Origin of the sequence: Deinococcus metalli (assembly GCF_014201805.1) — a bacterium.
Taxonomy (GTDB): domain Bacteria; phylum Deinococcota; class Deinococci; order Deinococcales; family Deinococcaceae; genus Deinococcus; species Deinococcus metalli.
In genome coordinates this window covers 1-115343 of sequence record NZ_JACHFK010000010.1, presented here as the reverse complement: position 1 = coordinate 115343, position 115343 = coordinate 1, and the positions used below count along the sequence as shown (strand labels likewise).

The 115343-nt window shown below is 68.8% G+C and carries 91 protein-coding genes and 1 pseudogene (1 of these 92 running past the window's edge); 44 read left to right on the top strand and 48 right to left on the bottom strand.

The features are described from left to right. The 8 genes from HNQ07_RS17585 to HNQ07_RS17550 all read left to right on the top strand — a co-directional run. A protein-coding gene (locus HNQ07_RS17585) for a carbohydrate ABC transporter permease (protein WP_184114169.1) crosses the window boundary here: on the top strand, positions 1 to 532 show its 3' portion. The gene continues 404 nt to the left of window position 1, outside the view; the window shows 532 of its 936 coding nt (coding positions 405-936); the start codon falls outside the window, past its left edge; the stop codon is at positions 530 to 532. Next, complete coding sequence (locus HNQ07_RS17580; protein WP_184114166.1) at positions 529 to 1431, top strand: carbohydrate ABC transporter permease; 903 nt, start codon at positions 529 to 531, stop codon at positions 1429 to 1431. Before HNQ07_RS17585 ends, HNQ07_RS17580 begins: the two co-directional genes overlap by 4 nt. Further along, positions 1428 to 2705 (top strand): family 1 glycosylhydrolase, encoded by a 1278-nt coding sequence (locus HNQ07_RS17575; RefSeq protein WP_184114164.1) that lies wholly within the window; start codon positions 1428 to 1430, stop codon positions 2703 to 2705. Before HNQ07_RS17580 ends, HNQ07_RS17575 begins: the two co-directional genes overlap by 4 nt. After that, positions 2702 to 3715: a glycoside hydrolase family 43 protein gene (locus HNQ07_RS17570; RefSeq protein ID WP_184114162.1), complete on the top strand. Its 1014-nt coding sequence runs from the start codon at positions 2702 to 2704 to the stop codon at positions 3713 to 3715. The genes HNQ07_RS17575 and HNQ07_RS17570 overlap by 4 nt, the downstream gene beginning before the upstream one ends. Next, positions 3712 to 4635, top strand: a complete 924-nt coding sequence (locus tag HNQ07_RS17565) for a glycoside hydrolase family 43 protein (protein WP_184114160.1) — start codon at positions 3712 to 3714, stop codon at positions 4633 to 4635. The genes HNQ07_RS17570 and HNQ07_RS17565 overlap by 4 nt, the downstream gene beginning before the upstream one ends. Positions 4636 to 4957: 322 nt before the next feature. Beyond that, positions 4958 to 5344: a KGG domain-containing protein gene (locus tag HNQ07_RS17560; RefSeq protein ID WP_229832108.1), complete on the top strand. Its 387-nt coding sequence runs from the start codon at positions 4958 to 4960 to the stop codon at positions 5342 to 5344. Between the two features lie 171 nt (positions 5345 to 5515). Then, positions 5516 to 6574, top strand: a complete 1059-nt coding sequence (locus HNQ07_RS24175; RefSeq protein WP_229832107.1) for an SRPBCC family protein — start codon at positions 5516 to 5518, stop codon at positions 6572 to 6574. Then, positions 6571 to 7782 (top strand): zinc-dependent alcohol dehydrogenase, encoded by a 1212-nt coding sequence (locus HNQ07_RS17550; protein ID WP_184114158.1) that lies wholly within the window; start codon positions 6571 to 6573, stop codon positions 7780 to 7782. Before HNQ07_RS24175 ends, HNQ07_RS17550 begins: the two co-directional genes overlap by 4 nt. A gap of 354 nt (positions 7783 to 8136) precedes the next feature. Here the strand turns inward: HNQ07_RS17550 and HNQ07_RS17545 are convergent, their stop codons facing one another. After that, positions 8137 to 8457 (bottom strand): TetR-like C-terminal domain-containing protein, encoded by a 321-nt coding sequence (locus HNQ07_RS17545; RefSeq protein WP_184114156.1) that lies wholly within the window; start codon positions 8455 to 8457, stop codon positions 8137 to 8139. Between HNQ07_RS17545 and HNQ07_RS24445 the strand changes: the two genes are divergently transcribed. The 7 genes and pseudogenes from HNQ07_RS24445 to HNQ07_RS17515 all read left to right on the top strand — a co-directional run bounded on the left by HNQ07_RS24445 (position 8458) and on the right by HNQ07_RS17515 (position 16714). Beyond that, positions 8458 to 8592 (top strand): hypothetical protein, encoded by a 135-nt coding sequence (locus HNQ07_RS24445; RefSeq protein WP_268245902.1) that lies wholly within the window; start codon positions 8458 to 8460, stop codon positions 8590 to 8592. 567 nt (positions 8593 to 9159) lie between these two features. Then, positions 9160 to 10302 (top strand): glutathione-independent formaldehyde dehydrogenase, encoded by a 1143-nt coding sequence (locus HNQ07_RS17540; protein ID WP_184114154.1) that lies wholly within the window; start codon positions 9160 to 9162, stop codon positions 10300 to 10302. Between the two features lie 81 nt (positions 10303 to 10383). Further along, the gene (locus HNQ07_RS17535) at positions 10384 to 11496 is read left to right on the top strand and encodes an L-dopachrome tautomerase-related protein (RefSeq protein WP_184114152.1); all 1113 of its coding nucleotides are present in this window, start codon (positions 10384 to 10386) and stop codon (positions 11494 to 11496) included. 201 nt (positions 11497 to 11697) lie between these two features. Further along, positions 11698 to 12381: pseudogene (locus tag HNQ07_RS17530) on the top strand (IS6 family transposase). A gap of 755 nt (positions 12382 to 13136) precedes the next feature. Continuing rightward, positions 13137 to 13808: an SRPBCC family protein gene (locus HNQ07_RS17525; protein ID WP_184114149.1), complete on the top strand. Its 672-nt coding sequence runs from the start codon at positions 13137 to 13139 to the stop codon at positions 13806 to 13808. Between the two features lie 170 nt (positions 13809 to 13978). Continuing rightward, on the top strand, positions 13979 to 15148 hold the full coding sequence (locus tag HNQ07_RS17520) for a zinc-dependent alcohol dehydrogenase (protein WP_184114147.1): 1170 nt from the start codon (positions 13979 to 13981) through the stop codon (positions 15146 to 15148). Between the two features lie 333 nt (positions 15149 to 15481). Beyond that, a complete protein-coding gene (locus tag HNQ07_RS17515; protein ID WP_184114145.1) occupies positions 15482 to 16714 on the top strand; it encodes a low temperature requirement protein A in 1233 nt (410 codons plus the stop codon). 324 nt (positions 16715 to 17038) lie between these two features. Here the strand turns inward: HNQ07_RS17515 and HNQ07_RS17510 are convergent, their stop codons facing one another. The 8 genes from HNQ07_RS17510 to HNQ07_RS17475 form a co-directional block, all read right to left on the bottom strand. Continuing rightward, positions 17039 to 17338 (bottom strand): putative quinol monooxygenase, encoded by a 300-nt coding sequence (locus HNQ07_RS17510; RefSeq protein ID WP_184114143.1) that lies wholly within the window; start codon positions 17336 to 17338, stop codon positions 17039 to 17041. 29 nt (positions 17339 to 17367) lie between these two features. Then, entirely contained in the window at positions 17368 to 18327 is a 960-nt protein-coding gene (locus HNQ07_RS17505; RefSeq protein WP_184114141.1) for an ABC transporter permease, read from the bottom strand. Next, positions 18311 to 19867: a sugar ABC transporter ATP-binding protein gene (locus HNQ07_RS17500; RefSeq protein ID WP_184114139.1), complete on the bottom strand. Its 1557-nt coding sequence runs from the start codon at positions 19865 to 19867 to the stop codon at positions 18311 to 18313. Before HNQ07_RS17500 ends, HNQ07_RS17505 begins: the two co-directional genes overlap by 17 nt. Before the next feature lie 48 nt (positions 19868 to 19915). Then, entirely contained in the window at positions 19916 to 21127 is a 1212-nt protein-coding gene (locus HNQ07_RS17495; protein WP_221275178.1) for a levoglucosan dehydrogenase, read from the bottom strand. 73 nt (positions 21128 to 21200) lie between these two features. Then, positions 21201 to 22310 carry a substrate-binding domain-containing protein gene (locus tag HNQ07_RS17490; protein WP_184114137.1) on the bottom strand — a complete coding sequence of 370 codons (1110 nt, stop codon included), beginning with the start codon at positions 22308 to 22310 and terminating at the stop codon, positions 21201 to 21203. A 43-nt stretch (positions 22311 to 22353) separates the two neighbouring features. Beyond that, positions 22354 to 23178, bottom strand: coding sequence for a sugar phosphate isomerase/epimerase family protein (locus HNQ07_RS17485; RefSeq protein ID WP_184114135.1), 825 nt, complete (start codon positions 23176 to 23178; stop codon positions 22354 to 22356). A gap of 114 nt (positions 23179 to 23292) precedes the next feature. Further along, on the bottom strand, positions 23293 to 24423 hold the full coding sequence (locus HNQ07_RS17480) for a Gfo/Idh/MocA family protein (RefSeq protein WP_184114133.1): 1131 nt from the start codon (positions 24421 to 24423) through the stop codon (positions 23293 to 23295). Continuing rightward, a complete protein-coding gene (locus HNQ07_RS17475) occupies positions 24420 to 25598 on the bottom strand; it encodes a Gfo/Idh/MocA family protein (protein ID WP_184114131.1) in 1179 nt (392 codons plus the stop codon). Before HNQ07_RS17475 ends, HNQ07_RS17480 begins: the two co-directional genes overlap by 4 nt. Positions 25599 to 25841: 243 nt before the next feature. Here HNQ07_RS17475 and HNQ07_RS17470 point away from each other — a divergent pair, with 243 nt between their 5' ends. Further along, the gene (locus tag HNQ07_RS17470; protein WP_229832106.1) at positions 25842 to 28232 is read left to right on the top strand and encodes a LuxR C-terminal-related transcriptional regulator; all 2391 of its coding nucleotides are present in this window, start codon (positions 25842 to 25844) and stop codon (positions 28230 to 28232) included. A gap of 306 nt (positions 28233 to 28538) precedes the next feature. Here the strand turns inward: HNQ07_RS17470 and HNQ07_RS17465 are convergent, their stop codons facing one another. The 5 genes from HNQ07_RS17465 to HNQ07_RS17445 form a co-directional block, all read right to left on the bottom strand. Beyond that, positions 28539 to 29276, bottom strand: a complete 738-nt coding sequence (locus HNQ07_RS17465) for an alpha/beta fold hydrolase (protein WP_184114129.1) — start codon at positions 29274 to 29276, stop codon at positions 28539 to 28541. Between the two features lie 180 nt (positions 29277 to 29456). Then, positions 29457 to 30602 (bottom strand): L-dopachrome tautomerase-related protein, encoded by a 1146-nt coding sequence (locus tag HNQ07_RS17460; RefSeq protein WP_184114127.1) that lies wholly within the window; start codon positions 30600 to 30602, stop codon positions 29457 to 29459. 1363 nt (positions 30603 to 31965) lie between these two features. After that, entirely contained in the window at positions 31966 to 32520 is a 555-nt protein-coding gene (locus HNQ07_RS17455; protein WP_184114125.1) for a VapC50 family PIN domain-containing toxin, read from the bottom strand. Next, positions 32517 to 32903, bottom strand: coding sequence for a helix-turn-helix domain-containing protein (locus HNQ07_RS17450; RefSeq protein WP_184114123.1), 387 nt, complete (start codon positions 32901 to 32903; stop codon positions 32517 to 32519). The genes HNQ07_RS17455 and HNQ07_RS17450 overlap by 4 nt, the downstream gene beginning before the upstream one ends. A 762-nt stretch (positions 32904 to 33665) precedes the next feature. Beyond that, positions 33666 to 34259, bottom strand: a complete 594-nt coding sequence (locus tag HNQ07_RS17445; RefSeq protein ID WP_184114121.1) for a TetR/AcrR family transcriptional regulator — start codon at positions 34257 to 34259, stop codon at positions 33666 to 33668. A 104-nt stretch (positions 34260 to 34363) separates the two neighbouring features. On the opposite strand from HNQ07_RS17445, the gene HNQ07_RS17440 reads away from it, so the two are divergent. From HNQ07_RS17440 to HNQ07_RS17425, 4 genes are all read left to right on the top strand, one after another. After that, on the top strand, positions 34364 to 35386 hold the full coding sequence (locus tag HNQ07_RS17440) for a hypothetical protein (RefSeq protein ID WP_184114119.1): 1023 nt from the start codon (positions 34364 to 34366) through the stop codon (positions 35384 to 35386). A 34-nt stretch (positions 35387 to 35420) separates the two neighbouring features. Further along, positions 35421 to 36137 (top strand): LolA-like protein, encoded by a 717-nt coding sequence (locus HNQ07_RS17435; protein ID WP_184114117.1) that lies wholly within the window; start codon positions 35421 to 35423, stop codon positions 36135 to 36137. 69 nt (positions 36138 to 36206) lie between these two features. After that, on the top strand, positions 36207 to 37772 hold the full coding sequence (locus HNQ07_RS17430; RefSeq protein WP_221275177.1) for an FAD-dependent monooxygenase: 1566 nt from the start codon (positions 36207 to 36209) through the stop codon (positions 37770 to 37772). Then, the gene (locus HNQ07_RS17425; RefSeq protein WP_184114115.1) at positions 37769 to 38131 is read left to right on the top strand and encodes a DoxX family protein; all 363 of its coding nucleotides are present in this window, start codon (positions 37769 to 37771) and stop codon (positions 38129 to 38131) included. The genes HNQ07_RS17430 and HNQ07_RS17425 overlap by 4 nt, the downstream gene beginning before the upstream one ends. Before the next feature lie 196 nt (positions 38132 to 38327). Here the strand turns inward: HNQ07_RS17425 and HNQ07_RS17420 are convergent, their stop codons facing one another. Beyond that, positions 38328 to 39296 carry a hypothetical protein gene (locus HNQ07_RS17420; RefSeq protein ID WP_184114112.1) on the bottom strand — a complete coding sequence of 323 codons (969 nt, stop codon included), beginning with the start codon at positions 39294 to 39296 and terminating at the stop codon, positions 38328 to 38330. A 932-nt stretch (positions 39297 to 40228) separates the two neighbouring features. Then, a complete protein-coding gene (locus HNQ07_RS24440) occupies positions 40229 to 40702 on the bottom strand; it encodes an ureidoglycolate lyase (protein WP_184114110.1) in 474 nt (157 codons plus the stop codon). A gap of 36 nt (positions 40703 to 40738) precedes the next feature. On the opposite strand from HNQ07_RS24440, the gene HNQ07_RS17410 reads away from it, so the two are divergent. From HNQ07_RS17410 to HNQ07_RS17395, 4 genes are all read left to right on the top strand, one after another. Further along, on the top strand, positions 40739 to 41329 hold the full coding sequence (locus HNQ07_RS17410; RefSeq protein WP_184114108.1) for a DUF1349 domain-containing protein: 591 nt from the start codon (positions 40739 to 40741) through the stop codon (positions 41327 to 41329). Between the two features lie 98 nt (positions 41330 to 41427). Then, on the top strand, positions 41428 to 42669 hold the full coding sequence (gene mtnK, locus HNQ07_RS17405) for an S-methyl-5-thioribose kinase (RefSeq protein WP_184114106.1): 1242 nt from the start codon (positions 41428 to 41430) through the stop codon (positions 42667 to 42669). Further along, complete coding sequence (gene mtnA / locus HNQ07_RS17400; RefSeq protein WP_184114104.1) at positions 42666 to 43715, top strand: S-methyl-5-thioribose-1-phosphate isomerase; 1050 nt, start codon at positions 42666 to 42668, stop codon at positions 43713 to 43715. The genes mtnK and mtnA overlap by 4 nt, the downstream gene beginning before the upstream one ends. Then, positions 43712 to 45682, top strand: a complete 1971-nt coding sequence (locus HNQ07_RS17395) for a bifunctional aldolase/short-chain dehydrogenase (RefSeq protein ID WP_184114102.1) — start codon at positions 43712 to 43714, stop codon at positions 45680 to 45682. Before mtnA ends, HNQ07_RS17395 begins: the two co-directional genes overlap by 4 nt. Positions 45683 to 46005: 323 nt before the next feature. Here the strand turns inward: HNQ07_RS17395 and HNQ07_RS17390 are convergent, their stop codons facing one another. From HNQ07_RS17390 to dhaK, 3 genes are all read right to left on the bottom strand, one after another. Continuing rightward, positions 46006 to 47088, bottom strand: a complete 1083-nt coding sequence (locus tag HNQ07_RS17390; protein WP_184114100.1) for an aldo/keto reductase — start codon at positions 47086 to 47088, stop codon at positions 46006 to 46008. Positions 47089 to 47164: 76 nt separating this feature from the next. After that, positions 47165 to 47857, bottom strand: a complete 693-nt coding sequence (locus HNQ07_RS17385) for a DAK2 domain-containing protein (RefSeq protein WP_184114098.1) — start codon at positions 47855 to 47857, stop codon at positions 47165 to 47167. Then, positions 47854 to 48861 carry a dihydroxyacetone kinase subunit DhaK gene (gene dhaK, locus HNQ07_RS17380; RefSeq protein ID WP_184114095.1) on the bottom strand — a complete coding sequence of 336 codons (1008 nt, stop codon included), beginning with the start codon at positions 48859 to 48861 and terminating at the stop codon, positions 47854 to 47856. The genes HNQ07_RS17385 and dhaK overlap by 4 nt, the downstream gene beginning before the upstream one ends. A 200-nt stretch (positions 48862 to 49061) precedes the next feature. On the opposite strand from dhaK, the gene HNQ07_RS17375 reads away from it, so the two are divergent. The 5 genes from HNQ07_RS17375 to HNQ07_RS17355 all read left to right on the top strand — a co-directional run bounded on the left by HNQ07_RS17375 (position 49062) and on the right by HNQ07_RS17355 (position 54138). After that, a complete protein-coding gene (locus tag HNQ07_RS17375) occupies positions 49062 to 50105 on the top strand; it encodes an ABC transporter permease (RefSeq protein WP_184114093.1) in 1044 nt (347 codons plus the stop codon). A gap of 31 nt (positions 50106 to 50136) precedes the next feature. Beyond that, the gene (locus HNQ07_RS17370; RefSeq protein ID WP_184114091.1) at positions 50137 to 51138 is read left to right on the top strand and encodes an autoinducer 2 ABC transporter substrate-binding protein; all 1002 of its coding nucleotides are present in this window, start codon (positions 50137 to 50139) and stop codon (positions 51136 to 51138) included. Positions 51139 to 51220: 82 nt separating this feature from the next. Continuing rightward, positions 51221 to 52810 carry a sugar ABC transporter ATP-binding protein gene (locus HNQ07_RS17365; protein ID WP_184114089.1) on the top strand — a complete coding sequence of 530 codons (1590 nt, stop codon included), beginning with the start codon at positions 51221 to 51223 and terminating at the stop codon, positions 52808 to 52810. Then, positions 52807 to 53820: an ABC transporter permease gene (locus HNQ07_RS17360; protein ID WP_184114087.1), complete on the top strand. Its 1014-nt coding sequence runs from the start codon at positions 52807 to 52809 to the stop codon at positions 53818 to 53820. Before HNQ07_RS17365 ends, HNQ07_RS17360 begins: the two co-directional genes overlap by 4 nt. A gap of 141 nt (positions 53821 to 53961) precedes the next feature. After that, positions 53962 to 54138 carry a hypothetical protein gene (locus HNQ07_RS17355; protein ID WP_184114085.1) on the top strand — a complete coding sequence of 59 codons (177 nt, stop codon included), beginning with the start codon at positions 53962 to 53964 and terminating at the stop codon, positions 54136 to 54138. A 302-nt stretch (positions 54139 to 54440) separates the two neighbouring features. Here the strand turns inward: HNQ07_RS17355 and hydA are convergent, their stop codons facing one another. The 4 genes from hydA to HNQ07_RS17335 form a co-directional block, all read right to left on the bottom strand. Continuing rightward, positions 54441 to 55817 (bottom strand): dihydropyrimidinase, encoded by a 1377-nt coding sequence (hydA, locus tag HNQ07_RS17350; RefSeq protein WP_184114083.1) that lies wholly within the window; start codon positions 55815 to 55817, stop codon positions 54441 to 54443. Positions 55818 to 55834: 17 nt separating this feature from the next. Next, entirely contained in the window at positions 55835 to 57082 is a 1248-nt protein-coding gene (locus HNQ07_RS17345; RefSeq protein ID WP_221275176.1) for a cysteine desulfurase-like protein, read from the bottom strand. A gap of 33 nt (positions 57083 to 57115) precedes the next feature. Then, a complete protein-coding gene (locus tag HNQ07_RS17340; RefSeq protein WP_184114081.1) occupies positions 57116 to 57790 on the bottom strand; it encodes an amino acid ABC transporter permease in 675 nt (224 codons plus the stop codon). A 106-nt stretch (positions 57791 to 57896) separates the two neighbouring features. Next, positions 57897 to 58682: a transporter substrate-binding domain-containing protein gene (locus HNQ07_RS17335; RefSeq protein ID WP_184114079.1), complete on the bottom strand. Its 786-nt coding sequence runs from the start codon at positions 58680 to 58682 to the stop codon at positions 57897 to 57899. Positions 58683 to 59703: 1021 nt separating this feature from the next. Here HNQ07_RS17335 and HNQ07_RS17330 point away from each other — a divergent pair. The 4 genes from HNQ07_RS17330 (at position 59704) to HNQ07_RS17315 (ending at position 62786) form a co-directional block, all read left to right on the top strand. After that, entirely contained in the window at positions 59704 to 60153 is a 450-nt protein-coding gene (locus HNQ07_RS17330) for a response regulator (RefSeq protein WP_311733227.1), read from the top strand. A gap of 546 nt (positions 60154 to 60699) precedes the next feature. Further along, positions 60700 to 61002 carry a hypothetical protein gene (locus HNQ07_RS17325; protein WP_184114077.1) on the top strand — a complete coding sequence of 101 codons (303 nt, stop codon included), beginning with the start codon at positions 60700 to 60702 and terminating at the stop codon, positions 61000 to 61002. Between the two features lie 389 nt (positions 61003 to 61391). Next, positions 61392 to 62306 (top strand): PRC and DUF2382 domain-containing protein, encoded by a 915-nt coding sequence (locus HNQ07_RS17320; protein WP_184114075.1) that lies wholly within the window; start codon positions 61392 to 61394, stop codon positions 62304 to 62306. Between the two features lie 51 nt (positions 62307 to 62357). Continuing rightward, a complete protein-coding gene (locus HNQ07_RS17315) occupies positions 62358 to 62786 on the top strand; it encodes a DUF2382 domain-containing protein (protein ID WP_184114073.1) in 429 nt (142 codons plus the stop codon). Between the two features lie 216 nt (positions 62787 to 63002). Here HNQ07_RS17315 and HNQ07_RS17310 read toward each other — a convergent pair whose 3' ends face one another. Continuing rightward, on the bottom strand, positions 63003 to 66515 hold the full coding sequence (locus HNQ07_RS17310) for a PAS domain-containing protein (RefSeq protein ID WP_184114071.1): 3513 nt from the start codon (positions 66513 to 66515) through the stop codon (positions 63003 to 63005). A gap of 459 nt (positions 66516 to 66974) precedes the next feature. Here HNQ07_RS17310 and HNQ07_RS17305 point away from each other — a divergent pair, with 459 nt between their 5' ends. Beyond that, positions 66975 to 67238 carry a hypothetical protein gene (locus tag HNQ07_RS17305; protein ID WP_184114069.1) on the top strand — a complete coding sequence of 88 codons (264 nt, stop codon included), beginning with the start codon at positions 66975 to 66977 and terminating at the stop codon, positions 67236 to 67238. Between the two features lie 352 nt (positions 67239 to 67590). On the opposite strand, the gene HNQ07_RS17300 is transcribed toward HNQ07_RS17305, so the two are convergent. The 3 genes from HNQ07_RS17300 to HNQ07_RS17290 all read right to left on the bottom strand — a co-directional run bounded on the left by HNQ07_RS17300 (position 67591) and on the right by HNQ07_RS17290 (position 71670). Next, positions 67591 to 67803, bottom strand: a complete 213-nt coding sequence (locus HNQ07_RS17300) for a hypothetical protein (protein ID WP_184114067.1) — start codon at positions 67801 to 67803, stop codon at positions 67591 to 67593. 697 nt (positions 67804 to 68500) lie between these two features. Then, positions 68501 to 70555 carry a beta-galactosidase gene (locus tag HNQ07_RS17295; RefSeq protein WP_184114065.1) on the bottom strand — a complete coding sequence of 685 codons (2055 nt, stop codon included), beginning with the start codon at positions 70553 to 70555 and terminating at the stop codon, positions 68501 to 68503. Positions 70556 to 70641: 86 nt separating this feature from the next. Further along, entirely contained in the window at positions 70642 to 71670 is a 1029-nt protein-coding gene (locus HNQ07_RS17290) for a LacI family DNA-binding transcriptional regulator (RefSeq protein WP_184114063.1), read from the bottom strand. Positions 71671 to 72101: 431 nt separating this feature from the next. Between HNQ07_RS17290 and HNQ07_RS17285 the strand changes: the two genes are divergently transcribed. From HNQ07_RS17285 to HNQ07_RS17275, 3 genes are read left to right on the top strand one after another with little or no spacing between them, the layout of a single operon-like run. Then, on the top strand, positions 72102 to 73394 hold the full coding sequence (locus HNQ07_RS17285) for an ABC transporter substrate-binding protein (RefSeq protein WP_184114061.1): 1293 nt from the start codon (positions 72102 to 72104) through the stop codon (positions 73392 to 73394). A 28-nt stretch (positions 73395 to 73422) separates the two neighbouring features. Further along, positions 73423 to 74346, top strand: coding sequence for a carbohydrate ABC transporter permease (locus tag HNQ07_RS17280; protein ID WP_184114059.1), 924 nt, complete (start codon positions 73423 to 73425; stop codon positions 74344 to 74346). Beyond that, on the top strand, positions 74343 to 75173 hold the full coding sequence (locus tag HNQ07_RS17275; protein WP_184114057.1) for a carbohydrate ABC transporter permease: 831 nt from the start codon (positions 74343 to 74345) through the stop codon (positions 75171 to 75173). The genes HNQ07_RS17280 and HNQ07_RS17275 overlap by 4 nt, the downstream gene beginning before the upstream one ends. Here the strand turns inward: HNQ07_RS17275 and HNQ07_RS17270 are convergent. From HNQ07_RS17270 to HNQ07_RS17260, 3 genes are all read right to left on the bottom strand, one after another. After that, positions 75137 to 75703 (bottom strand): P-type ATPase actuator domain-containing protein, encoded by a 567-nt coding sequence (locus HNQ07_RS17270; protein ID WP_184114055.1) that lies wholly within the window; start codon positions 75701 to 75703, stop codon positions 75137 to 75139. The genes HNQ07_RS17275 and HNQ07_RS17270 overlap by 37 nt on opposite strands. A 173-nt stretch (positions 75704 to 75876) precedes the next feature. Next, complete coding sequence (locus HNQ07_RS17265; RefSeq protein ID WP_184114053.1) at positions 75877 to 76155, bottom strand: hypothetical protein; 279 nt, start codon at positions 76153 to 76155, stop codon at positions 75877 to 75879. Continuing rightward, a complete protein-coding gene (locus HNQ07_RS17260) occupies positions 76152 to 76760 on the bottom strand; it encodes a nucleotide-binding protein (protein WP_184114051.1) in 609 nt (202 codons plus the stop codon). The genes HNQ07_RS17265 and HNQ07_RS17260 overlap by 4 nt, the downstream gene beginning before the upstream one ends. Positions 76761 to 80093: 3333 nt before the next feature. Here HNQ07_RS17260 and HNQ07_RS17255 point away from each other — a divergent pair. Then, on the top strand, positions 80094 to 81494 hold the full coding sequence (locus tag HNQ07_RS17255; protein ID WP_184114049.1) for a replication initiator protein A: 1401 nt from the start codon (positions 80094 to 80096) through the stop codon (positions 81492 to 81494). Between the two features lie 887 nt (positions 81495 to 82381). Here the strand turns inward: HNQ07_RS17255 and HNQ07_RS17250 are convergent. The 12 genes from HNQ07_RS17250 to HNQ07_RS17195 form a co-directional block, all read right to left on the bottom strand. Continuing rightward, the gene (locus tag HNQ07_RS17250) at positions 82382 to 83713 is read right to left on the bottom strand and encodes a four-carbon acid sugar kinase family protein (protein ID WP_184114047.1); all 1332 of its coding nucleotides are present in this window, start codon (positions 83711 to 83713) and stop codon (positions 82382 to 82384) included. Further along, positions 83710 to 84405, bottom strand: a complete 696-nt coding sequence (locus HNQ07_RS17245) for a class II aldolase/adducin family protein (protein WP_184114044.1) — start codon at positions 84403 to 84405, stop codon at positions 83710 to 83712. The genes HNQ07_RS17250 and HNQ07_RS17245 overlap by 4 nt, the downstream gene beginning before the upstream one ends. Next, positions 84402 to 85730 (bottom strand): amylo-alpha-1,6-glucosidase, encoded by a 1329-nt coding sequence (locus HNQ07_RS24435; RefSeq protein ID WP_184114042.1) that lies wholly within the window; start codon positions 85728 to 85730, stop codon positions 84402 to 84404. Before HNQ07_RS24435 ends, HNQ07_RS17245 begins: the two co-directional genes overlap by 4 nt. Then, on the bottom strand, positions 85727 to 87103 hold the full coding sequence (locus HNQ07_RS17235; RefSeq protein WP_184114040.1) for a beta-N-acetylglucosaminidase domain-containing protein: 1377 nt from the start codon (positions 87101 to 87103) through the stop codon (positions 85727 to 85729). The genes HNQ07_RS24435 and HNQ07_RS17235 overlap by 4 nt, the downstream gene beginning before the upstream one ends. Before the next feature lie 16 nt (positions 87104 to 87119). Further along, positions 87120 to 88856, bottom strand: a complete 1737-nt coding sequence (locus tag HNQ07_RS17230; RefSeq protein WP_184114038.1) for an MBL fold metallo-hydrolase — start codon at positions 88854 to 88856, stop codon at positions 87120 to 87122. A gap of 208 nt (positions 88857 to 89064) precedes the next feature. Beyond that, positions 89065 to 90147, bottom strand: a complete 1083-nt coding sequence (locus HNQ07_RS17225; RefSeq protein WP_184114036.1) for a Gfo/Idh/MocA family protein — start codon at positions 90145 to 90147, stop codon at positions 89065 to 89067. Continuing rightward, positions 90144 to 90959, bottom strand: coding sequence for a sugar phosphate isomerase/epimerase family protein (locus HNQ07_RS17220; protein WP_184114034.1), 816 nt, complete (start codon positions 90957 to 90959; stop codon positions 90144 to 90146). Before HNQ07_RS17220 ends, HNQ07_RS17225 begins: the two co-directional genes overlap by 4 nt. Continuing rightward, positions 90956 to 91162 (bottom strand): hypothetical protein, encoded by a 207-nt coding sequence (locus tag HNQ07_RS17215; RefSeq protein ID WP_184114032.1) that lies wholly within the window; start codon positions 91160 to 91162, stop codon positions 90956 to 90958. The genes HNQ07_RS17220 and HNQ07_RS17215 overlap by 4 nt, the downstream gene beginning before the upstream one ends. Beyond that, entirely contained in the window at positions 91159 to 93669 is a 2511-nt protein-coding gene (locus HNQ07_RS17210) for a glycosyl hydrolase 2 galactose-binding domain-containing protein (protein ID WP_184114030.1), read from the bottom strand. Before HNQ07_RS17210 ends, HNQ07_RS17215 begins: the two co-directional genes overlap by 4 nt. 69 nt (positions 93670 to 93738) lie before the next feature. Continuing rightward, positions 93739 to 94647, bottom strand: a complete 909-nt coding sequence (locus tag HNQ07_RS17205; protein WP_229832104.1) for a class II fructose-bisphosphate aldolase — start codon at positions 94645 to 94647, stop codon at positions 93739 to 93741. After that, a complete protein-coding gene (locus HNQ07_RS17200; protein WP_229832102.1) occupies positions 94640 to 95338 on the bottom strand; it encodes an aspartate/glutamate racemase family protein in 699 nt (232 codons plus the stop codon). The genes HNQ07_RS17205 and HNQ07_RS17200 overlap by 8 nt, the downstream gene beginning before the upstream one ends. Next, positions 95335 to 98214, bottom strand: coding sequence for an alpha-mannosidase (locus HNQ07_RS17195; protein ID WP_184114028.1), 2880 nt, complete (start codon positions 98212 to 98214; stop codon positions 95335 to 95337). The genes HNQ07_RS17200 and HNQ07_RS17195 overlap by 4 nt, the downstream gene beginning before the upstream one ends. A 117-nt stretch (positions 98215 to 98331) precedes the next feature. Between HNQ07_RS17195 and HNQ07_RS24430 the strand changes: the two genes are divergently transcribed. Together HNQ07_RS24430 and HNQ07_RS17185 are read left to right on the top strand one after the other, a co-directional pair. Next, positions 98332 to 100878 carry an alpha-mannosidase gene (locus HNQ07_RS24430; protein ID WP_184114026.1) on the top strand — a complete coding sequence of 849 codons (2547 nt, stop codon included), beginning with the start codon at positions 98332 to 98334 and terminating at the stop codon, positions 100876 to 100878. Beyond that, on the top strand, positions 100875 to 102254 hold the full coding sequence (locus HNQ07_RS17185) for a family 4 glycosyl hydrolase (protein WP_221275175.1): 1380 nt from the start codon (positions 100875 to 100877) through the stop codon (positions 102252 to 102254). Before HNQ07_RS24430 ends, HNQ07_RS17185 begins: the two co-directional genes overlap by 4 nt. Positions 102255 to 102276: 22 nt before the next feature. Here the strand turns inward: HNQ07_RS17185 and HNQ07_RS17180 are convergent, their stop codons facing one another. The 3 genes from HNQ07_RS17180 to HNQ07_RS24420 are packed head-to-tail and all read right to left on the bottom strand — an operon-like array spanning position 102277 to position 105723. After that, positions 102277 to 103179 (bottom strand): carbohydrate kinase family protein, encoded by a 903-nt coding sequence (locus HNQ07_RS17180; RefSeq protein WP_184114024.1) that lies wholly within the window; start codon positions 103177 to 103179, stop codon positions 102277 to 102279. Further along, the gene (locus HNQ07_RS24425; RefSeq protein WP_184114022.1) at positions 103176 to 103853 is read right to left on the bottom strand and encodes a YesL family protein; all 678 of its coding nucleotides are present in this window, start codon (positions 103851 to 103853) and stop codon (positions 103176 to 103178) included. The genes HNQ07_RS17180 and HNQ07_RS24425 overlap by 4 nt, the downstream gene beginning before the upstream one ends. Further along, on the bottom strand, positions 103846 to 105723 hold the full coding sequence (locus HNQ07_RS24420; protein ID WP_184114020.1) for an alpha-amylase family protein: 1878 nt from the start codon (positions 105721 to 105723) through the stop codon (positions 103846 to 103848). The genes HNQ07_RS24425 and HNQ07_RS24420 overlap by 8 nt, the downstream gene beginning before the upstream one ends. Before the next feature lie 158 nt (positions 105724 to 105881). Here HNQ07_RS24420 and HNQ07_RS17165 point away from each other — a divergent pair, with 158 nt between their 5' ends. Further along, the gene (locus HNQ07_RS17165; protein WP_184114018.1) at positions 105882 to 107126 is read left to right on the top strand and encodes an ROK family protein; all 1245 of its coding nucleotides are present in this window, start codon (positions 105882 to 105884) and stop codon (positions 107124 to 107126) included. A 51-nt stretch (positions 107127 to 107177) separates the two neighbouring features. Beyond that, entirely contained in the window at positions 107178 to 108428 is a 1251-nt protein-coding gene (locus HNQ07_RS17160) for an ABC transporter substrate-binding protein (protein WP_184114016.1), read from the top strand. A 129-nt stretch (positions 108429 to 108557) separates the two neighbouring features. Here HNQ07_RS17160 and HNQ07_RS17155 read toward each other — a convergent pair whose 3' ends face one another. From HNQ07_RS17155 to HNQ07_RS17145, 3 genes are read right to left on the bottom strand one after another with little or no spacing between them, the layout of a single operon-like run. Beyond that, the gene (locus HNQ07_RS17155) at positions 108558 to 111029 is read right to left on the bottom strand and encodes an alpha-mannosidase (RefSeq protein ID WP_184114014.1); all 2472 of its coding nucleotides are present in this window, start codon (positions 111027 to 111029) and stop codon (positions 108558 to 108560) included. Continuing rightward, the gene (locus HNQ07_RS17150; protein ID WP_184114012.1) at positions 111026 to 111631 is read right to left on the bottom strand and encodes a D-sedoheptulose-7-phosphate isomerase; all 606 of its coding nucleotides are present in this window, start codon (positions 111629 to 111631) and stop codon (positions 111026 to 111028) included. Before HNQ07_RS17150 ends, HNQ07_RS17155 begins: the two co-directional genes overlap by 4 nt. Then, a complete protein-coding gene (locus HNQ07_RS17145) occupies positions 111628 to 112641 on the bottom strand; it encodes an ROK family protein (RefSeq protein ID WP_184114010.1) in 1014 nt (337 codons plus the stop codon). Before HNQ07_RS17145 ends, HNQ07_RS17150 begins: the two co-directional genes overlap by 4 nt. Positions 112642 to 112855: 214 nt before the next feature. Between HNQ07_RS17145 and HNQ07_RS17140 the strand changes: the two genes are divergently transcribed. Further along, the gene (locus tag HNQ07_RS17140; protein ID WP_221275174.1) at positions 112856 to 113758 is read left to right on the top strand and encodes a carbohydrate ABC transporter permease; all 903 of its coding nucleotides are present in this window, start codon (positions 112856 to 112858) and stop codon (positions 113756 to 113758) included. Continuing rightward, positions 113755 to 114648: a carbohydrate ABC transporter permease gene (locus HNQ07_RS17135; protein WP_184114006.1), complete on the top strand. Its 894-nt coding sequence runs from the start codon at positions 113755 to 113757 to the stop codon at positions 114646 to 114648. The genes HNQ07_RS17140 and HNQ07_RS17135 overlap by 4 nt, the downstream gene beginning before the upstream one ends. Positions 114649 to 115343 lie beyond the last annotated feature (695 nt).

The window sequence follows — 115343 nt, the reverse complement described above, 5'->3', positions numbered from 1 at the left end:
GGGCATCCTGTGGCGGTGGATGTTCGAGAACCAGAGCGGCCTGGTGAACAACGTCCTGGGCGCGCTGGGGCACCCGACCATTCCCTTCCTGACCACCGACGGCTGGGCCTGGGTGCCGATCACCGTGGGCACCGTGTGGTGGACGATCGGTTTCAACATGACCCTGTACCTGGCCGCCATGGGGAACATCCCGACCTCGGTGTACGAGGCGGCGGAACTCGACGGCGCGAGCGGTGCCCAGAAGTTCCGCTTCATCACCGTGCCGCTGCTGCAGCCCACCACGCTGTTCGTGGTCGTGACGACGGTGCTGGCCTCGCTGCAGCTCTTCGGGCAGCCGCAGGTGATCACCGCGGGAGGCCCGGCGCGCGGCACCCAGAGCGTGATCATGTACATCACCGAGGAAGCCTTCAGCAACAACCAGTTCTCGTCGGCCACAGCGATGAGTTTCGTGTTCGGCCTGCTGATGCTGGTGTTCACCGCCATCCAGTTCCGCACCATGGCGCGGGACATCCGGGGCGGTGACCGGACATGACCGATCCCCTGCCGGCCACCCGGCTGCCCACCACGCCGGTGCCCGTGACCGACACCCTGGGGGGCCGGCCGCTGCGGCGCCGGGGCCCCCGAGACCTGCCACGCTTCGCGCTGCTGCTGCTGCTGGCGCTGCTGTTCCTGGCCCCGCTGTACTGGATGGTGAGCACCAGCTTCAAACCGGAGGCCGACACCATTGCGGTGCCGGTGCAGTGGATTCCTGCGCATCCCACCATCGACAACTACCGCGAGATCCTGACGTCGCCGGACGGCAACATCCTGCGCTGGGCATGGAACTCGCTGTTCACGTCCGTGGCCTTCACCGCCGCGCACCTGACCGTGTGCGTGCTGGCCGCCTACGCCTTCGCGCGCCTGTCGTTCCCCGGCCGTGACGCGTGGTTCTGGTTCGTGCTGAGCTCGATGATGGTGCCGGGCATCGTCACCCTGATCCCCAGCTACATCATGATGATCCAGCTCAACTGGATCGACACCTTCCACGCCCTGATCTGGCCCGGCGTGGCCGGCGCCTTCGGGGTCTTCCTGCTGCGGCAGTTCTTCGTGGGCATACCCCGCGAACTCGAGGAGGCCGCGCGCCTCGACGGCGCCAACCACCTGCAGGTGCTGTGGTTCGTCATCCTGCCGCTCAGCATCCCGGCGCTGGCGACCCTGGCGGTGTTCTCGTTCATGGCGTCCTGGAACAACTACGTGTGGCCGCTGTTCGTCGTCCACGGCGACCTGCAGACGCTGCCCGTGGGCATCAACTCGTTCTCCAGCCGCTACACCACCGACTACGGCAAGCTGATGGCCGGCACCGCCATCGCCGCGGTGCCGGTGCTGGTGGTCTACCTGCTGGCCCAGCGGTACCTCGAGCAGGGGATCGCCGTGACCGGGCTCAAGGAATGAGCAGGCCCGACTTCTTCTGGGCCGTGGGGATCGAGAACACCGTGAATCCGGCGCTGGGCTGGGATCAGTACGCCTGGACGGCCCACCGGGAGCGCTGGGAGGACGACCTGCGCCTCGCCGCCGGTGTGGGCGTGACCCACCTGCGCTACGGTCTGCCGTGGCCCGATCTCCATCCGGCTCCCGGCACCTTCGACTGGACCTGGGCCGATCGGGTCGTCGCCCTGCTGCGCGACCTCGACCTCGAGCCGATCTGGGATCTGCTGCACTTCGGCACGCCCGCGTGGCTGCCCGGTGGGCTGCGGGATCCCGGGTATCCGGCCGCCGTGACGGCGTATGCCCGCGCGTTCTGCGAGCGCTATCCGGACATCACCAGGATCACGCCCTTCAACGAGCCGTACATCTGGTCGTTCTTTTCTGGCGGCAACGGCACCTGGCCTCCCCACGGACAGGGCGTTCAGGAGTTCGCGCGCAGCCTGTGGCCCGTGCTCACCGGCCTGAGGGAGAGCATCCAGGCCATCCGGGCCGCCAACCCCCGGGCCGAGATCTGGCTCAACGACGGCGCCGACCGCTTCCGGGCCACCGCCCCGGAGCTGACGCCGCTCGCCGCCGAGCTGACCGAATGGCGGTACGTGGCCTTCGACGTCCTGTGTGGCCGCCTGGAGCCGCACACGGCGCTGTATGCGGCGCTGGCCGAGGTGGCAGGTCCAGGCGCCCTGGAGGCCGTGCTGGGCGAGCCGACGCCACCGGACGTGATCGGCCTCGATTACTACCCCGGCAGCGAACACGTGATCCTGCCGCCGGAGGCCCCTGCCCATCCGGGCGACTGGGGCCGGCGTGGGGACTACCACCTGTACCCCGACCCGCAGCCCCCCGGTCTGGCCCGGACGCTACTGGAGTACCACGCCCGCTACGGCCTGCCGCTGTACGTGGCGGAGACCAGCACGGACACGCAGCGTGAGGCCTGGCTGCGCTGGCTGGGCAGCGAGATCCTGAGTGCGCGGCGGCAGGGAGCGGCGGTGCTCGGAGCGACGTGGTGGCCGCTCTTCGACCACGTGGACTGGCACACCGGCCTGACCCGGCTGGAGGGTCAGGTGTGCCCCAGCGGCCTCTATCACCTCACGCCGGCGATCCACGACCGGCAGCCGGACCCGGTGCTGCCCTTCTTCCGCGAGTTCATCCGGCAGCCACTGGTTCCGGCCAGTGAACCCGCCCCGGTGCCGCAGGACGCGCTCCCCTTTCTCAGCCGCGCCGACGCTCCAAGGAGTTCGTCATGACCTGGACCGCCCGATGTGTTCTCGTTCTCGGCCTGTGCGTGACCGCGCTGGCCGGCTTCAATGCCCGCGCCGGTGGAGGGGGCCCTCCCATGACCACGACGTACACCAATCCCGTCCTCGACGACAATGTCCCCGATCCCTTCGTGCTCAAGGTGGGGAGCTGGTACTACGCCTACGTGACCAATGGCAATGGCGGCGACGTGCCGGTGCACCGCTCACGCGACCTGGTGCACTGGTCGTATGTGGGCGACGCGCTCGCCAGTCAACCGCGCTGGGCCCGCGGCGGTCTGACGTGGGCGCCGGAAGTTATGGCCTTCGGTCCGAACCGCTTCGTCCTGTACTACACGACCCGCGACGTCCTGAGTGAGCGGCAGTGCGTGGGCGCCGCGGTGGCCCGCAGCCCCGAGGGCCCCTTCACCGACGCCAGCGAGCGGCCCCTGGTCTGCCAGGCGGACCTGGGCGGCAGCATCGACGCCAGCCCCTTCCAGGACAAAGACGGCCAGCGGTACCTGCTGTGGAAGAACGACGGTAACTGCTGCAACCTCAGCACCGGCATCTATCTGCAGAAGCTCAGCGCGGACGGCCTCGCCCTGGTCGGCAAGGAAACGCTGCTGATCAGCAACGGCGCGCTGTGGGAGGGAGCAGTGATCGAGGCGCCGACCCTGCATTACTCGGACGGCTTCTACTACCTGCTGTACTCCGGGGCCAGCTACGACAACGAGACCTACGCGGTGGGCTACGCCACGTCCAGGGCCCTGACCGGGCCGTACACCAAGGCGCCCGAACCGCTGGTGGTCACCAGCGGCCGGGTGGTCGGGCCAGGCCACCAGTCGGTGGTCCAGGACGGCGCGGGGCAGACCTGGCTGGTGTACCACGCGTGGACGCTCGGCGCGGTGGGTGACGCCAACGGTGGACAGCGCAGCATGCGCCTCGACCGGGTGGGATTCAAGAATGGCAGGGTGATCTTCGGCGGCGTGACCCTGACCCCACAGCCCGCGCCCACGCCATGAGCCGCGCGAGCATCGCCCCGGCGCATCCCGGCTATTTCGCCGATCCCTTCGTGCTGCGCAGCGGTGACCGGTATTACGCGTATGGCACGGGGCTTGACGGTCAGCAGGAACCCGGAGGCCTGGCCTTCGAGGTGCTCAGCTCGCCGGATCTCCGGACGTGGGTGTCGCACGGTGGATCCCTCGTGCCCGTCACCGACGAACCCCGCGCGTACTGGGCGCCGGAGGTGGCGGAACGTGGCGGGTCGTTCTACATGTACTACTCGGTGGGCATCGAGGACAAAGGGCACCACCTGCGCGTGGCGGTCAGTGCCAGCCCCCTGGGCCCCTTCGTCGACCAGGGGCTCAATCTCACGCCGGACGAGCCCTTCGCCATCGACCCCCACCCGTTTCAGGACGATGACGGCGCGTGGTACCTGTACTACGCCCGCGACGATCTGACCGGAGAGCGTCCCGGCACGGTGCTGGCTGCGCAGCGCCTCGATGACATGACCCGGCTGGTGGGCCCTCCCGTGCCCGTCCTGGGCGCCAGCAGCGAGTGGCAACGCTACCAGCGGGACCGCTCCATGTATGGCCGGGTGTACGACTGGCACACCCTCGAAGGCCCGTTCGTCGTGAAGCGGCAAGGGACGTATCACCTCTTCTACTCCGGGGGCGCGTGGACGAACGAGACCTACGGCGTGGGACACGCGGTCGCCGACCATCCGCTGGGTCCGTGGCGGGAGCCGCAGGAGGGGCCGGTGGTGCTGGCGTCTGGTCTGGGTGGCCTGCGGGGGCCGGGCCACAACAGTGTGGTTCGCGATGGACAAGGGCAGGATCACCTCGTGTTCCATGCCTGGAACGCCCTGGGCACGCAGCGGGAACTGCACATCGAGCCCTTGGTCTGGACGTCGGACGGAACGCCGCAGCTCGCCCTCGGCTGAACCGGACGGGCAGCCAGCGCACAGCCCTGGCTGCCGATCACGGCGCGGAACCCTATCTGAGAATCGGCTTCCGTGAGTCCGGGGGCGGAGGATCTACGGTGCTGAGGGCGGATGCACCGTCCCGTGTCGGCGCCACTCCTGGGATCGTCGGCCAGTGGCCCGTCTAAGAACGGGGTCAAGGTCCCTTCCGCCTCCGCTTAGGCCCACTTCGACAGGGTGGCGTCTGCCTTGATCTGATCCCGAACTGTCTGGAGGGCGCACGAGCGCATGGTCAGTCCCATGCCAACTGGCATGGGATTTCACTCGAAGTGGAGGTTCGATCATGACGCAGGGAAACAACGGGAACGGCGGCAACTCCGGTGGCTCACAGGGCGGCCAGGGCGGGAATTCCGGCGGCGACCAGGGTGGGCAGAGCGGTGGCAGCAGTGAGCGGGGCTTCGCCGCGATGGATCCCGACAAGCAGCGCGAGATCGCCAGCAAGGGCGGTAAGGCCGCCCATGAAAGTGGGAACGCACACGAGTTCACGTCGGAAGAAGCGGTGAAGCCGGCAAGGCCGCGCACGAAAGTGGGAACGCGCACGAGTTCACCTCGGAAGAAGCGCGTGAGGCCGGCAAGCACAGCCACGACAATGATGGCGGCAGCAGTGGGGATCAGGGCGGGAACCGCGGAGGCCAGGGCGGCGGCAATCAGGGCCGCTAAGCGTTCCTGACGTACAGCACCTCGAACACGAGGAGGCGACAGGCCATCTGGAGGACGTCCTGTCGTGTTGCCCGGTGTCGGCACGGTTGTGACAACGTGACCCCAGCAGGGTTCTGAACCGTGAGTGATCGAACGCCGGACCGACACCGGCGCTCCCCATCACTGTGGGAGGTCATGACACATGACGAATGTGTATCAATTTGCGCGTGCGCTGGGCTGGTACAGCGTGGCCCTCGGCGCCACGGAACTCCTCGCGAGCGGACGGCTCGCGGGCGCCCTGGGCGTGCCGGACCGCGCCGATCGGGTCCGCCTGTTCGGCGCCCGGGAACTCGCGCACGCTGCGCTGGTCTTCACGCAGCCGACGGTCGGGGTGTGGTCGCGGGTCATCGGCGACGTTGTCGACCTCGCCGCCCTCGGCGCGGCCCTGACGCCCGAGAATCCGGCCCGCGCGCGGGTGGGCGCGGCGCTGGGCATGGTGACGGCCACGACGGTCGTGGACACGGTGTGCGGCCTGCACCTCGCGGGGGTGGGCGGGCACGCCGCCGTGTCCGGGCAGGCGCCTGTGCTGAGCAAGGCCAGGCCAGCGCCCCCCCTTCTTCGGCTGGCCCCCGCCGTTCTGGGCATGGCGGCAGGGGCCGCACTGGTTGCCATGCGGGGCTCCACCGCGCGGCTGCCGGAGAACGTCGTGCAGCGGCGCGCGCGCGCGGCCACGTCACGCCACGAGGTGGAGCGCGCCGTTACCATCACGAGGCCCGTCGCGGAGGTGTACGCCTTCTGGCGGGACTTCGAGAACCTCGCGCGGTTCATGACTCACCTGGAGAGCGTGCGCGTGCAGGGTGAGGGCCGCTCGCACTGGGTGGCGAAGGGCCCCGCCGGGAGCCGCGTCGAGTGGGACGCGATGCTGACCGAGGACGACCCCGAGCGGCATCTCGCGTGGCGCAGTGTGGAGGGCAGCCAGATCATGAACGAGGGGAGCGTGGACTTCAGGCCCGCGCCCGCCGACCGCGGCACGGAGGTGCGCGTGCGCCTCACGTACCAGCCGCCCGCGGGGGCCGTGGGCGTGGCCTTCGCTCGCCTGCTGGGCGAGGAACCCGCGGTGCAGGTGGACGAGGACTTGCGGCGCCTCAAGCGCGTGCTGGAGACGGGCGGCACACCCACGAACCAGGGGCAGCCGAGCGGCCGCAAAAACCCCGTGACGCGCGGGCTCGCGCAGTTGTACGACAACCGGAGGACCGCATGAAAGCGCTGGTGTGGCAGGGCGTGAACCGCGTGGGGGTCGAAACCGTCCCGGATCCGACCATCCTGCAGCCGACCGACGCCATCGTGCGGATCACCTCCACCGCCATCTGCGGCAGTGACCTGCATCTGCTCGATGGCTACATTCCCACCATGGTGCACGGGGACATCCTCGGGCACGAATTCATGGGGGAAGTCGTGGAGGTCGGCCATGAGGTGCGCAGGGTCAAGGTGGGAGACCGGGTCATCGTGCCCTTCCCCATCGCGTGTGGGCACTGCTGGTTCTGCCAGCACGACCTCACGTCGCTGTGTGACAACAGCAACGCGAACGCGAAACTCGCAGAGAAGATGTTCGGGCACGCGCCGAGCGGCATCTACGGGTACTCGCATCTCACGGGCGGCTACGCGGGCGGGCAGGCGCAGTTTGCGCGGACGCTGTATGCCGACGAGAACCTCTTCACGGTTCCCGAGGGCCTGACCGACGACCAGGTGCTGTTCCTCACCGATATCCTCCCCACCGGATACATGGGCGCGCTGAATTGCGACATCCAGCCGGGCGACACGGTGGCCGTGTACGGCTGCGGGCCGGTGGGCCTGTTCACGATCATGAGCGCCTTTCTGCTGGGCGCGGGCCACGTGATCGCCATCGACCGCTTCCCGTACCGCCTCGCGAGGGCGGCGGCGCTGGGCGCGGATCCCTTGAACTACGAGCAGGAGGAGGTGCTGGAGGCGCTCAAGCTCCGCACCGGGGGGCGCGGCCCGGACAGCGTGGTGGACGCCGTCGGCATGGAATCGCATGGCCTCGGCGTGGGTGGACTGGCGGACGCCGTGAAGCAGACGACGCGTATCGCGGAGAGCGACCGCCCGCATTCCCTGCGCTCCGCGATCATCTCGGTGCGCAAGGGCGGCACCGTCAGCGTGCCTGGGGTCTACGGCGGCTTCGCCGACAAAATCCCGCTCGGCGCGTTCATGAACAAGGGACTTACGATGCGCACCGGGCAGACGCACGTGCACCGCTTCGTCCCCCGGCTGCTGGAGCACATCGTGAAAGGCGAGATTGACCCGACGGCGGTCATCTCGCACCGCCTCAGCCTGGACGAGGCCCCACACGGGTACCACATCTTCAAGCACAAGGAAGATCACTGCGTGAAGTGCGTCCTCGATCCCTGGGCGGACTCCAGGCCAACGGGTCTGGCACCGGGAGCGCAGTAAGCCGGCGGGCTATGCCTGCCTGGAGCCGTACCGTCACCGGTCGCCGCTCAGCGTCATCGGGAACGCGCGGTGACCGTCCGACCGCTTCCCGTCCGGTCAACGTGACGTGCCGCTCCATCTCCACGAGCGCGGTGTCCACTGAGCCACACGACCTCCGGCCGCGGCCCATCACGCTCGTTCCTCTGAAAGCAACCACACGGCAGCGCGGTTCCTCTGGCGAGAGGCCAGGTGGCTCGATGTCTGGGCCACCTGTTACGCGGCTCGGTCCCACTGGCGGTGGGTGGTCAGAACCGTGATGACGAAGGGGCGATGCCTGCCTCAAGCGAGACCCACGGCAGTGGTGAGGCACCGCCCTCAGATTCTCCCTGGAGCGTGGCCGGGCGTCCGGCGGGGCCGCAGCGCAGCGGGCTCGGTGGGCCGCAGGATCAGCTCGCGGTAGATCTCGCCCATGCGCTCGGGACTGTGGGGCTGTCCCTGCCGCAGCCACCATTCGATCAGATTCAGGAACGAGCGGATGAAGTGGTGCGCAGCGATCTCCGTGGGCACGCGGGCGTCCGGTCGGGCCTCGAAGGTCTCCAGGAGGCCCGCCACGCCGGTCTCAAGGATCTGGTCGAGCAGCCCCATCGCGGGGTCGGTGTTCAGGAGCAGCCGGTACAGGTCCGGCTGGGCCTGCACGTGCCGGAACACCAGCGTGCCCGCCTGCTGGGTCTGCCGCTCCGCATCGTGGGCACGCCGGACCTCACCTTCAACGAAGTGCTGACGAGCTACGAGATCCGGGACCTGATCGTTGAAGTTCAACCCGGGACGTGACCGACGTCAGGTGATGCACGCGGCCAGTGACACGTGCGGCAGGAAGCGCAGGACTGTCGAGACGGCCGACGGCGTCTCCAACGACAGAGCGCCGGCGCGATTTGGCGGACCGTGATACAGCAGGTGGCCTGAAGGGTGGGCCACCTGTCTCTGATTCCAACGCGACAGTGATCTGCCACAGCCCGGGCATTCATGGTGCACGATCATTCCCGCGTCGACTTCTGAAAGCGGTCCACCGAAAGAGTGCCGAGGAATCAGACCGCTTTCATGAAAGGGCCTTGGTCTAATCGACTGCGCCACGTCGCCATTTCGTAGGAAACAGTTGGCCCAAACGTCCACTGTGCCCGCAGACGCACCAAATACAGTGACACAAGAAGGAACTCGGCCGCTCTACAGGAGAAGGGCGACATGTTCAATCGGGCACCCGTTCCTCCACAGGAGGGTGGTCAAGGCGGGTGCGTATCCCAGTATCAGGACGCCTCGGCCAGGAACTGATGAATCAGGGAGCGATCGGCCGCCTTTTTGCCGCCACCGGAGGGACGCCTCTCTCCGGCCAGGAGGAACACCATGAGAGCCGTCGTGTACAACGGTCCGCGCGACGTCGCGGTGAAGAACGTCCCGGATGCTCAGCTTGAGCGCCCCACCGACGTGCTGGTAAGGATCACCAGCACCAACATCTGCGGCAGCGACCTGCATATGTATGAGGGCCGCACCGATTTTGAGCAGGGCAGGATCTTCGGACACGAGAACCTGGGCGAAGTGGTCGAGGTGGGCGACGCGGTCGACCGCGTGAAGGTTGGGGACCTCGTCGTCCTGCCCTTCAACATCGGCTGCGGTTTTTGCAAGAACTGCGAGAAGGGCCTGAGCGCCTTCTGCCTCACGACCGCCAATCCTGGCATGGCGGGTGCAGCCTACGGTTTCGCCGACATGGGGCCCTACCAGGGTGGGCAGGCCGAACTTCTGCGCGTGCCCTATGGGGACTACAACTGCCTGCTGCTTCCCCCAGATGCCCGGGAACAGGAGGCTGATTACGTGATGGTGGCCGACATCTTCCCGACCGGCTGGCACGTGACCCGGCTGGCAGGCCTGTGCCCCGGCGAGTCGGTCGTGATCTACGGCGCCGGTCCCGTGGGCCTGATGGCGGCCCACGCCGCCATGATTCAGGGGGCGTGCATGGTGATGGTGGTGGACCGTCACGCCGACCGGTTGCGGCTCGCCGAGAGCATCGGGGCGATCGCTATCGACGACTCGCAGGTGAACCCGGTAGAGCGCGTGCTGGAGCTGACCAACGGGCTTGGAGCAGACCGGGGCTGTGAATGCGTGGGGTACCAGTGCCACGACCACCACGGCAAGGAAATCCCCGGGCTGACCATGAACAACCTGGTGAAATCTGTGAAATTCACCGGGGGGATCGGCGTGGTCGGCGTCTTCGTCCCGAAGGACCCCGGCGCACCCACCCAGCTGGCCAAGAAAGGCGAGATTCCCTTCGACTGGGGAATGCTGTGGTTCCGGGGGCAGCATGTGGGCACCGGGCAGTGCAACGTCAAGGCGTACAACCGCCAGTTGCGGGACCTGATCGCGGTGGGCCGTGCCAAACCGTCCTTCATCGTCTCGCACCACCTGCCGCTGGACGAGGCACCCGACGCCTACAAGAATTTTGACGAGCGCAACGACGGCTGGACCAAGGTGATCCTCCACCCCAGCACCTGACGTCAGGCAGACCGTGGGGGCAGCAGCGTGGCGCTTCTGCCCCGCCTCCGATCCTCTGTGTTCTCTCGTCCGGAGACTCCCATGACCAATCAGGCGCACACCCTGCCCACCGACGAACCCGTGGCAACGCTGGAGGTCGTGGCGACCTTCGGCGGCGCCATGCCCACCGGCGTGACGGTGTCCCACACCGGGCGCATCTTCGTCAATTTCCCCAAGTGGGGCGACGACGTGCAGTTCACGGTCGCCGAAGTGCGGGACGGCCAGCCGGTGGCCTACCCCGATCAGGCGACGAATGACACCGATCCGGACGACCCTGCCGCCGCCCTGGTGTCGGTGCAGAGTGTCGTGGTCGATCCGGCGGACCGGCTGTGGATCCTCGACACCGGCAGTCCCATGTTCCAGCCCACGCAGTACGGAGGGCCGAAGCTCGTGTGCGTGGACCTAGCGACGGATCAGGTGGTCCAGAAGATTCTCTTCCCACAGGACGTCGCCCTGCCCACCTCGTACCTCAACGACGTTCGCTTCGACCTGAGGCGCGGTGAGGCGGGGATGGCCTTCATCACGGACTCGGCGCAGCAGGGCCCCAACGGCCTCATCGTGGTGGACCTCGCCAGCGGCGAAAGCTGGCGGAAGCTGCACGACCACCCTTCCACCAAGCCGCAGGATCTCAAAGACTTCCTCCCCCTCGTCGAGGGGCGGCCATTTCTGGAACAGAAGGACGGTGAGGTGCAGCAGGGGGCGGGGATGGGATCGGACGGCATTGCCATCTCGGCCGACGGCTCACGCCTGTACTACTGCCCGCTCGGCAGTCGGCGGCTCTACAGCGTGAGCACCGATGCCCTCGCGGACCGGGCCCTGCCCGACACCGAGGTCTCCGCCGCCATCCGGGACGAAGGGGACCGGGGCGGCGCCTCGGATGGGCTGGAGTCCGACGCGGCCGGGTACATCTACTCCGGGAACTACGAACACAATTCCATCCTGCGGCGCAGGGACGGAGAGGTGTGGGAGACCGTCGTTCACGATCCGCGCCTGCTGTGGCCCGACACCCTGTCCGTAGCGACCGACGGCTACCTCTACGTGACCGCCAACCAACTCCACCGCCAGGCGCGCTACCACGGCGGACAGGACCTGCGCCGCAAGCCCTACAGTCTGTTCCGGATCAGGATCGATGCCCGGCCTGTCCTGTTGCGGTGAGGAGGCGACAGAACCCGCACGGCGCTGCATTGCGGATCACCATGCCTATTCCCCCGCCGAATGCCCTGCGCGCCGAAGGTCCGCGTGTTCCAGGCTGATCGACCAGCGCACCTCAACACCCCCAGGTCGGCCTCCGGTTGCGTCAGCTGGGTGTTGGGTCCAAGGCGTTGTGGCAAGTTGTTGGGGTAAGGAGACGCTGGGCTGAGCGGTCAGACGCTCCCCGGCTACCGGTTTCCTCTCGCCATCATTGGCTACGCCGTCTGGATGGACCACCGCTTCACGCTGAGCGATCGCGATGTCGAAGAACTGCTGCTGGCACGGGAGACCTGCGTCACCAGTGGGTCCATCCGCACCTGGTGCATCACGTTCAGTGACCAGGTCGCATAACGTCTCCTCCACCGCGAACCCCGCCGGGGCTTGCCGTGGTCCCTTGACGAGATGCACGTGGAGGTCGGTGGGGTACGGCACTGGTTGTGGCGGGCCGTGGATGAGCGCGGCGCCGTGTTGGACGTCTACTTGCAAGAACACCGGGATACCGAGGCCGCCAGATCCTTTCTCCAGCGACTGCTGGGCGAATACGACGTGCCAGAGGTCGTTCACACGGATAAGCTCTGGAGTTACGGCGCCGCCCTAGGGGAACGTCACGTGCTTCACAGCGTGGAGCACGTCCACGTGATCTCCACGGCGCGCTGCAACAACCTGACCCTGCAGTCTCATCGGCCGACCCGGCAGCAGGAACGTCAGCAGCGAGGCGTCCGTTCACGACAACGAGCACAGAGCTTTCTCGATCTGCACGCCCTGATCACGACCCTCCACTACCCCGCTTGCTCGACTGTCCCCGCTCGCCATCGCCGTCACCAGCAACACACTGCGTTCACGTGGTAGAGCAGGTGGCCTGAATCTCAGGCCACCTGCCAAATCAAGGCCACCCGCTCCCTGCACGCCAATAACTTGCCACAACGCTTAGCCCCACACGTTTCGGCGGCGACGATCTCGCGCACCTGCGGTTCGAAGGGAGGTCACGGTTGCAGGCACTGTGAATCGGCTCATCGCGCCTCTCACGCCAGTCGTTGAAGCTGAGGCTGGAGTCGAGAATTGGGGCACCTGAGCAAAGAGCACGGTTGCCCGGCGATCGGCCACGCGAGGCGTGTGGTTGGAGCGTTGCGCCAGAGAACGACGCATTGCTGATGTATCTTCTCCCGCTCACTGCCCTTTTTCCTGTTGTGTAACGGCACCATCTTCAACCCAGCAACTTCTAGGTATAAGAGCTCCTCAGCGCTGAGATGAACACCCCTTGAGGCCGGCTCAGAACTCGATAAGAAAGCGGGTGAACTGCAATTTATCCGATAGGGACGCAGGGGACGCCAATGATTGGCAGGATGGATACAGAGGAGCGGGACGACATCGCGACGCCTCGCCTGCTGGCCGCGCTGGTCAAACCGTCCACGTGCCTTTCCTCCAGCCTTTGCCATGTGGGTACATCACACGTGTTCGTTCAGGGAAAACCGACGACATGTCATGGGGTGATCTCAACTTCCTATACCGGTCTGGGCGACCACGTAGACAACCAGGTGGCATGGAAACCCAACAACGACGCCAGCTCCCTTCGCGCACAGGTGAGCCAGCACAGAGGAGGCGGAATGGCCGACGCACTCAAGGGGGCGCTGGGAGCCGGCGAGGCGAGCCGGGAGCAGCGCCGGGGCACCCTGATCCTGGGCGGGGCCCTGCTGGCGCTCGGGCTGCGGCGCGTCTCGTTCGGCAGTGCGGCGCTGGCGCTCACGGGCGGTGCGCTGTTGTACCGGGAACTGGCCAGGCGGCCGGGTCAGGCCGGGGCGAAGACGAGCGAGGTGACACGCTCCGTGACCATCGGCCGATCCGCCGACGAGCTCTACGGCTTCAGGCGCGGGGCGGGACACCTGCCACGCGTGATGGAACACTTCGCCGTGATCACCGAGACGGATCAAGACCGGGCGCACTGGACGGTGCATGTGCCCGGTGGGCGCAGCTTCTCCTGGGACACCCAGATCGTGGATGACCGCCCGGGAGAACTGCTGAGCTGGCAGTCGCTTCCAGGCACCGAGCTGCCCAACCGGGGCGAGGTGCGCTTTCGCCCCGCGCCGGGTGACCGCGGCTCCGAAGTCACGCTCCACCTGCACTTCCAGCCGCCCGGCGCGGCGGCAGCCAAGGCCCTGAACGGTCTGGTGCCGAGGACGCTGGCGGGCGACGCCCTGCGCCGCTTCAAGAGCCTGGTCGAGACGGGCGAGATTCCCACGCTAGACCGCAACCCCTCGGGCCGGGCCGCCACCGCCTGATCCGGCTTCCGTCCGTCCCGGAGGGCGTCGGACGAGCACCGATCCCTCCACCTCCAGAAACCGCAGGCCCTTCCTGCTCCGTCTGGTCGGGTCGACTCCTGGGCACCACAGGAGCCGACCGGAACGGGCGCGACCTCCACTGCACCGCAGCGAACCCAAGGAGAACCCCTATGCGCGCACTCTGCTGGGAAGGCGTGAACGACCTGAGAGTCCAGACCGTCCCCGACCCCGAGATCGTCAACCCGCACGACGTGATCCTGCGAATCACGATGTCCACCACCTGCGGTTCGGACCTGCACTTCATCGACGGGTACGTGCCCAGCATGGTGCCCGGCGACGTGATCGGCCACGAATTCATGGGGATTGTTGAGGACGTCGGCCCCGAGGTGAAGAAGGTCAAGAAGGGCGACCGGGTGGTCGTGCCGTCCTTCGTCGCCTGTGGGGACTGCTGGTACTGCCAGCACGACCTGTACTCGCTGTGCGACAACACCAACCCCAACGCCGAGCTGCAGGCACCGCTGCTCGGCTACCCGACAGGTGCGTGTTTCGGGTATACCCACGCGTTCGGGGGCTACGCCGGATCGCACGCGCAGTACATGCGGGTGCCGCACGCCGACGTGGGCTGCTTCCACGTCCCCGACGGGCTGCGCGACGAGCAGGTGCTCTTTCTGTCCGACGCGGCCCCCACCGGCTATATGGGGGCCGACTTCTGCGACATCAAGCCGGGCGACATCGTGGCGGTGTGGGGCTGCGGCGGGGTGGGGCTGATGGCCCAGCAGAGCGCCTTCCTGCTCGGGGCCGAGCGGGTCATCGCCATCGACCGCTTCCCGGAGCGGCTGAAGATGGCGCGTGAACACATCGGCTCGGAGACCATCAATTACGCTGAAACGCCCGACGTGCTCGCCATCCTGCAGGAGATGACCGGGGGGCGCGGCCCCGACGCCTGCATCGACGCGGTGGGGATGGAGGCGCACGGCACCGGGCCTGGCTACCTGTACGACAAGGCTCTGCAGACGCTCCGCCTCGTGACCGACCGGGGGCAGGCGCTGCGGCAGGCCATCATGGCGGTCCGCAAGGGGGGCACGCTGTCCATCCTGGGCGTATACGGCGTGATGGACAAGTTTCCCGTCGGGGTGATCATGAACAAGGGCCTGACGGTGCGCACCGCCCAGCAGCACGGCCAGCACTACCTCCCCAGACTGCTGGAGCACGCGGTGAAGGGCGAACTCGATCCCTCCTACCTCGCCACGCACCGCTTCTCGCTGGAGGACGGGCCGCGCGCCTACGACATGTTCAAGAACAAAGAAGACGGCATCGTGCGCGCGGTTTTCACCCCCTGACGGCCGGCAAGAGGGTGGGGCCGGAGCAGGGCCACGAACCGGCCTCGACCCTGCCCCGGCCGGATGACCCCACCACGGCGAGTTGAACGATCCCGCAGGTGTCCGAGGCGTTGGGGCCGTCTGGCACGCACAGCGTGGTCTGGTCACCCACACCGTTTCGGACACGTCTCGCGGCATCTTCGCGCCCGCCGGGATGGGCCGCCGCGCCGGGACCCCGGCGTCGAGGAAGGATGTGGGGCGGCACGCGAGCTGGGCACGGGACGGTGGGCGACGAGCACGGTCTTGCCTTCCTTCCGCGCTCACATCTTGACGAGTTCCTGGCCGAGGTGAGACGTGGACAGGATTCCAGGCAGCACCAACGAACTGGGAGACGAAACGGCCCCAGGCACCTGGCGGCGTCCCGACCGGCCGCTCTTTGATCCCCCGCGCCTGCGGACCGGCGAGCAGGGGGAGCGCAAGACGACGTGGATGGAGCTGTTTTTCGACCTCGTTTTCGTGGTGGCGGTGGACCAGGTGGCGCGGCGGCTGGAAGGCGGCGTCACGGGAAGTGCCGTCGTGGGCTTCCTGGTTCTGTCGGTCCCGGTCTGGTGGGCCTGGGTCGGCTACGTCTACTACGTGGACCGCTTCGGCACCGATGACCTGAGTGACCGCCTGGTCACGCTTGTCAAGATGGGGTTGGCGCTGACGCTCGCCCTGCGGGCACAGGACGCCCTGGGGGCGGGGGCGGCCGGGTTCGCACTCGCCTACGGGGCGTTCCGGCTGGTCCTGGCCCTCAGTTACGCCCACGCGGCGCGGGCAGCCCCTCAGGCGCGGGGAGCCTCCTCACGCTTCGCGCTGGGCTATGGCCTCGCGGCGCTGCTGTGGCTGGTCTCGGCGGTGGTGCCCGCACCTGGCTGCTTCTGGCTGTGGGGCGCCGCCTTCTTGGTGGATGTCGGCACCCCGCTGGTCCTGGCGGGCTGGAACGTCCGGTTCCCGCCCAACACCGGGCACCTCCAGGAGCGCTTCGGGAACTTCACGTTGATCGTCCTGGGCGAGAGCACCGTGGGTGTGGTGGAGGGCCTGCGCCAGCAGACCCAGGGTCCGGCGGCGGGGATTGCGGCCCTGGCGCTGCTGCTGGCCTTCGCAGTGTGGTGGGTGTACTTCGAGACGTCGGACGGGGCGCCGGTTCAGGCGGTCAGGGAGGGCCGCACCGGACCATACAACGTCTGGCTGTACGCCCACCTGCCCTTCACGGTGGGCATCGGGGCCGGGGCGATGGGCGTCATGCACGCCATCCGCGAGGCCGCGCAACCGGCCCTGTCCGACCCGTCGCGCTGGCTGCTGGCGGGGGCCACCGCGCTGTGCTTCGTGGCGCTTGCGGTCATCAACTGGGCATACGCGACCTCAGGCAGTCGCTGGCATGTCCCGCAGGTGGGTTGGAACCTTCTCGCGGGGGCTCTGGCGTTGGTCGTCGCGGCTTTCGCAGGCGGTCTGCCCGCCCTCGGTGTGATGGGGCTGCTCACGGCGGCGGGCCTCCTTCCGGTCGGATTGGACGTCTGGCGCCGCGCCCAGCGCCAGGGCAGATGAGGCGTCCGCGGACCCACCTCGGCGCGGGCGAGCGCTGGGTTTCCCGGGCAATGGACACCGGGGCAATTCCGTCTTCCCCCCGCCCTTGCCCGTCGCCTCATCTCGTGAGCCGGCAGGTACAAGGGGGCGGCAGACGCCAGCTCCTCTGAGGACGCGATCAGCGGATAGGGGAAACGGAGCGTGAGACGAGCACGGTGTTGTACTGGTCGTCCTCGACCAACCGCACCGGGATACCGAGGCCGCCAGGTGGTTGCCCTGCTGACCCTTCTCCGTTCGCCTCTGGCCAACACCGTGCCTCAACCCCTCGCCGGTGTCTGACGTCCCCTACGCTGAGAGCTCCCGCGCCCGAATGACCTCGGGTGGGCCGGCGAGCCACTCGCTGAAGTGGGCGCTGAAGGCGCGGAAATGATCGCTGTCGCCATGGGCCTGAAGAGCGGCGGCGTCAGTGAAGCGTTCAATGACGTGAAAACGCAGGGTATCGTCCTCACCGCTTTCGAGCACCTCGTAGCGCTCGCAGCCATGTTCCTGACGTGAAGGGGAGGTGATCGCCAGCAGGCCGGCACGCAGAGCAGCAGCCTGGCCGGGCGCCGGCGTCAGGGTAGCCAGCAGGTTGATTGGACTCATGGGGTCTCCTGAACAGCAGCGCGAGAGGTTTATGTGCGCCGGGCCAGGGCCACGGCGAGAATGATGATCACGCCGCGGATGATCAGCTGCTGGCTGTACTCCAGGCCCATCAGGATCAGGCCATTGTTGATCAGCCCGATCATCAGGGCCCCCAGCACGGCGCCGAAGACGGTGCCAGCGCCGCCGAAGAGGGGCGTGCCGCCCAGGATCACGGCGGCGATAACCGACAGCTCGTCGCCCTGGCCCCACTGGAAGCGTCCGGAATTCAGGCGTCCGGCGTAGAGCATGCCGGCCAGGCCAGCCACCGTGCCGGAGGCGACCAGCACCATCAGTTTGGTGCGTGCAACGTTGATGCCGCTGTAGCGTGCGGCGGTGGCGTTCCCGCCGACTGCCAGCACGCTGCGGCCAAACGAGGTGCGGCGCAGGAGGAAGTGCCCGATGCCCAGCGCGACGAGGGTCCACAGGAACAGCGAGGGGATGGGGCCCAGGTCGCCGGAGCCGAAGAAGTTGTTGAAAGCGTCGTTCAGGATCGGCACGGGCGCTGTCGCGGTGATCCACTGCGCCACGCCGTTGGCGATGCCCAGCATGCCCAGGGTCACCAGGAACGAGGGGATGCCCAGCCCGGTCACCAGCGAACCGTTGATCAGGCCGATCAGCGCGCCGCCCGCCAGACCAGCCACGGCCCCCCCGACCGGCCCGACGTGCGGAATCGCCAGCGCCGCGAGCACGGACGACAGTCCGGCCACGCTGCCGATCGACAAGTCGATTTCCCCGGAGGCGATCACGAAGGTCATCGCGACGGCCATCACCGAGATGGTCGCCGTTTGGCGAACGATGTTCAGCAGGTTGTTGCTGGACAGGAAGCCAGCGTCATGCAGGAAGATCGAGAAGAAGAGGAACACCAGTGCGAAACCCACATACACCACGTAGGAGCGCCAGTTGGCGAGAGGGGAGCGCCGGGCTGCGGCCGCGTTAGGCAGAGTGGTCATGGACAGCGCCTCCTTGCAGGGCGTGGTGAAGGTCTTCTTCCTGCGCGATGTGTTCACGCAGCAGTTCGCCGGTGATGCGCCCGCCCTGCATCAGCAGCACGCGGTCGGATACGGCCAGCAGTTCCTGGAATTCCGAGGAGATCAAGAGCACGCCCTTGCCGGCGTCGGCCAGTGAACGGATGAGCCCGATGATCTCGGCTTTGGAGCCGATGTCGACCCCAGCCGTGGGCTCATCGAGGATCAGGATCCGCGGATCGTTACCAAGCCACTTGGCCAGCACGATCTTCTGCTGGTTTCCCCCCGACAGCAGGCGTGCCTGCTTGTCGGGGCCATCGGTCTTGATCCGCAACTGCTCGATCAGTTCGCGGGCGTAGTCGCGGCCAGGGCCGTCGCGCATCACGCCGCCCCCCTGGAATCGCCCGAGCTGTGGGAGCAGCAGGTTCTCGTACACCGTGTGGTCGAGCACCAGGCCCTGCACACGCCGGTCTTCAGGGACCAGCGCAAAGCCGTGGCGGATGGCGGCCTCCGGGCTCCGGTTCACAACAGGCTGGCCGTCCAGCGTGATCTGGCCGCCCGTCACGCGCCTCACGCCGAACAGCGCCTCGGCCAGCTCGGTACGCCCACTGCCCATCAGGCCGGCGAGGCCTACGACCTCGCCCGGATGCACCTGCAGGGTCACGCCGCTGAGCCCCTCGGCACTCAGGTTCTGGACATCCAGAAGCGGCGCGCCCGCGCGGTTCACGTTGCGACCCACGTACTCCAGGGCGCCCTCCATGCGGCGGCCCACGATGTGCTCGATCACGTCCTCGATCCTGAGGTTGCGGGTCTCGCCGCTCAGCACGGCCTTACCGTCGCGCATGACGGTGACGCGGTCACCCACCTCGAAGACCTCGTCCATGCGGTGTGTGATGTAGACGATGGCAATCCCACGCGCCTTCAGGCCGTCGACCAGGCGGAACAGCGTGGCGACCTCGGTGGCTGACAGGGCCGCCGTGGGCTCGTCCATGATCAGCACCCGCGCGTCCTTGCTCAGCGCCTTGGCGATCTCCGTCAGCTGCCACTCGCCCGTCGACAGGTCGCTGACCGTCCGGGTCGGGTCGATCTGCACGCCCATGTCCTTGAAGATCTCGCGGGCGCGGCGGACGGCCTCGCGGTCGTCGATGGACCCCAGTGCGCCGCGTGGCTCGCGGTTCAGGAAGATGTTCTGCGCGGCCGTGAGGGTCGGAATCAGGCTGAACTCCTGAAAGATCATGGCGACGCCGTGCGCCTCGGCCTGGCTGGGCGAGCCCAGGTGCACGGCTTGCCCGCCGACGATCACCTCGCCGGCATCGGGCTGGTACACCCCCTGGAGGATCTTCATCAGGGTGGATTTCCCGGCACCGTTGCCGCCCATCAGGGCGTGCACCTCCCCGGCGCGCAGACTGAACTCCACGCCCTCCAGCACGCGGACGCCGTTGAAAGCCTTGTTGATGCCGCGCAGTTCCACGGCCAGGGGGCCGGGGGGCGGGGTGGAGAGATGGTCGGTGGTCTGGGCCGTCATGGATGTCCTCCTGTGGGCCGGTCACATGACCAGCCCACCTGCTTCAGCTCAGACGCCCGCCGTCTCTCTCGGGACGCCGATGGACTCGACGTCGATCTCACGCCGCTCCTGGGCAGAGCGCACGATGGCGTCGGCGATGAGTTCGGTCTTGTAGCCGTCCTCGAAGTCCGGGCGCACCGGGCGTCCGGTGGTGATGGCGGTGAACAGGTCGTATGCCTCGATGATTTTGGTCTCGCCGTAGCCGATGCCCAGCGCTGGGATCGGCCACAGGCCCTCGCCGTAGGGATGCGCCGGCCCGGTGTACACCGTGCGCAGGCCGCGGGCGTCGCCGGGATCGCTGTTGAAGAAGACCTGCAACTCGTCGCGGCGCTCATAGTTGAAGTGCAGGGTGCCCTCGGTGCCGTGGATCTCGAAGGTGATGTAGTTGTTGCGGCCCCAGGCGTTGCGGGTGGCCTCGAGCGAGCCGACCGCGCCGTTCTCGAAGCGCAGCAGGGTCATGACCTCGTCGTCCACGTCCACGGCACCTTTCGGTCCGCCGGCGTTCTTGTCGCTCGCACCGAGCTTGTCCGCGCCTCCGGACTGCAGAGGCCGCTCCTGAATGTAGGTGTGCATCATGGCGTTCACGGCGCTGATCTCGCCCACCAGGTAGCGGGCCAGATCGACCACGTGCGTGCCGATGTCTCCCAGCGCGCCGGAACCGGCGATCTTCTTCTGGAAGCGCCACGACAGCGGGCCGCTCGGGTCGGCCGACCAGTCCTGAAGGTATGTGCCCCGGAAGCTTAGCACCTTGCCGATGCGGCCCTCTTCGATGTACTTGCGCGCCAGCGCCACAGCGGGCGTGCGGCGGTAGTTGAAGGCGACCATGTTGACCACGCCCGCCGCCTTGACCGCCTCGTACATGGCCTTCGCCTCAGCCACCGTGGGGGCCAGCGGCTTTTCACACAGGATGTGCTTGCCGGCCTGCGCGGCCGCGATGGCAATCTCGGCGTGCGAGTTGTTCGGCGTGGCGATGTCCACCACGTGAATGTTCGGATCGTCGATCACGCGGCGCCAGTCGCCGGTCGAGTGCTGGAAGCCGAAGCGGGCGGCGGCCCCGGCGGCCAGGTCGTCGGTGACCTCCGCGATCGTGTGACGCACCGGGATGGCGGGCGCGGGCCAGAAGAACATGGGCATGGCGGCGTACGCGAGCGAGTGGGCCTTGCCCATGAATCCCCCGCCGATCAGGCCGACGTTGAGCTGAGGAATGCTGGATGCGGTCATGGTGGTACCTCCAGAATCAGGGTGGGCGGGATCAGAGTGGGGCCGTGCGCAGGGAGCGCGGCCCCGGGAGGACTTACTTCAGGACGGACTGGATGTCGCTGGGCAGCGTCTTGTTGTAGACCTGCTTCCACGCGGTGGCCAGCGTGGCGCGCGTGACGGGCAGCGCGTTCAGGGCGACGTACGCGGGGGCCTTCTTGCCCAGCAGGCCGTACGCGGCGAGGTTCGCCTCGGTCACACCGGCGTCGTAGGGGCGCTGGGCGCCCAGGCCGCGCACCATGCCGCCCTGCTTGGCCATCTCCAGCGCGACGTTCTTCCCGAGGTCCATCGTCGCGATGACCAGGTCCTTGCGCCCGGCGGTGCGCGCGGCGCTCATCACGCCCTCGGCCGGTACGTCCCACACGGCCCAGATGGCGTTCAGGTTGGGGTTGCGGGTCAGCATGGCCGACGCGACCTTCTCCGCGTCACCGGCGAAGTCCGGCCCGCCGATGCCCTGCTCGGCCACGATCTTGATGTTGGGGTACTTTGCGATGGTCGCCTTGAAGGCGTCGTAGCGCTGTTTGGTCACGAAGAAGTCCGCCGCGTGGAAGATCACGCCGATGTTCCCCTTGCTGCCCAGTTGCTGCGCCAACAGGTGTGCCGAGGCCACGCCGTTGCCGTAATTGTCGGCGGAAACAACACTCACGTAGTCCGTTCCGGCTTTGAGTCCGCTGGGGACGTTATCCATAAACACCAGTTTCACGCCGGCCTTTGCCGCTTTCTTGTACGACGCGGCTGTGGCCACGGGATCGGTCGGGATGGACACGATGATGCTCGGCTTGCGCGCCAGCACCGTCTCGATGTCGGACACCTGTTTTTCCGGCTTGAAGTTCGCGTCCGTCACGGCGATGACCTTGATGCCGAGTTTGGCGAACTGGGCCTTGAGGCCGTCCACCTGCGCGTTGCTCCAGTCGTTGCCGCCGTAGTGCAGCACGATCGCGGCCGTGGCGTTCATGGCCTTCACCTTGGCGATCTCCGCCGGGGTCAGGGTCACGCTGGACGCGGGTGAGGGAGATTCGCCGGAGGGGCCTTTCGAGTAGACCTTCGTGGCGAGCTCCTTGAGGGCGGCCTGTGGATCCACCCCCTGAGCGAGGGCGGCGGTGACGAGTGCGGCGGCGACGAGGGCGAGCTTGGCTGTGTGCTTCATGGTGAACTCCTGGGGTGGGATGAATGGGCGGGAAGATGGGGCGTCAGTCCGTGGAAACGGCCGTGCGGGCCTGGAGCCACGCGAGGCTGCGCGCCGCGGCACCCTTCGGATCGGCGTGGCTGTCGAGCTCGACGGTGACCCAGCCGTCGAAGTGGATGTCCTGCAGTGCCTGCCAGATGGCGGCCATCTCGGGATCCTCGTCAAGGGGCACAAACCCGAAGGGATCGCGGCTCAGGCCCTTGAGGTGGATGTAGGGAATGCGGTCCGCGTACGTCCGGATCAGGATCGGCAGGTCATTTCCGCCGGCCGCGAGGTGGGCGGTGTCCGGGCACAGGCCGATGGTGCACTGCGACATGACCTTCTCCAGCGCCTCGGGGCCCTCCACGAGCGTGCCCAGGTGTGGGTGGTACAGCGCGGTCAGTCCAAAGGTCCGGGCGAGCTCGGCGGCGCGGTCGAGGCCGTGGGCGAGCTTCGTGTAGTCGTCCTCACGTGGACCGCCGTGCCGTTTGGCCCCGCCGCCGAGCACCAGGAACTCGGCCCCGAAGGTCTGGCCGATGCGTGCGGCCTGCTCGATGCGCCAGAACTCGTCCTCCAGCACGTCGTCGTAAATGAAGTTCGCCCCCGAGTACACCGCGATCAGGCTGAGGTTCCCTGCCGTCAGGAAGCTCCGGAAGTCGTCCTCGCGGCCCTGGTAGGCCATCAGATTGCCGTCGAACAGTTCCACGCCCTGGTACCCGGCGGCCGCGATGTCGCGCAGCGCCTCCTGATCCGATCCGGGCGTGAGATAGAACAGGTCCTTGATGCTCGTGACGCCCGCCGGGTGCCCGACGACGCCTCCCCAAGTGTTGGTCTGGTAGCCGAATCTCATAGTGTGAACCTCCTGCCAGCGCCGCGGAGAGCTGTCCTGGCTTGACGGGTAAACGGGCTCGGGGTGGGGGCGGCTCAGCGGGCGGTCACGGGGGCTCCCTCTGCAGACCGGGGGTCATACGGAAACATCCAGGGCAGCCCCGATTTCGGCCGCCTGGCCAGTGAGGTGGCTCGCGTAGGCCGCCTCGACGAACAGGGCGGCGGCGTGGCCGTCCTCGAAGCGGGCGATGCGCGGGTCTGGCGTGCCGGACAGGCCAGCATAAAAGGCGCGCAGCACGTTGGTGATGGCATCTGGATAGCCCTCCGGATGCCCGGACGGGTAGTGGGTGAAGGGATGGCCCGTGTCTTTGAGCTGCACTGTGCGGCGGTCGTCACGGGAGGAGAGGTCGATCTCCTCGGGCCGCTCCTGGCGCCAGCGGGCGCTCCCACGTGTGCCCAGGATCTCCAGCGCCAGATCGTTCTTGTGACCGGGCGCGACCTGCGAGAGCTCGAAGCTCGCGTGGACGCCGCCGTAGTCCACCCACAGGCTCGCCTGATCTTCGGTGGTCACGGTGAAGGCCTCGGTCTCGGTGCCGCCACTCGCGAAGGTCTGGAGCGTGCCCAGCGGCCGGCGGCGCTCGGCGTGCAGGGTCGAGAAGCGCGCCTGCACGCGCCGCGGTTCCAGCCCGGTGACGTACCGCGCCAGATCGCTCAGATGTGAGCCGATGTCCGACACGGCGCGGGTCTCGTGGGCGGGCGCACCGACCCGCCAGTTGAAGTCCGTGGCATACAGCAGCCAGTCCTGCAGGTAGTGCCCACGCAGGGAGACGATCTCGCCCAGCTCCCCGCCCCGGACGAGGTCGCGCAGGGTCTGCACCGCCGCGTAGCCCCGGTAAGTGAAATTGACGGCTGTCTGTCGCCCGGAGGCGCGGGCCGCCTGGAGCTGCCGGGCGGTCTCGCCGCTGCTCACGCCCAGGGGTTTCTCGCTGAACACGTGCTTCCCCGCCGCGAGGGCCCACAGGTTCTGTGTGGCGTGCACGTCGTTCGGGCCGCACTGGTGCACGACGTCCACCGCCGGATCGGCCAGCAGCTCGTCCAGCGAGACGTACGGGCGCAGGTTCAGCCGGGCCGCCTCGCGCCGGGTGTAATTCTCCTCGTGTCCGAGCACGCCGGCGATGGGAATGCCGAGGCGACGCAGCGCCTCCAGGTGGGCCTGCCCGATGAAACCGATGCCGATCAGCGCGGCCTGTGGGACGGGTGGGGTCATGACGGGGCTCCTTGTGGAGTGGGGCGACTGGGAGGTGTGGGAGACCTGGGCTCGAGGTCACGGATCGCCACCCAGCGGCGTTCGGTGTGGCTACGCGCCGCGGCTGCGACCGTCAGCGCGGCGGCGTGTCCGTCCTCGAAGGTCGGGTAGCTGCTGTCCTCACCGGAGAGCGCGGCGTAGTACGCGCGGATACCGTTGGTCAGGGCGTCGGCATAGCCCTCGGGATGACCGGCGGGGTAGTGCATGTGCTCCAGCGCGTCCGCGCACAGCAGGCTGGACTTGTGCAGCACCCCGTCGGGGTGGCCCGCTTGAGCCAGCCACACCTGCTCCGGAGTCTCCTGCTGCCAGCGGGCGCTGCCACGCGTACCGATGACCTCCAGACTCAGGTCGTTGCGGTGCCCGGCATACACCTGCGCCACTTCGAAGGTCGCAGTCACGTCCGGGCCGTACTCGAGGATCAGGGTCGCCTGATCCTCCGCCTCCACGTCGAAGGGCACCTGCGGCGTGCCGGGCCCGGCAGGCCGGTATCGGGTGGGGTGCATCCGGCTCAGGCGCGCCAGGACGCCGGTGGCCTCCAGACCCGTGACGAAGCGCGCCAGGTCGAGCAGGTGCGAGCCGATGTCGCCCAGCGCGCGGGTCTCCTCGGCGCTGGACTCCAGCCGCCAGTTGTAGTCCTCCGGCGAGAGCAGCCAGTCCTGAAGGTAGTGCCCGCGCAGGTACCGCACCTCGCCCAGGTCGCCCGAGCGCACCCGGTGCCGCAGTTCGCGCACCATCGGGTAGCCCCGGTAGGTGAAGTGCACGCCGTGCCGCAGGCCGCTCACCCGGGCGTAGTCCAGTTGCCGGCGCGATTCGTGCGCGGTCACGCCCAACGGCTTCTCGGAGAACACGTGCTTGCCGGCCTTGAGTGCCGCGAGGTTCAGCTCCACATGCACGTCGCTGGGCGCACAGTCGTGGACGACCGTCACGGTCGGGTCGTGCAGGGCCGTCCAGGTGTCCGGATAGGCGCGCACGCCATACCGGTGCGCGACTGCCCCGGTGCGCGCGGGGTCGCTGCCGACCACGCCAGCCACCGGAATCCCCAGGCGCCGCAGGGCCTCCAGGTGCGCGCCGGCCGTGAAGCCGGCACCGAGGATCAGCGCGCAGGGAGGCTGGGGTGTGAAGCTCGCATACGACATGACAGACCTTCCAGAGATGGGGGCCGTCCGCCCGATGGCGCTGGGGCCAGTGGGGAACTGAGATGGAGACAGAGCAGACGCGGGGAACGCCAGCGGTCTGGCGGTGGAACCCTGTGCAGTGCGTTTTGACCTGCCTGCACCCTAAAGCAGAGCCGGGTGCCGGCACATCCTGAGGGTCTGGGGGGAGCCGCGGTGACGGGGGAGCTGTGGACCCCTCACTTCTGGGGGGAGGCCGGCAGCGCTATGCTGGGTTCCACCCTCCACACCGCGCCGGCGGCGGTGGCGCCGCCCCGCATCCCTATGAACGTCTGGTATTCCACTGAAAGTCAGGTGTCCATGTCATCGCCGTCCGGTTCTGTGCTCCCCCACCATGCGCTGCCCACTCAGGCCACCCCACTCGTCGGGCGAGGCGTGGAGGTTACGCAGATCAGGGGTGTGCTGGAGAATCCGGACGTCTCGCTGCTGACCCTGACTGGTCCAGGCGGCGTCGGCAAGACCCGGCTGGCGCTGGAGGTCGCCCGGCAGCTGGCCAGCGCATACCCAGACGGCGTGGTCTTTGTCCCGCTCGCTGACGTCACCGAGCAGGCGGGGGTGTTGGGTGCCCTGGGCGCGTCGCTGCACCTGCACGAATCGCAGCGGCCGTCGCTGGAGGTGTTGTGCGACTTCCTGGCCGAATCGCAGCGCCTCATCGTTCTGGACAATTTCGAGCAGGTGCTGTCGGCGGCGCCGGCCGTGGCCGCCCTAATGCGCGCGGCGCCCGACCTGAGCGTCCTGGTGACCAGCCGGGAGCGGCTGGGCCTGTACGGCGAGCACGAGTACGCGGTGCCGCCCCTCTCGCTGCCCGGCCCTGGCGGCGGCGGCGAGGCGCTGCACCTGTTCCTGGAGCGCGTACGCGCGGTGCAGCCGAACTTCTCACCCACGCCGGAGCGGCTGGAGGTGCTCTCCGAGATCGTCCGGCGCCTCGACGGCCTTCCCCTTGCCATCGAACTGGCCGCAGCGCGCATCCGGCTGCTGCCGCCCACCACGCTGCTTGCCCGGCTCGACAACCGCCTGGCCCTGCTGCAGGGTGGAGCGCGCGACCTGCCAAGCCGCCAGCAGACGCTGCGGGCCGCCATTGATTGGAGCTTTGATCTGCTGGCCCTGCCCGAGCAGCGCCTGTTCGCGCGCCTGGGCGTGTTCGTGGGGGGCTGGTCCCTCGAGGCGGCCGAGGCCGTGTGCAACGTGGATGGGGACACCGACGTCCTCGAGGGCCTCGCCTCCCTGCATGAAAAGAGCCTCGTGCAGCGGTACGAAGGAGACGAGGCCCGCTACGGCATGCTGGAGACCCTCGGCGAGTATGCCCGTGAGCGGCTGGCGGCCTCCGGTGAACTTGCGTCCATGCGCCAGCGGCACATGACGTACGCACTCGCCCGCCTGGACCTGATCGGCCCTGCCCTGCAGGGGGACAATCAGGCCCGCTGGTACCAGCGGCTCAGCGGCTCGCGCGCGAACATCCTGGCCGCCATGCGGGAGGCCCTGGCCAACAGCCCTGAGCGGCTTGGAGACTTTTCACGGCATCTGGGCTGGATGTGGTCGCAGCGGGCCGAATACGACGCGCAGCCGTTGCTGCTCGCTGCTCTGGACAGCGCTGACCTGAGCCGGAAGGCGCGGGGCTGGGTGCGGTGTGCGGTCGCCGGCATGGCGTACCGACAGGGACAGTACGCGGAGGCCAGGCAGACGGCACTGGCCGCTGCAGCCGACTTTGGCGCCGCCTGCGACCCGAGCGGGGAGGCACATGCCCGGAACGTGTACTCGCAGAGCGTGTTCGCCACGGATCTGGCCCTGGCCCGTGAGTCGGTGACCGCCAGCCAGACGCTGGCGGACGCGCACGCCGATCGGTGGCTCCTGACGCTCGACCTGATCATGCTCGGGTGGATCAATGTGCTTGATGGCCGCCTGGACGAAGCGAACCAGAATCTCATTGATGCGCGCTTGCACGCCAACACGCTGCAAGAGAGCAGCCTGCTCGGCTGGATAGGAATCGCCTCCGCTGGCCTGGCGTTGCGCCAGGGCGTGATAGAGCCCACGGCAGCGCTCCTGGGTGAGGCGCTGGAATATGCGGAACAGGCTGGCATTCAGGCTATGCGCGCCGCGGCGTGGCAGGGGCTGGCGTACCTCGCGGCGTACCGGCATGATGCGGGGCGGGGCGCCATGCTGTGGGGAGCCATGCAGACGCTGCGGCGCAAACGCAGTCTCGTTGCGCCGTGGGAAGAGCAGCTCTTCGCGCCGGGACTGCATGAACTCGCTCGCCAATTGGGCGCCGATGACCTACAGCGTCATCTGGAGGAGGGGCGTCGCCTGCCTGAGGCCGACGCGTACGACTTGGCCCGCCAGATCCTTTGGAGTCAGAGCGTGGCCCCGGCGCCCGAACAGTTACCAGAGATCCGGCGGCAGGAGCTCAGCACGCCGCTCACGCCCAGGGAACGGGAAGTGCTGGCGCTTCTGGCCGATGGACTGAGCAACAAGCAGATCGCGAGCCGTCTCGGCTCTGGCGTCTACACGGTCAATGACCACGTCAGCGCGATCTACAGCAAGCTCGGGGTGCGGGGCCGCGCCGCCGTCACCCGGTACGTCCTGGAGCACAGATTGGTGTGACCGGAGCGTCGGGGTGCTAGCCAGATCACTTGACCGGTCGGCCGTGTCAAGCAGGCAGGCGTCGGGCATGGATCCACCGATGTCGAGAAACCACGGTGCGCGGCTGCCTCATGATTCACCCCAGTGGCTGTGGCACGGTGTCACCTTCAGGGGTTCTGGCAACGTGACCTCGGCGAGGCCGGAGTTGCGCAGCAGGCGGCTAGACACTCAAGCCGCCTACTGCGCAACTCCGGCCTATCAAAAGTTGAGTTGCCAGAACTGTCAGTGGGGTGAAAGCCCTCTGGAGATGGTCGGCATCGTTACAATTCAGTGCAGGGCATTGCGCCGCGCCCACTGCAGGACAGCCGCATTGAAGGCAGCAGCGTTCTCGATATTCACGGCGTGCGCCGCGCCCGGCACTACCACCAGCTGAGCGTTCGGGATGTTCTGGTCCATCTTCTGCGAGAACGCCGGCGGATACACCGTGTCCTCGGCACCGACCACGATCAGCGTGGGGACACGGATGGTTTTCAGCGTGGGAAGGCTGTCGGGCCGCGTGGCCAGGGTGGACGAGCCGCCCAGCACGCCGTTCAGGCTGGACTGCTTCATCAGACCCTCAAGGAAGGCCTTCAGTTGCGGCCGCTGGGTCCGGGTCTTGCCCGTCAGCATGTCCTTGATCAGCTCGGGCACGATGCTGGGCACGCCGTTGGCCTGGGCCTGCGCGCCAATCCCGGTCCATAGGTGCTGTTCGGTGATGGAAGCGGGGTTGGCGGTCGTGGCGATCAGCACCATTCCCATGAAGCGCTCGGGGGCACGGCGGTACAGTTCGAACACGACCGGCCCCCCCATGCTCATCCCGCCGAAGATGGCTTTCTGGACGTCCAGCCGGTCCAGCACTGCCAAGGCATCCTGCGCGTACATCTGTACCGAAGCCTGCGCTTCGGGCGCCGCGCTCTGCCCGAAGCCGCGCAGGTCCAGGGTGATCACCCGGAACGTCCTGCTCAGGACGCTGGCATTGTTCTTGAAGTACTCGCCACTCAGGGGAAACCCGTGGATCAGCAGCATGGCGGGCCCCTGACCCTGAACGCGGTAATGGATCCGCGCCCCGCCAGAGTTCACGAACCCATCCTGAGTTCCCTGGGCGGAGGCAGTCGTAGCGGCGAGACCCAGCGTGACGGTGAGGGCAGCGCGACGTGCAGAGCGGAACGGCAGCATCTGAACTCCTGTGGGGTGAGAGGCGAGGTGTCAGCGCAGCAGCACCGGCTGGGCGGAGATTTTCAGGCGGAACAGGGCGTAGGGTGGAGTCCGCTGGTCGACGCCGTAGTGGTACTTGGCCTGGCGGTTGAGCTGGTTGTTCATCACATACAGGTAGCCGCCCTGCAGCGAGAGCGTGTCCGGCCAGATCAACCGGGGATCGCGCGCAACGGTCTCAAATTCACCGTCTGGGCGGCGTTTGAAGATGGCGTTCAACTCATGGTTGGTGGTGTAGATGTTGCCGGCGGTGTCCTCGGCCAGACCGTCCGAGACTCCTTTTTCACCCAGGTCGCGCACCTGCGCCTTCACGGCGGCGTCACCGAGGGCCTCGTCGCGCAGTGCGGCGGTGGGCACTGCGTACAGGCGGCGTGACGCGACGGGCGCGTAGTACAGGTACTCCCCGTTCGGACTGATGGCGATGGAATCGGAGGCGAAGGACACCGGACTGGCCAGACCGCCGGGCGGCCGCTCCAGCAGCGCCTGACCGTCGGGAAATGAGACGAACCCAGGCACCGGCAGGACGGTCGCGTCGCCGGTCAGCTTGCGCCAGCTGCGGCCACTGGCCAGATCGACCACAATGATCCCAGCCCCTGACTTCGCGCCGGAATCGGTGATGTAGGCCACGCCGTCCCGGCCATGGCGCAGGTCAATACGCAGGTCGTTCAGGTAGGTGTTTCTCAGCACCACCGTGGATGGGAACCGGATGGTGCGGATGATCCGGTTGGTCGCGGTATCGATCCCGACCAGTTTGGGGGCGAACTGGTCCAGGATAGGGCCGAGGTCAAACGTGCCGGTGTCGAGCACCCACAGCCGGTCGCGGGCGTCCACCGTGAGCCCCTGCACGCCGATAAAGTGGCTGTCCTGGTAAGGGATCGGTGTGGTGTTGATCTCCGCGTCCGGGTACGGCACCTCACGGCCACCGCGCAGTTCGGCGATCGAATAGGGCACGGGGTCTTCCCAGCGCGGGAACGACACAAAAATACGCCCGTGACTGTTGACCGCCACGCCCACCGGCATGTGACCCCTGAAGGCGTGCACGAGTTCCAGGGGAGCACCCTGCACCAGCGGGGCGTGGCTCAGGTCCTGTCCTCCGGCCTGAGCGGTCAAGAGGGCGAGGGCCAGCCAGTATCGTCGCATGGAACTCCTTCACAGCGCAGCGAGCAGCAGGAAGCTGAGAGGTTGACGCTCCGTTGGTGGAACACTCTGACAGCCGACGGTCGAAAAGACCCAGTTGCTTAGTCGATGCCAGGGTAGGCAAGTACGACGACATCTGACCTTCAGGCGAATGTGTCCAGCTCCGAACGCGACGGAGAGTGGAGAGGCCCCCAATGAGGCCTGAATGCAGTCTGTAATGCAGCGCGGCCATGCATGCTTGGGAAGCTGAAATCTCGCTTCAGTCAAATGGCGGCCACGGTCCACTTTGCATGAGTTCAGCCTCACGGCACACACATCTCTCATCTCAGCCCGCCAGCTGACTTATCACGCCAATCTTGCTTATGGGCCAGCATTGTCGGTGAACCCGCCCTGACTGTCTCTACGCCATTTGCTCGCGAAGAAGGTCTCGTCTACCCGCGAGTTACGTCAGGGCCATCTGGACAGAGAATGCAGCCCGCCGCTTTGAGTTGCGCCGCCTCGGGACTGCAGCGTCGAATGCGGTCTGGTCTCAGGCCGAGGTGACCTGCATAAGGCCGCGCCTGCGCATCTGGCCACACGTTTAGGCCCTTGCGCAGCAACGCGGGCATTCGGCGCTGCACGTCCACCAGATCCGACGTCGGCGGCCCGGTTACGATGATGGCGCTGTCCAGACGCCGCTGCTGACGCCATCCCTTGCTGTGGCGTTGACCATCACTGAGTCCGGTCGTTGATGGAGAGTTGAGCGTCCAAGGCGCGGTGTACCGCAGTCAGAGGTCAGTCTTGGACTCGCCGCCGCTAGAGCGCGGCTATTCCCCGCCGCCCGCGTCACCACCGTGAACCCCCTGTCCCCAGCTCACCTGACGCCGCCGCCACGATAAACCGCAGTTGTTGGAACGCGATCAGTATCAGGCCAAAGGAGCACCGGCCTCCTACAGTGCCCACCTTGGTGGTGTTCGAGGACAGCGCCGTGCTGACCCGATACTGCGTAGGCTCGACAGTGTTCGCGACCCTACACCCTAAAGCCGGCTTTTTGGGTGTAGAGCGTAGTGTGCGGCACAAAACCTCATTTGCCGGGTGCAGCCTTCGCGGATGTCTCTTGTCTCCGACGACTTATGGACGTTGATCAGGCAGCTCCTGCCTCTCCCCCAAAGCTGATGATCTCTGGCCGTCACCGTCCACCCCGTGGGTGTACTGCTCGCAAATACACTCCAGTGAGCGTGTCAGCATGGGCAATCGTTGGTTGAATCAGGGTGGACGTGTTTGGGCACCAGCAGTTGTGGTGGTGATTCTGACAGGGATGGCATATCGACCGAACTGCGTCTCCGAGTTCACGCCCACATGGAACGCATGCTGGGCCGCCAATGCCTCACATCCGGAGCCTGTGCGCCGTGGCGGTGAGACCAACCGCTTCGAGCCGATCGACGAGGGCCGTCCATGAGTAGGGGGGCCGGCGCAACGACTGGCGCAGCGCCTCAACTGCAGCGCGTGTCTCTACAGCAGCGGCGTCCAGGTGGCGGCTCACGAGTTCATCTGGCGTGACCGCCTCCAGCCCGTGGGGCTCGAGTACGGCCGCCGGAAAATGCCTCAGGTTCCACGTCACGAGCACGTCTGCTCCCGCGCCCAGCGATGCGGCCAACACGTGACGGTCTCCCGGGTCCGGCAACACGAGCCGTGTGGTGACGGCCTCGTCGGCCTGAACCGTGGCATCAGGCAGGGCCTGGCGCATGAGGCCGAGCGTCCGCTGCAGCCGTTCTGGGGTGAGATCCGGCCGGTCGGCGAGCAGGTTGGTCATCCACTCGTCGTGGATGGCGTCGCTCCAGCGCGCAGCGATGATGCCGGCGGTGCCGAGGTGCATCAGGAGGTTGCGGGTCAGGGACGGGTAGAGGACGGAAGCGTCGAGCAGGGCGACCAGCGGCCTCAACCGAGATCCATCTCCTGCAGGTCATCGGCCAGGGCCTGCAGGGCGGCCTGGCGCTGGCCATCCAGGCGCGCCTTGTAGGCCAGAACGTCGTCGAGGGCCAGCCGGCGACGGGGGCCGACTTTGCGGTGCGGGAGGGCTCCGTCGTCGATGAGCTTCACGAGGTACGGGCGACTGACGTGCAGCAGGTCGGCCGCCTGCTGCGTTCCGATCTCCGCGTCGAGCGTGACCACGTGGATGGCCTTGCCAGCCGCGACCTGACCGAGCAGATCGCCCAGCAGTGCTGCGAGTCGGGGGGGAACCTGTCCGGCCTGGGCCTGGAGCTGCTTGAGTTGGGTGTGGGCGGCCTGGGTGTCGGCGGGCGTTGGGAGAAAAGGGGTGGTCATGGTCTGGTACCTCTGATGGTCAGTCTACGAAATGAACGACCCAAACGAAACAAACGAAACCACACTTTGCTGCTGACCTCCAGAACTCACGCAAACAAGACTAACGCCGTTTTCCTTATCTTACCTCTTGGACTTTCTGGTAAGCGGCCTTGCTCAAAAGTCCTCTGGTACACCGACACCACTGAAGCAGCCAGAGTCCGCTCGCCCCCTGCGCGCACAAGCCGCCGCGATCGGCGCTGCCCTGCATGACGTGCTCGCGACCAACAGCGACCTCGCAACCTCACGCCCGGACAGCACCTGAACGCCCTCACGCGCGACCTCCTGAACCCTGCGCTGCCAGAGTCTGCCCGCCTCGAAACCTTCCAGCACGGCCTACAGGAACTCAAAGACGTTATGACCACCCACCACGAAGCCGGGCACGTCCTGGCGTACCTGGCTCTCATCCCAAGGGACCACCTTGGATTGGGAATCCTGTGAAAGAACGAGGTCTACCGGGGCTCAGAAGTCATCTGAGACGAGCAGGTACACGGCCGGGCCACCCCACGCGTCGAACGTAGACAGTGCCTTGAACCAGTTCCTACGCTTTTCGGTCGCTGACCGAAGAGCAGGGGTCGTGCCAAACCTCGTGCCGGGCGTCGTTCATTGGCAAGCGGTGACGCAGTGGCCTCCGGTCAGGTTCAGTCCGCCACCGTGCTGGTTCTCCCGCCGTCACCATCCCAACACCGTGCCATCGCCGCGCGCATGGTAAATGCTGGGCCAGGCTCATCCAGCGAGGAGCCGCCGTACCGCCGATCCGTAGGCGTCGAGATCGATATCATCCAGCAACATGGCCTGGAGCAGGTGGCCCTGAATCAGGGCCAGCATGGTCTGAGCCGTGGCGTCGGGGGACAGATCTGGTGACAGCGTGCCAGCCACCTGAGCGCGCCGAACCAGCGCGGCAAAGTGGGCCAGCAGGTCCCGGTAGAGTTCCTGACCACGGGAGCGGATGGCGTCGTTGCGAAGCGCTTCAGACCAGATCTGCGGGAGCAGGCGGATCAATGGCTCGTCAGGAGTCGCGTGGAGGCGCCAGGAAATGAGACGCAGCGATTCCACGACCGCGTCGGCCGGGCTGTCCGCCCGCTTGCTGGTGGCAACGACGGCCTCGATGACGGTGCCCAGGTAGCGGTCAACGATGGCCGCGATGAGGTCATCCTTGTTCTTGAAGTAGCGGTAGACGCTTCCGGCCGAGAGTCCGCTGGCGTGGATGATGTCGGCCATGCTCGTGGCGTGGAAGCCGTCTTGCGCGAAACATCCGGCCGCTGACGTGAGAATGGCGTCCTTGCGCTCGTCGCGGTGTTCCTGAGAGACCCTCGGCATCGTTGCCGCCACTATAGTCAAAAAGAATGAACGTTCGCTCTTGACTTGGCGCGGTCAGCCGGGTACGCTCATAAAAGAACGAACATTCCTTTTGCGGAGGCACCATGCGACCGACACCCCCACCCTCGCCCAGAGCGCTGGTCACCGTCCTCGGCATTGGTCTGTTGATCCCCCTGATCGTGACCACGCTGCTCACGGTGTTCGCGTGGCCAGCGTACCGCACCGCCCCGCACCACCTGCCCGTCGGCCTGGTGACCACTGCCACCCTCTCCTCTCGCCTGCCGGCCCTTCTGGAGACCAGCGTTCCGGGGGGATTTTCCCTCACGACCTATGAGAATGAGGCCCGGGCGCGGCTCGCCATCAAGCAGCGCGAGGTCTACGGTGCCATCCTGCTTGATCCGGCACGGCCCGCCGACTTCAAGGTCTTGACCGCCTCGGCGGGCAGCCCTGCCGCGGCGAACGTCATCAGCGGCCTGGGCACCCAGGTGGGGACCGTCATGGCAGCCGCCGGGTTCAGCGCTCCACAGGTGGAGGACGTGGTCCCTGCCACAGCCCAGGATCCTCGCCAGGCAACACTGATCGGCGCCGTGCTGCCTCTGGTGCTGAGCGGCATGGTCACCGGACTGCTCATCTCTACCCGTCTGCACCGAGTTGGTGCACGTTTGGCCGCAGTGTCGCTGGTCGGGCTGCTCACCGGCTTGTCCATGGGGAGCGTCATGCAGTTCGGCTTCCATACGCTGACGGGCTCATACCTGCTGAACAGCGTGGTGATCGCTCTCGCCGTGGGATCGGTGGCGGCGCTGGTCACAGGTCTGGAGACCGTGCTGGGTCTGCGCGGTCTGGGCGTGGCGGGCGCGCTGCTGCTGCTGCTCTCAAACCCCTTTTCAGCCCTCACCAGCGCCCCGGAACTGCTCCCGGGATGGTGGGGCCCACTGGGACAGCTGCTGCCACTGGGCGCGTTCGGACGCCTGCTGCGCTCCGTGGCGTTCTTCGGCGGCGCGGGTGGACAGGGGGCCATGTGGGTGCTGGTGTTCTGGCTGGCGCTCGGGCTGGTCCTGATTGCGGCGGGATCCAGGCACCATACCGCACGTGAGGGGGCTGCCCTGACGCCGTCCACTGCCAGCTGACAGCGCCACCGTCCGCGTGTCCAAGGAGAGTGATATGCCTGCGTTCCTCGCTGCCGTCTTCGGTCACCGCCTGCGTCGTCCGTCCAGCGTCCTTGTGCTCGGAGTCCTGCTCCTGCCGGGAACTCCTGGCCTCGCCCAGAGTGGACGGGCGGCCCCGAGCGCGGCGGACCTCCTCAGACGCGCCCAGGCCAACCTCGACCGATCCCCGTGGCAGGCGACCGTGACCGGCACGCTGACGGCCGGCACCGCGACGCAGGAGGCCGAGGTCACGGTGCAGGTCATCGGGGGTACGAACTCAGTGATGCGGATGGAATTCAGGAAACCGGCCCCTCTGGCGGGCAGCGTCACCATCCTGACCGACACAGACGTGTGGACGTACGTCTTCGTGTCGAACCAGGTGGTCAAAGAGCTGCGGGCCAGTGCCAAGCTCAACACCCTGACGCAGACCGTTGCCGGCCTCGGGGACCTCGCCGGGCTCGCTGACCAGATCACTCTGACCACCGGTCCGAAGGTTCAAACGGCAGAGGGAACGGCGTGGACCCTCCTCGGGACACCGGGCAAGGCCAGGCTTCCCTTCGCCAGTGCAGCGGTGCTGATCCTCGAGCGTGACCCCAGGCCACTCTCGGTGACCCTGAAGGATGGGGGCGGCACGACGGTCGGCACGCTCACCATCCGCGACTTCAAACGGGCCCCCCTGACCGCACGGACGCTGCTGGCCTATCCCAGCGACGCGACGGTCGTCCAGAAGTAAGCACTCGGCGGTGGCGTCGGCAGGGCACATGCTGACTGTGCTGTCCACCACGTGTTCCTGGAGGAAACGATGACGATGACCGCTCAAGATCGGCCCCGCCCGTCCCGACCCGTCGCGCCCGACGTGCTGATCGCCGGGGCCGGACCCACCGGCCTGATGCTCGCCCTCTGGCTGACCCGCCTGGGCGTCCGCGTGCGGATCGCCGACCTCAAGCCCGGGCCAGTGCGTGAAACGCGTGCCATTGCCCTGCAGGCACGTTCACTGGAGTTCTACGACCAGCTCGGGCTGGCGCCTGAGGTGCTGCACCACGGCCGGCCCTTTGACGCCATCAATGTCTTCGTGCGGGGACAATGGAACACCAGAATCGATCTGCACGGTGTGGGCCGGGACGTCACCCCGTACCCGTACCTGTACATCTTCACGCAAGATCAGAATGAAGCGCTGCTCGTGCACCACCTCGAAGCGCTCGGGGTCACCGTGGACTGGGAAACCGCAGTGTCTGGTGTCACGCAGGATGACGCGGGTGTCCACGCCGTGCTGAGTCGCGGCGACCACCAGGAGTTCGTGCGCGCGGCATATATTGCCGCGTGCGACGGCGCGCGCAGTGCGGTCCGGCAGGCCCTCGGGATCGCGCTCTCGGGAGGCACGTACGAAGAGCGCTTCTACGTTGCCGACGTCCAGCTCGGTGGCCGGGTCATCGACGGTGAGGTCAACCTCGCGCTCGACGACCAGACGTTTCTCGCCACCTTCCCGATGGGCGAGCGTGGCCGCCACCGCGTCGTCGGTCAGGTTCCGCCGGGTGCGGGCGAGCATCCTGAGTTCGAGGTGGTGCGTCCGCAGATCGAAGCGTCCGGCCTGGCCGAGGTCGGCCACCTGCACTGGTTCTCCACGTACAAGGTGCACCACCGGGTGGCGGACCGCTTCCAGCTGGGCCGCGCCTTCATCCTCGGAGATGCCGGGCACGTGCACACGCCAGTGGGCGGCCAGGGCATGAACACCGGGCTGGGCGACGCCATCAACCTCAGCTGGAAGCTGGCCCAGGCCCTGCGGGGATCACCCGGGGCGCTGGAGACCTACGAGGCCGAGCGCCGTCCGTTCGCACTGTCGCTGGTGGGGACCACGGATCGCGTGTTCACCGGCGTGGTCTCGGAGGGTGCCCTGGCACGGTTCGTGCGGCTGGAGGCCGTACCCCGCCTGCTGCCGCTGCTCACCCGGCCCAGGCCCGTGCGTCGCCAGGCGTTCCGCATCGTGTCCCAGACCCGGCTGCACTACCCGGACAGCCCGCTGAGCGTGGGGCAGGCGGGGCGCGTCCGCGGGGGAACCCGGCTGCCCTGGGTACCGCTCACGGAGGGCAGCAACTTCGACGTCCTCAGAAGTCTGACGTGGCAGGTGCACGTCTACGGTGCGGCGTCCCCTGACGTGGTGACGTGGTGCGGGCGCCGCGGCGTGCCGCTGCACGTCTTTCCCTGGTCGCCCGCCGCGCAGCGCGCCGGACTGGCCGAGGACGCAGTGTATGTGGTGCGGCCTGACGGGTATGTGGGACTCGCGCAGGCCAGCCCCGATGGTGCGGCACTGGACACGTACGCGCAGCGCTGGCTCGCTCCAGAGCTGGACCGTCAGGAGGTGAACGCATGAACGTCATGCTCTGGGTGCTCCAGGGACTGCTCGCGCTCGCTTTTCTCGGCGCGGGGGCTGGCAAACTGCGCGCGTCCAAAGCGGCGCTGGCCCAACACCCCCGGATGGGCTGGGCACACGACTTCAGCGAGCCCGCCATCCGCGCCATCGGCGCGGCGGAGGTCGCGGGCGCGGCTGGACTGATTCTCCCGATGGCCCTGGGGATTGTGCCGGGACTCACTCCTGTGGCCGCCCTCGGTCTCGGTGCCCTGATGGGCGGGGCGGTGGCCACGCACCGGCGCAGGCACGAGGCCTTCGCACCGCCGCTGGTGCTGGGCATCCTGGCCCTGGTCGTGGCGTTGAGGAGGGGGCGAGGGTAGACAGGCACGTGAGCGCCAATCGGGAGAGGCTCCCGCACCTGTGTTGACTGCACTCCATATGCTTGCCGGGGACCGTCGCCAGTCCTGCCAGTTATGGCGGAGTGCTGGGTTCAACGGCGCGGAAGAGCGGTAGAGACGAATTCGGGTGCGCGCGGTACCAATCGCCAGACATGGGAGCGGGCCGGTTGGCCGCCGGTCAGGACGGGGCCTGAGAGCTGTCCTGCTTGTTCAACTTGTCCCTGAGCGCCTTGATGCGGTCCCGGTGGGTCACGGCCGCCGCTTCCAGCGCTGCCACCCGCGCGGCAGACGTTCGCACGCCCTCCTCGAGCCCAGCAATCTCGGCCAAGTTCTGCACCTGAGCCGCTTCCAGTTCGGCCACACGCGCCATGGCCGTCCGTTCTGTCCGCTCCAAAGTGGCAATCTGGGCGAGATCCTCGACCTGCGCCGCTTCCAGCTTGGTGACGCGGCCCTGCGCGCGGCCGGTCTCCTCTTCCAGCTGGACCTTCTGCTCCGCGTGCGTCTCCCCGCCGGCCTCCAACTGGCGGATGCGGCTCAGGACCTGGTTTTTGAGGTCATCCAGGTGCGCAAGCTCCCGCTCGGCTCGGCGGTGCTCCACGGCGTCCATCTGCAGCGACGCCTCAGCACCCACCCGTTCCAGCGTGGTGACCTGCTCGGGACTGGCGGCCTCACTGATCGCGGCCTCCAGCAGGTCGTTCAACGCCTGCGCCTGGCGGTGCACCTCGCCTCCCAGGTCAGTCAGCACTGTCACGCTGATGTCTTCCACCGGCGTCCCGCGCACGTCGTTCAGGGCGGCCTGGATGACACGCCGCAGCTCGTCGGCAGCCTCAATCTGCGTCTGGCCAGACCGCACCACACCTTCCAGGGCCGCGGTCTGCTCCTGGACGTTCGCGTCACCGGCCGGGGGGGCCATGCTCCGCAGCTGGGCCTGCGTGGTGACAATGACCTGCCGCAGGGCGTGGGTCAGCGCAATCTGGTCACGGCCCGCTGAGATGATCGCTTCCAGGGCCTGGGTCTGGGCAAAGCCGGCCGCCCCGACGTGGGAGCGCGCGGATAGGGCCGAATACCGTTCGGCGGCCTCCAGGTCGTCATGGTCTGGACGGTCGGGCATGCGTGCAGTGTAGATCGGAGCGCTGGACCAGATCACAGTCGAAAACCTTGAGAAATGCACCATTCTCAGTTCCACAGCGCCGTCATCTCGCCCTGCGGGACGGGCGCCTGACAGCGCGGTTAGGAGTCGCCGGCCATCCACAAAGGCCAGCGGCGCGTCTTCCCGCGCGGGCACCGGGGCTCACTGGTGACCTTCCCGTGCTTCCCGACCTCGACGGCGCATAGCGTGTGACCGTCCTGGCCGCTGATGGTACTGACCACCGCGACCATGCCGACGGCCTCACCGCCGGACACTGCGGGGTGGTGGCCGCAGCCGGGGCGGGTGAAGTTGTACCTGCTGGCCGTCAGTGCAGGTCCACCGGCCAGTGCAAATCCACAGCGCCTGGACGGGACCCTCGCCATTCGTAGGGCGGGATCTGCTGCCTGGAAGCGCGTGCCCATGAGGTCAACCAGAAAACACAGCGGCCCCGTGACATGCTGTTCGGCCTGTCGCGCCCGCTGGGGCTGCAGGTCCGGCGTGAGGGCGCGGGCCTGCGGCGCGGTGCCCCTCAGGAACTAAGCTGACTCCGGGAGGCCTTCCACGTTCAGGATCTCGCCATCAGGCCAGCGCAGGCGGATGAACACGGGCAACGCTGGCGTCCTTCTGGGGCGAAGCCCAGCGACAGTCGCGCCCCAGGCGGACGTTGTCAACGGTTGAGCTGAGGCGGAAGCACACGCGGCACAGCCATTGAAGCCAGGTACACCCGCTCGGCACCAGGCAACGCCACCGGGGCCGACGGACGAACGGTCCGCTGGCGTCGCAAAGATGGTCTCCACGGGTGAGCGTCAGCGCTCGGATCCCCACGTCCACCACACACCACGGGCGCGGAGCGGATCGGGTGGGCCGAACCGCATCCGCGGTTTCACAGGTCGAGGGCGCACCGTCCCTGACGTGGTTCCCCAACGGGCGCGGGTCCGCATACTCGCAGATCAGGCGAGGCGCCGTGGGGCGAAGGTGGCCTTGAGCGTGTCGTCACGGCCGGTGCCGGCGGGAAGCAGCACGAGCACGCAGGCGGACCCACCGGCAGCGAACGGCGCGCCATGCCACACGCCGGGGTGCAGCAGCGCCGCCTCGCCGGGGAGCACCGTGAAGACCTGAACCGCACCGAGATCCGGATGGCCGGGCTCGCCCTCCAGTGCCACATACACATGACACGGGCCGTCCAGCGGCACGATGAGCTCGGCGCTGTGGGCGTGCCGCTCAGCCCACTCGATCACCAGAGGCGTCGGCGTGAGCCGCAGAAGCCCGACACTCCACGGACGGGCGTCCAGAGGGAGGCGCAGCCGCTCGGCCCACCAGTTCCAGCCCGGCCCGCTGGCGTCGGCCTCGGCAGCGGGCCACGTGAGCGCCTCGCCGTACGGAGCGAAGGCGGCGGCAGTCAGGGGTTGGGGGATCGCGGGCACGGGTACCTCCGGATGCGGGTGAATCCATAATGAACCATGACCACATCCTGGGACTCGCTGGGCTGGTTGGCCGCCGTTCCCGAGCACGACGTCGAGGAGGACGGCACGCTCACAGTCGTGACGGGGAGCGAGACGGACTTCTGGCGCGAAACGCAGTACGGATTCATCAAGGACGACGGCCACGCCCTGCTCGCGCCGACCGGGCGGGAATTCACGGCCAGCGTCATCCTGCGTGGCCACTTCGAGGAGCTGTACGACCACGCGGGCCTGATGCTGCGGTCATCGGAGACGGAGTGGCTGAAGTTCGGTGTGGAATTCGTTCGTGCCCGCCAGTGGAGCGCCGTGATGACGCATGGCAAGTCCGACTGGAGCGTGCAGCCCGCGCCGGACGCGCCCGAATATGAGTTCCGCATGATCCGCCGCGGCGACGCGGTGATTCTGCATGCCCGCGTCGCCGGTGAGCCAAGGTGGGTGTTGCAGCGGGTCGCCGAGTTCGATCCGGGGGCGGACGCCCGGGTGGGGATCATGGCGTGCAGCCCGAAGCGGGCAGGGTTCCGGGTGGCGTTCCGGGAATTCCGGCTGGGCGACGCCGACCGGCGTCCCCTGCACGACCTGGTGGCGGATTAGGGCAGCGGGCGCGGCTTGCGGGCGGCGGGCCGGGCCGGATAGGGTGAGCGCAGCACCCTCAAGTCCTGCCCCTGTCCTGATGAGCCCGTGGAGGCCCAATGGAGTACCGGATCCTGGATCTGCGTTCGGTCGTGGAGTACGTCAAGTCGCGTCCTGAGGCCGCCGCGCGGCTGGACGTCGCCGGCCCGCTGGAGGCCCGGGAGGTCAGCGACGGCAACCTGAACGCCGTGTTCCGCGTGCAGGAGCCCGGCGGCGCGCGCAGCGTCCTGATCAAGCAGGGCCTGCCGTACCTGCGGGTGGCGGGCGAGGCGTGGCCCCTGTCGCAGGAACGCGCGGACTTTGAGGCGCGGTCGCTCGCCCGCCAGCATTTGGCCGCCCCTGGCCTGGTGCCGGAGCCGTACTGGCACGACCCCGAGATGGCCGTGAACGCCATGGAGGATCTGCGGGCGCATGCCGTGATCCGCGCGCCCCTCATCGCGGGCGTGCGCCTGGAGTCCCTGGGCGAGACCATCGGAGCGTTTCTCGCGGCCACGCTGTACGGCTCGAGCGACTTCGCGCTCGGCGGCGTGGAGCGCACCCGGCTGGCGGCGCAGTTCGGAAACGTCGAGCTGTGCGAGCTGACCGAGGCGCTCGTCCTGACAGAGCCCTTCTACCCGCCGCCCAACCGCAATGACCATCTGCCGGCCCTCCAGGACGCGCTGGACGATCTCCAGGCCGACGCCGGGCTGCGCCGCCGGGTCGCCGCCCTGCGGCACCGCTTCATGACCTGCGGGCAGGCCCTGCTCCACGGCGACCTGCACACCGGAAGTGTCATGGCGAGTCCGCCCGACGCCCAGGGACACAGCGACATCCGCGTGATCGACTCGGAGTTCGCGTTTTTCGGCCCGATGGGCTTCGACATCGGCCTGTTCCTCGCGAACCTGCTGCTGTGCGCCCACGCTCAGGCAGGCCACGCCCCGGACGCGGCGGAGCGCGCGGCGCGCCTGACGTACCTGCGCCGGCAGATGCGGGCATGCTGGGAGACGTTCCAGGCCCGGTTCCGTCAGCAGATGCAGGGAGCCGTCAGCGCGGCGTGGCGGGAGCCGGGGTTCGTCGGCGACCTGCTGCTCACGGTGCTCCGCGACGCGGCCGGGTACGCCGGCTGCGAGCTGATCCGCCGCACCGTGGGCTTCGCGCACGTGCTGGATTACGACTCACTCGAGCCGGAGGAACGGCGCGCGCAGGTGGGCACGCGGAACCTCGCCCTCGGCCGGACGCTGATCGGGAGCGCAGACGTGCTGCACACCTACGATGATCTCGACGCGCTGGCGTGGGCCGGCATGACGGAGGACACCCCATGAGGACGATCGACGCGGTCGACACCGTGAGCTTCGACGGCACCGAGGTCACGATGCTCGACCAGACCCGGCTGCCGGGCGAGCGGGTGCGGCTGACCATTCAGGACACCGCCCAGATGCATGAGGCCATCCGCACCCTGCGCGTGCGCGGCGCGCCGGCCATCGGGGTCGCGGCGGCCTTCGGGCTGTGGCTCGGCGTGCGGGCGCTGCCGGACGACACGCCACGCGCCGAGGCCGAGACGCAGCTGCGCCGCGAGCAGGCGTACCTCGCGGGGGCGCGGCCCACCGCCGTGAACCTGACGTGGGCGCTGGAGCGCTGCGCCGCCGAGGCGCTCCAGACTCCAGGCAGCACGGCAGACCTCAAACGCGCGGCGCTCGAGGCCGCCATCCGCCTGCGGTCGGACGAGGAGGCCACCACGCGCCGCATCGGGGAGCACGGCGCGGCGCTCCTGGCGGGGCTCCAGGGCGTCCTCACGCACTGCAACGCCGGGAGCGCGGCCACGGTCGGGCTCGGCACGGCCCTGGCGCCGATCTACGTGGCGGCCGAGCGGGGCCACGTGCTGCACGTATTCGCCGACGAGACCCGCCCGCTGCTCCAGGGCGCGCGCATCACCGCGTGGGAACTCCAGGAGGCGGGCGTGCCCGTCACGGTCATCACGGACTCCATGGCGGCGGTCGTCATGCGCCAGGGCAAGGTGGGGGCGGTCATCGTGGGCTGTGACCGCGTCGCGGCGAACGGCGACGTGGCGAACAAGATCGGCACCTACGGCGTAGCGCTGCTCGCCCGCGCGCACGGCCTGCCCTTCTATGTGGCGGGGCCCACCTCGACCATCGACCTCGCCACCCCGGACGGCGACCACATCGAGATCGAGCAGCGCGCCGCGCAGGAAGTCACCCACCACGGCGGCGTGGCCATGGCCCCGGCGGGCGTGGACGTGTTCAATCCGGCCTTCGACGTCACGCCCGCCGAGCTCGTCACCGCACTCATCACCGAGCGGGGCGTCATCTACCCGCCGTACACCCAAGGCCTCCGGGACGTCAAGGCGTGAGGAGCCGCTGGGACGACGCCCAGGCCGCCGCGTTCGGAGGCGCCCTGCGCCAGCGCGTGTACAGCTCGCGCCTGCTGGGGGCCGACCCCGACCTCGTGCTGCACGGCGGCGGCAACACCAGCGTGAAGACCGTGGAGCGCACCCTGCTCGGGGACGACGTGGAGACGCTGTGGGTCAAGGGCAGCGGCTGGGATCTGGCAGCGATCACGGAAAGGGGGTTTACGCCGTTGCGGCTGGACGTGCTGCGCCGCCTGGCCGAACTGGAGACGCTCTCCGACGTGCACATGGCCCGCGAGCTGCGCGCCGCGTCCCTCGACCCCGCCGCGCCGGCCCCGTCGGTCGAGGCGATCCTCCACGGCGTGCTGCCCGCCCGGTTCATCGACCACACGCACGCCGACGCCTTCGTGACCCTGAGCAACACGCCGGACGGCGAGGCCCGCGTCCGCGCGCTGTACGGCGACGAGGTGGTGGTCGTACCGTACATCATGCCGGGCTTCGCGCTCGCGCGCTCGGCGTGGACGCTGTGGCGCGAGCACGCGCACGCGGGCACGACCGGGCTGGCGCTGCTGAACCACGGACTGTTCACCGTGGGCGACACGGCGCGCGAGGCCTACGGGCGCATGATCGACCTCGTGACCCGAGCCGAGACGGTGCTGGAGCGGCAGGCCGTCCCCGCGCCGCGCCCGGTGCCGGCGGCCCCACCGGCCGACCTGCGCGGCGACGTCGCGGCCCTGCGGCTGGAGATCTCCCGCGCGGCGGGCCGGCCGATGCTGCTGATGACCCATCAGGACGACGACGTCCTCGCATACGCCCAGCGCCCCGATCTTCCGGCCGTGGCGGCGCAGGGGCCCGCGACACCGGACCATGTGATCCGCACGCGGCGACTGCCGCTGATCGGCCGCGACGTCGCCGCCTACGTGCAGGCCAGCGAGGCCGAGTTCACGGCCCACGCCCCCCGCTCGGCCACGCCGCTGACGATGCTCGACCCGGCCCCGCGGGTGGTGCTCGACCCACAGCTGGGCCTGGGCACGGTGGGCGTGAGCGCGGCGGCGGCGCAGGCCGTGGAGGACATCGCGCGGCACACCCTGGCCATGGCGCAGCGTGCCGAAGCGCTCGGCGGGTGGCGGCCTCGCCCCGCAGCGGACATCTTCGACGTCGAGTACTGGGATCTGGAGCAGGCCAAGCTCCGCGCCGGGCCGCCCCCGGCGGAGTTCAGCGGCGAGGTGGCTGTCGTGACCGGCGCCGCGTCCGGGATCGGCCGGGCCTGCGTGGACGCGCTGCTGCGCCGGGGCGCGGCGGTGATCGGCCTTGACCTACAGCCGGCGGTCGAAGGGGTCAGCAGCGCGGCCGGCTACCTGGGCGTGCGCGTCGACCTGACCGACCCGGTGGCCCTCGCGGCGGCGGTCGAGCGCAGCGTACGCGCCTTCGGCGGGCTGGACATGCTGATCCTGAACGCGGGCGTATTTCCGCCGGGACGGCCCATCGCCGAGCTCGGCACCGGGGAGTGGGAGGCCGTCTTGAAGGTCAACCTCACCTCGGGCTTCGACCTGCTGCGGCTCGCGCACCCGCTGCTGCGGCTCGCTCCGGGCGGTGGGCGCGTCGTCGTGAACGCGTCGAAGAACGTGCCGGCCCCCGGGCCCGGGGCCGCCGCGTACAGCGCCTCCAAGGCCGCCCTGACCCAGCTCGCGCGGGTCGCGGCGATGGAGTGGGGCGCGGACGGCATCCGCGTCAACGTCCTGCACCCGAACGCCGTGTTCGACACCGGCCTGTGGACGCCAGAGGTGCTCGCCCAGCGCGCCCGCAGCTACGGGCTGAGCGTCGAGGACTACCGCCGCAACAACGTCCTGCGGGCCGAGGTGACCAGCCGTGACGTCGCGGAGCTTGCGTGCACCCTGTGCGGCGCGGCGTTCTCCCGCACGACCGGCGCGCAGGTGCCCGTGGACGGCGGCAACGACCGCGTGATCTGAGGAGAGGGGCAGGGACCGGGCACGCGCCATGCCGTGGCCGCACGGCGCGTGCCCGTTCCGTTACGGTCTAAAGCGTCTTCCACGGCGGCACGGAGTCCACAGCCCTGCGGCGCGAACCACCTGCCCATCAGGCACACCCGTACGGCCGGCACGACCTCGGCGGACAGCAGGAGATCCAAACCCGGCCGCCTTGCGGACGGTCCAGAACACGGACTTCACTGCCTTCACCTTGCACGGGTTCCGTGCCCAGGGCGGCCCGGTCGCAGCGCACCGTTCGGCGTCCGAGCTGGGCCGGGCCAGCGTGAACAGCGCGTCGCTGGCCCCTACTTCTGCTCGCCCTTGCGCAGGTCCTTCCACGCGCCGCCGGACTCGAACAGCTCGGGCTCCAGTGCGCGCGTGCGGGGGTCCTCGGCCTGGTCAAGCTGCAGCACCATCCACTTCGGATACGGCGTGCCGGGGTGGCTGGCGTGATCGAGGTCGCGGCGATCCTCGTCGGTCAGCGTGATGTCGAGCGCGGCAATGTTCTCGCCGAGGCGCTGCGTACTGCGCGCCGCGATGATCACGCTGGAGATGGCCGGCTGCGACACCGTCCACTTCAGCGCCACCTGCGCGGGCGTGACGCCGTGCCGGGACGCCACGGCCCGCAGCGCGGCGAGCACCGGACGGCCCCGGTCCCAGTCGAAGGGCACGAACTGCCCGGCCTCGCCGAAGCGGGTGCCCTCGGGGGCGTCTTCGGGGCGGTCGTACTTCGCCGACAGGTAGCCGCCGGCCAGCGGACTCCACACCAGCACGCCCAGGCCCGAGTACTTCGCGAGGTCGATCCACTCGTGCTCCAGTTCGCGGCCTACCAGCGAGTAGTACAGCTGCGCGGTCACGAAGGGCTCCCAGCCGCGGCGCTCCTGCACCCCGAGCGCCGTGGCCGCCTGCCACGCGAGGTAATTGCTCAGGCCGATGTGCCGCACGAGGCCCCCCCGCACAAGGTCGTTGAGGGTGCTCAGCGTCTCCTCCAGCGGCGTGTGGCTGTCCCAGCCGTGCACCTGGTACAGGTCGAGGTGGTCGGTCTTGAGCCGGCGCAGGCTGCTCTCGATGCCGCGGCGGATATTCACGCGGGTCGCGCCGGAGCGGTTGAGGTTGTCGTCCGACATCGGCAGGCGGAACTTGCTGGCCAGGACGACCTCGTCGCGCAGGCCCTGGAGGGCCACGCCGAGCTGCGTCTCGGACTGCCCGCGCGAGTACACGTCCGCCGTGTCGATGAAGTTGATGCCGTGGTCGAGGGCGAACTTCACCATGTCGGTGGTGGCCTGCTGGTCGAGCGAGCCCATGTTCATACCCTTGCCGAACTGCATGGTGCCCAGCCCGAAGGCGCTGACGATCAGGCCGGAGCGGCCCAGGGTGCGGTATTCCATCGCAGTTCTCCTTGCGTGAGATCGGGGACGCGGGTGGCGGACCCTGGAACAGTGGGGCTTCGGGACGCCGCGTGGCTCAGCTCTGGGCGCGTCCAGACTCGCTGGGTTGGGCGTTCAGCACCGCCTCCAGCGCCGAGACGAACAGCACCGTGCCGGGATCGGTCTTGCCCTCGGTGCGCTCGCCCACCCAGTTCGAGCGGCCCACCTGGCCGCGCAGGGCGACGGCCGCGTCCCGGCCGGCGCGGGCGGCGTTCAGCATGTCCTGCGCGCCGGCGTCCAGGGACTGCCCGGCCAGCACGGCGGACATCAACGCCTCTGCAGCCGGGTGCACGGCGTCGACGATGGTCTTGTCACCCGGCTTGACCTTGCCGCGCTCCTGCAGGCCCTGATCGGCGGCCACGAGCATCACGGCGAGGTCGTGGGGGCTCAGGATGGCCTGGCCCATGACAGTCTTGCCGGCCCGCATGAACGCAGTGGCCATCAGCGCGCCCATGGTGCTCGGCGCGGCGCGGTTGTAGGCCATGCCCGCCCCGGCCAGCCACTTGCCCAGGTCGTCGCCCGGCGGGGTGGCGTCCAGGTAGGCGAGCAGACCCCGCGCGCCCTTCTCGGCGGTCAGGCCGCTGTCACCGTCCCCGACCTCGGCGTCCAGCCGGTTGAGGTGGTCGCGCAGCCCCACCAGCCGGATGGCCGCGCGGCGCAGCGCCGCCGCGATGTCCTCGCCAGTGATGGCCGGGGCCGTGCCGGCCGGGACACTGCCGGGCTCGCTCACCGGCCCACCTGCACGAAAAACGGCGTGCGGGCCGGGTGGTCGAGCATGCCCGTGAGCTCGTCGTCGAGCTTCATGACGGTGAGGCTCGCTCCGGCCATCTCCAGGCTGGTCGCGTACTCGCCCACGAAGGCCTGGTGCACGGCCACGCCGCGGTCTTCCAGGGTGCGGTGCACGCGCCGGTACAGGATGTACAGTTCCTCGGGCGGCGTGGCCCCCAGGCCGTTGACCATCACGGCCAGGCGGTCGCCAGACGTCACGTCCAGCTCGGCCAGCACAGCGTCGAGCAGTTCGACGGCGATCTGGTCGGCGCTCTCCAGCGGGCCGCGGCGGACGCCCTTCTCGCCGTGGATGCCCATCCCGATCTCCATCTCGCCGTCGCCGATCTCGAAGGTGGGCGTTCCGGCGGCGGGAAGCGTACACGACGACAGGGCCACGCCCATGGTGCGGGTGCGGGCCAGGGCCTTGAGCGCAGCAGCCTCGACGTCGTCCAGGCTGCCGCCCTGGTCGGCCCTCGCACCCGCGACCTTGAAGGCGAAGATCATGCCGGCCACGCCGCGGCGGGTGTCCGATCTCTCCGTGACGGCACTGGCCACGTCGTCTCTGACGAGCACCGTGCGCACCTCAATGTCCTCCATCTCGGCCATCTCGGTCGCCATATCGAAGTTCATGACGTCGCCGCCGTAATTGCCGTAGATGTACAGCACGCCCCGGCCGCCGTGGATGCGGCGCGTGACCTCCAGCATCTGGTCGGCGCTGGGGCTCTGGAACACGTCGCCGATGGCGCAGCCACTCAGCATGCCCGGTCCCACGTACCCCAGGAACACCGGCAGGTGCCCGGAGCCGCCCCCGGTGGCCAGCGCGACCTTGCCCTCGACCGGCGCGTCGGCGCGCACCAGGCAGTGCGGATCGTCCCCGGCGTAGGCGAGCTGATCCGGGTGCGCCCGGTACAGGCCGTCGAGCATTTCGTCCACGAAGTGGACGGGGTCGTTCAGGATCTTCTTCACACGCTACCTCCAGGGTGGATCTGCGGTGGACCGGGTTGTGGGCGAACGGCGTTCATCCTATGCCCGGGGGCAGAGGTCTGCAAGGCGATCAGGAGCCGAAAAACTGCCGACGGACCTCAGCTTGACACGTCCAGGCACCGGGAGGAGAATCACGGGGTAACTCAAAATCTGCATACCAGGGATCCCCGCGTGGACTCTTCGTGAAGTGTTTTCCAGAGGTGTACTTGCGCCGACTGACCGCTGACCGACACATCCTGTTTCTGCTCGTCGCGAGCGTGGCCGTTGCGCTGCTGGCCACGCTGCTGACGCAGGGCACGTTCATGTCCGCCGACAACTGGCAGTCCATGGCCACGCAGCTCCCAGAACTGGGGCTGCTGGCGCTGTGCATCCTGATCACCATGGTGTCCGGCAACGGCGGCATCGACCTGTCGGTGGTCGCCACGGCGAACCTGTCGGCCATCACCGCCGGTCTCATCGCGCGGCGCGTGTACCCGGAGCCGGACAGCGCAAACGTGGCGTTCACGCTCACCTTCTTGTCCGTGGCGCTGCTCGTCGGTCTCGCGTGCGGACTCATCAACGGGCTGCTGGTGGCGCGCCTGCGCTTCGCGCCGATCCTGGCGACCCTGGGCACCTCGCTGGCCTTCCAGGGCGTCGGCTACGCCCTCACGAACGGATCAGCAGTCATCGGCTTCTCGACCGGAGTGCAGAACCTCGGTCTGGGTACGCTGGGGCCCATCCCCGTGCCGCTGCTGATCTACCTGGGCGTGGCGGGGCTCCTCGCATGGGTGCTGTCCTCAACGCCCTATGGCCTGCGGCTGTACCTGCTCGGCACGAACAGCAGGGCCGCGCACTTCACGGGCATCGACACGGCGCGGGTGCTCATCACCACCTACGCCGTGGCCGGTGTGCTCGCGGCGGTCTCTGGCATCATCTTCGGCGCGCGGGCCAACTCCATCAAGGTGGACTACGGCAGTTCGTACCTGCTCATCGCCATCCTGATCGCCGTCATGGGCGGGGTCAATCCAGCGGGCGGCGCGGGCAAGGTGCTGGGGCTGCTCCTCGCCACGACCGCGCTGCAGTTCCTGTCGAGCTCGCTGAACCTGCTGGGCCTGTCGAACTTCCTCAAGGATTTCACGTGGGGGCTGCTGCTCCTGCTCTCGATCGCGCTGACCTCGTCCCGGCTGAACCTATGGCCCACGCGCTCCCCCCCCGCCAGCACCTCGCCGCCCACCGCCCCGCCGTGACCCGTCGGAGCCGCTCTACAGGAGGATCACCATGAACAGAAGGACATGGACATACAGCGCTCTCGGCCTGCTCGTGCTCGGCGGCGTCCTGCACGGCGCGCAGGCGCAGGGCAAGAAGTACACCATCGTCACGGTCGTGAAGATCACGGGCATCAACTGGTTCAACCGCATGGAGGAGGGCGTCAAGAAGTACGCCAAGGACACAGGCAACGCCGCCACGCAGACTGGCCCCTCCACCGCCGACGCCGCGCAGCAGGCCGCAATCATCGAGGACCTGATCGCCAAGAAGCCCGACGCGATCGCCGTCGTGCCCTTCAGCCCCGAAACGCTGGAACCCGTGCTGAAAAAGGCCATGGCGCGCGGCATCAAGGTCATCACGCACGAGGCCGACAACCAGACCAACACCCTGTACGACATCGAGGCCTTTGACAACGTCGCCTTCGGCGCGAACCTGAACGCGCGGCTGGCCAAGTGCATGGGCGGCAGCGGCAAGTGGGCGGTGTTCGTCGGCAGCCTGACCAGCAAGACGCACAACCAGTGGGCCGACGGCGGCATCGGCAACGCCAAGAAGAACGCGGGCATGACGTTGGTCGAAAGCAAGCAGGAGACGGCCGACGACGCCGACCAGGCCTACCAGAAGGCCAAGGAGCTCATCCGCAAGTACCCGGACATCAAGGGCTTCCAGGGCAGCGCGTCAACCGACGTGGCCGGCATCGGCCGCGCCGTCGAGGAGGCCGGCCTGGAGGGCAAGACCTGCGTGTACGGCACCAGCCTGCCGTCCATCGCCGGGAAATACCTCGATTCGGGCGCGGTCGACGGGATCGGCTTCTGGGATCCGGCCGACGCGGGCTACGTCATGAACAAAGTCGCGCAGCTCGTGCTGCAGGGCAAGAAGATCACCAACGGGATGGATCTCGGGATCAAGGGCTACAACAAGGTCAGCGTCACCAAGGGCAAGGGCGCGGGCATGATCGTCCGCGGCAATGCGTTTGTCGACGTGGACAAGGCCAACTACAAGAACTACCCCTTCTGAGGGCGGCGGCCTGACCCGACCCGGCCTCCCCCGGACCTGCGGGGGGAGGCCCTCCCATTGCTCCTCCCGGCGAGGTTCCCGCATGACGCAGCTGTCCCCTCCGCTGTCCCCCTCCCCCGGCGATCCGGGCATACCGCTGCTGCGCGTGCAGGGTGTCGTCAAAACCTTCGGTGGCGTCCGCGCGCTGCGCGGCGTCAGCTTCGACATCCACGCCGGACAGACCTACCACCTGCTCGGTGAGAACGGCTCAGGCAAGAGCACGCTGATCAAGATCATCGCCGGGGCGCAGCCGCCGGACTCGGGTGTGATCGAGGTGCGCGGCGTCCCGTACCGCGCGCTGGACGCGCTGAGCGCCCTGGAGGCCGGCATCGAGACCGTGTACCAGGACCTGTCGCTGTTCCCGAACCTGAGCGTGGCCGAGAACGTGGCGCTGACCGCGCAGCTCGTCAGCGCGCGCGGCCAGCTCGCGCGGGGAGTGTCGTGGCCGCGGCTGCGCGAGGTGGCGCGCGCGGCGCTCGCCCGCGTGCGTCTGCCCACCACGCCGGCCTTCCTGGACACGCCGGTCGAGACGCTCCCCATCGCCGTGCGGCAGCTGATCGCCATCGCGCGCGGCATCGTGAGCCGGGCAAGCCTGGTGATCATGGATGAGCCGACAGCGGCCCTGACACAGCGCGAGGTGGAGAACCTGCTGGGCATCATCGCGTCGCTGCAGCGTGAGGGGGTGAGCGTGCTGTTCGTGAGCCACAAGCTCGACGAGGTCTTCCGGATCGGCGGGCAGGTGATCGTGCTGCGCGACGGTCAGAAGGTCGCGTCCGGCCCGCTGACGGACTTCACGCCGCACAGCGTGGCCTTCCAGATGACCGGCAAGACCCTTGAGGAGACCCGCTACCGCACCGCCGCGCCCGGCACGGAGGCGCTGCTGGAGGTGCGCGGCCTGAGCCGCGCCGGGGCTTTCAGGGACGTGTCGTTCACCCTGCACCGCGGCGAGGTGCTGGGCATCACGGGCCTACTCGACTCGGGCCGCAACGAGCTCGCGCACGCGCTCTCGGGCGTCCGTCCCGCCGACTCGGGCACGGTCGTGCTGGGCGGCGAGACCGTGCGGCTGCGCACCCCGCGCGACGGCATCCGCCTCGGCATCGGCTACGTACCCGAAGACCGGCTGGCCGAGGGCCTGTTTCTCGACAAGCCTATCCGCGAGAACATCATGGTATCCGTCCTCAAGCGCCTCACTGAGGGCGTCCGGCTCAACTACGCCCGCGCGACGGCCGACACCACGGCGCTCTCGAAGGACCTCCAGGTGGCCACGCCGCACGTCATGTTGCCGGTCGGGGCGCTGTCGGGCGGGAACCAGCAGAAGGTGATGGTCGCCCGCTGGCTGGCGATCGGCCCAAAGGTGCTGATCCTGCACGGCCCGACCGCCGGGGTGGACGTGGGCAGCAAGGACGCCCTGTACCGCATCGTGCAGGAGCTCGCCGCACAGGGTCTGGGCGTGCTGCTCATCAGTGACGACCTGCCGGAACTGCTCATGAATGCCGACCGGATCGGCGTGATGCAGCGCGGGCAGCTCACCCACACCGCGCCCGTGGACGGCCTGAGCGAGGCCGCGCTGACGGCTGAACTGCTGGAGGCAACGTCACCGACCCGCGCCTCCCAGGTGGGGAGCACGGCGTGAGCCTCACCCGCCCTTCCACCCCGGCCGGCGCACCGCCCGCGTGGCGGACGTGGCTCGGCCGGCCCGAGGTCGTCACCCTGGGACTGATCGCGCTGTTCTGCGCGGCGCTCACGGCCCTGTCACCGGAATTCCTCACCGTCAAGACGCTCTTCGACGTGCTGCGCGCGTGCGTGATTCCCGGCATCTTCGCGCTGGGCGTGCTGCTGGTGCTCGCGGCGGGGGGCATCGACGTGTCGTTCACGGCGATCGCGGTTTTCGCGCTGTACGGCACGACCAAGCTGACCCTTGGTGTGTGGCCCACGGCGCCGTACCCGGTGCTGATCGGGCTGTGCCTGCTGATCGGGCTGGCCCTGGGGCTCGCCAACGGCTTCATGGTGTACCGCTTCAGCGTGCCCAGCTTGATCGTCACCATCGGCACGCAGTACCTGTACCGGGGCTTTTTGCTCGCGTTCATCGGCACGGCGCACATCATGAACATCCCGGCTGCCATGGACAACTTCGCGCGGCTGAACATCACCAAATTCCAGACGGCCGACGGCACGAACGTCTCGCTGCCCGTCACGTTCCTGTTCCTGGTGGGCGCGGCACTCCTCACGCAGTACATCCTCAGCCGCACACTGCTGGGCCGCGCGGCGTACGCCGTGGGCGGCAGCATCTCCATCGCCGAGCGGCTCGGCATCCCAGTGCGGCGCGTGACGCTGTTCGTGTTCGGCTACGCCGGCCTGCTCGCGGGCCTGGGTGGGCTGCTCCACGGCACGCAAAACCGCCTCGCCAACCCCTTCGACCTCGTCGGGCAGGAGCTCGATGTGATCGCCGCCGTCGTGCTCGGCGGAGCGCGCGTCACCGGCGGGCGTGGCAGCGTGACCGGGACGATCCTGGGCGTGATCCTGATCGTCCTGATCAAGAACAACCTGGTGCTGATGGGTGTGCCGAGCACGTACCAGAAACTCGTCATCGGCGCGATCATCCTGGTCGCCAGCGGCGTCTTCGCGCGCCGCGAACCCCGCTGAGGGGAACACCGTCCTGCTGACCTCTAGAGCACGGGCCGTCTGCTGGGAGACCGGACGTCCGGGGACGGTGACCATGTGGTCAATCACGCGGTCCATGCCGGTCTGGCTTTTGCCGGGCTTCCCCTGCCGCATCCTGGGACCGTGGGTGCCCAGCGGCCGGGCCGCACGACCCGCCCGCGTCAGCCCACTCGGCGTGCCGCGCGACGTGACCGGCCCTGGGCCGACGAGACCACGCATCTGGTCAACGGCCTGTGCGAGGTGGCCGGGGACACGGCGCAGCGCGCTGACAGCCGGACGCGCCGCCTCGACGCCGGCTGACCTGCCGGCCATGCGGAACCGGAGCGGACGTGCGCGGCCCTGCACCGGGCGTTCTTGACGCTGAACGACCTGCGGCCGGACAGCCGGGTCATGGCTCAGGTTCAGCGGCTGGCCCAGCACGTCCGCGCCGCACCACACGGTCCGGATGCCGCTGACGGTGCGGGCTGAAGCCACCCCGCCGAGTCTTCAGGATGCGGACGTGACAACGTGAACCCACCGGACACAGCGCCCAGATGAAGGCCTGTTCGTAACGCGGCCGCTCCCGCTGCAAGACGGTGCCCGTGAGCAGAAGGCCCCGGGCTTTACCCTCCCGTTCGGCGCCGCATGAACTGCCCACTCCCCGGCGCCGCGACCAGCCGGCCGTTGTCCACGATGACCTCTCCCCTGCGCAGGGTCATCACCGGCATTCCCCGGACCCGCATGCCCTCGTAGAGGCTGTAGTCCATGGCGCCGTGGTTGGTGGCCGCCGTGATGGTGTGCTCGCGCGCCAGATCCCACAGCACCAGGTCAGCGTCACTCCCGACAGCGACGCTGCCCTTGACTCCACCCAGCCCGAAGCGGCGGGCGGGCGCGGTGGCCGTCAGCGAGACGAACTGCTGCAGCGTGATGCGCCCGCCGTTCACGCCGGCATGGTGGAGCACCATCATGCGTTCCTCGATGCCGGGTACGCCATTCGGGATCTTCGTGAAGTTGCCCTCGCCCAGCACCTTCTGCGTGTCGTAGCGGAAGGGGCAGTGGTCGGTGCTCACCACGCTCAGGGTGCCGTCGCGCAGCGCGGCCCACAGGGCGTCCTGGTCGGCCACCTCACGCAGCGGCGGGCTGCACACGAACTTGGCCCCCTCAAACCCGGAACGGTCGAGATCGTCCGCCGTGAAGAACAGGTAGTGGGTGCAGGTCTCCGCCGTGACTGGTGCGCCGCGCGACTGGGCATCCCTGACCCGGTCGAGCGCGCCGCGGCAGCTGACATGCACGACGTAGAGCGGCGCGCCCAGCACCTCGGCCATAGCAGCGGCGCGCCCAGTCGCCTCACTCTCGAGCTGGGGGGGACGCGTCAGGGCGTGGTACTTCGGCGCGGTCTCCCCCCGCCGGATCGCCCCGGCCATCAGGTGCTCGATGGCGTCCCCGTTTTCCGCGTGCACCAGAGTCAGGACGCCGGCATCCCGTGCCCGTTCCAGGCAGCTGAACAGGGCCGCGTCGTCGACCTGGAGCGTGCCGCGGTACGCCATGAACACCTTGATGGACGTCACGCCGAGGTCCGGCAGCGTCGCAATCTCGTCGATGACCTCGGGACGCGGGTCGGTGACCGCGACGTGGAAGCCGTAATCAATGAGTGCGCGCTCGGCCGCCTTGGCATGCCAGAGGTCGAGCGCGGCGGCCAGGGACGCGCCGTGCGGCTGGATACAGAAATCGACGTGCGACGTCGTCCCGCCCATGGCCGCCGCCAGGTGGCCGGTGTAAAAGTCGTCGCAGGTCTCGGTGCCGAAGGACGGCATGGAGAGGTGGGTATGCACGTCGATGCCGCCCGGCAGAACGTGCCGGCCGGCCGCATCGATCACGGTGTCTGCAGGGCCGGCCAGGTCGAGCCCCACCGCGCTGATGACGCCGCTGTCGACCCGCACGTCCGCGCGGTAGGTGCCTTCGGCCGTCACGACCGTTCCGCCCACGATCACTGTGCTCATGGCGTTCCTCCTGTGGCTCAGTCGAGGCCGATGGTGTCGAGGTGCCCGATCAGACGGTCCACGTCCTGCACCGTGTTGTAGTGGGCCATCGAGACCCGGATGACGCCCTCATCGGGATCGAGGGCGAGCTCGTCCATGAGGCGCCGGGCATAGAAGTTGCCGTAGCGCACGGCAACGTGGTGGTCGTCGAGCGCGCGGGGAAACTCGGAGGAGCGGCGCCCCTCGACCACGAAGCTGATGGTGGCCACCCGCACGGCGGGATCGGCCGTGGCCGGACCGATGACCCGGACCCGGGCTTTGCTCCGGAGGAAGGTGAGCAGCAGGCCAGCGAGCATGGCTTCGTGGTCGGCGATGGCGGCGTAGGCGGCCACCATGGCGCCCCGGCCGGTGGCTCCTGCCTGGACACGCCCGCCGAGCTGCTCGAGATAGTCGGTGATGGCCCGCAGGCTGTACGTGAGCTCGTAGTTCACGTTGCCCGGCTGAAGTTTGTAGGGGATGGCCTGCTCGCCGACGAACGTGTGGTTGATGTTCGGCAGCGCCAGCAGATGATCCAGTTTGCCGTAGAGCAGCGAGATGTGCGGGCCAAAGACCTTGTAGAAGCTGAACATGTAGAAATCCACGTCCAGCGCCTGCACGTCGACCAGCCGGTGCGGCGCGTACGCCACGCCGTCCACAAAGATCTGGGCCCCGCCCGCGTGGACACGCTCCGCGATCCGGGCCACGGGGTTGATCCTGCCCAGGATGTTCGACGCGTGTGTCACGCAGACCAGACGGGTGCGACCGGTCATGAGGGCGCCCAGGTCGTCGAGGTGCAGCTCGAGGGTGTCGGGCCGGGGACGCCACACCCGCACGACGGCGCCGCGCGCCCGCATCCACGCGCCGATGTTGGCCTCATGGTCGGTGGACGTCACGATGACCTCGTCCCCCTCGGTGAGCGTGGCCCCATAGGACTGGGCGAAGTTCGCGATGAGCTGGGTGGCGCTGGACCCCAGCACCACTTCACGTGGGTCGGCGGCGTTGATGAGTTCGGCGGCGGCGCGCGTGCCGTCGGCAACCCGGGCCGCCGCCTCCTGCGACACGGCGTAGGTGGCCCCGAGCTGGACGCTGGTCTGCAGGAGGTAGTCGCGCACGCGGTCGGCCACGCCGGTGAGCACCTGCGATCCGCCCGCGTTGTCGAGAAACGTCCACGGCCCCGACAGGGCAGGGAACTGGGAGCGGACGAACTCCAAGTGGGGCGTCAGGGCGGTGATGTCAGTGGTGGTCATGGGAATCCTTGGAACGCGCGGGATGGACGCACGTCAGACCCGCGACTTGACGCGGGACGTGCGCTCGAAGCGGCTGACCAGCCGGACGAGGGGGAAGAGCATCAGCACGTAGATCAGCGCCGCGCCGATGAGCGGGGTGGGGTTGGCGGCGAGCGCCTGGCGGGAGGTGGCCTGCTGAAGCAGTTCCGGCAGCGCGACGACCGAGGCGGTCGCGGTGTCCTTCATGATGGACACCGCGTTGCCGGTGAGCGGCGGAACCACGATCTTGAGGGCCTGCGGCAGGATCACCGTGGCCATGGTCTGCCACTGGCTCAGCCCGAGCGAGCGCGCCGCCTCGAACTGTCCGCGCGGGATGGCCTCGATGCCGGACCGGACGATCTCGGCCACGTACGCGGAGGCAATCAGGCCGATGGCCAGGACGGCCGAGGTGAAGGCCGGCAGCAGCACCTTCACGAACGGCAGGGCGTAGTAGATCAGCACCATGAACACCAGCAGCGGCATGGAGCGCAGGACGTCGATGTACACGCGCACGGCGGCGCGCACGGGCGGGGCCGTGTACAGCCCCAGCAGGGCCACCACCATGCCGAGGGCCGTCCCGAAGACGGCGCTCACGAGGCCCAGGCTGATGGTCAGCCCCAGACCGTGGAGCAGGGCCGGCAGGGCGTCACGGAGAATAGGAACATTGAAGAAGGTGGTGATCAGGTCCATGGACTGGGCGCCTCCCAGAGGCACGGTTGACAGGCAGCGGGCGCCGCCCCGCGGCGCTTTCACCGGCAGGGCAGCGCCCGTTCACGGCGTCAGCGGGTCGTCGCGTTCACTTGGGCATCGGCAGCACGGTGACGGTCGAGGTCGTCTTTTCCGGCGCGGCGCCGAACCACTTCTTGTGCAGCGCCGCGAGGTACCCGCTGCGCTTCATCATGTCGATCTGGGCGTTGAACTGTTTGGCCAGGTCGTTGTTCTTCGCGAACATGATGCTGTACTGCTCACCCGTCTTGAGCCGCTGGATGACCGCGACGCCGCCGGTGGTCTTGGCGTAGTACTGCAGGGCAGGGATATCCGAGATGTAGCCGTCGATCCGGCCGTTCTTGAGGTCGAGCATCGCAGCGTTCAGGCCGACGTACTCGCGGATGGTGTAGCCGTACTCCGCCAGGTGCGTCGTGGCCCACATCGCGCCGGTCGAGCCGGTGTCGACGCCGACGGTCTTACCCTTGAAGTCGGCCATGGACTTGAGCGGCGAGCCCGCCTTGACGGTCAGGGACTGATCCGAGTCGTAGTAGGGCTGCGCGAACGCCACGGTCTCCAGACGCTTCTTGGTGATCGTGATGCTCGAAATGGCCAGGTCGATGCGGCCGGACTGCACGGCAGCGAACAGCCCGTTGAAGGGCGTGTTGACCACGTTGACGGACTTCCCGAGGTTCTTGGCGATCTGGTTCACGAGCTCGATCTCGAAGCCCACCGTGGCGCCGCTGGCATCCTGAAACTCCCACGGCACGTTGCCGACGTTCGCGCCGACGTTCAGGGTGCCCTCGGCGTGGGCGACGGACGCGCTGAACAGAGCGGCGAGGAAAGCGCGGCGAACTGAGCTGGTGAGGCTGGTCATGGCTGGTCTCCTGGGAAGGCGTGAGGCGGCAGGATGGGCGGCGAGGAGGACATCACTGAGGTCGTGATCGGACACGCGGCCCGGAATGCCCGGGGCCGGGTTCGTGCCAGGTGCCTGAAGCCAGGACGCCAGTTGTCAGGTGGACTCGAGCCACACGATATCCCGGGTCAGGTCGATCACGCCTGGCACTGCGGCGCGGCTTCAGGCACCTCCCGACCGCAGCGCCAGCTCCCGACCCGTGCCTCCTGCACACGCGCTCACGGCAGCCCACGCTCTATGCAGCTCTACAGAACGCCGTCACAGTGGGAGAATCCACTCGACATCACAATCGCCTTGGGGGCGGCAGTGTGGGCGCGTCAGTGACCAGCACAGCTTCGACACCCGCATTTTGATGTCCTGATATGCGGGACAGAGTGGCCCGAGAGGGCGGAGTCGGCTGTGGCCCGGAGGGGGAGTTGCCCGAACAAAGCCCCAACCCATGGCAAATGTAGGTGGCGACCCGTGCACAGGATGCTGACGTTCGGCACCGAGACTGAACGTTGACCTGAACTGGCGCGGCACCCGGACACCCAGGCCTCGCGCGGGGGACACGCTGATAGACCCACGCCGCTGTGATACGGATGCCGGGAGATGCGCCAGTCGTCCCTGGCGCACTGGACGTCAGGCGACTCGCCGCCACACCGTCATAGGCTTTGCCATGCCAGCTTCTCTGAGGACCTCACGACCGGGCACAGTGAGACCGCCGTGACGCACGTGGCTCAAGCTTTGAGTGCCTGGAAACGGTATCGCCGCTGGTTCCCCTCAGCGTCCTGCTTCACGCGTTGCGCGTGTGCTTGCCCACACAACCCCCTGAAGCCCGTGGAACGGGTGTACTGCGGGGTCCGGCAGGTCTCCAGAATCGCAGGAGACCTGCCGGTGGCACGGTGACGACCATTGGTCCAACCACAGCCTCCTCACGTCCCTCTACAGCAAATGTGACAGCGATTAACACCTGATGAAGCTATGTCGTGGATGCTGGCGTGTGCCGGCCGCTTTCCCTGACATGACGATCCGACGCCCCCTCCGTGTTCTGCTCGTGGACGACGGGGCAGCCGACCGCGAACTCGCCCGCGAAGTCTTCGACACGCATGATGAGCAGGTCATCGTCGATACCTGTGCGACCGGCGCCCGCGCCCTGGAATTTCTGCACAAGCCGGACACCACGCTGCCGGACGTGATCCTGCTTGACCTGAACATGCCCGGTATGTCCGGCTTCGACGTCCTCGCCGCACTCAAGGCGGACACGCGGTTGGGCGTCATTCCTGTCGTCATCCTCAGCAGTTCCAGCCACGCCGGAGACGTCGAGCAGGCGTACTCTCTGCACGCGAGTTCGTTCATGACCAAGCAGATTGACTTTGGACACTTCGTGCAGCAGATCGATGCCTTCGTCAGCTTCTGGCTCGAGGCTCGTACCGCGCACTGGCCAGGGTAAGGGACGACGGTCTGCACTTCAGGCGCGAACGTGCCGCGATGTCCTCAATCTGCGCCGCAGCCACAGTAATGGTGCAGCCGCCGCACGGCCTGTTCATCCACCACAGTCGCCCTCCTCCTCATGTGGTGTGCCGCCTATGGTCTGATCGCACAGAGCTGTCCGCCGCGAGTATGACCACCGAAGCAGAACCGTGCGTCGTTCCCGGCGCCGCCTTAGTCGAGGCGTTCCTGCGGATGCACCGGGTTGCCTGGGCGCGCCATCACGACACGTCGACGTGGCAACACCGGGCGCACTGGGCGGTAGAGACGCCCCGCGGAGACACCTTGACCCTGGAGATGGGCATGAAGCTCCCTGAGCTTGTGCGCCACAGGCTCGGTGCACGTCTCTGACGCACACAACAGACGGACGCTCACCTGCGCCCTGACGTCGGAGTTCTGGGTGGGATGGGTTAGGAGTGAACGCGTGCTCAGGCGTCTGTCTGGTGACCAGTGAGGTTCATGGTCCTTATTCGTTCGGCGGAGTCCAGATCCGCGCGTACGCTGGAGCATGGATCCCGCGAGACGAACAGTCCTGATGGTCGATGGAGCGGTGATCACCGGCGTGCTGGTCAACCGCAACGATCCAGAAGCCGATGCCCTGGTCCGCAAGTCCGGGCTCGTGCCGTACAACTTGGTGCTGCTCAAGGACGCGCAGATCACCACGACCAGCGGCGAGCAGCTGTCGGCGCCTGTGTTCGCCGTGGCGAAGACAGCGGTTACGGGCTTCGGCATCCAGGACGGCGCGGACGCCCTCGGCGAGCAGGAGATTGCGGCGGCGACGCCAATGCTCGTGATCGGCCGCAGTGAGTGACCGGACAAGTGCACCTATGAAGCGAGGCCCCCGAACCGCACGTGACGCCGCTTCTGGTCACGAACGGGACTGTGGCGCCGCGCCGTTCTGGTGCTGCTTCTGTGGAGCGCTCGAGAGCACTCCATTTCCATCGTGGTCTGACACGGTGAACGGCCGCTGGCCCTGGACACGTTATGAGTGAGCCGAGGATAAGTCTTGGTGAAGCCGACAACGCTCAGTCCGGGCCGAATTGTAACCTTCACCTATTTGTTCATGAGCCTGAAGCACCCCTTGATCTCTGAAGGCCTGCCGAGTCGTCTTCACGGATGTCATGGGAACGTTTTCATTGCCGAGCGCAGACTTCACCCGTTCGGGGGGCTCAACCCTCCACCAGAACAAGGAGCACTCGGATGGCGAACTTGATTCCTTTGTCCCAGCTTGTCCGCGACCACAACTACGACCTCGGCGGTGACGTGTTCGACCCGACCGGCCTGCCCGCGTATGCCGGCAACGACAAGGTCGGCACCGTGCGCGGCGCCCTGACGGAGGATGGCGGCAAGCTCCGCTACCTGATCCTGGACGTCGGCAGCTGGTTCACGGCCAAAGAAGTGCTCGTCCCGGTCGGGCTGGCCCGCTTCGAGGGCGACGCCGTGTACATCGACTCCATGACCAAGGATCAGGTCAAGGCCATGAGCGAATACCGCGAGGGGCAGGAGTACACGTACGACTCCCAGGTGGCGGACGAGCGGGTGCTGCGGGGCAGCACCGAGACGGTCCCCATGGTGAGCATGCCCGGCGGCCAGTACGACTACCGCGATCAGGACGCGAACGACACCTACTTCAAGACGCCGCAACGGCTGCAACTGCTCGAAGAGCGTCTGCAGGTGAACAAGCAGCGCGCGGTGGCGGGCAGCGTGGAGATCGGCAAGCGCGTCGAGACCCGCACCGAGAACGTCAACGTGGGCCTGGAGCACGAGGAGCTCGTGATCGAGCGCACGCCCGTGAGCGAGCCGCGTCCGGTGGATGGCACGGTTCGCCTGGGTGACGCCAGCGAAACGGTGCGTGTGGACCTGGAAGCAGAAACGGCCCAGGTGAACAAGCAGGCCTTCGTCACCGAGGAAGTGGAGATCGGCAAGCGCACCGTGACCGAGCAGCAGACGCTCAGCGATACCGTGGGCCGCGAAGTGCTCGACGTCACCAAGACCGGCGACGTGGTCATGGACGGCCAGACGACCTCGGGCGAGAGGCGCACGGCCCTGGACCGGGGCGTCGACGCCGTCAAGGATGCCGTCGATCCCCTCGACGGCAAGATCGACCGGCGCTGAACGCTGATGGCGGACGAACCATCGTCTTCACCGTCACCGGATCCTGATCTGGTGACGGCGCCAGAGCGGCAGACCCTTGAGCTGCGCGAGGAAGTCCTGACGGTCGAGAAGCAGCGTGACGTGTACGCCCAGGTCACGCTGCGGCGCGAACGCCGTGTGCGTACAGAGGTCGTGCAGCTCGAACTGGTGAGTGAAGTGCTCGTGATCGCGGCCCAGCCGGGCGGGCCGGCTGTGATGGTGGACGGCACCCTCCTGCAGGCTGGCGAGACCCGCGAGCTGGTGCTGTACGAGGAGCGAGCCCTGCCTGGCAAGGACGTTGTGGTCACACAGGAGGTGCACGTGAGGAAGGCCGCCCAGACCGAATGGCACACCGAAGACGTTGAACTCGCCTACGAGGAACTCGTGGTCGAGCGATCACCACAACGAACGTCCCAAGATCAAGACGGCACACAACACCAACCAGATTCGTCCCCCGGTTGACGCCGTACCACCTCACGTCCAGGACAGCCTGTGACTCTCGTCGACCATGGCACGGTGCTGAGCCGGGTCCACTGGATGGGAGTGGTGGCGGGGCTGGCGGTGGTGCGGCGGCTGTGTGCACGTTTCGGGGGGCGGGCATGGGCGGAGGGCAGAGAGCATCAGGGCGCACCGTTGTGGTTCGCGTGGCTCACAACACCGCGGGGGGCTTGAGCCGAATCACCAGCCAGGTTTGTCCTTGCGGAACAGGGCCTCAAACTCTGTCACGGCCGGGTCCCGCGGGAAGGCCAGCACGACCTTGCCGCTGCTGCGCTGCGCCTCGGCCCACGCCCACCCGCCATGCCGCGCCAGGATGCGCCGCACCTGCACCAGCCCGCTGCCCTCCAGCAACGGCACCGCCTGATCTGTCCGCACGGCGAGGTCGAACAGGGTGGCCGCCTCCTCGCCGCTCAGCCCCAGGCCATTGTCCTCCACCGCGACCTGCACCTCACCGTCGACCTCCTGGCTGCTGACCGTCACGTACTGCGCGCCCCGCGTCTCGCTCAGCGTGAAGGTCATCAGGACTTCCAGGGCCTGCGTCAACAGCGCGCGGTCTCCCCGGATGATCGGCAGGGACTGGATGAGCCAGTGCACCTGCGCGCCCCGGGCGGTGGCAGCCGCGTGTGCCTGAATGCCGGCGAACACCTCGCCCAGCGGCAGCAGGTCTGTTCGCAGGTCATGGGTTTCCAGTCCAGAGAGGTGCCGCAGATCCTGCGCCACGGCGCGCAACCGCGTGACCTCAGCGGCAAGCGCCGCCGGATCGTAGGGCGGAAGACCGTCGAGGGCATGCGGATCGACGGGACGCCCGGGGTCCAGCAGGTGCCCGAGTTTGCGCGCGGGTTCCTCCAGGTTGTGGGCCGTCCGGATGATCAGGTTGCCCAGTTCGGCGTTCAGGTCCGCCAGGCGGCGGGTCCGCTCCTCCACCCGCGCTTCCAGAACGGCAGAGTGTTCCCGCAAGTGGTGGATGTCGGTCGCCGCGCCGTACACCTGAATCACCTCGCCATGGTTATTCCGCAGAGGAAAGGCCTGAACCACGAACCAGCGGTACTCACCGTCATGGCGGCGGATCCGGTGTTCCTGTCGCAGGGGTTGACCCGATTGCACGGCCTCCCGGTAGCGCCGGGCGGACCCTTCGCGGTCCTCCGGGTGGATGGCGTCCGTCCACCCCCAGCCGGTCGCCACCTCAAAGGTCTGCCCGGTGTACTCCAGCCAGCGGTCGTTGTACCAAGTGGTAAATCCGTCCGGCCGACTTTCCCACAACAGGTCCGGGACGAGGTTGGCCACCGCCCGGAACTGCGCCTGGGAGGCATGCACGGCGGCCTCGGCGCGGGCGCGCTCGATGCGCGGGAACAGTCGGTTCGCCGCCTCTTGGATCAGCTCGATCTCCGCGGCCGTCCAGCGCCTCGGGGCACTGTCCGCAGCGGCAAAGTAGGCGTTCCAGCGGCCGTCCTGGCTGGATGGCACCGCCACGTACGCGCGAATCTGTTGGGCATCAGCTCCTGACTTCAGCGCCACATCTGCGGCAGTGTCGCCGGGCAGATCCGAGTGCACGTCGTTGATGACGATCGTCTCCCCAGCACGCAGGCGTGCCAGCCCGCCCGGCGGCATGAAGCCGTCGATGGGATACGTGCCACGGATGTCCGGCACGTCCAGCGCATGCCAGAAGTGGCTCAGCGTGACCTCCGCACGGTCCTCGTCGACGTCCACGGAGTGATAGCAGGTCAGCGTCAGGTGGTCCGCCAGCCGGGCACCCACAGCGTGGAGCAGTTCGTCCTCACTGGACAGCCGGCTGAGCTCATCCGTGAGTGCCAGCAGAACGTCGCGGTTCAGCTCCCGCTGTTTGCGCTCTGTGATGTCGTGGTAGAAGAGCGCGAGTTCGTCGTTGGGCCGCGGGTACGCACTGATAGCGAACCAGCGGTCGAGGAGCACGACGTACTCCTCGAAGGTCTTGGGCTCGCCGCTGTTGACCACGGCCGCGTAGATCGGAAGCCACCGGTCCAGGTCGGTCCTGGGCACGACCTCGGAAAACCGCCGGCCCTCCACGGCCCTGCGGTCCAGGCCGGTCTGCTGCTCGAGCCCACGGTTGAGCGCCAGGTAGCGGAGGTCAACCATGTGCCCGGCGGCGTCACGAATCACGCCGCACAGGGCGAAGCCCTCAGTCATGGTGTCGAAGAGGGTGCGGTACTGCTCTTCCGAGCGCTGCAGGGCGGCCTCCGTACGGACGCGCTCCATCGCCACCCACGTCCGCTCGGCGACCTCCTCGAGGAGCGTGACATCCCCCGGCGTCCAGTGCCGGGGGCTGGCCGAGATCGCCATCATGGACCACAGCGGCCGGCCCTCCCCCTTGCGAAGTGTCGCCGCCATAAACGCGCGCATGCCGAGGGCCCGGCTGTTGCGCCGCTCCTCGTCCGACAGCCCCTGCCGCTCGAAGTCGTCGTCGACAACGATGGTTCGATCCGAGACCACGCGCATGGCCGCCGGAAAGTCGGACAGCCGGAAATGGTCCGGCAGTGGGGACACGCGCTCATTGCCCAGCTGATGGGTCACGTCGGCGCGGTCCTCATCCAGGTGGTAGTGGGTGACGTAGCAGCGGTCCAGGCGCAGCTGTTCGGTCAGCAGTGCCAGAGCACGGGTCGCGACCGCGTCGACACTGGCTTCGGCCCGCAGCGCGTCGCTCAACCGCAGCAGGAACGCCTGCCGGTCCTGACTCTGGCGCAGCACCTCCTCGGCGCGGTGCACGTCGGTCACCTCGGTGACCTGATGCAGGATGGCGGCGACGGCGCCGGACGCAGTGAACAGCGGCGCGTTGACCGCCTCCCACCAGTGCGGTTCGAATCCACCGCCGTGCGTCGCGAGGTCATACCGGACCCGCCCCATCGTGTCCGTGCGCCGTGACGTCAGGACACGGTCCAGGGACTGAGCAAGCGCTTCGGGTCCGAGCTGCCCCGAACGCTCCGGGTCATCGGTGAAGACATCGAACAGTCGGCGCCCGATGAGCGCGTCGCGGGTCGTCCGGGCCGCTTCCAGATACGCGTCGTTCACGGCCGTGATCGTGAAATCTGGAGGATTCGGCGCGAGTACCATAAACGGCACGGGCGAAGACGCGAAGAGCGCGTGATACCGCGCTTCACTCTCGTGCAGGGCATCCTCGGCCCGCGCCCGCTCGACGGCAGCCCAGGTGCGCTCGGCCACCTCCTCCACCAGGGCAACCTCCTCAGACGTCCATCGCCGCGGCGTCTGCATGGCCACCAGCAGCGCCCAGACCGGACGGCGCGCGCCCTTCCGGGCTGAGGCCACGATCAACGAGCGCATCCCGAGCGCCCCGAACGAGTGCCGGTCCAGCTCAGACAGCGACGCGTCGCTGTCCGTGTCTTCGAGCACCAGCGTGTGTCCCTCCACCTGGGCGAAAGCCTCAGGAAACGCCGACAGCGTGAGGGTGCCCTCGACAGGAACGAGGCCGGGACGTCGGTACTCTGGCCCGATCTCGGCCGCGTCCCGGTCCTGATCCACCACAGCGACGTAAGCGCGGTCGAGGCGCAGATGTCCGGCGAGCAGCGTCACGGCGGTCCGGGCGACAGACTGGCCATCTCGCTCGCCACGGATCTTGTCGCTGAGGTTCAGGAGAAATTCCTGCCGGGATTGCCTCGGAGGAAGCTCGTCCGTGAATTCGTCGGGCGCACCAAGGTCGGGCATCACCTTATTTTAACAGAGCACCGTTCACAAAGAAGTTGACTCCAGAACAGCACTTTCTCACCGTAGTCTCTTACCATTGTCCTTCTTTGCCTATCGTATTCTCACGAAATTCGCCGTGTCGCTCCGGGCTTAGCGGCCTAATGCGCAGCGCAGGGCGATGTGTGGCGCGCACGCGTCCAGTCGGGATCGGCGAGGTCAGCTCTCCTGCACGCACCTGGACGTTGGATTTCCCGTCGGCCACACGCTGACAATCGACCAGGTGAGTCGGCTGTCGTCGAGGTCTGTGACACCGGCCCCGATGTAGACCCAGAGTCGCGCGGGACGTCGCGGCCTATGCCACGCTGCCGCTGATCGTCGGCAGACAGCGCTCCGTTCAATGTGCCCAGCCCCATACGAAGATGAGGAGAAATCTCATGTGTTGGGGAGTCCCGGCCGAGGTCGCCCTGATACCTTGATCGCGTGCCCCACAGTGAGGTGAAGTGGAATAGAGATCAAATCCGGCTGCTGCTGGAGCGTCCCGGTCACCGGGAAAACCTTGAGGCGATCTGCGCGCTGGGGCTGACGCTCACGGCCCGGGCCGTGCTGCGCCGGGGTTCCGTCCGGTACGTGCTCCAGGCCACGGCCCCAAATGGGGATACCGTTCAGAGCCGACCGTCGTTCCGGCTGGAAGACGGCCTGTTTGACGTGTGGCCCCGTGCGCTGCACCTGGCTGGCCGCCTCTGATCTGGCGCATGAGCCTGGGCCAGAATCATGCATTGAGCGCCCCCACCTCTCAAAGTGTGGCCCGGTCCTCGCGGGTAGATTCACCACCACCAGCCGCGTAAACCGCGAGGCGATGTTCGTCCGGAAAGCGCCAGCGTCTTTCCGCCAGTGGGGAGGGCACTTCTGAAGGCATCAGCTGCCCTGGGCGCCGAGCCGGTGACCCGAGAAAAACCACAGCAGTGGGTCCGTCACGGCGAAGACGCGATGGGTCAGAGTCCTGAGCGCGTATAGGACTGAAAACTTTGGTTCGGCCGGGCCTGGAACATCAGGCGTCCCTGACCGGGCATGTTGAGCACACGTGCTCCTGAGACGCCTAATGCGTCAGGTGCGCCTCGACGACCCGGATCTGGGTGTTCAGCGTGGCTAGGTCCTGCTGGATCAAGTACCCGTTCCCCAGCTGAATCGCAGGGATCAACGCCGCCTGCGCTGTAAGCCACTGTGCCTGTAATTCTTCGAGCAGCATCTCGAGAGCATCACGCTCCACGGGAAGATCAGCCTTCCAGCGCTCCAGCTCCGCTGTGTCCATGGCAGAGTTTAGAGAGCCGGCACCCCCAGGGCGCGTTGCGTGAAGAGACGCTCTGGGCGGTCGACTACGCGACACGGCTCTGCCGCTGTTCCCGAAAGCCAATGACATAGCGGTCGCTTGAACCCCACGGAAGGGGTTCTTAGGAACCAACCGGCCTGACGCGTACCCAGTGCCGCGCCGGGCTCCTCGATCAGGCAACGGCGCACCACACAGCAGCAGTATCGGCATGAATGCGGGAAAACAGGAAATCGGGAAAACGGGAATAGGATCGCTGCCTGGGCCCTCATCCGCTGAACAGGCTCAGCGGCCCTCACCGCAGCCATTCAGCCCGTCCACCCACCCGATGTCCACGCCTCCGTGAACACAGGCAGGGAGAAATCATCACGCCCCTGAGAACAGCGATGTGCGGGCTGTTCTTGCTCAGTCGCACTGGAATCAGAGGCCAGCAAGTCCGCCGGGCAGGCTTGGCCGGGTTTCTCCTGTCGAGTCTCAGCTGGGCTTACCAAACAGCGTTTGTTGTCGCCGAGGCCTTCATGCCGCTGCTGGCCCGCAGGGCCCCAACGTTCGTTGAGGGGTATCTCGATCTCGCCGGCGGGCGCCCATGTTCACCTCACCGCAGTGCTCTCGCTGCTCTCTGCGCTGTGGTTGGAGTGACGTCCATGCCACGTCACACAACGCCGCCTGGTCAGCATGATCGTTACAGAGAGAGTTGAGGGGCCGGCTCGGCGTCCTCCGGCGAGGCGCTCACGGCACTTCCTGTGCCCACCGTAAGCACCAGAACGTCGTATGGACGGAGCACCGTATCACCGCACACGTCCTGACCCCTCAGTGCGTCGTGGCCCGCGTCCAGATGAATGGTGCGCGCCTCCGGCGTGTGGTTGATCACCAGCGTCACCGCGCCCGCCGGCCCGCTGCGGACACAGACTTCAATCCCCGACGGGGGCCTGAACGGAACCGACAGTCCGCTGCGCACCACGCTCTGCGCAATGACGGTGTCCATCAGCGCGTCGTTCAGCCAGGCGCCGACGACCGTCACCCGCCCGGCACCGACGGGCCGGGTCGTGATGGCCGCCTGCCCGTCCAGCCAGCCGTTGCACGGGCTGTACCGCGCGAGCACCTCGACGTCGCTCTCATCGACGTGCAGCCACTCGGCCCACACGGACGCACTGCCGGAGCCGTCCGCTCCAGCGTCACCCGTGCCGACTACACCCACGGGCTGCTGCAGCGTGTAGTACTGCTCGACGTGAACGCCGGCGAGGGCGGCCAGCCGGCCCGGCCCTTTCGATGCCAGCAGCGCATTGTCGACGTCCTTCACGCCGCTGCGCGGGCCGACCAGCAGGTGTCCGCCGGCTCGCACGTACGCCTCCAGGTGGGCGGCCACCTCTGGGCTCAGGACATGCAGGTGCGGCGCGACGACCAGCGCGTAGCCCTCCAATGGAGCCAGCGGGTGGACAATGTCCGTCCCGATGCCGGCCGTCCTGAGCGGCCGGTAGAAACTCAGGAAGTGCTCGACCGGGTCGAACGCCTCGTGCTGCCGCTGAAAATTCAGGGCCCAGCGATCCTCGTACTGGTGGAGCAGGGCGACCTCGCTCACGGGAGCGGTGCCCGCCAGCAGCGGGGCAAGCTGACCGAGTTCCTGGCCGATCTGCGCGATCTCGGCGTAGTGTGGGCGCGGGGTTCCGTCCGGGTGCAGCACGGTGCCCCAGTACTGCTCCTGCCCGCCCAGCGCGCTGCGCCACTGCCAGTACGCGACCAGGTCGGCGCCATGCCCGATCTGGTGATAGACCAGCGTGCGGATCTCTCCCCTATTCAGGGCGTTGTTGGTGGTCATGTGGTTGGTCGCGCCTGCCTGCGTTTCCAGCACCCAGTGGTTGCGGCGCTTGAAGCCGCGGGTCAGGTCGTGCGGCGCGCCGTTGCGCGCGTAGTCCACGTGACCATCTCCGATGTAGTTGTCGAAGCCCGCGACGTCCAGGTCCTCACTCAGAGAATAGTGGTCGTACACGTCGAAAAAGCCCATAAAGTTGTGCGTGAACTGCTGCTCGGACCGGGCGAAGGGGCGGATCGCGTCGATCTGCAGGCGCTGGAACGACGCATACTGCGCCGTGATGAAGCGCTGGAACTCCAGCCGCAGGCCCGGGTTGTGCGCCATCCACGGATGCTCGGTGGACGGGAAGACTGGGAGCGGGATCTGCTGCCAGTCCGTGTACGTCTGGCTCCAGTAGGCCGTCCACCAGCGGCGGTTCAGGTCGTCCAGCGTGCCATATTTTGCGCGCAGAAACGCCTGGAAGGCGGCGCGCGTCTCCGGGTCGTAGGACACGCGGTTGTATTCGTTGTCGATCTGCCACGCCATGACGTGCGGCTTCTGGCCGAAGCGTCCGCCAAGTTGCCGGGCCATCCGCTCCGCGTACCGGCGGTAGGTGGCGCTCGATACGTTGTAATGGCAGCGCCCGCCGTGGGGGTAAGGCACTCCGTCCTGGGTGACGGCGAGGGTCTCCGGGTGCGCGGAGGTGAGCCACGCGGGCGGACTGGCGCTCGGGGTGGCGATGATCACCTGGAAGCCCATCTCGCCGGCCAGGGCCACCGCGGCATCGAAGACACCGAACTCGAAGACGCCATCCTGCGGCTCGATGGCGCTCCACGCGAAATCGCAGATCCGGACGGTGTTCATGCCAGCCGCTTTCATCAGGCGCAGGTCTTCAGGCCAGCGGTCTTGCGGCCAGTGTTCGGGATACCAGGCGACGCCGTAGTGCATAGGGATTCCTCCGGGGAATGTGGGAACGGGACATGGACATCCGGCGACGGCCGGACGATGCAGATGAGACGGTGGACGGACTGGCCTTACATCGGGGGCGGTCCGGTGGAGCCGCGGATCATCAGGCGTGGGGTGAGCAGCGGCAGCGGGAGGACGGGCTCGCCGGCCAGGATGGCGAGCAGATGGTCTGCTGCCAGCTGGCCCATCTGGAGGCGCGGGAAATCGATGACCGTCATGGCGGGCGCGCTGAGCTCGGTGACCCGGCGGTTGTCGAATCCCACGACGGACACGTCCTCCGGCACGCGCAGCCCCAGGTCACGCAGGCCCTGCACGGCGCCCAGGGCCAGCCAGTCGTTGGCGGCGAACACGGCCGTGAAGTCGGTGCGGCGGTGCAGGCGTTTCACGGCGGCGCGGCCGCCCTCGATTTCCTCGGCCCACACGCCGGTCACCTCCAAGCGGTCGTCGATGGTGCCGCCACCGGCGCGCAGGGCGGCGTGGTAGCCGGCATAGCGTTCGCGGACGTCCAGCCGGTCAAACGATCCCGTGATATGGGCGACGCGGGTGTGGCCGAGTTCGAGCAGATGCCGCGTGGCGAGGTCGCCGCCGAGGGCGTTGTCGAGCCGCAGGCAGTGCGGCGCCAGTTCGGGAATCGAGCGGTTGAGCACGACCACGGGGATGCCACTGGCGTCCAGATCGATCAGGGCGGCGTCCGCGAGCCAGTCCGCGAAGGCGATCACACCGTCAGGGCGCCCCTTGAGCAGGGTCTCGAGGGCGGTCAGTTCGTCCGGGCCGTTTTCCTGCCCCAGGGCACACAGCATGTGTACCCCATGGGCACGCAGCCGTTCCTCGATCCCGGTGATCATCGTACCGAAGAACTCATCGTGGAGCACAGGAATGATCACGCCAACGGCCCGCAGTTTTCCCGCCAGCAGGTGTCGCGCGAAGGTGCTGGAGTTGAGGCGGAAATTCAGCCGGTTGACCGCCTCCATGACGCGGGCGGCCTTCTCGGGAGTGACGCGGGCGGTGCCGTTCAGGACGCGTGACACAGTGGCGGGCGAGACCTGCGCCTCGCGGGCGATGTCTGTGATGGACGTTTCACGGGCAGTCTGGGTCATGGGCCTCACTGGATCTTTCTGAAAATCTTTCACGAACCGTAGCACACCCGGTCACAGTCGGGAAGGGAGTGCACGGGCACAACGTTCGACCTCCGGCTGTCCTGCGCTGCTCACGGCAAGCCGCATCTCAAGATAACCGGATGGGGTCGGAAACCGGCGTGGCGTCGTTCAGGCGTGGCCCCGCGTCCCGGCGGAGGCCAGTATCGTGTCGCGGCAAGCGCCTGTCGTGGGTGCTTCGCGCCACCGTTCGACGGCAGTTCACCTGATGGCCCCGGATGGAGGTTTGACAAGCGCAGAAGGCAGACGTAGCATCGCTTTGAAAAACTTTCAAAGCCGAGAACACTCCCCCGTCATCCGGATCTGCGTCCGGGTCTCGTTCACGTCCGCCTCTGTTCACGCTGCCCGTCGCCAGCCCACCCCAAGGAGACTTCATGTCGATCTCGCCCCGCCCGACCCTGCTGCTTACCCTGGCCCTGGCCGCCCTTGGCAACGCCGCCGCACAGGCCACGACACCCAACCCGGCCCTGAAAGCCACCATTTCCGTGTGGGCGTGGAAAGATCCGATCGCGGGCCTGAAGGCTGCGGACGCTGCGTTCACCAAGGCCTACCCGAACATCAAGGTCGAATACGTTCAGAAGGATCCCAGCGGCGGCGCCATCTACAACGCCTACAAACTGGCCTTCTCTGCCGGTTCAGGTGGTCCGGACGTCGCGCTGATCGAGGATTCCTACCTGCCGCAGTTCGTGAAGCTCGGCGCGCTGGCTGACCCGAGCACCCAGGTCAGGCCATACGCGGTGAACCTCAACCGCGCGAAACTGCAGGCTGCCAGCCTCGGCGGACGCACCTACGCCATGCCCTGGGACATCGGCCCGGTCGTGCTGTACTACCGCCGCGACGTGTTCAAGGCGGCCGGGGTGAACCCCGCCACGCTGCGCACGTGGGACGACTACGTGAAGGCGGCTGCTGTCATTAAGGCCAAGACCGGCGTGGATATGCTGCCGCTCTCCCGCGCGAAGAACGACGCCCGGCTCTTCGAGACGCTGCTGTGGCAGCAGGGCTCCGGGTACGTCGACGCCAGCGGCGCCGTGAGTCTCGACAAGGATCCCCGGGCCACGAACGCCATGACGCTCCTGAACACCCTGTACAAGAGCGGCGCGGCCACCGATCTGGAATCCTGGACCGACCCGTGGTACAAGGCCATCGCCGATGGCAAGGTCGCCACGCTCCCCATGGCCACGTGGATGGGCGGTTTCCTCAAGAGCTGGATCGCGCCCAAGTCCACCGGCCAGTGGGGCGTGCTGCCCCTGCCCACCTTCGCGGGCACGGCCAGCCGGACCAGCAACGACGGCGGCTCACAGCTGGCCGTGTGGGGCGGCAGCAGAAACAAGGACGCCGCGTGGGCCTACATCCAGTTCCATCTCGCCCAGCGGGACGCGGCACTGGGCCTGTACCAGAAGACGGACTTCTTCCCGGCGCTCACCACCCTGTACCGGGATCCGGTCTTCAGCCAGGCCGACGCCTACTTCGGCGGCCAGAAGGTGGGACAGGTCTACACGGCCCTCGCCAAGACCATTCCCAACGCGACGGTGTACACCAGCGATTACGCGGACATGAACGCCATCACCACCATCGAAGTGCAGAAGATGGCGCTCGGCAAGCAGGACGTCGCGACCACCCTGAAGAACGCGGCTGACGTTATTCGCAGCCGCACCCGCCGGCCCTGATCGGCCTCGAGCCCGGAGGAACGCGTTCATGACCCGCCCGCTCGATCTGGCCGGACCTTCAGCCCAGCGTCTCCCGCGGCCTGCACCGTGGCGGAAACACGTGTGGCCGCTGCTGTGTATCGCTCCGTTCTTCGTGTTGTTCCTGGTGTTCGGCGTCTACCCGGTGGTGTTCTCGCTGATCCTCAGCTTCCAGGACTGGAACGGTGCTCCGGGGCAGCAGCAGTGGGTGGGGCTGCGCAACTACGCCGAGTTGTCGGGCGACCGGTACTTCTGGTCGTCGCTGCTCAACTCCGCGCTGATCTTCGTGCTGCACTACCCGGTCATGACGCTCGGCGGCCTGATTCTGGCCGTGATCCTCAACGAGAACCGTCTGCGCTTCCAGGGCCTGTGGCGGGCCCTGATCTTCCTGCCCCACCTGACGTCGATGGTCGCCGCCGGCATCACTTTCCGCCTGCTGCTCGAAAAGGACAGCGGCCTCGTGAACCGCGCGCTCGGCAGTCTGGGACTCCCGGCCGTGCCGTGGCTCGACAACGAGTGGTGGGCGCGCGTCGCCGTGGGGCTGCTGCTGGTGTGGGCCTGGACCGGCTACCAGATGGTCATCTTCCTATCGGCCCTGCAGACCATCCCGTCCGAGGTGAACGAGGCGGCCGTGATCGACGGCGCGACCCGCACACAACTCTTCTGGAAGGTCACGGTGCCCCTGATGCGCCCGGCCCTGATCTTCGTGACGACCCTGTCGGTGATCGGCACCTTCGCGCTGTACACCGAACCGCAGGTTCTGACCGCGGGCGGCCCCATCCACTCGACGACGACACCCACCATGGAGATCTACGCACGCGCATTCGGGAACGTCCGCTACGGCTACGGCGCGGCCCTGAGCTACGTCTACTTCGCGGTCGTGGTGGTGGCGACCGCGGTGCAGCTGCGCCTGACCCGCGAGGAGAAGCGATGACGACCGCGCGCCACACCCGTCCGCCTGCGCTGCTCTACGCCGTTCTGATCGTCGTCAGCGCCTTCGCCGCGCTGCCCTTCGTGTGGATGGTCCTGTCGTCTCTCAAGCCCCTTGCGGAGATTTTCGGCCAGGGATTCTGGCCCCAGCACGCCAGCCTCGACAATTACCGGGCGCTGTTTGCCCAGACGCCTGCCCTGCGCGCCCTGGGCAACAGCGTGCTGATCGCCGTGCTGTCGACCGCCGGATCCCTGCTGTTCTGCGCCCTCGGCGGGTACGGTTTCGCGAAGTTCGATTTCCCCGGCCGGAACGCGCTGTTCGGCGTGATGCTCGTGAGCATGACCATTCCCTTCGTGGTCGGTCTGATCCCCACCTTCATCCTGATGCGCAACACCTTCCACTGGATTGACACGCCCTGGCCACTGATCGTCCCCGGCCTCGCGAACGCCTTCGGCGTGTTCTTCATGCGCCAGTACCTGAGCACCGTGCCCGATGAACTGCTGGACGCGGCGCGCATCGACGGGGCGTCTGAACCCACCATCTTTGTCCGCGTGGTCGTTCCGATCAGCACACCGGCACTGGCGAGTCTGGGCATCATCTTCTTCATGGCTGCATGGAACAACTACCTGTGGCCGAACATCGTCCTGCGCAATCCTGACGCGCAGACCCTCCCGGTGCTGATCGCGTCCTTGCAGGGCAGCGCTGGCCGCACTCCCTACGATCTGATGATGGCCGGCGCGGTCGTCAGCGTGATTCCCATGCTGATCGTGTTCCTGGCCCTGCAGCGCTATTTCTACTCCGGGATTACTGCTGGCGCTGTCAAGGGCTGACCCCTGAATTCTGCGGACGTGCCACAGCCACGGACGGCCACCTGACCAGACCACCTGACCCTCGCACGACCTTGGCCCGATGACTCCTCAATGAAAATCGAGCGGTACGTCGGGGAAGATGTGGTCACGGATGTGGAGCAGTCGGTCAGCGTCGGCGCCGTCTTCTCCAGAACGCGCGACGGCCACCCCTCAAACGCGGTGGCGGTCGTGAGGAGCGCGCTCTCCCGCGCCGCCTTGCCGACGCCTACCATGATTGCGGTCGGCCTAGCGAGTGCGAGCGCGTCCGGGCACGCGATCACGACGATGGACACAGCTGTGGTCAGCGCGAAGACCATAGTCTGCCCGAACAGCATCCAGACCTGGAACGCCATCAGGTTCGAGCCCGGTGCCACGGACACGAGGTCCTTGCCGGCCGTGTCCGCCAGGTGAAGGGCCGGAGCCTTGTTGACGTCGGCGTTCTGGACGAGCTGCACGATGCGGGAGAGTGCAGTGTCGATGCCAACTGCAGTGGCCCGGAAGGTCAGAACCATCGTCTGGGAGCTGATGCGGAAACATGCGGTGCGATCAACGGCGGGGCCCCGCCGCGGCGCTCAGGCGCAGGCAGGAACTCGTTTCCAGATAAATGGACCTGTCATTGGCCCAGACGCACCCCGACCCTGTCACTACTGTGCGGGTTCCACCAGTTGGCCGCAGTGCTGGTAAGTCAGGTCTCCCCTTCCTGAGCCAGGTACTGTTTCAGGGCGGCCTCCACGACCTGGTGGTGCTTCATGCGGTGGCGCACGGCGTGCAGCTTCAGCGCGGTGATCAGCTCCCGGTCGAGGAACGTGCTGTACTTCTCGCGCTCTGGCCCGGCAGCGGCCTCGGGCTCAGCAGCTACAGGGACGATTTCTGGTTTTCCGGTTTTCAGGTTTTCTTCCAAAGGTTCTTCGACCCGTGGCTGTAGACTTTCGAGCTTCTTTAACGCTCCACCGAATTTGCTCACGCCAGCACCTCCCGCATGATCAGTTCGTAGTCCATATGGGCCAGCTTGGCCCTTTGATCTCCCCTGACGTCCCGCACCCGTGTGCCGTTCAGGGCCGCCTTGTTGAACGCGCTGGCCCGCCGGATATCGCGGCTGAACACCGGGATGTCCAGTTCCATCAGGGCCAGCCGAGCTTCGTGACCATCGGTGCTCGGTGCCGGGGGAACGTCGGTGATCAGCACGCGGTAGTTCCCGATGCCCCGTTCGATGAGTGGGGCGAGCGTCTTGGGCAGCGCACGCAGACTCAGGGCGTCGGGCTTGGTGGGGACGATCAGCAGATCGACGGCCTGGGCCAGGGCCAGCAGATCACTCGCGTCCTCGCCGGCTTTGGTGTCAAACACCAGATACTCGTAGGGATCAAGGTCTGTTGCGTCGAGCGCGTCGATCGAGATAACGGTGCACGCCAGCCCTGGACCAGCACTGGCCCATTCGGTGGCGCTCGCAGTCTTTTCGTCGGCGTCGACCAGTAGCGTTGGCGCCCGGTCTGCCAGGAGGGTGGCCAGCATCACGGCTGTGGTCGTCTTCCCAACACCGCCCTTGTCGTTTGCAATCGCGATCCTGTACATATCTGAAGATTACTGAAATCCGCCTTTCTGGTAAACCCGTTTTCAGGTTTTCAGACGTCAGTGAGTTTGTATGCTGGTTACAGGTCGGCTGTCCTTACAGGGGGTGCGAGCCTATCTCCTCGTCGCTGGATGGGTGGCGGACGGTCTGTCACGGCCAATCCATCATGAATTCAACTTTTCATGATTTCAGTTTTTCTTGGATTCAGAGCGAGCACAGGCGTGTTCCGAAGCTGACGACAGGCTGTCATTTTGCACGCAGCGGTCTTCGCCTGCCGGAGCCATGAGGCAACGACACAGACGCATACCCGAATTCATGAAAAACAGAAGTGCGAACCGATAACCTGAATTCCTTTTTTCGTGAATTCAGGTATTTTTGTCGGTCCCGTATGGTAGGTGATGTCGAGCGCTGACTCAGCCGACCCATTTTCATCTGTATTTGCCAGAGTGTGCAGCGGTTCGAATCTGCGCCGTCTCACATCCTGTTCGGCCACTACCCGAAAACATCTTTTCTGTATTTCAGTTTTTCAGGAACAGTACCTGTTCAATGTCGATACCGTCTGACGATGAGGGGATTCCCGCAGTGAAGAGGTATCGAGCTGCGGCTGCATCCCGACTGCTTCTGGAGCACCGCGAAAGTTTCAACGGAAGCTATGGTTCGGAGCCGGCCCTTATTGTCTGTGTCTGCCATATTGGCCGCCCAACTGTTGACGTGCCCCACACGGTCCACCACTTGCCTTTTGCTAAATCACGAAAAACCGAAATCCGGTTTTCACGAAATACATGAGGTGGAGCATATGCTGTCCGTCATTCCTGATTCCGGGTAATCAGGATTTCACTTTAGTACGAATTCAGGATTTCATGAACTTTGGTGGCGTTTCGGGTACGCCATATCGCACCCAACACGTGGCCTACAGCGTGCTGGTGCCACCGCCACACAGGTTTGGAGGCCCAGCACCCGCTCCGGACCAGGCAGTGACAGGCCCACTGGACCAAAAACCCTGCGTGGCTCGGTTGTGTCACGTTGTCGGCGTGAGGGGCAACAACGGCGTCTCCAGCCCGCTGACACCCCGAACTTCGTTCTACGGGCCCTATGACGCTGCGCCAGACCATAGAGGCCTGTTGCTCCCATTGGTCACTATGAAGAGCGGGAACAGGACTGCGGGCCTGGTCACGCAGAAGTGTCATGCGGGCGTGCCAGACAAGAACACTGTGGGCAGGTCTGCTCGCCCTAACGACTCGCTGCGTCTTGGGCCAACCAGATGCCCATGAGGACGCAGGCTCGCTCCGGTTGCTGCCACCATGTGGGCTAACAGGAGAATCGCGTCAGCGTGAGGAGGCGCGCGTACCACTGCACCATCACTCGACAGGGTATCGGCATGCACGGTGACTCGGATGCTGTACTCGTCCGGTGGCCGACCATGACGGCCCGGGCCGTCGCCGCGTCGCGGTGGCATGATGGCCAGCGGTCAGGCCTTGGCCCTGATCTGAGACGACGTCTATTTGGAGACGCTGGAGCTGACCCTCCGCTATGGCGAAGCAGGCGAGCACCGGCAGGTCGCGATAGGGAAAAGTCTCATCACGGCACGGCAGAGCCTGCCCAGGCAGGAGTTCGTGATCGGCGGCCGTGACCCGGCGGCCGTTGAGCGGCTCCACCGGTTGTCTGCTGGCGCAACCGTGCCATACCCGGGGCACCGTGGCCTCAGGCAATACGCGGGGACGCAACCGAAACTTGAAAGCGCGAGGTTGAACGATGCGGCCCGGTACCCTGGTCACTCGGCGCTCGGGGCAGTCCGGGCCCGCGCAAAGGGGCGTGACGGTGGCCTACAGCGGCGGATGGTGTTGACTAGAATCCAGAGCCCTCAGCACCGATCAAGCAGCGGCACCTGCAAGGAGCCTCAGCCCCTGAATCCCGAACGCCTCTGGAACAACCGGACTTACCAGCGATGCTGATCAGGCCCTTGGGGGCATTGACCGGTCGTTGTGCATCCAAGAGCCCGGACGCAGCACGCCGTCGGGTACAGGACCCGTGGCCACGTGCAAACCTCACAGCAGGGCATGGTTTCACCTTGGTGCCGTGAAGCCAATCGCGCTAGAGGAGTCAACCCAGGTGGGGGAGACAGGATGAGCACCGCGTCAGAGGTCGTCCTGGCCCCCTGTCAAGTCTCGTGCGGCCCAGTGGCGGTGGTGACGCGCGATGACCCCGTCACGACCAACCCAGTGGCTGGGATGGCCCTTGGGATATCCTGAGAGCTTGCATGCCGAAGGCCGGGAGTCGTGACGACCTTGATTGAGCGGTCACACCGAACTGGGATACTGGAAAAGAGTGTAGTGACCATGGGAGACGTCGGCTGCAGTGGTGAGTGTCCACGGCAGGAGCACGCCGCATCTCACGGTGGTGAGTTGCGAACGCCGCCGGTCGAAGCCGGTATTCACTCAGACACCGCGAACCTCGGTGAGCATGGCGATGATGTTTGATTCTTTTAGAGATGTAAAAGATTTTAAATACACTGATGAATCATCATCAAGGCGCGGCGCTCGGCGCGTGCTGGACGCACTATTCTGGTGTAAAGGTCAGAGATGACCGATACTTTCAGCGATGAAAGGTCAGAGATGTCCGACCCATTGAGCACCGAAAGGTCAGAGGTGTCCGACACGGCAGGCGGCAAAGGGTCAGAGATGTCCGATACCTGAGGCCCGAAAAGGTCAGAGATGTCCGGTAGCCTGACCACCGGAAAGGTCAGAGATGTCCGATACCGCAGTGCCAAAAGGTCGGAGATGTCCGATAGCTGGAGCCCTAAAAGGTCGGAGATGTCCGATAGTCGTCGCCACCCCAGGAATGGTCACCGATGCATCAGGGTCGACCAGCAAATCTGCCGACCTGGCCGATGCCCACAGGCACGAGCTACGGGTGAAGGTCAGAGATGTCCGATACCTGCGTCCCTCCGGTCCAGGACCAGCTGACCTCAAAAGGTCAGAGATGTCCGATACCGTGCCGGCGAGGAGCAGGCAGAACGTTCAACGCGGGTGGAACGCCCTCCAGCACGCATCGCGGACAGCCCGGTTGCCACATCGCCTGGACTGTGTCAGGGGAGGGGAGAGGAGGGCAACTGGCGTCCGAAAGGTCAGAGATGTCCGATACCCGAGTGCCACCGCTCCAGCATCACCCTCCTCAAAAGGTCAGAGATGTCCGATATGCCTGCAGGTGTGGGGCACTGAGTGTTTGGCGTGCTGGACGAATCCGAGTGCCTGCACGGCAGATCTGTCGGTCCGTGCATGTGTGCCGAAGCAGCATGGATGTGCTCTATCATCTGGTCTCAGACACAGGAGGCCGGGGTGGCGCGGAGAAAGACTCAGGAGAAGCAGGCTCCCAAGCCCGCGGGGCAGTTGACCCGCATGGAGGAAGCCAATGTCGCGCGTCTGGGCCTGATCAGTATCCAGGAGCGCATCCCGGCGGACTTCACGACCTGGACCGTGAACTTCCAGGTGGACGGCCGGCCTGCCAAGCTGACCTGCATCGGCTCGCCGGATGTCGGCGGCGTGCCGCATGGTCTGGACGGCGACATCGCCACGGCCCTGATGGATCTCTACGTGGAGGCCGGGGCGCTCGGCGACGGACGCATCCACACGACGCCCTACCAGATCCTCACGCGGGCGGGCCTCGATACCTCGGGCCGCTACTACCAGATCCTCAACCAGACGCTGCTGCGCCTCCGCAGCACCACCTACAAGGCCTCGGAGGCGTGGCGTGACCACGGCCGCGGCCGCTGGACGACGGCGACGTTCAACTACCTGGCGGACTTCGAGTACACCAGTGACAGCGATCAGACGGAGCTGTCGAGCAGCAGCGCCATCACGATCCGGCTTGCCGATCCGATCGTCGCGTCCATCCGCGCGCAGTACACCAAACCGCTCGACCTGGAATTCCTGACCAGCCTGGAGCGTCCCCTGACGCGCGCGCTGTACCGCCTGATCGACGCGCGGCGGTACAACCCGCTCAGCCCGGACGAGCCCCTGATGGAGTTCACGGTGAGCGTCACCGAGTGGGCGGAGGCCTGCAAGATCCTGGAGCGCAAACCGACCCGCGTCCGGATCCAGCTCAAGAGCGCCCACGATGAGCTGATCGATCGTCAGTACCTGAGCAGCGCGGTGTATACCGGCCGCGGCGTCCAGCAGCTGCTCACATACACCTTTGCGGCCGGCCAGCCACGGCTGCCCGACTCGGCGCTGGTCGCGGCGCTCACCGCCGTGCAGGTCAGCGCGGCCGTCGCCCGAAAACTGATCACCGAATACGGTGAAGCCCACGTGGAGGCGCGGCTGGCGAAGTTCAACCAGCTAATGGCGCGCGGGTACCGGGCCAGAAGCCGTTCGGCACTGCTGGTCGACGTGATCAAGGACACCGAAGGCAAGTACCCCGACGAGCCGGAGGGGATCATTGCGCCGCGGGAGCGCCGCGCCGGGCCGGCGTACATGCCGAGCCTGGACGAGGCGGCCAGCGACGACGGTCCGCTGGAAGTCCAGGTCGAGGCGGCCATGAAAACGTTGCAGTTCCTGCTGAGAGAGCGCTTGAGCGTGAACGAGTACGCCCTGCTGCGCGCCGGCCTGATCGCCGGACAACCGGACATCAAGACGGCGACCCGTGAGGCGGCGGCGGCGAAAATCAGCGGGACGCTCGATCAGTACGCCGTGGATCTCCTCACCGTGATCCATGCGGCCCTGCTCCGTGCCCGCGCCTGACGGGCCGTGGCTCACGGCCATCAGCGTTACCGATGCTCCTTCATCGTCCCATCGCGAATACCGTGCCACACCCGCCCCACTCCTATGCGGTGAGTGGAAGCGCGAATGCAACGGGCGCGCTGGCCTGCAACAGAGAAAGGCGACCGGGAGGCCGCCTTTGATTTCTTCAACATAGCGCGGTATGCAGTGTCAGTCAACTCATGCATCCGGGTTGCTTCGATTGCGATGACGGCGGCCTGCTCTCCCGCACCGGTCACAGCGATGGGGCGATCAATTGACGCCATGGCACACACATTCCGGCCGGCCAGCGGCGCTTTACAAGGGAGCCGGCGCACGTCGCGGACGCTGAGCTACAGAAGACCGTTCAAACAGAACCGTGTGGGCAGGCCGCAGCGCTGGAGTGTCCGCCACGTGCCGTGCCGCGCAATCTGCCGCCCCGCACCGATCCCAACACAGGGGGTCATGGAGGCCCGGGAGACGCTTACGGTCGATTCACGACGCACGTTCTCTGAGGGATGATCCAGCGTCTGCCAAAGCGGCTGACGTGCGCCGACCGTTGCCTGTTTTGATTTCAACAGAGGGGCAAACATCGATGATCAATAAGAAACGACGATGAGCGTCGTGCCAGGACAGCGTTTCCCAGGCGGAGGTACCGCATCCATCTGTACTGGCCCAGCCACGCACTGGACGCGAGGATCGAATGGGAGGAGCCCCACCGGCGCGTCTGAGTTCAACAGCGCTGTCCAAGTAGCTGTGGCGCCGTTCCTAGCGGGGTGTGACATGCAGTCAAATGCAGGGACCGCAGGCGGCGCGAATGCCGGGCCGCGTGCATTCCTACAACCCCCTTGTTGTCACCACCATCACCGGTCTGCACCATGCCGGCGCGTTCAGTGCTCGGCGTACCCCGTGACCGGCTGCTCAAGCGCGTCCAGGGCAACTGCCAAGAAGTCCGGGCTGCCGAAGGAACCGGACTTCAGTACCAGCAGGACCCGCTGCTCCGGAGCGTAGGTGAGGGGCAGGCCGGGTTCGAGTTCACGGAGCACGAGGGTGTGTGTGACGCCCAGGGCGCGGGTGAGCGCCGCACTGGTATCGCCGCCCAGAGCAATCAGGCGGCCCGCGCCGCCCTGCCGCGCCGCCTCGGCAGCGGCCCCTGCCAGCACAGCAGACAGCCGGCGGCTGACCTCCGAGGCCTCCAGCCCCAGGTCGAGGCCGCGGGCCCGGGCCGCCACCACGTCGCCGGGTTCCTGGGGCGTGCGGATGAGCACCGGCTGGTCGGATGCGAGAACGGCGCCCGCCTGCCCCGCCAGCGTGGTCACCGCCGTGCCTGGCGCCGTCAGTGCGTGCTCCGGATCAAGCACGAATTCGGCGCCGCCGCCCGCCCGGAAGGCAGCGATCTGGGCGCGTGTCTGGGGCATGACCGAGCCCGCAACCAGCACCACCCGGCGAGGATGGTCGACCCTCATCCCCTCAGGCGGCCCGGGAGGTGCCACCGGCGGCCACAGGGGCGGCAGCTCCTCGGCCAGGGCGCTCGAGCCCAGGAAGACCCGGGCCCCGCTCAGGGCGACCGCCAGCGCCCGCAGATCGCCCTGCGTTTCAGCGTCCGACAGGACGTACCCGGCCCCCTTTGCCCTCAGCCGCGTGAGTTCGGTGGCCAGCGCGTGTGGCCCGGCGCGCACCGTTTCCAGAGACAGGCCCACCACGCCCCGTGACGTCTGGCGACCCAGATCCCTCACGAGATCGGCGTCGGTGCGCGGGTGAAAAGGATCGTGGGCGAACTCGGTCTGCGGCAGGGCCACGCCGCGGACATGGTGCTTACCGTGAACCGTCGTTCTGCCGTTCCGGGGAAAGGCGGCCACGGCGACGGCGCTCTCCTCGCCGAGCTCGTCCAGCAGGGCGTCGAACTCGGCGCCCACGTTGCCGCGGAACACCGAACACGTCTTCTTCCAGAACGTCTGGGCGCCGGCTGCGAGCAGGGCCCGGGTGGCCCGGCGCACCCGCGCGGCAGCGTCCTGCGGGGGGATCAGCCGGGAGTCGGTGTCGATGATCAGGGCGTCGGTGCGCTCCCGCAGCAGGCGCGACGAGAGCGCTTCCCAGTCAGCCCCGGCCGAGACGATCCGCACCACGTACCCGTGTTTCGCAAGCAGGCCGCCGATGTCCCCCGCGCCGGTGATGTCGTCGGCCACGACGCCGAGCGGCAGCGGCCCCGCGGCCGGACTCACGGTGACCAGCCGTGCAGGTCGGCGCGCAGGCGAGGCCGCGCTTCCCCGGCCGGGACGTGGAAGCGGTGGCCCGCGGCATGGTTGGCGGCGGCCAGTTCCGCCTCCGACAGCACCCGGGCCTGCCCGCGGGTGAGCAGCCACACGCGGGCCTGCTGTTCCAGCTCCTCCAGGCGGTCGAGCGCCTGCTCCAGGGTCTCGGCGTACACCAGCACGCCGTGGTTCTGAAACAGCAGCGCGTTCGCGCCCACGCAGGCCGCGTGTACCGCCGCGGCAAGTGCGGCCGAACCGGGAGGATGGTACGGCAGCAGCGGCGCGCGCCCCACCGTGGTCACCGCGTAGGAGCTGAGGATCGGCAGGACATTGCCGGACGTCGGCTCGGCCAGACACGACAGCGCCAGTGAGGCGTCGGCGTGCACGTGCACAGCGGCGTGGACATCGGGGCGCTGGCGGTACAGCGCCGCGTGGAAGCCCGCCTCCTTGCTGGGCGCCGGGCCGCTCACGTGCGCGCCGTCCGGGCCGCACAGCGCGAAGTCGTCCGCCGTCTGGCGCGCGCCCGCCCGCCCGGTGCCGCTCACCAGGAAGCCGCCCGGGTGGCGGTGGCTGACGTTGCCCCCGCTGGACGTGCTGAGGTGCCGGGCGTACACGTCACGGGCGACCCGGGCGAGCGCGGCTGGCAGGTCGTCCGGGCTCACGTCGCCCCCCCGCCCTGCGCCCAGCCCCCGAAGAACGGCACATCACCGCGGCCCACGGCCTCGTGGGCGTACACGTACATCGCCGCCGACCAGCTCTGGCCCGCGAAGCCGCTGGGGCGGCCGCTCACGCCGTGCGCCCACTCGGTGAAGTCCCAGTCCCTGCCCGGCGTTCTCGACAGGTGGTTGAGTTCCGCCAGGCGCCCGAGTTGCCGCCGCGCCTCGTCGTGGCGGCCGGCCGCGACCAGGGCGGCGACATAGAAGCCGCCGATCATCGGCCACACGCCGCCGTTGTGGTACTGGTCGGGCAGGTTCAGGTTGCGCAGGCGGTAGTACTCGCGCCAGTCGGAGTCGCCCGGCTGCACCGGCGGGTGGATGGCCCGCACCGGCCACGGCTGGTTGACGCCCGCCGACTCGATGTAGTCCAGGATCTTCGCGGTCTGCACCGGCGACGCCACGCCGAACACGATCGCCAGCAGGTTCCCGAAGGTGTCGAAGCGGTCGGCATACCCGCGAAAGGCCATGTACGGCAGGAAGTACGGCCGTTCCTGCAGCACGGTGGTGGTCAGCGAGATGGGGTAGAGCCACTCCTTGCGGTGCGCGGCCACCCAGTCCAGGTCCTTCGTGACCTCTGCGCCGACCCACAGCAGGGTGTTGATCTTGAAGCGGATGTCCTCGGCGCGGGCGAGGTCGGGGGCGGCGTCCTCGCCCAGGGCGGCGCGCAGGTCCGCGAGGGCGCGGTGGACGGCGTACCACAGCACGTTCGGCCACAGCGAGTTGTAGCGGTTGGCGAACAGGTCCGCCCAGTCCATCGCCTCGTGGACTTCCAGCAGGCCGCACCCGTTGGAATCCTGGTATTCCAGCCACGTGTACGCGCGCAGGACGTGCGGCCACACGCCGCGCAGGCGCGCCACGTCGCCGTCGGCGCGCCAGATGGCGTAATTGCCCAGGATGAACCACAGGCTGTTGTCGATGCAGCCGGCGTGGGCCGTGTCGACCACGACCTCCACCTCGCCGTCCGCCCCGGCGCCGTGCAGCGCGCCGCCGTGGGCGATCAGCGCAGGGTCCGGCACGCCGCTGAAGCCCACGTTGTGCGGGATGTTGCCCAGCCGTGACTGGTACGCCGCGAGCGTGCGCACCGACTGCCGGGCGATCTGCGAGCCGATTGGGTCGGCGCACAGCAGCAGACCCAGCGTGCACACCATCGAGTCGCGCGCCCAGACCTGCTTGTACGCGGTGCTGGAGCCGAGCAGGCCCAGTGGGCTGCCGTTGCCCACCACGACGGCCTCCGCCCGTGGGCGGGCCTGGTCGGAGAGCGGAGGCGTCACGCGCGCTCCATGGCCGGTGGAGTGGCCTGCGCCTCGGCGGCCCACACGCAGCCGCGCGCGAAGTGGTCGAAGGTATCGCCCGCCACCCAGTGCATGTTCGCGCGCACCCGCGGCAGTTCCTCGAGCACGTACTCGCGCGCCCGCGCGTCGTGCGGGTGGTCGATCGCTCCCAGCGCGTACGTCAGCACCCGCGCCCAGCCGGCGAGCTTGTGCACCCACGGGGCCAGTTCCCGGCGCAGGGCTGTGTTGGTCAGGTGGGCCAGCGTCTCGGCGGCCAGCTCCAGCGTCACGGCGGCGCGGCGCAGAGGCGCCTCGTCCGGCGAAACGGCGTGGGGAGCCGGGCGGCCGTCAAGCTCCGGGCCAGCTCCGGCCGGAGGGCCGCCCCGCGCGGCCCAGAACGCGTCGATCGCCGGCCACAGCGCGTGGTGCAGCGCGTGGCCCGGGAGCAGCGGACTGCGCCGCGCCAGATCCGCGAGCAGCAGCAGCGCCTCGGCCTCCGCCGGCGTGGCGGTCAGGGCCTGCGCGGCCTCGCGGGCGGCGCGGGCAGGATCGTACGCGCTGGGCTCCCGCAGGAAGGCGGCGACCGTGTGCAGGGTCAGCTTGCTCATCTCGGGGCGCTCGCCGGCATTGGCGAAGTACCCGGCCGCGTGCGCCGCGAGGTCCGGCGCGCGGCCCGTCAGCGGTCCCAGGTGGGGATCGAAGCGCATGTCCAGGTCGTTGACCGGCACGTTGTCCCACACCAGCGGCGCGCGGCGCAGCGCGGCCGTCACCGCCCGCAGGTCGGCCGCGTCCAGGGTGGGCGAGCAGATGTCGCGGCCCGTCCAGAACACGCCGATGGCCGGGTCGAGGTGCTCCCCCAGGCCGCGCAGGTACGCGCTGTCGCCGGACCCGTGGTACTCGGTGGGCACGAAAGAGAAGCTCCCCGGCGCGTCGGCGGCGAGGGTGTTGGCAAGCCATGCCTGGGCGTGGTCCAGCGTGCCGAAGGCGGCGGCGTCCTCACCATGGTCGAAGCGGTCCGGCAGGTCGTCGAGCAGCAGGGCGAACGATTCGATGCCCTGCGCCCGCGCGCCCACCATCTTGTGGCGCAGCGCCTCCAGGTCGCCGGGCCGGGTGTAGCCGAAGCCCACGGCGCTCAGGCCGAAGATGAACTCGGTGCCGTGCGTCCGCGCCCGCGCGGCGAGCTGCCCGAAGGCCTGCCACTCCACGGCGGTGTACGGCTCGCGCCAGCGGTTGCGGTGGATGGGGTCGTTTTTCGGCGCGTAGAGGTAGGCGCCCAGCCCCTGCGCGGCCATGAAATCGAGCATGTCGTGCCGCTCCGCCCACGTCCACGGTGGGCCGTAGAATCCTTCGATCACACCACACTTGGCCAGCATGACTCTCCTCGCATCGTCAGGGAACGGAAGTGGACGGACCGGACGGCGCCGGCACGGCGTAGGTCATCACCGGCGGCTCGCCCGGCGGGCCGCGCAGCACGATGGGAATGGTCTGAACCAGGCCGCTGAGAGGGAACCCGGCCCGCACCTCGCTTCCGGCCGGGACGGTGATGGGCTGCGGGCCGTGCCCGCCCACGGCCAGCTCGCCGTGGAAGTCCATGGCGGCGGGATTGGCGATGGCGATTTCGAGCGTGCCGCCCACGGTACAGGTGGTGAGGCCAATGCGCGACGTGTGGGGCTGGTGATCCGCATGCGCGCGGCGCAGCGCCTCGCCCCGCTCCGTGGCCTGGGCCAGCCACGCGTCGTCAGGCACCACCGGCGGCCAGTGTCCGCTGAGCAGCAGCGACGGCCGCAGGCGCGCGATCAGGGCAGCGCCCGCGACATAGTCGCCCTCCAGCACGTCGTTCTGGTACGTGTAGTTCAGCCCCAGGCCGTCGGCGTCGGCGTACTGGTCGCCGGTGAACAGGACGCGCTCGCCGTGGCCCTCGACCAGCACGGCGACCGCGTGCCGGGCGTGGCCCGGCAGGGCGTAGGGCGTGATCCGGAACTCCTCCCAGAAGGCCGGCTGCTCGAGGGCCAGCACGCGGTCCGGCGGCAGCGGCTCGAACCAGCGGCAGGGCAGCCGGTACGCGGTGGGCCGCGCGAGCACGTCGGCCAGCGGTTCCGGCGCCCACAGCCCCGCACCCTGCACGTCCCGCAGCAGCCCGATGCCCGCCACGTGGTCGTCGTGGGCGTGGGTGGGGATCACCGCGTCGATCTGCCGGACGCCGGAGTCCGCAAACAGCGTGGAGAGCGTGTACAGCCATGGCCGCCGCGCGTCGCGCCCGGTGGTGGGCGCCACTCCGAAGCTGAAGTCGTACCCGAAGTCGATCAGCACGGCACGGCCGCCCGCCGAACGAATCACGTAGCTCTGCGCCACGCTGGTCCGGTTGAGCAGCAGCCACGGCCGCAGTTCCTCGTACGGCCGGGCGCGCAGCTCCAGCAACCGGGGGTTGTGCCGCCGCAGCCGGATCAGGTCCAGCAGGGCCTGGGCGGTGGTCTCCAGCGCGCCGCGCTCCAGTGGCGGCCCGAAGGCGCCCAGCAGCACGTCGGGCTCCTGCGCGTGCAGGTCGAGCAGCGACAGGACGCTGCCCGCGAGGCCCTCGCCGCCGTTGTAGCTCCACATGGTGGCCGACAGCCGCGGCACCTGCCCGGCGCCCGAGAGCAGCGCTCCGGTGAAGGCGATCCGGGCGCCGCCCACGTCACACAGCAGCGTGCTGTGGCCGGGCGACGGACCGGGCGCGGGCCGAGGCGTGAGCCTCACGTCCCCGAAGGTCAGCGGGCGGTAGTCGCGCAGGGGGAGCGTCCGGACGGCCTCCGGCACGCCCAGGTGCAGCGGTCGCCCGTCGTAGGTGTTGTCCCCGGCCCACGCGGCGAGGACGTCCTGGGGGCGGTCCAGCAGCGGACGCTCGGAGTCCGGGGCATACACCGGCACGCCGAGCGCGCTCACGCGGGCGGCCCCGCCCGCCACGTCCGCGTGGCTGTGGGTGAGCACGGCAGCGACCGCCCGGAGGCCCACCTGCGGCAGCTCGTCCAGCACCGAGCCGTCCCCGACGTTCACCAGCAAGGCCGCGTCGCCGCCGGCCCGCAGCACGTAGGTGTGCGCGGTGCTGGTGTGGCGCCATACGCCGGGCACGACCTCGAGAAGCGTCACGGCGCGGCACCTGCGTCGGCGTCAGCCCGCCCGCGCCCGCACAGGACGTGGTGCGTCACCACGCGCCCGTCCGCCACGGTCTCGCTCCGGCTCCCGGTGCCGCACCCGGAGACCATCTGTCCTCCGTGCCGCAGGTCCAACACCGTCTGCATCGGCCTGGCCCGGAGAGCGGCGCGGGTCGGCGCCAGGTGGGCCGCGTCGGGCGTGGTCACGCGACCGGCCCCGGCCCACCTGGCAGGGGCTCGGGGGCCGTGAAAGTGGTCGTCAGCTCCACCGCGCCGCCGCGCTCGATGCTGAGGTGTGCGGCTTCCAGGATCTCCACGAGGTGCGCGGCCTGTTCGCCGGACACGCGGTGGGGGCGCCCTTCCGCGATGGCGCGGGCCATCTCGTCCAGGGCGACCGCCCAGCGGAACTCCTGCGTGGACGGTGTGAAGTCCTCCAGCGGCGCGTACCCCTGGCCGAAGGCCGCCACCTCCAGCGCGGCGCTCGGGCTGAACCAGTGGGCCAGGAAGAGCTGCCCATCGTCGCCGTGAAACTCGATGGCCTCGGGCTGCTTGCCTCGGTCGGTCACGTAGAACGACGCGGTCAGGCGCACCACCGGCCCCGCCGCCAGCTCGATCACCGCCACGTACCAGTCGGGCGCCTCCACCTCGAAGGGCTCGCCCCGTTTGGTCACGCGCTCCGGTTTCACGGCCGTGCCGTAGGCCCACACCCGCCGCGCCGGCCCGAAGATGCTGGTGATGACGCCCAGCGGATACACGCCCACGTCGCGCAGTGGCCCCACCCGGTAGAACGAGTGCGGCGCCCCGTGCCACGTCTCGATCCGCGCGTGGTTCGCCTCGGCGTAGATGACCCGCACCGGCCCGATGCGCCCGGCGCGCAGTTCCTGCCCCGCGCGCTGCTGGGCATGTCCCAGGTGGGTGACTGGCGCGCAGCCCAGCCGCACGCCGCGGTCGCGCGCCAGGGCGACGAGTTCCTGCGCCTGGGCGCTGCTGGCCGCCAGCGGCTTTTCCGAGAAGACGTGCTTGCCCGCCTCCAGCGCCCGCTTCGTCACGTCGTAGTGCGCCGGCAGGACAGTCAGGTTCACGATCAGGTCGGCGTCCGGGTCGGCCAGCGCCGCCTCCAGCGAGGGGTACGGGCGGCAGCCCTGCGCGGCGGCAAAGGCGTCCCGCTTGGAGGCGTCCACGTCGAAGCAGCCGTGCAGGCGCAGGGTGGGGAAGTCCGCGAAGCCCTCGGCATACGGTGTGGCGATCACCCCGCAGCCGACGATCACGACGTTCAGGGGCGTCATGCGCGCTCCTGGGCGGTTTCGGCCAGCCAGCCGTCCAGCTGTCGCCGCGCCGCCGCCAGGTCAGGCCCCGGACCGAACAGCTCGGGCTCGTGTTCCACGCTGAGCACGCCCGTGTACCCCGTCTCCCGGAGGGCCTGCACCACCGCGCGCAGCGGCACCACGCCCTCGCCGAAGCCGCAGGTCTCATGCGTGCCGGCGGCGCGCACGTCCTTGAGGTGGACGTGCCTGAGCCGCCCGCGCAGCGCCCGCACGGCGTCGTCCGCCGGATAGCCCTGGGTGCCGAACCAGCCGGTGTCGATGGTGACGCCCAGCGTGCCCGCGTCCTCCGGGCCGACCGTCTCCAGCACCGCCGCCGGCGTGGGCTCGGGATGGTTCTCGTAGGCGAAGACCCGGCCGGCCTCGCGGAACACGCGCACGACCTCCGGGCGCTCCCGCGAGAACATCGCCCCGCCCCCGGCGAACAGGGGAATGTCCAGTGCGGTCATCAGCTCCACGCCGCGCCGTACCTCGTCCAGATCATCGCCCACGCCGCCGCAGTACGCGACCACGCGCATGCCGCGCTGCCCCAGTTCGTCCTGCAGGGCGTTGACGTGCCCGGGCGTCCACCAGCGCTGGTGCAGGTGGAAGTGCCACAGCTCGATGTCGTGGTACCCGAGGGAGCGCACCTCGTCGAGCAGTTCGGCGATGCGGCCCCGGAAGGTGGCGGGCGGGCTGAAATGCTCGCGCGAGGTGCGGCACGCCACCCCCCAGTCGCCGCCCCGGTACCCGGTCTGGCGGTAGGCGAAGGATGCGGTGTTCAGGGCAACGTTCATGGGGAGACCTCCGGAGGCGTGAGGGCTGAGGAGTCACAGGTGGACGGAGAGCACAGCGACAGGCCGGCGTGCGGGCCGAGGACGCTGAGCCGGGGCGCGGGCACGACCGCCTCCTGAGCGACGCAGCTGGAGAAGACAACGCCGGTCTGTTCGGCGGCCAGCCGCGTGGTGCCGCCCCAGTCCGGCGCGGCATCCACGCTCATGGAGTGACCTCCACGTGGACCGGGGCCACGTTGACCGCCTGAACCGACAGCGTGAAGGGCCGGGCCGCCCCATCCAGACCCCGCAACGTTGCCGTCACGGAGCGCGACTCGCCAGGAAGCAGCGTGAAGCCGCTGTCCGAGAAGACTTCCAGGCCGTCCTCCAGCGCCTCCAGGCTCAGCCACGGTGCGGCGACCCGCCCGGCGTTGGTGACGGTGAGCTGTGAGCCGTCCGTGTCCACGTGGATTCGCGTGTCGGGCAGGTCAGCGAGGGCGGCGAAGGGGGTGGGCCGGTCCGGCGCCACCCACTGCTCGCTCTCGGCCAGCAGCGCTCCGGCGTCGTCCAGCACGCGGCCCCGCAGCAGGGTGGGTTCGCCGATGATGGGGAGTGACAGAGACGTGGCCTCGCCGGGCCACGTCACGTCGAGGTGCCGCTCCCACACGCAGGTGCCGCCGGGCGTGAGCTGCCGCAGCTCCACCCGCCCCCGTCCCGGCGTGTCCGCGAGCACTGCCGGGCGCAGCGTCAGCGTGGCTGCAGCCACCGGCGCGTCCAGGCCCCAGTGCAGGGCGTACGGGGCGTTCGCCTCGCGGCAGCGGTAATACGCCAGCTTGGGCGACAGGTCGTACTCCAGCACGGCGGTGTTGTGGGCGTTCGGCCACGGTTCGTTCAGTTGCCACACCAGCGCCGCGCTGCACTCGCCCACCCGCGAGCGGTTCCAGGTCAGGGCGTGGCGCAGCACGTCGCCCTGCGCTGCCTGCCCCAGCAGCACGTAGCGCCGCAGGTCGGCCACCGGTCCGAACACCTCCTCGACGCGGTGGCGCATCAGCCACCACTCGCCATGGTGAACGACCTCGGGCACGCGGTCGTCCATCGGCCACGGGTCGGGCCGGACGAAGCGGCGCAGCGAGCGCTCCCGCGCCGGGGCCTGGCAGCCGAACTCGGAGTGCATCAGCGCGCGGCTGATGGCGTGCGGCCGGTACGAGTCGCGCACCCCCCGGTAATGCCACGGGCCGTGGACGTCGTGCAGGTCCTCTGGTCGCGTGCGGGCCACCGTCTCGTCCAGGTCGTAGGTCGGTCCCGACGGCGAGGTGGGCATGAACGGCTGCGTCAGCCCCGCGCGCCGCACGTGGGTCAGCATGTGGGCGATGGTGGGGTGCTCGGAGTGGACAGGACGCCGGTCGGCGCCGGTCAGCTCGTTCCCGGCGCCCAGCAGCGCCACGCTCGGGTGGCCGTGCAGCCGCCGCAGCAGGGGTGGCAGGCCAGCGTCCAGTACGGACCCGAAGGTCTCCAGGGCCGGCGGGACGTTGTCGGTGCCGCTCGAGGTCAGGGGCAGTTCCTGCCACACCAGCACCCCGAGGTCGTCGCAGGCCTCCAGCATGGTCTGGGACGCGAAGGGGGCCACGCCGTTAAAGCGCAGCAGGGTGGCGTGCGCCGCCGCCGCGTACTCGATGACAGCCCGCTCGCGCTCCGGGGCGCCGTCCATCCCCGCCGTCATGTCCACCGGCAGCACGTTGAAGCCGCGCGCGTAGACCGGCACCCCGTTGACCTGAAGGGTATACGGCATGGCCCCCCGCGCCGCCGAGGCCGCGTTGTGCACCAGCTGCACGTCGCGCACCCCGAAGCGGCAGGAGACGGGGGCGCTGCCGTCCAGTTGGGCGCTCAAGTGATACCGCGGCTGTTCCCCCAGGCCGCGCGGCCACCACAGCTGCGGCTCAGCGAGGTCAAAGCACAGGTCATCGGCCCGTCCCGTCCGGGTCTCCTGCCGGCCGTCCGGATGCGTCAGGGTCGCCGTCACAGGCAGATCCTCCGCGCCGTCGTGGGCCACGTCCACCCGGACCTGCCCCCGGCGGCCATCCGCCGAGAGCGAGACCAGCGCCGCCACGTCCAGCAGGGCGGCGCCCCCGTCGCGTTCCAGCGTGACGTCACCCACCAGACCGACCTGGATCAGCCGGGTGCAGAAGTCCCACCAGTAGCCGTAGCGGGGCCGCAGGGTGCGGGTCTGGCTGGTGCGGCCCAGCTGGCCCTGTCCGGCGGGCGGCGCGTCGAGGACCACGACCAACGAGTGCTTGGTGTGGCGCTCCAGGTCCGGCAGCCGCAGGCGTGAGGTGGCCTGCGCGCCCTCCAAGCGGCCCAGTTCCTCGCCGTCCAGGAACACGGTGGCGGCCCAGTCCACGCCCCCGAAGCGCAGCCACAACCGCCCACCGGCCGGCAGGTCGACCCGGAAGGTGCGGCGGTAGACCCACTGGCGGGCGGCCACCCACTCAGCCTCTACGCTGTGCAGGCCCACGCGGACGTCGGGGATCACGCCGGCGCGCAGGAGGTCGGCGTGGACGGAGCCGGGCACCCGCGCCGGCATCCACGCGGTGCGCGCGAAGGCTCCGACCGCCTGCGGCGCGCCAGTGTGCAGTCCCCGGAAGCGCCACTGCTCGTCCAGCGAGGGCGCGAGTTCCCACGCGCCATTCAGGGTCTGGAGGGAGGGAGGGGTGGAGGAAGCTGGAGGACGGGACAACAGCTCACCTGCCTGGCGACGGACGCTGGTCGGTACAGAAGCGCTCGGTGGGGTCGGAATCTACACCCGTCATGTTCCTGCCCGGCCCGCCGAGCGGACGAAGTGCTCGATCTTGTCCTTTGCCTCGGCCTTCACGGCGGCCAGGCCGAGGGCCCGCACGCCCGGCTCCAGGGCGTCCAACTCGGCGCTGGTCATGCGCGGCAGGCCTCCCATCGCGGCCAGCAGGGCGTTCTCGAGGTCCGTGGCGACGTTCATCTTGGAGACGCCGCCGCCGGGCAGGGCAATCGCGCGGTGGACCGTGGCCGCCGGCAGGCCGCTCCCGCCGTGCAGCACCAGCGGCACCTCGGGCAGCAGGGCGCGGATGGCTTCGAGCCGCTCGAAGTCGATCTTCGGGTCCTTGACCGGATACACGCCGTGCGCCGTGCCGATGGACACCGCCAGCGCGTCGCAGCCGGTGCGCTCGACGAATTCCAGCGCCTCCTCGGGAACGGTGTACAGCGCCTCGTCTCCCTCGGTTTCCAGCTGGTCGGTGGTGGTCAGCTTGCCCAGTTCGGCCTCCACGCTCACGCCGCGCGCGTGGGCGTACGTGACGATGTCGCGCGTCTGGCGCACGTTCTCCTCGAAGGGCTGCGCGGACGCGTCGATCATCACGCTGGAAAAGCCCGCGTCGATGGCCGCGTGGATCACCGCCGGCTCCCAGCTGTGGTCGAGGTGCAGCGCCAGCGGGTACCGGAAGTCCAGGTCGCGCACGGCCGCCTCCAGCGCGTCCCGGAAGTCGCGCGGCGACAGGCCGAACCACCCGAGTTCGCGCTGGCTGATCTCCACGATCACCGGGCTGCGCAGCTCCAGAGCGGCCTCCAGGGCCGGCCGCACGCACGCGCGGTAGCGCGCGCTGAGGGCCGCCACCGCGTAACCATCCCGCTGGGCGGGCCTCAGCAGATCCGTCAGCGGCGACGTCCCGGGCATCACGTCAGACATGGCACTCCTCCACGGCGCGCAGCGCGGCGGCCACGCCGCTGTCGGGACTGCTCAGCACCGGCACGCCGCTGCCCTCTGTAGGCTCGGTGCCCAGGGTGGCCAGCAGCCGCGCCATGCTCGCCTGGGCCAGCACGATCACGTCCACCTCGCCCCGCAGGTCGCGCAGCGCGGCCGTCACCCGCCGGTCGTGCTCCTCGCCGTCGCCGGCGAGCCGGGCGGCGTAGGCGCCCTCCACCAGCCGGCGGGTGACCTGCACGGCGCGTCCGGCGGCCGCGGCCTCGCGCTCGATCAGGTCGGCGGTGGGGTCCAGGGTGGTGGCGACGGTCGCCAGCACGCCCACGCGCCGGCCGAGGGCGGACGCCTGCGCGGCCATCGGCCGGTCGATGCGCAGCACGGGGAGGGTCAGCTCGCCCGCCAGGGCGTCCACCGCCGCCCCCACCGACGAGCAGCACGTCATGACCGCCGTGGCGCCGGCGTCCTGCGCCGCGTGCAGGTACGCGCGCAGGCGGGCGTGCACGGCCGGCGTGACCTCCCCGGCGGCCATCACGTCGGCCAGCAGGCTGTCGTCGAGCACGTTGATGACGCGCACGTGCGGGGCCTGGGCCGTCACCCGTGCGGGCAGGTCACCCAGGGTGACGGGCGTGGTGTGCAGCAGCGCGAGCGTCGGCATGTCGGGGGTCGGTGGGGTCATCGGGCCTCCAGGTGCAGCGCGACCGTGACGATCTCCCACGGGCGGGTCGCGACGGTCACGGTGCCGTCCGCCACCGGCAGCTCGGCCAGCTCGTGTTCACGGAGATCCACGCGCGCGGCGCGGCGCACGCTCCAGTGGGCGCGCAGCGTGGCGTCCCGCGCCGCGGCGCTGAGGTTCACAAAGCGTACGATCAGTGCCTCCCCATTTTCCGCCCGCTTCAGCGCGCTCAGCAGGACGCCGCCGTCCAGATCCACCAGCTGGCCGCTGGGCGGCAGGGTGACGGCCTCGTCGCGGTGGGCGTTCCGCAGCGGCAGCACCTGGCTGGTGCGCGCCTGGGCCCGCAGCGGCGCGTTGAAGGCGTGCGCGCCTTGCCACACCTGCGCGTCGTCCCACGTGCCTGCGTGCGGAATCACGCTGTACTCGGCCTCGAAGGGCCCGAGCAGCTGGGCGTCCGGCGTGGGGATGGTCGGGCCGGCCCCGCCCACGCGGGTCAGCAGGTCGTCGCGTGACAGGTAGCCCACGCAGCGCAGCAGCGTGAGCCGCAGTGTGCCGTCCTCGCCGGCGCTGAATTCCGGCAGGCCGCGGTTGGCGACCGTCAGGCCGCGCACGCCGCCCCAGACGCTCACGAAACTCTGCTGCGGGTGCTCGTGCACCGCCGGCTCGCTGCTTCCGCGCTGATCGTCCGGCAGCGCGGTGGGCCGGTCGACCACGGCGAACTGGCTCTCGGCGCTGGACATGGTGGCCGGGCCGCCCAGCGGGAACAGCGCGCGCAGGCGGTGGTCGCGGGCCGTGTTCTCGCCGTGCGTGCGGATGTCGAGCCGCCGTGCGCCGGGCGTGAGGGTCAGGTCGCTGTGGATGACGAAGGGCACGTCGTCGGCGCTGCGGCTCTGGCGGTCCGCGCTGAGGCCGGCGGGCAGCGCCCAGCGCCGCGTCACGCGCAGGGTCGCGCGGGCGGGGCCGACTTCGACCCACTCCGTGCGCACGGTGGCCCCGGCGCTGCTCAGGATCTGGTCGCCCAGCGGCCACGCGTAGTTGTAGGTGTCGCCGTTGTCGCCGCCGTCATCGAAGGTGTTCAGGCCGGCGTAGGTCTGCCCGCTGGCTCTGTCGAGCAGGGTGACGCTGCCGTCCGGCTCCACCGTCACCTTCAGGTGGGCGTTCTCCAGGGTGCCGGGGCCGACCTGCAGCTCGGCCGCGTGGTGCCCCTTGTCCAGCGCGACGTTCCCGGCCACCGCGTAGGGCCGCACGCGTTCCTGCGGGGTATACACGTCGCGCGGCCGCAGGGCGTAGGTGCGGTACCCGATTCCCGGCACGTCCGTCGCCACGAAGGACACGGCGGTGAACACGTCGTTGTCATGGCTGCGGTGGCCGGCGCGCGGCAGCCAGCTCCACGGCTCGGACTTGTCGGTGGGGTGACGATGGACCTGCACCTGGAAGGGCACCTCGCTGCCGTGCTCGTCGTGCAGTGCCCAGCCCTCCGGGGTGATCTCTAGGTGGGGGCTGAGCAGGGCGGTCGTCAGCTCGCTGCGCGGCCAGTTGAGCGGATTGAACACGCCGATCACCTGGCCCCCGCCCGCGAAAGCCGTATCCACCCGCGCCAGTACGCTGCCGAGGGCGTCCTCGGCGAGTACCGCCGCCGCCTGCTCGGCCTCGTCGAAGCGGGTGACCATCTCGCGGTGCACCTGATCGGTCGAGCACCCGCAGATCGAGTCGTGGGGATGGTTCTGGATCAGTGTGTCCCACGCGTGCCACAGGTAGTCACTCTCATGGCGCTCGCCCAGCGCGCCCGCGAGGGCCTGGAGCGGCTCGGCGTAGCGTTCGAGTTCGCTCTGGGCGCGGGCGTTGCGCTGCTTGAGGGGCATGCGGGCGCTGAGCACGGCGGGCAGCAGGTGCGCCTTGCGCCCGAACGCGCGGCCCTCGCCCGGCCACACCACGCTGATCCGCTCCTCGTGCTCGCGCACCGCGGCCACGTACGCGTCGAGCGAGGACAGGCGGTACGTGACGCCCTCGCCGTCCAGCTCCGCGCCGATCTCCCGCAGGAGCCTGGGCAGGCGCGGGTCGACCGGCAGGTGGTCGCCGCCGAGCGGTTCGAGCACCACCCCGGTTGCCGAGTACGCGCCCAGGTGCGCCAGCGTGCGCCGGGCGCGGCCGTGCGTCTGGTCGCGGGTGAATTCGGGGTCATCGGCGCGCTCCTTGTGATGGCTGCGGTAGTACTCCAGCGGCAGGTAGATGCCCAGCACCCGCGTGCCGTCGGGCGCTTCCCACCAGAACTCGTTCTGGGTGCGGGCCGGAAAGCGCGGGTCGCGCGAGCGCGCGTAGCGGTAGATGTCGTGCCCCACCTCGCCGTCGCCGTCGTCGCCGCCCAGCGGCGGGGCGCCGAAGCCGCGCCACACGACGGCGCTGTCGATGCCGAAGCCGCGCAGGATCTGCGGCATCTGCGCGGTGTGGCCGAACTGGTCCGGCAGGTAGCCCACGCCGCTCAGCGGCACGTCCAGCGCGGCGGCCACCCGGCGGCCCAGCCACAGGTTGCGGATGGTGGCCTCGCCGCTCACCAGGAACTCGTCGGGCAGGATGTGCCACGGGCCCACGAACAGCCGCCCCGCGCGGATCAGGTCACTCACGCGCTCGCGCTCGGCCGGGCGCACCTCCAGGTAGTCGGTCAGGATGATGGTCTGGCCGTCGAGCACGAAGCACGTCAGGGCCGGGTCGGCGTCCAGGGCGCCCAGCACGGCGTCCACGGTGTGCATCAGCCGGAATCGGAAGCGCTCGCGGGTGCCCCACCACTCGCGGTCCCAGTGGGTGTGGTGGTACACGTGGACGCTCAGCGGCCGGAGGGGAGCCGGGCCGGGCGCGGCCGGGTCTGCGGAGGGTCGGGTCAAGGTCGGTCTCCTGCGGGACAGAGGGGGAGGGGCGGGCTCGGACGCCCCTACTTGTGTGGACTTCGGGCCGAGCTTACCCTATTTCTTAAATCTTTTAAATAACCCGGAGGCCCCGCCGTGACCCATCCCCAGGACGACCCCACTCCACCCGCTCCACTCACCGTGCACCTCGTCGGACACGCCCACATCGACCCGGTGTGGCTGTGGGACTGGCGCGAGGGCGTCGAGACCGTCCGCGCGACCGTCCGCAGCGCCCTGGACCGCCTGACCGAGAACCCGGACATGGTCTTCGCCCACTCCAGCGCCGCGCAGTACGCGTGGCTGGAACGCTTCCCGGAGCTGCTGGCCGAGGTGCGCGCGGCGGTGACCCGCGGCCAGTGGGAGCCGGTCGGCGGGTGGTGGGTCGAGCCCGACGCCAACCTGCCGCACGGCGAGTCCTTCGCGCGGCAGGCGCTGCACGGCCAGCGCACCCTGGAGCGCGTGGTGGGCCGCCGGGCCACGGTCGGCTTCCTGCCGGATTCCTTCGGCCATCCCGCCACGCTGCCGCAGCTGCTGGCGCTCTCGGGGCTCACGTCGTTCGTGTTCATGCGCCCCTCGGCCCACGAGCTGGAGCTGCCGCAGAACCTCTTCCGCTGGGTCGGCCCGGACGGCACCTCGCTGCCGTGCGTGCGCATCGAGGCGTACTCGTCCAATCCGCACCACGTCCAGAGCAGCCTGGAGCGCAACCTGCGCTGGCACCCGCCGGGCGCGCGCCACTGGCTGGGCCTGTACGGCGTGGGCAACCACGGCGGCGGCCCCACCAAGCGCGCCATCGCCAACCTGCGCGCCCTGAACGACGATCCCGCGTGGCCGGCGCTCCAGATGGATTCGTTTGAGCATTTCTTCGACCTCGTGCGGGCGCAGGAGGCCCAGCCGGGCGGCGCGCTGCCGGAGTACGCCGGCGAGCTGCAGCACCACGCGCGCGGGTGCTACGCCGCCGTCAGCGAGATCAAGCGGCTGGTCCGCGAGGCCGAGCGCCGCCTGATCGACGCCGAGCGTCTGGCGGTCCTGGCCGGGCCCGTCGGGCACCCGTATCCCCACGCCGCCCTGACCCGCGCGTGGGAGCGCGTGCTGTTCAACCAGTTCCACGACGTGCTGGCCGGCAGCTCCATCCGGCGGGCCTACGACGCGGCGCGCGCGCAGCTCGGTGAGGCGCTCGCGGTGGCCGACGAAACAGAATTCTTCGCCATGCAGGCGATCGCCGCGCGCATCGACACCCGCCGGGACGGCGCGGACGTGGACGAGGTGATCCGCTCGGTGCGCTGGGACGGCCCCACGTGGGTGAGTGACTACGGCGACGGCGTGCCGGTCGTGGTCTTCAACTCCAGCGCGCGGCCCCGCCGCGATCTGGTCGAGGTCGAGATCAACGACTGGCACACCGACGACCTGACGCTCACCGACGAGACCGGGCGCGAGGTGCCGTACCAGCGGCTCGATCCCGAGAGCGTCAGCGGCGGCCGCCCACGTATGGCCTTCCTGGCCGACGTGCCCGCCGGCGGGTACCGGCTGTACCGCGCGCTGGCCGAGGCGCCCGCCCCGGTCGCCGACACCGGCCTCAGCGTCACCGAGCACCCGTCTGGCGACGTCACGCTGGAGAACGCCTTCCTGCGCGTGGAGTTCTCCGCCCGCAGCGGCGCCGTCAGCCGGATCGTGGACAAGGCCCGCGACCTTGAGCTGCTCGCGGGCCACGCCGGCGCGCTGCACGTCGTGTACGACGGCAGCGACACCTGGGGTCACGGCATGACGTCGCTGCGCGGCGTGGTGGGGCTCTTCGGCGGGGCGCAGCTGCGCGTGGTGGAGCGCGGGCCGCTGCGCGCCACGGTGCGTGTGACCACCCGCTGGGGCGCGTCGACGGCCGTGCAGGACGTCGCCCTGGACGCCCACAGCGCCGAGATCCACGGCCGCGTGGTGCTGGACTGGCACGAACCGCACCACGCGGCCCAGCTCAGTGTCCCGCTGGCGCTGAGCGGTGTGGAGGCCACGTTCGAGGTGCCCTACGGCCACGTGGTGCGCCCCGCCGACGGCCAGGAGGAACCGGTCGGCCGCTGGCTGGACGTGAGCGGCGTGGTGCGGGGCGCGCGTGGCCGTGCCCACCCGGCCGGCGCAGCGCTCACGAGCGACTGCAAGGCCTCCGCGAGCGTGCTGGGCGGCGAGGTGCGGCTGACGCTGGCCCGCTCGCCCATCTACGCGCACCACGATCCGGCCCGGCCCGATCCGCAGCGCGACCACGACCACATCGACCAGGGCCGCCAGGAGACGCGCTGGGCGCTGTGCCCGCACGCCGGGGACTGGCGCGCGGCGGGCATCCCCGAGCGGGCCGGGCACGTGGGGCGGCCGATGCCCCTGACCCGCGAGTATGTCCACCCGGGCGACCTGCCGCCCCGGCACAGCCTGCTGCAACTGGACGGCCTGGACGGCGCGGCGGTGAGCGCCGTGAAACGCGCCGAGGACGGTGACGCCGTGATCGTCCGGCTGCACGAGTGGGCCGGACGGGGCGCCCGCGGCACCCTGCACTGGGACGGGACCGCCATTCCCGTCGACCTTCGGCCGCACCAGATCCTGAGCCTGCGTGTGGAACCGGGCGGCGCCGCCTGCGCCGTGAACTTCCTGGAGGAGCCGCTGTGAGACGCGCCGTGAGCCCGGCGGCCCGCGTGGTGATCTCGGGCGCGGGGGGCATGGTCTTTCCCCTGACGCTGGCGGCGGACTTCCTCGCGCTGCTGGCGCCGCTCGGGGCGGAGCTCGTGCTGCACGACCCGGACCTTGAGCGCGCCGCGCGCACCGCCGCCGCCGTGCGCGCGCTGGCCGACCACCACGGCCGTCCCCTGCGCGTGACCGTCACGGCCGACCGGCGCGCCGCGCTGCGCGGGGCCACCCACGTGCTGCTCACCTTCCAGGTGGGCGGCCTGGACGCGTACCGCGCGGATGTCGAGGTGCCGCGGCGCTACGGCGTGGACGTCCCGGCCGGGGACACGCTGGGGCCGGGCGGCATCTTCCGCTTCCTGCGCAGCACGCCGGCCTTTGGCGCCCTGGCCGCCGACGTGCGTGAGGTGTGCCCGGACGCGCTGGTACTGAACTACGCCAACCCCATGGCGATGAACGTCCTGTACCTGAATGCGCTGGGCGTGCGGGCTATGGGCCTGTGCCACTCCATTCCGCACACGGCGGCGCTGCTGGAAGACCTGCTGGCCGTGCCGCGCGGCGAACTGACGTACCGCGCGGCGGGGATCAACCACCAGGCGTGGTTCCTGACGCTGGAGCACCGCGGCACCGACCTGCACGCCCGGTTGCGCGACATCCTGCGCCGCCGCTTTCTGCCGGACCACGGCGGATACACCCCCTGGACCGAGGGCCACGACACGTACGTGGGCGGCCAGGAGCGCGTGCGCGCCGAGCTGCTGGAGACCTTCGGGTACGTCCTGAGCGAGTCGAGCCACCACGCCTCGGAATACGTGCCGTACTTCCGCCGCACGCCGGAGGCCGTCAAGGCCGCCCTGCCTCGCCGCTGGGACTACCTGCGCGGCGCCGAGGCGGGGCTCGGCCACGAGCAGGCCACGCTGGACGCGGCGGTGGACGCCCGCCGCGCGCGCCTGGAGCCGTCGGCCGAGTACGGCATGCGGATCGTGGCCGCGACGCTGGGGAGCGGCCCCGAACACGTCTACGTCAACGTGGTCAACGGCGGTCTGATCGCCAACCTGCCCGCCGACGCGTGCGTGGAGGTGCCGGCCGTGGCGGACGCGGCGGGCGTGACACCGCAGCCGGCGGGCCGCCTGCCCGCGCCGTGCGCCGGGCTGAACCTCACGAACGTCGCGGTGCAGCTCAGCGCCGTCGAGGCCGCCACGCAGCGCGACCCCCGGCGGATCGAGGCCGCGGTCGCCCTCGACCCCCTGACCGCCAGCATCCTCGACCTGCGCGACATCCGCGCCATGACCCGCGACCTGATCGCCGCGCAGCGGCGCTGGTTGCCCGCGTGGGCCGGCGGCGAGGCCGGGGTGAGCGGGTAGAGAGGCTCGCCCCGGCCTGACGTCAGGTCTGGCTGTCCATGAACTGCTGCACCTCGTCCAGCGTGGGGGCGTGGGCACCCGGCCGGGTGCACGCGAGCGCGCCGCACGCCAGGGCGAACGCCAGCACGTGGGCTGGAGACGCGTGCGGCCCGGCCACGGTGCCCCTCAGCCAGCCGGCCGCGCACGCGTCGCCCGCACCCACGGTGTCCGCGACGGTCACGGCGTAGCCGGGGTGGACCCACTCGCCCTGCGGCGTAAACAGCCGCGCGCCCGCTTCGCCCAGGGTGAGCAGCACGTGCAGGCCCGGCTGGGCGCGGCGCAGCTCGGCCACGCCGTCCTCGACGCTCCGGCCGGGCAGCAGGCCCAGGACGTCCTCGTGAGAGACCTTGAGGTGGGTGGTGTGGGGCAGGTACGCCCACAGGGCGCGGCGGCCCTCCTCGGCGTACGCGGGGCGGAAGTTGGGGTCGTACAGCACGGTCAGCCCGCGACGGGCGGCGTCCTGCGCACACGCCAGGAAAGCGGGCGCGGCCGGCTCACGCAGGAGCGTCACCCCCCCGAAATACGCGGCGTGCGCGCCGGCCCACGCGCCGGCGGCCACGCCCGTGAAGGCGCTGTCGGCGCCGCCCTGCGCGTAGAAGGCGTAGCGGTCCGGCTGACCGCCCACGCCCCGGTGGACCACCGAGAGGGCGGTGGGCGCGTCCACGCGCGGAGCGAAGGTCAGGTCCAGCCCGGCCGCCTCGCCCAGCGTGCCCAGACGTTCGGCGAAGGGGTCACTCCCCAGGCTGCCCGCGAAGGCGACGCCCTCGCCCAGGGCGGCCAGTCCCAGCGCCACGTTCCACGCGCTGCCGCCGGGCCGCGCCCGCCACCCGTCGCCGGCCGGCACGAAGTCCATCAGCGCGCCGCCGAAGGCGAGAACGCGGCTCACGGAGCGGCCTCCGTGGATTCGTCCACCGGCGGCTCGCGCACGGTCACCGGGCGCACGTGCACGGCGGCCAGGGTCAGCAGCAGCGTGACGAGCACCAGCAGGCCCGGCGTGCGGAACGAGCGGCCGATGACGGACAGCGCCAGCGGAATCAGCACGAAGGCGTGGGCGGCCACCGGCCGCCGGATCACGTCCACGGCGGCGGCGCGCAGGGCCCGCCCGAACGGCAGACCGCGCGCGGCCAGGGCGTCGAGCAGGTACGGTTGCAGCGCGGTGACCACCCACGTCAGGTATCCCCACAGCAGCCACACCACGTCCACGCCGAGCTGCGCGGCGCCCTCGTGGCCCAGCACCCGCGGCCAGAACGTCACGTTGGCCCACGCCACGTACGCATAGACGCCCACAAAGACGCTCCACAGCGTGCCCGGCCACAGCGAGGCGCGCAGCCGCTTGCCCAGGCTCCGCCACGGGGGCGGCGTGTCGTCCCGCAGCGCGGCGAGGTGACCGTACGCGGCCACGGTCATGGGGCCGAGCAGCACGATGGTCAGCGCGCCAGCGATCCACAGCACGTTCAGTCCGATCAACGTGGGCAGATACGTCCACGCCAACCACCCGCCCTCGCGCAGGACGCGCGGGATCCGGGCGGGCGTCTGCGGCGGCCCGGTCACGTCAAGCACCATCGGCGTCCAGGCCCGGCGGCACGACCAGCGGGTCGACGCGGCGCTGCGCGTCCCAGCGCGCCCACGTGGCCCGCACCAGCGCGGCGTCCGCGGCGGTCAGGGCCGCGCCGTCGCCGTCGACGTGGGTGGCGAAGTACAGGCTGGGCACGCCCAGCTCGGGCTGGAGTGCCACGTACTCGCGCCACGCCGCGATGTTCGGCATCGGCCAGTTGTCGGTGTCGATCAGGTGTGTGGGCAGGGCCGCGCGCGCCACCCGGGCGCGGTGCAGCATCTGCGTTCTCACGTTGGCGCCGGTGTTCACGTCGTTCAGGCGGATCATGTCGCTCACGTCGCCGAACGCCGGGTGGGGGGTATGCGTCATCACCAGGGCATCGGGCTTGGCGCGCTTGGCCTCCTGTCGCAGCAACCCGAGCAGCTCGTGCAGCAGGGAGATCCCCCACGCGCGTCCGTGCCGGCGCAGGCCCGGGCCGGACGGCGTGCGGGCGCTGAAATCCACCTTGAAGCCGTCGGCACCGTAGTCGAGCAGCATGCGCCGCACGCTGCGGGCCAGGATCTCGCGGTACGCGGGGCTGGTCGGGTCGGCGGCCACCACGCCGCCCAGGTCGTCGGTCACGCACGCCTCCGGGGGCAGGCCCTCGGGGTCCCACGCCTTCCACCACAGCAGCACCTTCTGGCCGCGCGCGTGTGCCCGGTCGATCCAGCCGCGCAGGTCTGGCCACTTGTGTTCGTCCACCTCGCTGTGGCCGTAGGTCACGCTCCACTTGTCGTCCAGCACCAGGATGCCGGGATGCAGGCCGTGCCCGTCCAGGGCGGTCAGGAAGGCGTCGTAGTTCGCCTGGGTGCAGTGGTCGGGCGCCCGGCCGCCGCGCACGCCCGCGAGGTGGCACTGCGCGCCCCAGCCGCACTGGATCGGGCTGGACCACCACGTGGGTGCGGGGGACTCCGGGGCCGCCGGCACCACGCCGCGTTCCCGGTGCAGCTGGGCGTTGCGCGCGATGGCCGCGTACGGGTCGGCGGCGAACTCCAGGCGCAGGGTGGGCGTGCGGAAGGTGCCGGACACGCGGGTCTGGCCCTCGTAGCTCAGCCGCAGCGAGAAGGCGCCCTCGTGCGCGTCGTAGTGAAAGCCCGTGAAGGTCAGCTCGTCCACCGGCGCGACGATCGACGCGGCGAGCCACGGAGCGGGACCGGCCGAGGCCGACGTGGTCGCCTCGCCCACCGGCGTTCCACCCTGGTCCGCGCCGAGCGACCCGCCGGACACCGGCCCCCCGGCGTCCCGGGAGAAGGCGTACAGCAGCGGCGCAGGCGTGAAGAACCAGTGGGCCTTGCCCGGCACGCTGGTGCCCATCACGTCCACGCTGCTCGATTCGCCGGCGCCGTGGGTGCGCCGCTCGCGGCCCCACGGTTCGGGGTTGAACACCTCGCTGAAGTGCGCGCCACTCTCGAACAGGCCGCTGCCCCAGCGCAGGTGCCCGGAGTAGTACCCGGCGAACAGCAGCACGTCGGTCAGGACGCCCTCGCCGCGCACCTCGACGTGCGCGTCGATCCCGCGCGCGTCGCAGGTCAGCACCAGCACCTTGTCCAGCCACACGCCGCCGCGCAGGGGAAAGCGCAGGTGCGTCCGGCCGCCGCTTTCCCTGACCTGCACGTCCTCGAGCCGGGCGGTGCGGTCGAGGCCGGCCGCCGTGTGCACGCTGGGGCACAGGAAGAGGTCCGCGTACGGCCGCCTTGCCGCGTCGCTCACGCGGAGGTAGGGCCGCGCCGCGTCGAGGTCGAGGCGGTAGTGCGGCGTGGTGAGCGTCAGGCCGTCCGGCCGCCGCTGGAGCTGGAGTGGAGGGGCGGTGTCGTGGGCAGGTCGGATGTCAGGCATGGCTCCCCTGGGCAGTGCGAATAACGGCGGTGGAAATTACTTGATGATTTTAAGGTACTCCCTGCGGGCAGGCACTGAGGTCAGGCAGGGGGCCGTCCGCTCCACGGCGCGCGCCCTATCATGAAGCTCCGGCGCGACGGCGGCGGGAAGGAGCGTTCGTGACCAGAAGCCGCAGCGTGCGCAAGGGACGCAGCCTGCCCGAGACGCGGGCCGAGAACCTCAGCGTGGTGCTTGAGGCGCTGCGCAAGCTCCAGCCGGTGTCGCGCAGCGGCCTGGCGGCCGCCACCGACCTGACCGCCGCGACCATCACACACATGGTCGACGAGCTGCACGCCTCGAACCTGCTGATCGAGTCGCCGGCCGATACCCGGCAGGTCGGCCGGCGGCCCACCCTGCTGCGCCTGAACACTGCCCGTGGGCAGATCGTGGGCCTGGAGATCTCGCGCTCGGAAGTGCGCGCCATCCGCACGAACTTCGCCGGCGAGGTGCTGTCTGTCGCCGCGCAGGCATTCCGGCCGCACACGCCGGTGCACGACAACCTGCGTCCCCTGATCGAGGTGGTGCGCTTCGTGATCGACCCGGACCTGCCGCTGCTCGGCATCGGCGTGGGCGTGCCGGGCCCGGTGGATAGCACGCGCGGCCTGGTGCTGGAGCCGCCCAACTTCGGGGGCTGGCGTCAGGTGCCGCTGGCTGATCTCCTGCAGAACCACTTCGGCGCGCCGTGCTGGCTCGACGACGACGCCAAGGCGGCCGCGCTGGGCGAGCGCTGGTACGGTGCGGGGCCGCAGGTGGGCACGCTGCTGTTCCTGTCGCTGCGCTCCGGCGTGGGGGCCGGCCTGATCGTGGGCGACCGGGTGTACCGCGGCGCCCACGAGCTGGCCGGTGAGATCGGGCACACCACCATCGACGTGAACGGAGCGCGCTGCGAGTGCGGCAATCGCGGCTGCGTGGAGACGCTGGTCAGCGTGCCGGCGGTGCTCGCCGACGCCCGGCGCGAGGGCCTGGCCGTCCACGATCTCCAGGGCGTACACCGGCTGGCCGAGGCGGGCGATCCCGCCGCGCTGCGGGTCAAGGAGCGCGTGTCGGTGTACCTGGCGGCCACGCTGGTCAACGCGGTGAACCACTACGATCCGGCGCTGATCGTGCTGGGCGGCACCCTGGTCCGGGCGTGGCCGGAACTCACCGAGGAGGTGGCCCACAAGGTCAAGGGCCGCTCCTTCGGGTTCCTGTCCAAGGACGTGCGCATCGTCCAGAGCCTGCTGGGCGAGAACGCCACAGCGCTCGGCGCGGCCGCGCTGGCGATCGGGGAACTGCTGAACGGGGGCACGCTGCGGCTCGCGGCGCTCAGCCGGCAGCCGGCCCGGCGGGACACGGCCGTGCTTGACACCCCCGCGATTACTTAATAGTATAAAATAATCAAATACTGGATTTGACCTGTCCCGCCGGAGGATCGCATGCGTAGAAAGGCAATGCTGGCCACGTCACTGCTGCTGGGGCTGTCCACGGCCCAGGCCCAGAAAGTCACCCTCAACTTCACGGCCCACTGGCTCAGCGAGCAGCGCCGGCCGACCATCAACAAGATCATCGGGCTGTGGAACCAGCGCAATCCCAACGTGCAGGTGCAGTACACCGGCGTGCCCTTCGACCAGCTCATCACCAAGACGCTCGCGGGCGTGGCGGCCGGCAACGCGCCCGACGTGGTCGTGATCGACATCCGCACCAGCACGCAGCGCGCGGCCCGCAACCAGAACACCGACATGAGCCAGTACGGCGCGGACAAACTGGGCGGCTCATACTTCCCGCAGTTGTGGGCCACCGGGCGCTATAACGGCAAGCAGTACGCCCTGCCGTTCGTCACCGACACCCGGGTGCTCTTCTACAACAAGGCCGCCTTCAAGGAAGCGGGCCTCGATCCCAACAAGCCCCCCCGGACGTGGGACGACCTGTGGGCCTACGCCGCCAAGCTCGACAAGAAAGACGGCGACCGCTGGACCCGCATGGGCTTCCACCCCAACTTCGGCGACTTCGGCTACCAGGGCTGGGTGAACAACGCGGGCGGCTACCTGTTCGACAAGAACAACGAAAACCCCACCATGACGTCTGCGGCGGCCGTGCAGACGCTGGCGTGGTTCAAGAAGTGGAACGACAAGTACGGCGCGAACAACGTCGCCGCCTTCAAGGCCAGCTTCGGCGGCGGCACCCAGGACGAATTCATGTCCGGCAAGGTGCCGATGGTGGTGCGCAACGGCAACTACCTCTCCACCCTGGCGCGCAATGCCCCGGACCTGCAGTTCGGCATGGTCAGCGTGCCCACCATGGACGGCAAGACGAGCGACACCACCACGTGGGGCGGCGGCTTCAACATCGAGATTCCGCGCGGCAGCAAGCACCCCAAGGAGGCCTTCGCCTTCGCCAAGTTCCTGTCCACCGAGGGCGCCAAGATCTGGGCCGCCGAGCAGAACGACCTGCCCGCGTACAAGGCCGCCCAGACCGCCAACAAGAACCCCCAGTTCATCAAGCTCGTGAGCTATCTGCCGCTCACCTACCTGTCGCCGGCCCCGCTGTACGCCCCCAGCTACGACACGGCCGTGAACAAGGCCGTGGACGACGTCCTGCTGCGGGGCCGCGATCCGCAGACGGCGCTGGAGGAAGCCCAGGCGGCCGTCACGAAGATGGTGGACGACAACAAGAAAGCCGCCAAGTAACGCGGAGGGAACGAACCCCCGGACGGCGCCGTCCGGGGGTCTTTTGCTGATCCAGGTCGTTCGTGCTGGCCTGAGTCAACGCGAGCGGCACCCCCGCGAGGTTCGGGGGGTGCCGCCTTGGACCTCCCTTCAGGTGTCCAGTTCCAGCTCGGTGAGTAGCACGCGCCGCGCCGCGCTTCCGTCGTCGGGCAGCAGCAGCGTGACGAGTTCGTGGGCGCCCAGGTCTACCTCCAGCTCGCGCTCGAGGAAGGGCAGCGAGACCTGCGCGGTGGTGGGCCGGCCGTGCGTCTCGTGCAGGCGCAGCACCACGCCGCGGTCGTCCTGGGCGCGCTTGATCACGCTCAGCACCACGTGGTCGGGCGTGACCGAGGCGTGGGTCTGGGCGGCGGGCAGCGGCCCGTCGTGGACGGTCTCGGGCAGGGCCACCGGCCCCTCGGTCAGCGCGGCGCACAGCCGGGGCAGGCCGGCGTCCCGCCACGTCCCGGCGTGCGGCCACAGCCAGTACGTGAAGGTCTGCTCGCCCTGGTCCATGTAGCGGTAGTCGCCGTCCGCTGCCGGCACGTAAGGGTCATGGTGCGCGTAGATGGGCGAGCGCAGCACGGTGAGGTGCAGCGCGGACTCCGTGACGCTGTAGCTGGATTTCGCGTCGTTCACGAGCCCCAGGCCGCGCAACTCGCCGGTGGGGCGGTGCACGCCGCTGAGGTCCACCCAGCGGCCGCCCGGGTACTCCTCGCCGTTGCCCGGCCGGGAGACCTGACCGTAGGGCGCCTCGTAGGTCACCTGCGGGAACTGGAGGTGCAGCGGGAAGCGCAGCTTGAGCATCTGCCGCGCCTCGTGCCAGTCCACGCGCACGCGCACCTCGACCGGCAGCGCAGGGTCGCTGTAGACGAAGTAGTCCTGCGTCAACGTGCTGCGGCCGTATGTGGCCACGCTCCGGACGGCGCGTCGCAGCGGCCCGCGTTCCAGCCAGCTCAGCCGCGCGTGGCCGAACTGCCCGGTCACGCGGTCGAAGCGCACGCGGCCGTGGCTCCAGGTGTCGGTGTCGTCGTCCAGCACCACGCCCACGGCGGCGGGCGCGGAGAAGACCTCGCTGTCCGAGCGCCGATCCAGAAGCCGCGCGATGCCCCCGCTGACGGGATCGAACTCCACGCGCAGCGCGGCGTTGTCCAGCACGAAGGGGTCGGGTGTCTGGGTCTCGACGTCCGGGTCGGGCGCGGTGCCTGGCCGGATGGTGAACACGCGGTGGCCGAAGGCGGGCAGGTCCGCCAGCCACGCCAGCCGCCGCCGCCACCCGCTCACGGTCGCGCCTGAGCGCGTGAACTGCGCCGGCACCGCCCTGCCGGCCTCATCGGTCATGGTGAAGCCGTCGCGCACGCCGCCGACCTCGTGCTCGACGGGCACGCGCACGGGCCACGGGTGCGGGTTCCACACCACGAAGCTGCGGGCGCCGTCCTCTGGCGGAACCGTCACCCGCCAACTCAGGCGCTGCACGGCCGCATTGGTGACGTGCTGGGCGATCGACAGCGCCTCGCCGTACTCGTGCGCCGCGTCGTCGTAGGCGCTCTCCACGCTGGTGCCGGCCAGGATGTCGTGGAACTGGTTGAACAGCACGCGCTGCCACGCCCGGTCGAGGTCCGCGTGCGGGTAGGGGAGGGCGGCCAGCGTGGTCGCCAGCGTCGCGAACTTCTCGGCGCGCACCAGCGCGAGTTCGGCGTGGCGGTTCAGGCGCTTGACGCCCGAATGCGCCGAGTAGCAGCCCACCGCGTGGTGCACGAGTTCGCCGTGCCACACCCCGGCCCGCGCCGTGTCGGCGGCCTCGAAGAAGGCGTCCGGGGCGCTGAAGACCAGTGCGGGCAGCTCCGGCTCCGCGCTCAGGCGGTGGATGGACGCGAGGTTCTCGCGGGTGGGGCCGCCGCCGTGGTTGCCCACGCCGTAGAAGCACATCAGGCGGTCGTCCGCCGACGCGAGGTCGCTCGCGCACTTGCGGATGTGGGCCTCCAGATCCTTGCCCCACGTGCAGTACTCGTAGGGAATGCGGAAGGCCAGCACCCGCGAGCCGTCGGGCGCGGCCCACCAGAACAGCCGCCCCGGGAGCGCCTGCTCGTGCGGGCCGGGGCGCATGAAGGTGTAGCGCGTGACTCCGCTGGCGAGCAGCAGCTGCGGCAGGGTCGCCGCGTGCCCGAAGGAATCCGGGTTGTAGCCCACGGTGGCCGTGCGCCCGAAGCGGCTGTGGAAGTAGCGCTGGCCGTACAGCGCCTGTCGGGCGAAGCCCTCGCCGCCCGGCAGGTGGCAGTCGGGCTGCACCCACCACCCGCCCACCAGCGCCCAGCGGCCCTCGTGCACCCGCGCGCGGATCTCGGCGAACATCTCGGGTTCGTTCGCCTCGATCCACGCGAGGTGCGCCGCCGAGGAGCACGTGAAGATGAAGTCCGGGTCCTCCGTCAGGCGGTCGAGCGCCGAGCGGTACGTCGCCTTGATCTCCTGGAAACCCTCCTGCCACGTCCACAGCCACACCGGGTCGATGTGCGCGTTGCCGATCATGTGCAGCGTGCCCGGGCGGGCGGCGGCGGGCCGGGTGCCCTCGACCTGTGGGGCGCTCACGCCTCCACTCCCAGCAGGGCGTCGTCGATGGTCTCGCACAGCACGTGGATCAGCAGAATGTGCATCTCCTGGATCTGGGCGGTGCGGTCGGCGGGCACGGCCAGCAGCACGTCCACCTCGGCGGGCGTCTCCGGCAGGCGGTCGCCGCTGAGCAGCACGGTGTGCGCGCCGATCTCGCGCGCGGCGCTCAGGGCGCGGCGCACGTTGGGGCTGCTGCCGCTGGTGCTGATGCCGACCAGCACGTCGCCGGGCCGGGCCAGCGCCCGCACCTGGCGCGCGAAGACGTCGGCGAAATCGTAGTCGTTGCCGATGCACGTCAGGGCGCTGCTGTCGGTGGTCAGGGCCAGCGCGGCCAGAGGCGCCCGCTCCCGCCGGAAGCGGCCGGTGAGTTCGGCCGCGAAGTGCTGGGCGTCGGCGGCGCTGCCCCCGTTGCCGCAGATCAGCAGCTTGCCGCCGCCGCACAGCGCCGAGACGCAGCGCTCGGCGGCGCGGGCGAGTTCCGGTTCCAGGGCGGGCAGCAGATCCAGCGTGTCGCGGTGGCGGCGCAGCGCCCCTGTGAACTGGCGGCGGACGAGATCGGCGGTGGGGGGTGAGGTCGTCACAGGGTGGTCTCCGGAACAGGGAAGCGGTGGGGGGCGGGCGCAGCGCGGCTGAGGGCCACGGCGGCCGCGCCGTAGATCCCGACGTGGTCGGCGAGTTCGGCGCGGCGCAGCGACATGCCCTGCCACAGCGCGGGGTACGTGCGGGCAGCCACCTTGGCACGCAGCGGCGGGAACAGCAGGTCCCCGAAGTTGGCGACGCCGCCGCCGATCACCACCCGCTGCGGGTCGAAGGCGTGGATGATGCCCGCCACGCCGGCCGCGAGGTAGTCCAGGGTGTCGTCCCAGAACGCGGCGGTCAGGGGGTCGCCGTCCTCGAGGGCGCGGCGCACGGTGTGGGCGGTGATGTGTTCGGGGCCGCCGTCCAGCTGCGCGAGCAGCGAGTCGGGGTGGCGCCGCGCCCACTCGCGCGCCCGGCGGCCGATGCCGGTCCCCGAGGCGTAGCGCTCCAGGCAGCCCCGGCCGCCGCAGGTGCAGGGCTCGCCCAGGTACTCCACCTGGAGGTGGCCGAGTTCACCGGCGTTGCCGGCCCGGCCGGTGTACAGCTGACCGTTCAGGATCACGCCGCCGCCGATTCCGGTCGAGAGGGTGAGGTACACGAGGTGCTCGCAGCCGCGTCCGCTGCCGAAGCGCCACTCGGCCAGCGCGGCCGCGTTGGCGTCGTTGTCCACATCCACCGGCAGGTCCAGCGCGTCCTCCAGCCAGTCCTTGAGGGGCACGTCGTGCCAGCCGGGCAGGTTGGGCGGGTTCTGGATGATGCCGCGCTCGCGGTCGAGGGGGCCGCCGCAGCCCACGCCCACCCGGGACACCGGCCCGGCGTGCCCGGCCAGCAGGTCGCGCCCGAGGGCCACGAGCTGGCGCAGCACGCCCTCGGGGCCGGCCTGCAGCCGGGTCGGTTCGCGCCGGCTGGCGAGCAGCTCGCCGTGCGGGGTGACGAGGCCGGCGGCGAGCTTGGTGCCGCCGACGTCCAGGGCCAGCAGGGCGGCGTCGGCATCTGGCAGGGGCTCAGGCATGTCGTCTCCGGGGGTGCGGTGGGGAAGGGTGGGGCGGGCGGATGACGCCCAGCATATATCAAGTCGACGACTTTTTTTATATATTTAAGTAAATCAGCCGAAGCCCGTTTCCCCGTACGCGCCCACTGTCAGGAGGCTCCGTGAGACACTGCGCCGTCGTCCCCAGATTCCCCGCCTTCCCGCCCGCCGTGCCCGTGGAGGCTTTGTGCCCCGCATGAGCGCTGCCCGCCGCCGCGAGGCGATCACCGGCTACCTCTTCATCCTGCCGTGGCTGATCGGCTTCGTGGTGTTCGTCGCCGGCCCGATGCTCTTCTCGCTGTATGCCAGCTTCACCGACTACGACGTCACGTCGCGCATGAAGTGGGTGGGGCTCGACAACTACGTGCGGCTCTTTACCAGTGACGACCTGTTCTGGACGTCGCTCTACAACACCGGCTTCTACGTGCTGTTCGCCGTGCCGCTGGGCATCGTCACGGGCCTGCTGATCGCGGTGCTGCTGAACCAGCGCATTCCCGGGCAGCGGGTGTTCCGCACCATCTTCTTCCTGCCCAAGGTGCTCACCGGCGTGGCGGTGCTGCTGCTGTGGCTGTGGGTCTTCAACCCGGAGTTCGGGCCGATCAATACCTTCTTGCGCTTCATCGGCGTCCAGAACCCGCCGCTGTGGTTTTCCGATCCCACGTGGGCCAAGCCGGCGCTGATCATCATGAGCATGTGGGGCGCCGCGGGCGGGTACATCATCTACCTCGCCGGCCTGCAGGGCGTGCCGCGCCACCTGTACGAGGCCGCCAACCTCGACGGCGCGTCGCCCCTGCGCCAGTTCCTGAGCATCACCGTCCCGATGATGTCGCCCACCATCTTCTTCAAGCTGATCACCGGCATCTCGGCTGCGTTCCAGTTCTGGGAATCCGCGCTGATCGTGTCCGAGGGCGGCAAGGGCGGGCCGTCGTATTCGACGCTGTTCTACGGCCTGTACATGTGGCAGAAGGCCTTCACGGATTACCAGATGGGCTACGCCAGCGCCATGGCGTGGATTCTGCTGGTGATCATCCTGATCATCACCGCGCTGCAGTTCTACGTGTCACGGCGCTGGGTCTACTACGAGGGAGAAGTCCGATGACCGCGAAGCCCGAGGTGCAGGCGCAGCCGCCCGCCACTGTTCTCAGCCGCCCCACCGCCCGGGCCGTGAGCACGCTCTGGAAGGTGATCGCCTTCGCCGCGCTGTGCGCGATCAGCGCCGCCATCCTGTTCCCGGCCCTGTGGATGCTCTCGACGTCCCTGAAGGTCGACACCCAGGTGTACGCCAACCCCCCGGTGTGGATTCCGAATCCGCTGCGCTGGGCGAACTTCTCGGAGGCGTGGAAGCTTGCGCCGTTCGCGCGCTACGCCCTGAACACCACGCTGTACGCGGCGGCGGTCGTCTTCGGCACCGTGCTGTCGTCGTCGCTGGCGGCCTACGGCTTCGCCAAACTGCGCTTTCCAGGACGGAATGTGCTGTTCAGCGTGCTGCTCGCCACCATGATGATCCCCGGAATGGTCACCCTGATTCCCCAGTACATCCTGTTCTCCAAGCTGCACTGGGTCGGCGGCTACCTGCCGCTGGTGGTGCCGAGCTTCTTCGCCGGGGCGTTCTTCACCTTCCTGTTGCGCCAGTTCTTCATGAGCATCCCCGAAGAGCTGTCCGAGGCCGCGCGCGTCGACGGCGCGGGCGAACTGTGGATCTGGTGGCGGGTCATCATGCCGCTCTCCACACCGGCGCTCGCCACGGTCGCGATCTTCACCTTCGAGGGCGCGTGGGACAGCTACGTGGGGCCGCTTCTGTACCTCAACGACGAGCGGCTGTACACCCTGCAGATCGGGCTGCAGTTCTTCCGGACGGCCACCGTGGTGCAGTGGCAGTACCTGATGGCGGCCGCGCTGATGGTGATGCTGCCCGTCGTGATCCTGTTCTTCGTGTTCCAGCGGCACTTCGTGGAGGGCTCGTCCATCTCTGGGGGCCTGAAGGGATGAGCGGTGTCTAGGGCGACGGCAGGCAGCGGGGACAACGATCATCCAACACCGGGGACCTGCACGGTGGTGAGCAGGGGAGCTGTGCAGAGGCAGGCGGACCATCACGCCCCGCCGCGTGTTTGACGGTGTCCTTTACATCGTGAAGGCAATCCGTCGGTGGTGACGATAGCAACGGGCGGAAACGGTCGACCGGCCAGGGTCATGGAGAGTTGTCATCCCGGTACGCAGGGCAAGGAATCCCTGTGCCCTGGCTGGGACACCCTCTGTGGCCGGTCCTGCAGCGGTAGGGGGCATGCAAGGGTTCGACCAGTGTGGTGCAACGTGCCGTCGAGCCGACTGGGTTGAGCACGGCAAGTTCCTGAGGGGTGCACAAGGGGCCCGAAGCGTGTCGCTGTAAGTACCACAGGCAGATCGTGTTCTATAGCGGCCGGTCGAAGAACGGTTGGGGCGTGTCGGTCTTGCGGCGTTTCTGAAGTAGGGCGTGCAGGACGGCGTTGCGTTCCTTGATAGCCCGCCACAGCCGGTGCCCACTGGCGCCTAGCCGCCGTCATGCCTGGTAAGTGATGGGCGAGCCGGGCAGCGTGGCCGGTCACCGTCCTTAGAGCCTGAGGACAAAAAGCGGGATGCCACAATGAGACATGGCACCGCGGAAGACTACTGCACCTGTCTCTCAGGCCACCCGTCTGCCCATTCAG

Excerpts from the sequence above, each read along its gene's own strand:
- HNQ07_RS17580 (WP_184114166.1), top strand. The coding sequence starts at position 529 with ATGACCGATCCCCTGCCGGCCACCCGGCTGCCCACCACGCCGGTGCCC.
- HNQ07_RS17575 (WP_184114164.1), top strand. The coding sequence starts at position 1,428 with ATGAGCAGGCCCGACTTCTTCTGGGCCGTGGGGATCGAGAACACCGTG.
- HNQ07_RS17570 (WP_184114162.1), top strand. The coding sequence starts at position 2,702 with ATGACCTGGACCGCCCGATGTGTTCTCGTTCTCGGCCTGTGCGTGACC.
- HNQ07_RS17565 (WP_184114160.1), top strand. The coding sequence starts at position 3,712 with ATGAGCCGCGCGAGCATCGCCCCGGCGCATCCCGGCTATTTCGCCGAT.
- HNQ07_RS17560 (WP_229832108.1), top strand. The coding sequence starts at position 4,958 with ATGACGCAGGGAAACAACGGGAACGGCGGCAACTCCGGTGGCTCACAG.
- HNQ07_RS24175 (WP_229832107.1), top strand. The coding sequence starts at position 5,516 with ATGACGAATGTGTATCAATTTGCGCGTGCGCTGGGCTGGTACAGCGTG.
- HNQ07_RS17550 (WP_184114158.1), top strand. The coding sequence starts at position 6,571 with ATGAAAGCGCTGGTGTGGCAGGGCGTGAACCGCGTGGGGGTCGAAACC.
- HNQ07_RS17540 (WP_184114154.1), top strand. The coding sequence starts at position 9,160 with ATGAGAGCCGTCGTGTACAACGGTCCGCGCGACGTCGCGGTGAAGAAC.
- HNQ07_RS17535 (WP_184114152.1), top strand. The coding sequence starts at position 10,384 with ATGACCAATCAGGCGCACACCCTGCCCACCGACGAACCCGTGGCAACG.
- HNQ07_RS17525 (WP_184114149.1), top strand. The coding sequence starts at position 13,137 with ATGGCCGACGCACTCAAGGGGGCGCTGGGAGCCGGCGAGGCGAGCCGG.
- HNQ07_RS17520 (WP_184114147.1), top strand. The coding sequence starts at position 13,979 with ATGCGCGCACTCTGCTGGGAAGGCGTGAACGACCTGAGAGTCCAGACC.
- HNQ07_RS17510 (WP_184114143.1), bottom strand. The coding sequence starts at position 17,338 with ATGAGTCCAATCAACCTGCTGGCTACCCTGACGCCGGCGCCCGGCCAG.
- HNQ07_RS17505 (WP_184114141.1), bottom strand. The coding sequence starts at position 18,327 with ATGACCACTCTGCCTAACGCGGCCGCAGCCCGGCGCTCCCCTCTCGCC.
- HNQ07_RS17500 (WP_184114139.1), bottom strand. The coding sequence starts at position 19,867 with ATGACGGCCCAGACCACCGACCATCTCTCCACCCCGCCCCCCGGCCCC.
- HNQ07_RS17495 (WP_221275178.1), bottom strand. The coding sequence starts at position 21,127 with ATGACCGCATCCAGCATTCCTCAGCTCAACGTCGGCCTGATCGGCGGG.
- HNQ07_RS17490 (WP_184114137.1), bottom strand. The coding sequence starts at position 22,310 with ATGAAGCACACAGCCAAGCTCGCCCTCGTCGCCGCCGCACTCGTCACC.
- HNQ07_RS17485 (WP_184114135.1), bottom strand. The coding sequence starts at position 23,178 with ATGAGATTCGGCTACCAGACCAACACTTGGGGAGGCGTCGTCGGGCAC.
- HNQ07_RS17480 (WP_184114133.1), bottom strand. The coding sequence starts at position 24,423 with ATGACCCCACCCGTCCCACAGGCCGCGCTGATCGGCATCGGTTTCATC.
- HNQ07_RS17475 (WP_184114131.1), bottom strand. The coding sequence starts at position 25,598 with ATGTCGTATGCGAGCTTCACACCCCAGCCTCCCTGCGCGCTGATCCTC.
- HNQ07_RS17470 (WP_229832106.1), top strand. The coding sequence starts at position 25,842 with ATGCTGGGTTCCACCCTCCACACCGCGCCGGCGGCGGTGGCGCCGCCC.
- HNQ07_RS17465 (WP_184114129.1), bottom strand. The coding sequence starts at position 29,276 with ATGCTGCTGATCCACGGGTTTCCCCTGAGTGGCGAGTACTTCAAGAAC.
- HNQ07_RS17460 (WP_184114127.1), bottom strand. The coding sequence starts at position 30,602 with ATGCGACGATACTGGCTGGCCCTCGCCCTCTTGACCGCTCAGGCCGGA.
- HNQ07_RS17450 (WP_184114123.1), bottom strand. The coding sequence starts at position 32,903 with ATGACCACCCCTTTTCTCCCAACGCCCGCCGACACCCAGGCCGCCCAC.
- HNQ07_RS17445 (WP_184114121.1), bottom strand. The coding sequence starts at position 34,259 with ATGCCGAGGGTCTCTCAGGAACACCGCGACGAGCGCAAGGACGCCATT.
- HNQ07_RS17440 (WP_184114119.1), top strand. The coding sequence starts at position 34,364 with ATGCGACCGACACCCCCACCCTCGCCCAGAGCGCTGGTCACCGTCCTC.
- HNQ07_RS17435 (WP_184114117.1), top strand. The coding sequence starts at position 35,421 with ATGCCTGCGTTCCTCGCTGCCGTCTTCGGTCACCGCCTGCGTCGTCCG.
- HNQ07_RS17430 (WP_221275177.1), top strand. The coding sequence starts at position 36,207 with ATGACGATGACCGCTCAAGATCGGCCCCGCCCGTCCCGACCCGTCGCG.
- HNQ07_RS17425 (WP_184114115.1), top strand. The coding sequence starts at position 37,769 with ATGAACGTCATGCTCTGGGTGCTCCAGGGACTGCTCGCGCTCGCTTTT.
- HNQ07_RS17410 (WP_184114108.1), top strand. The coding sequence starts at position 40,739 with ATGACCACATCCTGGGACTCGCTGGGCTGGTTGGCCGCCGTTCCCGAG.
- mtnK (WP_184114106.1), top strand. The coding sequence starts at position 41,428 with ATGGAGTACCGGATCCTGGATCTGCGTTCGGTCGTGGAGTACGTCAAG.
- mtnA (WP_184114104.1), top strand. The coding sequence starts at position 42,666 with ATGAGGACGATCGACGCGGTCGACACCGTGAGCTTCGACGGCACCGAG.
- HNQ07_RS17390 (WP_184114100.1), bottom strand. The coding sequence starts at position 47,088 with ATGGAATACCGCACCCTGGGCCGCTCCGGCCTGATCGTCAGCGCCTTC.
- HNQ07_RS17370 (WP_184114091.1), top strand. The coding sequence starts at position 50,137 with ATGAACAGAAGGACATGGACATACAGCGCTCTCGGCCTGCTCGTGCTC.
- HNQ07_RS17365 (WP_184114089.1), top strand. The coding sequence starts at position 51,221 with ATGACGCAGCTGTCCCCTCCGCTGTCCCCCTCCCCCGGCGATCCGGGC.
- hydA (WP_184114083.1), bottom strand. The coding sequence starts at position 55,817 with ATGAGCACAGTGATCGTGGGCGGAACGGTCGTGACGGCCGAAGGCACC.
- HNQ07_RS17345 (WP_221275176.1), bottom strand. The coding sequence starts at position 57,082 with ATGACCACCACTGACATCACCGCCCTGACGCCCCACTTGGAGTTCGTC.
- HNQ07_RS17340 (WP_184114081.1), bottom strand. The coding sequence starts at position 57,790 with ATGGACCTGATCACCACCTTCTTCAATGTTCCTATTCTCCGTGACGCC.
- HNQ07_RS17335 (WP_184114079.1), bottom strand. The coding sequence starts at position 58,682 with ATGACCAGCCTCACCAGCTCAGTTCGCCGCGCTTTCCTCGCCGCTCTG.
- HNQ07_RS17325 (WP_184114077.1), top strand. The coding sequence starts at position 60,700 with ATGGATCCCGCGAGACGAACAGTCCTGATGGTCGATGGAGCGGTGATC.
- HNQ07_RS17320 (WP_184114075.1), top strand. The coding sequence starts at position 61,392 with ATGGCGAACTTGATTCCTTTGTCCCAGCTTGTCCGCGACCACAACTAC.
- HNQ07_RS17310 (WP_184114071.1), bottom strand. The coding sequence starts at position 66,515 with ATGCCCGACCTTGGTGCGCCCGACGAATTCACGGACGAGCTTCCTCCG.
- HNQ07_RS17300 (WP_184114067.1), bottom strand. The coding sequence starts at position 67,803 with ATGGACACAGCGGAGCTGGAGCGCTGGAAGGCTGATCTTCCCGTGGAG.
- HNQ07_RS17295 (WP_184114065.1), bottom strand. The coding sequence starts at position 70,555 with ATGCACTACGGCGTCGCCTGGTATCCCGAACACTGGCCGCAAGACCGC.
- HNQ07_RS17290 (WP_184114063.1), bottom strand. The coding sequence starts at position 71,670 with ATGACCCAGACTGCCCGTGAAACGTCCATCACAGACATCGCCCGCGAG.
- HNQ07_RS17285 (WP_184114061.1), top strand. The coding sequence starts at position 72,102 with ATGTCGATCTCGCCCCGCCCGACCCTGCTGCTTACCCTGGCCCTGGCC.
- HNQ07_RS17280 (WP_184114059.1), top strand. The coding sequence starts at position 73,423 with ATGACCCGCCCGCTCGATCTGGCCGGACCTTCAGCCCAGCGTCTCCCG.
- HNQ07_RS17275 (WP_184114057.1), top strand. The coding sequence starts at position 74,343 with ATGACGACCGCGCGCCACACCCGTCCGCCTGCGCTGCTCTACGCCGTT.
- HNQ07_RS17270 (WP_184114055.1), bottom strand. The coding sequence starts at position 75,703 with ATGGTTCTGACCTTCCGGGCCACTGCAGTTGGCATCGACACTGCACTC.
- HNQ07_RS17260 (WP_184114051.1), bottom strand. The coding sequence starts at position 76,760 with ATGTACAGGATCGCGATTGCAAACGACAAGGGCGGTGTTGGGAAGACG.
- HNQ07_RS17235 (WP_184114040.1), bottom strand. The coding sequence starts at position 87,103 with ATGCTGGCCAAGTGTGGTGTGATCGAAGGATTCTACGGCCCACCGTGG.
- HNQ07_RS17225 (WP_184114036.1), bottom strand. The coding sequence starts at position 90,147 with ATGACGCCCCTGAACGTCGTGATCGTCGGCTGCGGGGTGATCGCCACA.
- HNQ07_RS17220 (WP_184114034.1), bottom strand. The coding sequence starts at position 90,959 with ATGAACGTTGCCCTGAACACCGCATCCTTCGCCTACCGCCAGACCGGG.
- HNQ07_RS17215 (WP_184114032.1), bottom strand. The coding sequence starts at position 91,162 with ATGAGCGTGGATGCCGCGCCGGACTGGGGCGGCACCACGCGGCTGGCC.
- HNQ07_RS17205 (WP_229832104.1), bottom strand. The coding sequence starts at position 94,647 with ATGTCTGACGTGATGCCCGGGACGTCGCCGCTGACGGATCTGCTGAGG.
- HNQ07_RS17200 (WP_229832102.1), bottom strand. The coding sequence starts at position 95,338 with ATGACCCCACCGACCCCCGACATGCCGACGCTCGCGCTGCTGCACACC.
- HNQ07_RS24420 (WP_184114020.1), bottom strand. The coding sequence starts at position 105,723 with ATGCCTGACATCCGACCTGCCCACGACACCGCCCCTCCACTCCAGCTC.
- HNQ07_RS17160 (WP_184114016.1), top strand. The coding sequence starts at position 107,178 with ATGCGTAGAAAGGCAATGCTGGCCACGTCACTGCTGCTGGGGCTGTCC.
- HNQ07_RS17145 (WP_184114010.1), bottom strand. The coding sequence starts at position 112,641 with ATGCCTGAGCCCCTGCCAGATGCCGACGCCGCCCTGCTGGCCCTGGAC.
- HNQ07_RS17140 (WP_221275174.1), top strand. The coding sequence starts at position 112,856 with ATGAGCGCTGCCCGCCGCCGCGAGGCGATCACCGGCTACCTCTTCATC.
- HNQ07_RS17135 (WP_184114006.1), top strand. The coding sequence starts at position 113,755 with ATGACCGCGAAGCCCGAGGTGCAGGCGCAGCCGCCCGCCACTGTTCTC.